Source organism: Micromonospora sp. NBC_00898, assembly GCF_045207895.1.
Lineage (GTDB): Bacteria > Actinomycetota > Actinomycetes > Mycobacteriales > Micromonosporaceae > Micromonospora.
The window spans coordinates 3,353,371-3,467,589 of the sequence record NZ_CP108775.1 but is presented as its reverse complement, the minus strand read 5'-3'; the positions used below and the strand labels follow the sequence as shown (position 1 = coordinate 3,467,589).

At 70.8% G+C, this 114,219-nt stretch carries 107 protein-coding genes and 8 pseudogenes (2 of these 115 cut by a window edge); 66 read left to right on the top strand and 49 right to left on the bottom strand.

Annotated elements, in window-relative coordinates:
• On the top strand, positions 1–377 hold the 3' portion of the coding sequence (locus tag OG799_RS16940; protein ID WP_406045996.1) for a hypothetical protein. Its footprint begins 217 nt before the window's first position; the window shows 377 of its 594 coding nt (coding positions 218–594); the start codon falls outside the window, past its left edge; the stop codon is at positions 375–377.
• A 299-nt stretch (positions 378–676) separates the two neighbouring features.
• On the opposite strand, the gene OG799_RS16935 is transcribed toward OG799_RS16940, so the two are convergent.
• From OG799_RS16935 to OG799_RS16925, 3 genes are read right to left on the bottom strand one after another with little or no spacing between them, the layout of a single operon-like run.
• Positions 677–1,438, bottom strand: a complete 762-nt coding sequence (locus OG799_RS16935; RefSeq protein ID WP_406045995.1) for a succinate dehydrogenase/fumarate reductase iron-sulfur subunit — start codon at positions 1,436–1,438, stop codon at positions 677–679.
• Positions 1,435–3,372, bottom strand: coding sequence for a fumarate reductase/succinate dehydrogenase flavoprotein subunit (locus OG799_RS16930; protein ID WP_406045994.1), 1,938 nt, complete (start codon positions 3,370–3,372; stop codon positions 1,435–1,437). Before OG799_RS16930 ends, OG799_RS16935 begins: the two co-directional genes overlap by 4 nt.
• A gap of 2 nt (positions 3,373–3,374) precedes the next feature.
• Positions 3,375–4,106, bottom strand: coding sequence for a succinate dehydrogenase cytochrome b subunit (locus OG799_RS16925; RefSeq protein WP_406045993.1), 732 nt, complete (start codon positions 4,104–4,106; stop codon positions 3,375–3,377).
• A gap of 35 nt (positions 4,107–4,141) precedes the next feature.
• Between OG799_RS16925 and OG799_RS16920 the strand changes: the two genes are divergently transcribed.
• Entirely contained in the window at positions 4,142–5,071 is a 930-nt protein-coding gene (locus OG799_RS16920) for a LysR family transcriptional regulator (RefSeq protein WP_406045992.1), read from the top strand.
• Position 5,072: 1 nt separating this feature from the next.
• Here the strand turns inward: OG799_RS16920 and OG799_RS16915 are convergent, their stop codons facing one another.
• Positions 5,073–5,600, bottom strand: coding sequence for a hypothetical protein (locus OG799_RS16915; protein ID WP_406045991.1), 528 nt, complete (start codon positions 5,598–5,600; stop codon positions 5,073–5,075).
• A gap of 590 nt (positions 5,601–6,190) precedes the next feature.
• On the opposite strand from OG799_RS16915, the gene OG799_RS16910 reads away from it, so the two are divergent.
• A complete protein-coding gene (locus OG799_RS16910) occupies positions 6,191–8,143 on the top strand; it encodes a multicopper oxidase family protein (protein ID WP_406045990.1) in 1,953 nt (650 codons plus the stop codon).
• A 59-nt stretch (positions 8,144–8,202) separates the two neighbouring features.
• Here the strand turns inward: OG799_RS16910 and hrpA are convergent, their stop codons facing one another.
• Together hrpA and OG799_RS16900 are read right to left on the bottom strand one after the other, a co-directional pair.
• Complete coding sequence (gene hrpA, locus OG799_RS16905; protein ID WP_406045989.1) at positions 8,203–12,225, bottom strand: ATP-dependent RNA helicase HrpA; 4,023 nt, start codon at positions 12,223–12,225, stop codon at positions 8,203–8,205.
• Between the two features lie 44 nt (positions 12,226–12,269).
• Entirely contained in the window at positions 12,270–13,577 is a 1,308-nt protein-coding gene (locus OG799_RS16900; protein WP_406045988.1) for an MFS transporter, read from the bottom strand.
• Positions 13,578–13,638: 61 nt separating this feature from the next.
• Between OG799_RS16900 and OG799_RS16895 the strand changes: the two genes are divergently transcribed.
• From OG799_RS16895 to OG799_RS16885, 3 genes are all read left to right on the top strand, one after another.
• Positions 13,639–14,199: a CGNR zinc finger domain-containing protein gene (locus tag OG799_RS16895; RefSeq protein WP_406045987.1), complete on the top strand. Its 561-nt coding sequence runs from the start codon at positions 13,639–13,641 to the stop codon at positions 14,197–14,199.
• A gap of 101 nt (positions 14,200–14,300) precedes the next feature.
• The gene (locus tag OG799_RS16890) at positions 14,301–15,716 is read left to right on the top strand and encodes an RNA-guided endonuclease InsQ/TnpB family protein (RefSeq protein WP_406045986.1); all 1,416 of its coding nucleotides are present in this window, start codon (positions 14,301–14,303) and stop codon (positions 15,714–15,716) included.
• Positions 15,717–15,771: 55 nt separating this feature from the next.
• Positions 15,772–16,239: a cytidine deaminase family protein gene (locus OG799_RS16885; RefSeq protein WP_406045985.1), complete on the top strand. Its 468-nt coding sequence runs from the start codon at positions 15,772–15,774 to the stop codon at positions 16,237–16,239.
• Between the two features lie 5 nt (positions 16,240–16,244).
• Here OG799_RS16885 and OG799_RS16880 read toward each other — a convergent pair whose 3' ends face one another.
• Positions 16,245–16,604 carry a YciI family protein gene (locus OG799_RS16880; protein ID WP_406045984.1) on the bottom strand — a complete coding sequence of 120 codons (360 nt, stop codon included), beginning with the start codon at positions 16,602–16,604 and terminating at the stop codon, positions 16,245–16,247.
• Positions 16,605–16,804: 200 nt separating this feature from the next.
• On the opposite strand from OG799_RS16880, the gene OG799_RS16875 reads away from it, so the two are divergent.
• From OG799_RS16875 to OG799_RS16860, 4 genes are read left to right on the top strand one after another with little or no spacing between them, the layout of a single operon-like run.
• The gene (locus tag OG799_RS16875) at positions 16,805–17,851 is read left to right on the top strand and encodes a FecCD family ABC transporter permease (protein ID WP_406045983.1); all 1,047 of its coding nucleotides are present in this window, start codon (positions 16,805–16,807) and stop codon (positions 17,849–17,851) included.
• Positions 17,848–18,912: a FecCD family ABC transporter permease gene (locus OG799_RS16870; protein ID WP_406045982.1), complete on the top strand. Its 1,065-nt coding sequence runs from the start codon at positions 17,848–17,850 to the stop codon at positions 18,910–18,912. Before OG799_RS16875 ends, OG799_RS16870 begins: the two co-directional genes overlap by 4 nt.
• Before the next feature lie 44 nt (positions 18,913–18,956).
• Complete coding sequence (locus tag OG799_RS16865) at positions 18,957–19,808, top strand: ABC transporter ATP-binding protein (protein ID WP_406046307.1); 852 nt, start codon at positions 18,957–18,959, stop codon at positions 19,806–19,808.
• Positions 19,808–20,752: an ABC transporter substrate-binding protein gene (locus tag OG799_RS16860; protein ID WP_406045981.1), complete on the top strand. Its 945-nt coding sequence runs from the start codon at positions 19,808–19,810 to the stop codon at positions 20,750–20,752. Before OG799_RS16865 ends, OG799_RS16860 begins: the two co-directional genes overlap by 1 nt.
• Before the next feature lie 117 nt (positions 20,753–20,869).
• Here OG799_RS16860 and OG799_RS16855 read toward each other — a convergent pair whose 3' ends face one another.
• The gene (locus OG799_RS16855) at positions 20,870–21,421 is read right to left on the bottom strand and encodes an endonuclease domain-containing protein (RefSeq protein ID WP_406045980.1); all 552 of its coding nucleotides are present in this window, start codon (positions 21,419–21,421) and stop codon (positions 20,870–20,872) included.
• A 9-nt stretch (positions 21,422–21,430) separates the two neighbouring features.
• On the opposite strand from OG799_RS16855, the gene OG799_RS16850 reads away from it, so the two are divergent.
• Entirely contained in the window at positions 21,431–21,571 is a 141-nt protein-coding gene (locus tag OG799_RS16850; protein ID WP_406045979.1) for a hypothetical protein, read from the top strand.
• Between the two features lie 378 nt (positions 21,572–21,949).
• On the opposite strand, the gene OG799_RS16845 is transcribed toward OG799_RS16850, so the two are convergent.
• The gene (locus OG799_RS16845) at positions 21,950–22,594 is read right to left on the bottom strand and encodes a hypothetical protein (protein ID WP_406045978.1); all 645 of its coding nucleotides are present in this window, start codon (positions 22,592–22,594) and stop codon (positions 21,950–21,952) included.
• A 161-nt stretch (positions 22,595–22,755) separates the two neighbouring features.
• Between OG799_RS16845 and OG799_RS16840 the strand changes: the two genes are divergently transcribed.
• Positions 22,756–23,562: an ArsR family transcriptional regulator gene (locus OG799_RS16840; RefSeq protein ID WP_406045977.1), complete on the top strand. Its 807-nt coding sequence runs from the start codon at positions 22,756–22,758 to the stop codon at positions 23,560–23,562.
• Positions 23,559–23,951, top strand: a complete 393-nt coding sequence (locus tag OG799_RS16835; protein WP_406045976.1) for a VOC family protein — start codon at positions 23,559–23,561, stop codon at positions 23,949–23,951. Before OG799_RS16840 ends, OG799_RS16835 begins: the two co-directional genes overlap by 4 nt.
• 130 nt (positions 23,952–24,081) lie before the next feature.
• On the opposite strand, the gene OG799_RS16830 is transcribed toward OG799_RS16835, so the two are convergent.
• Both OG799_RS16830 and trmB read right to left on the bottom strand, forming a co-directional pair.
• A complete protein-coding gene (locus OG799_RS16830) occupies positions 24,082–26,595 on the bottom strand; it encodes a DEAD/DEAH box helicase (RefSeq protein WP_406045975.1) in 2,514 nt (837 codons plus the stop codon).
• Positions 26,596–26,731: 136 nt separating this feature from the next.
• A complete protein-coding gene (gene trmB / locus OG799_RS16825) occupies positions 26,732–27,439 on the bottom strand; it encodes a tRNA (guanosine(46)-N7)-methyltransferase TrmB (RefSeq protein ID WP_406045973.1) in 708 nt (235 codons plus the stop codon).
• A gap of 128 nt (positions 27,440–27,567) precedes the next feature.
• Between trmB and OG799_RS16820 the strand changes: the two genes are divergently transcribed.
• Positions 27,568–28,149 (top strand): hypothetical protein, encoded by a 582-nt coding sequence (locus OG799_RS16820; protein ID WP_406045972.1) that lies wholly within the window; start codon positions 27,568–27,570, stop codon positions 28,147–28,149.
• An 8-nt stretch (positions 28,150–28,157) separates the two neighbouring features.
• A complete protein-coding gene (locus OG799_RS16815) occupies positions 28,158–28,838 on the top strand; it encodes a class F sortase (protein ID WP_406045970.1) in 681 nt (226 codons plus the stop codon).
• 71 nt (positions 28,839–28,909) lie between these two features.
• Here the strand turns inward: OG799_RS16815 and OG799_RS16810 are convergent, their stop codons facing one another.
• From OG799_RS16810 to OG799_RS16795, 4 genes and pseudogenes are all read right to left on the bottom strand, one after another.
• Positions 28,910–29,350, bottom strand: a complete 441-nt coding sequence (locus OG799_RS16810) for a hypothetical protein (protein ID WP_406045969.1) — start codon at positions 29,348–29,350, stop codon at positions 28,910–28,912.
• Between the two features lie 89 nt (positions 29,351–29,439).
• Positions 29,440–29,758: pseudogene (locus OG799_RS16805) on the bottom strand (antibiotic biosynthesis monooxygenase family protein).
• A gap of 49 nt (positions 29,759–29,807) precedes the next feature.
• On the bottom strand, positions 29,808–30,605 hold the full coding sequence (locus OG799_RS16800; RefSeq protein ID WP_406045967.1) for an exodeoxyribonuclease III: 798 nt from the start codon (positions 30,603–30,605) through the stop codon (positions 29,808–29,810).
• A 37-nt stretch (positions 30,606–30,642) separates the two neighbouring features.
• Positions 30,643–31,563 carry a proteasome assembly chaperone family protein gene (locus OG799_RS16795; RefSeq protein ID WP_406045966.1) on the bottom strand — a complete coding sequence of 307 codons (921 nt, stop codon included), beginning with the start codon at positions 31,561–31,563 and terminating at the stop codon, positions 30,643–30,645.
• A 434-nt stretch (positions 31,564–31,997) separates the two neighbouring features.
• Here OG799_RS16795 and OG799_RS16790 point away from each other — a divergent pair, with 434 nt between their 5' ends.
• The 3 genes from OG799_RS16790 (at position 31,998) to OG799_RS16780 (ending at position 33,902) form a co-directional block, all read left to right on the top strand.
• The gene (locus OG799_RS16790) at positions 31,998–32,885 is read left to right on the top strand and encodes a peptidase M23 (protein WP_406045965.1); all 888 of its coding nucleotides are present in this window, start codon (positions 31,998–32,000) and stop codon (positions 32,883–32,885) included.
• Positions 32,886–32,996: 111 nt separating this feature from the next.
• On the top strand, positions 32,997–33,143 hold the full coding sequence (locus OG799_RS16785; protein WP_406045964.1) for a hypothetical protein: 147 nt from the start codon (positions 32,997–32,999) through the stop codon (positions 33,141–33,143).
• Between the two features lie 33 nt (positions 33,144–33,176).
• A complete protein-coding gene (locus OG799_RS16780) occupies positions 33,177–33,902 on the top strand; it encodes an EcsC family protein (protein ID WP_406045963.1) in 726 nt (241 codons plus the stop codon).
• Positions 33,903–33,972: 70 nt separating this feature from the next.
• Here OG799_RS16780 and OG799_RS16775 read toward each other — a convergent pair whose 3' ends face one another.
• Together OG799_RS16775 and OG799_RS16770 are read right to left on the bottom strand one after the other, a co-directional pair.
• Positions 33,973–34,812: a GDSL-type esterase/lipase family protein gene (locus OG799_RS16775; protein ID WP_406045962.1), complete on the bottom strand. Its 840-nt coding sequence runs from the start codon at positions 34,810–34,812 to the stop codon at positions 33,973–33,975.
• A 116-nt stretch (positions 34,813–34,928) separates the two neighbouring features.
• Positions 34,929–35,531, bottom strand: a complete 603-nt coding sequence (locus tag OG799_RS16770) for an antibiotic biosynthesis monooxygenase (RefSeq protein WP_406045961.1) — start codon at positions 35,529–35,531, stop codon at positions 34,929–34,931.
• Between the two features lie 199 nt (positions 35,532–35,730).
• Here OG799_RS16770 and OG799_RS16765 point away from each other — a divergent pair, with 199 nt between their 5' ends.
• The 6 genes from OG799_RS16765 to OG799_RS16740 all read left to right on the top strand — a co-directional run bounded on the left by OG799_RS16765 (position 35,731) and on the right by OG799_RS16740 (position 41,206).
• Entirely contained in the window at positions 35,731–35,985 is a 255-nt protein-coding gene (locus OG799_RS16765; RefSeq protein WP_406045960.1) for a DUF6343 family protein, read from the top strand.
• A gap of 12 nt (positions 35,986–35,997) precedes the next feature.
• Positions 35,998–37,410 carry an NADP-dependent succinic semialdehyde dehydrogenase gene (locus tag OG799_RS16760; protein WP_406045959.1) on the top strand — a complete coding sequence of 471 codons (1,413 nt, stop codon included), beginning with the start codon at positions 35,998–36,000 and terminating at the stop codon, positions 37,408–37,410.
• 41 nt (positions 37,411–37,451) lie between these two features.
• Positions 37,452–38,417, top strand: coding sequence for a TIGR03885 family FMN-dependent LLM class oxidoreductase (locus tag OG799_RS16755; protein ID WP_406045958.1), 966 nt, complete (start codon positions 37,452–37,454; stop codon positions 38,415–38,417).
• A gap of 36 nt (positions 38,418–38,453) precedes the next feature.
• Positions 38,454–40,034 (top strand): Na+/H+ antiporter, encoded by a 1,581-nt coding sequence (locus OG799_RS16750; RefSeq protein WP_406045957.1) that lies wholly within the window; start codon positions 38,454–38,456, stop codon positions 40,032–40,034.
• 28 nt (positions 40,035–40,062) lie between these two features.
• Complete coding sequence (locus tag OG799_RS16745) at positions 40,063–40,320, top strand: UBP-type zinc finger domain-containing protein (RefSeq protein WP_406045956.1); 258 nt, start codon at positions 40,063–40,065, stop codon at positions 40,318–40,320.
• A gap of 94 nt (positions 40,321–40,414) precedes the next feature.
• Entirely contained in the window at positions 40,415–41,206 is a 792-nt protein-coding gene (locus OG799_RS16740; RefSeq protein ID WP_406045955.1) for an MBL fold metallo-hydrolase, read from the top strand.
• 7 nt (positions 41,207–41,213) lie between these two features.
• Here OG799_RS16740 and OG799_RS16735 read toward each other — a convergent pair whose 3' ends face one another.
• The 4 genes from OG799_RS16735 to OG799_RS16720 all read right to left on the bottom strand — a co-directional run bounded on the left by OG799_RS16735 (position 41,214) and on the right by OG799_RS16720 (position 44,573).
• Positions 41,214–41,747: a GNAT family N-acetyltransferase gene (locus tag OG799_RS16735; protein WP_406045954.1), complete on the bottom strand. Its 534-nt coding sequence runs from the start codon at positions 41,745–41,747 to the stop codon at positions 41,214–41,216.
• Between the two features lie 86 nt (positions 41,748–41,833).
• Positions 41,834–43,156 (bottom strand): MFS transporter, encoded by a 1,323-nt coding sequence (locus OG799_RS16730; protein WP_406045953.1) that lies wholly within the window; start codon positions 43,154–43,156, stop codon positions 41,834–41,836.
• 118 nt (positions 43,157–43,274) lie between these two features.
• Positions 43,275–44,192, bottom strand: a complete 918-nt coding sequence (locus OG799_RS16725; protein ID WP_406045952.1) for a hypothetical protein — start codon at positions 44,190–44,192, stop codon at positions 43,275–43,277.
• A 60-nt stretch (positions 44,193–44,252) separates the two neighbouring features.
• The gene (locus OG799_RS16720; protein ID WP_406045951.1) at positions 44,253–44,573 is read right to left on the bottom strand and encodes a DMT family transporter; all 321 of its coding nucleotides are present in this window, start codon (positions 44,571–44,573) and stop codon (positions 44,253–44,255) included.
• A 158-nt stretch (positions 44,574–44,731) separates the two neighbouring features.
• On the opposite strand from OG799_RS16720, the gene OG799_RS16715 reads away from it, so the two are divergent.
• Positions 44,732–45,169: an SRPBCC domain-containing protein gene (locus OG799_RS16715; protein WP_406045950.1), complete on the top strand. Its 438-nt coding sequence runs from the start codon at positions 44,732–44,734 to the stop codon at positions 45,167–45,169.
• Positions 45,166–45,486 carry an ArsR/SmtB family transcription factor gene (locus tag OG799_RS16710; protein ID WP_406045949.1) on the top strand — a complete coding sequence of 107 codons (321 nt, stop codon included), beginning with the start codon at positions 45,166–45,168 and terminating at the stop codon, positions 45,484–45,486. The genes OG799_RS16715 and OG799_RS16710 overlap by 4 nt, the downstream gene beginning before the upstream one ends.
• A gap of 211 nt (positions 45,487–45,697) precedes the next feature.
• Here OG799_RS16710 and OG799_RS16705 read toward each other — a convergent pair whose 3' ends face one another.
• Both OG799_RS16705 and OG799_RS16700 read right to left on the bottom strand, forming a co-directional pair.
• Positions 45,698–47,134, bottom strand: coding sequence for an NF041680 family putative transposase (locus tag OG799_RS16705; protein ID WP_406045948.1), 1,437 nt, complete (start codon positions 47,132–47,134; stop codon positions 45,698–45,700).
• Between the two features lie 175 nt (positions 47,135–47,309).
• Complete coding sequence (locus OG799_RS16700) at positions 47,310–47,759, bottom strand: hypothetical protein (RefSeq protein ID WP_406045947.1); 450 nt, start codon at positions 47,757–47,759, stop codon at positions 47,310–47,312.
• A gap of 1,187 nt (positions 47,760–48,946) precedes the next feature.
• Here OG799_RS16700 and tnpC point away from each other — a divergent pair.
• Positions 48,947–50,404, top strand: a complete 1,458-nt coding sequence (gene tnpC / locus OG799_RS16695) for an IS66 family transposase (protein ID WP_406045946.1) — start codon at positions 48,947–48,949, stop codon at positions 50,402–50,404.
• Positions 50,405–50,661: 257 nt separating this feature from the next.
• Positions 50,662–51,933 (top strand): IS110 family transposase, encoded by a 1,272-nt coding sequence (locus tag OG799_RS16690; RefSeq protein WP_406045945.1) that lies wholly within the window; start codon positions 50,662–50,664, stop codon positions 51,931–51,933.
• Positions 51,934–52,284: 351 nt separating this feature from the next.
• Here OG799_RS16690 and OG799_RS16685 read toward each other — a convergent pair whose 3' ends face one another.
• The 3 genes from OG799_RS16685 to OG799_RS16675 all read right to left on the bottom strand — a co-directional run bounded on the left by OG799_RS16685 (position 52,285) and on the right by OG799_RS16675 (position 54,135).
• Positions 52,285–52,887: an integrase core domain-containing protein gene (locus OG799_RS16685; protein WP_406045944.1), complete on the bottom strand. Its 603-nt coding sequence runs from the start codon at positions 52,885–52,887 to the stop codon at positions 52,285–52,287.
• Positions 52,848–53,348, bottom strand: coding sequence for a hypothetical protein (locus OG799_RS16680; protein WP_406045943.1), 501 nt, complete (start codon positions 53,346–53,348; stop codon positions 52,848–52,850). The genes OG799_RS16685 and OG799_RS16680 overlap by 40 nt, the downstream gene beginning before the upstream one ends.
• Before the next feature lie 364 nt (positions 53,349–53,712).
• Entirely contained in the window at positions 53,713–54,135 is a 423-nt protein-coding gene (locus OG799_RS16675) for a hypothetical protein (protein WP_406045942.1), read from the bottom strand.
• Between the two features lie 853 nt (positions 54,136–54,988).
• On the opposite strand from OG799_RS16675, the gene OG799_RS16670 reads away from it, so the two are divergent.
• From OG799_RS16670 to OG799_RS16650, 5 genes are all read left to right on the top strand, one after another.
• Positions 54,989–55,552 carry an RNA polymerase sigma factor gene (locus OG799_RS16670; RefSeq protein WP_406045941.1) on the top strand — a complete coding sequence of 188 codons (564 nt, stop codon included), beginning with the start codon at positions 54,989–54,991 and terminating at the stop codon, positions 55,550–55,552.
• The gene (locus OG799_RS16665; RefSeq protein WP_406045940.1) at positions 55,549–56,508 is read left to right on the top strand and encodes a CU044_5270 family protein; all 960 of its coding nucleotides are present in this window, start codon (positions 55,549–55,551) and stop codon (positions 56,506–56,508) included. The genes OG799_RS16670 and OG799_RS16665 overlap by 4 nt, the downstream gene beginning before the upstream one ends.
• Positions 56,509–56,889: 381 nt before the next feature.
• Positions 56,890–58,113 carry a sensor histidine kinase gene (locus OG799_RS16660; protein WP_406045939.1) on the top strand — a complete coding sequence of 408 codons (1,224 nt, stop codon included), beginning with the start codon at positions 56,890–56,892 and terminating at the stop codon, positions 58,111–58,113.
• Complete coding sequence (locus OG799_RS16655) at positions 58,110–58,805, top strand: response regulator (RefSeq protein WP_406045938.1); 696 nt, start codon at positions 58,110–58,112, stop codon at positions 58,803–58,805. The genes OG799_RS16660 and OG799_RS16655 overlap by 4 nt, the downstream gene beginning before the upstream one ends.
• A 69-nt stretch (positions 58,806–58,874) precedes the next feature.
• Entirely contained in the window at positions 58,875–61,061 is a 2,187-nt protein-coding gene (locus tag OG799_RS16650; RefSeq protein ID WP_406045937.1) for an MMPL family transporter, read from the top strand.
• Positions 61,062–61,453: 392 nt separating this feature from the next.
• On the opposite strand, the gene OG799_RS16645 is transcribed toward OG799_RS16650, so the two are convergent.
• The 3 genes from OG799_RS16645 to OG799_RS16635 all read right to left on the bottom strand — a co-directional run bounded on the left by OG799_RS16645 (position 61,454) and on the right by OG799_RS16635 (position 63,388).
• The gene (locus tag OG799_RS16645; RefSeq protein WP_406045936.1) at positions 61,454–62,047 is read right to left on the bottom strand and encodes a MerR family DNA-binding transcriptional regulator; all 594 of its coding nucleotides are present in this window, start codon (positions 62,045–62,047) and stop codon (positions 61,454–61,456) included.
• A gap of 184 nt (positions 62,048–62,231) precedes the next feature.
• The gene (locus OG799_RS16640) at positions 62,232–62,846 is read right to left on the bottom strand and encodes a class I SAM-dependent methyltransferase (protein ID WP_406045935.1); all 615 of its coding nucleotides are present in this window, start codon (positions 62,844–62,846) and stop codon (positions 62,232–62,234) included.
• On the bottom strand, positions 62,843–63,388 hold the full coding sequence (locus OG799_RS16635) for a TetR/AcrR family transcriptional regulator (protein WP_406045934.1): 546 nt from the start codon (positions 63,386–63,388) through the stop codon (positions 62,843–62,845). Before OG799_RS16635 ends, OG799_RS16640 begins: the two co-directional genes overlap by 4 nt.
• Before the next feature lie 161 nt (positions 63,389–63,549).
• On the opposite strand from OG799_RS16635, the gene OG799_RS16630 reads away from it, so the two are divergent.
• From OG799_RS16630 to OG799_RS16605, 6 genes and pseudogenes are all read left to right on the top strand, one after another.
• Positions 63,550–64,041 (top strand): hypothetical protein, encoded by a 492-nt coding sequence (locus OG799_RS16630; protein WP_406045933.1) that lies wholly within the window; start codon positions 63,550–63,552, stop codon positions 64,039–64,041.
• 39 nt (positions 64,042–64,080) lie between these two features.
• On the top strand, positions 64,081–65,292 hold the full coding sequence (gene chrA / locus OG799_RS16625; RefSeq protein ID WP_406045932.1) for a chromate efflux transporter: 1,212 nt from the start codon (positions 64,081–64,083) through the stop codon (positions 65,290–65,292).
• A 175-nt stretch (positions 65,293–65,467) separates the two neighbouring features.
• On the top strand, positions 65,468–65,647 hold the full coding sequence (locus OG799_RS16620; protein WP_406045931.1) for a hypothetical protein: 180 nt from the start codon (positions 65,468–65,470) through the stop codon (positions 65,645–65,647).
• 203 nt (positions 65,648–65,850) lie between these two features.
• Entirely contained in the window at positions 65,851–66,816 is a 966-nt protein-coding gene (gene pip, locus OG799_RS16615; protein WP_406045930.1) for a prolyl aminopeptidase, read from the top strand.
• A 729-nt stretch (positions 66,817–67,545) separates the two neighbouring features.
• Positions 67,546–68,586: pseudogene (locus OG799_RS16610) on the top strand (IS3 family transposase).
• 130 nt (positions 68,587–68,716) lie between these two features.
• Positions 68,717–70,216, top strand: a complete 1,500-nt coding sequence (locus tag OG799_RS16605) for an IS1380 family transposase (RefSeq protein WP_406045929.1) — start codon at positions 68,717–68,719, stop codon at positions 70,214–70,216.
• A gap of 427 nt (positions 70,217–70,643) precedes the next feature.
• On the opposite strand, the gene OG799_RS16600 is transcribed toward OG799_RS16605, so the two are convergent.
• Positions 70,644–72,029, bottom strand: coding sequence for an IS1380 family transposase (locus tag OG799_RS16600; RefSeq protein ID WP_406045928.1), 1,386 nt, complete (start codon positions 72,027–72,029; stop codon positions 70,644–70,646).
• 194 nt (positions 72,030–72,223) lie between these two features.
• On the opposite strand from OG799_RS16600, the gene OG799_RS16595 reads away from it, so the two are divergent.
• Entirely contained in the window at positions 72,224–73,141 is a 918-nt protein-coding gene (locus OG799_RS16595; protein WP_406045927.1) for a ketopantoate reductase family protein, read from the top strand.
• Between the two features lie 220 nt (positions 73,142–73,361).
• Here OG799_RS16595 and OG799_RS16590 read toward each other — a convergent pair whose 3' ends face one another.
• A complete protein-coding gene (locus OG799_RS16590) occupies positions 73,362–74,204 on the bottom strand; it encodes an isocitrate lyase/phosphoenolpyruvate mutase family protein (protein ID WP_406045926.1) in 843 nt (280 codons plus the stop codon).
• Between the two features lie 449 nt (positions 74,205–74,653).
• Positions 74,654–75,361 carry a transposase gene (locus OG799_RS16585; RefSeq protein WP_406045925.1) on the bottom strand — a complete coding sequence of 236 codons (708 nt, stop codon included), beginning with the start codon at positions 75,359–75,361 and terminating at the stop codon, positions 74,654–74,656.
• A gap of 165 nt (positions 75,362–75,526) precedes the next feature.
• On the opposite strand from OG799_RS16585, the gene OG799_RS16580 reads away from it, so the two are divergent.
• From OG799_RS16580 to OG799_RS16550, 7 genes are all read left to right on the top strand, one after another.
• Positions 75,527–76,438 (top strand): integrase core domain-containing protein, encoded by a 912-nt coding sequence (locus OG799_RS16580; protein ID WP_406045924.1) that lies wholly within the window; start codon positions 75,527–75,529, stop codon positions 76,436–76,438.
• A gap of 254 nt (positions 76,439–76,692) precedes the next feature.
• Entirely contained in the window at positions 76,693–77,295 is a 603-nt protein-coding gene (locus tag OG799_RS16575; protein WP_406045923.1) for a hypothetical protein, read from the top strand.
• Positions 77,296–77,413: 118 nt separating this feature from the next.
• Entirely contained in the window at positions 77,414–77,785 is a 372-nt protein-coding gene (locus OG799_RS16570) for a type II toxin-antitoxin system RelE/ParE family toxin (protein WP_406045922.1), read from the top strand.
• Entirely contained in the window at positions 77,785–78,093 is a 309-nt protein-coding gene (locus OG799_RS16565) for a helix-turn-helix domain-containing protein (RefSeq protein ID WP_406045921.1), read from the top strand. Before OG799_RS16570 ends, OG799_RS16565 begins: the two co-directional genes overlap by 1 nt.
• Before the next feature lie 189 nt (positions 78,094–78,282).
• Positions 78,283–78,768 carry a hypothetical protein gene (locus tag OG799_RS16560; RefSeq protein WP_406045920.1) on the top strand — a complete coding sequence of 162 codons (486 nt, stop codon included), beginning with the start codon at positions 78,283–78,285 and terminating at the stop codon, positions 78,766–78,768.
• The gene (locus tag OG799_RS16555; RefSeq protein WP_406045919.1) at positions 78,765–79,046 is read left to right on the top strand and encodes a hypothetical protein; all 282 of its coding nucleotides are present in this window, start codon (positions 78,765–78,767) and stop codon (positions 79,044–79,046) included. Before OG799_RS16560 ends, OG799_RS16555 begins: the two co-directional genes overlap by 4 nt.
• A 242-nt stretch (positions 79,047–79,288) precedes the next feature.
• A complete protein-coding gene (locus tag OG799_RS16550; protein WP_406045918.1) occupies positions 79,289–79,687 on the top strand; it encodes a hypothetical protein in 399 nt (132 codons plus the stop codon).
• Here OG799_RS16550 and OG799_RS16545 read toward each other — a convergent pair.
• Positions 79,639–79,917 (bottom strand): hypothetical protein, encoded by a 279-nt coding sequence (locus OG799_RS16545; protein ID WP_406046306.1) that lies wholly within the window; start codon positions 79,915–79,917, stop codon positions 79,639–79,641. The genes OG799_RS16550 and OG799_RS16545 overlap by 49 nt on opposite strands.
• Positions 79,918–80,087: 170 nt before the next feature.
• Positions 80,088–80,807 (bottom strand): annotated as a pseudogene (locus OG799_RS16540) (ISAs1 family transposase); the annotation flags it as partial.
• Positions 80,808–80,945: 138 nt separating this feature from the next.
• Between OG799_RS16540 and OG799_RS16535 the strand changes: the two are divergent.
• From OG799_RS16535 to OG799_RS16515, 5 genes and pseudogenes are all read left to right on the top strand, one after another.
• Positions 80,946–81,755, top strand: coding sequence for an ATP-dependent DNA ligase (locus tag OG799_RS16535; RefSeq protein ID WP_406045917.1), 810 nt, complete (start codon positions 80,946–80,948; stop codon positions 81,753–81,755).
• Between the two features lie 158 nt (positions 81,756–81,913).
• A complete protein-coding gene (locus tag OG799_RS16530; RefSeq protein ID WP_406046305.1) occupies positions 81,914–81,991 on the top strand; it encodes a hypothetical protein in 78 nt (25 codons plus the stop codon).
• A 68-nt stretch (positions 81,992–82,059) separates the two neighbouring features.
• Positions 82,060–83,736: an FAD-binding dehydrogenase gene (locus OG799_RS16525; protein WP_406045916.1), complete on the top strand. Its 1,677-nt coding sequence runs from the start codon at positions 82,060–82,062 to the stop codon at positions 83,734–83,736.
• 97 nt (positions 83,737–83,833) lie between these two features.
• Positions 83,834–84,674 (top strand): annotated as a pseudogene (locus OG799_RS16520) (D-alanyl-D-alanine carboxypeptidase family protein); the annotation flags it as partial.
• 157 nt (positions 84,675–84,831) lie between these two features.
• Positions 84,832–85,599 carry a DUF4396 domain-containing protein gene (locus tag OG799_RS16515; protein WP_406045915.1) on the top strand — a complete coding sequence of 256 codons (768 nt, stop codon included), beginning with the start codon at positions 84,832–84,834 and terminating at the stop codon, positions 85,597–85,599.
• A gap of 252 nt (positions 85,600–85,851) precedes the next feature.
• Here the strand turns inward: OG799_RS16515 and OG799_RS16510 are convergent, their stop codons facing one another.
• On the bottom strand, positions 85,852–86,532 hold the full coding sequence (locus tag OG799_RS16510) for a hypothetical protein (protein WP_406045914.1): 681 nt from the start codon (positions 86,530–86,532) through the stop codon (positions 85,852–85,854).
• A gap of 110 nt (positions 86,533–86,642) precedes the next feature.
• Between OG799_RS16510 and OG799_RS16505 the strand changes: the two are divergent.
• A pseudogene (locus OG799_RS16505) lies at positions 86,643–88,102 on the top strand (glucose-6-phosphate dehydrogenase); the annotation flags it as partial.
• 411 nt (positions 88,103–88,513) lie between these two features.
• Here the strand turns inward: OG799_RS16505 and OG799_RS16500 are convergent.
• Positions 88,514–88,840 carry a hypothetical protein gene (locus OG799_RS16500; protein WP_406045913.1) on the bottom strand — a complete coding sequence of 109 codons (327 nt, stop codon included), beginning with the start codon at positions 88,838–88,840 and terminating at the stop codon, positions 88,514–88,516.
• A gap of 99 nt (positions 88,841–88,939) precedes the next feature.
• On the opposite strand from OG799_RS16500, the gene OG799_RS16495 reads away from it, so the two are divergent.
• Both OG799_RS16495 and OG799_RS16490 read left to right on the top strand, forming a co-directional pair.
• Positions 88,940–89,134, top strand: coding sequence for a hypothetical protein (locus OG799_RS16495; protein WP_406045912.1), 195 nt, complete (start codon positions 88,940–88,942; stop codon positions 89,132–89,134).
• A 173-nt stretch (positions 89,135–89,307) separates the two neighbouring features.
• Positions 89,308–90,745 (top strand): annotated as a pseudogene (locus tag OG799_RS16490) (NF041680 family putative transposase).
• On the opposite strand, the gene OG799_RS16485 reads toward OG799_RS16490, so the two are convergent.
• Positions 90,742–91,377 carry a TetR/AcrR family transcriptional regulator gene (locus tag OG799_RS16485; RefSeq protein WP_406045911.1) on the bottom strand — a complete coding sequence of 212 codons (636 nt, stop codon included), beginning with the start codon at positions 91,375–91,377 and terminating at the stop codon, positions 90,742–90,744. The pseudogene OG799_RS16490 and the gene OG799_RS16485 overlap by 4 nt on opposite strands.
• Positions 91,378–91,500: 123 nt before the next feature.
• On the opposite strand from OG799_RS16485, the gene OG799_RS16480 reads away from it, so the two are divergent.
• Positions 91,501–91,992: a redoxin domain-containing protein gene (locus OG799_RS16480; RefSeq protein WP_406045910.1), complete on the top strand. Its 492-nt coding sequence runs from the start codon at positions 91,501–91,503 to the stop codon at positions 91,990–91,992.
• Between the two features lie 34 nt (positions 91,993–92,026).
• Here OG799_RS16480 and OG799_RS16475 read toward each other — a convergent pair.
• The 3 genes and pseudogenes from OG799_RS16475 to OG799_RS16465 form a co-directional block, all read right to left on the bottom strand.
• A pseudogene (locus OG799_RS16475) lies at positions 92,027–93,233 on the bottom strand (IS3 family transposase).
• A gap of 246 nt (positions 93,234–93,479) precedes the next feature.
• Entirely contained in the window at positions 93,480–93,776 is a 297-nt protein-coding gene (locus tag OG799_RS16470; RefSeq protein WP_406046304.1) for a transposase family protein, read from the bottom strand.
• A 106-nt stretch (positions 93,777–93,882) separates the two neighbouring features.
• A complete protein-coding gene (locus OG799_RS16465; protein ID WP_406045909.1) occupies positions 93,883–95,385 on the bottom strand; it encodes a recombinase family protein in 1,503 nt (500 codons plus the stop codon).
• A 535-nt stretch (positions 95,386–95,920) separates the two neighbouring features.
• On the opposite strand from OG799_RS16465, the gene OG799_RS16460 reads away from it, so the two are divergent.
• Positions 95,921–96,727 carry a hypothetical protein gene (locus OG799_RS16460; protein ID WP_406045908.1) on the top strand — a complete coding sequence of 269 codons (807 nt, stop codon included), beginning with the start codon at positions 95,921–95,923 and terminating at the stop codon, positions 96,725–96,727.
• A 908-nt stretch (positions 96,728–97,635) separates the two neighbouring features.
• On the opposite strand, the gene OG799_RS16455 is transcribed toward OG799_RS16460, so the two are convergent.
• The 3 genes from OG799_RS16455 to OG799_RS16445 all read right to left on the bottom strand — a co-directional run bounded on the left by OG799_RS16455 (position 97,636) and on the right by OG799_RS16445 (position 101,699).
• Positions 97,636–98,529 (bottom strand): hypothetical protein, encoded by an 894-nt coding sequence (locus tag OG799_RS16455; RefSeq protein ID WP_406045907.1) that lies wholly within the window; start codon positions 98,527–98,529, stop codon positions 97,636–97,638.
• A gap of 11 nt (positions 98,530–98,540) precedes the next feature.
• Positions 98,541–99,794: a hypothetical protein gene (locus OG799_RS16450; protein WP_406045906.1), complete on the bottom strand. Its 1,254-nt coding sequence runs from the start codon at positions 99,792–99,794 to the stop codon at positions 98,541–98,543.
• 165 nt (positions 99,795–99,959) lie between these two features.
• Complete coding sequence (locus tag OG799_RS16445; protein WP_406045905.1) at positions 99,960–101,699, bottom strand: plasmid pRiA4b ORF-3 family protein; 1,740 nt, start codon at positions 101,697–101,699, stop codon at positions 99,960–99,962.
• A gap of 213 nt (positions 101,700–101,912) precedes the next feature.
• Between OG799_RS16445 and OG799_RS16440 the strand changes: the two genes are divergently transcribed.
• From OG799_RS16440 to OG799_RS16410, 7 genes are all read left to right on the top strand, one after another.
• Positions 101,913–103,661: a hypothetical protein gene (locus OG799_RS16440; RefSeq protein WP_406045904.1), complete on the top strand. Its 1,749-nt coding sequence runs from the start codon at positions 101,913–101,915 to the stop codon at positions 103,659–103,661.
• Between the two features lie 2 nt (positions 103,662–103,663).
• The gene (locus OG799_RS16435; RefSeq protein ID WP_406045903.1) at positions 103,664–104,080 is read left to right on the top strand and encodes a hypothetical protein; all 417 of its coding nucleotides are present in this window, start codon (positions 103,664–103,666) and stop codon (positions 104,078–104,080) included.
• On the top strand, positions 104,077–105,537 hold the full coding sequence (locus OG799_RS16430; protein ID WP_406045902.1) for a hypothetical protein: 1,461 nt from the start codon (positions 104,077–104,079) through the stop codon (positions 105,535–105,537). Before OG799_RS16435 ends, OG799_RS16430 begins: the two co-directional genes overlap by 4 nt.
• A gap of 85 nt (positions 105,538–105,622) precedes the next feature.
• Entirely contained in the window at positions 105,623–106,834 is a 1,212-nt protein-coding gene (locus tag OG799_RS16425) for a hypothetical protein (RefSeq protein WP_406045901.1), read from the top strand.
• A 198-nt stretch (positions 106,835–107,032) separates the two neighbouring features.
• A complete protein-coding gene (locus tag OG799_RS16420; protein WP_406045900.1) occupies positions 107,033–107,407 on the top strand; it encodes a hypothetical protein in 375 nt (124 codons plus the stop codon).
• Between the two features lie 26 nt (positions 107,408–107,433).
• Positions 107,434–108,522 (top strand): DUF6880 family protein, encoded by a 1,089-nt coding sequence (locus OG799_RS16415; protein WP_406045899.1) that lies wholly within the window; start codon positions 107,434–107,436, stop codon positions 108,520–108,522.
• The gene (locus OG799_RS16410; protein WP_406045898.1) at positions 108,510–108,662 is read left to right on the top strand and encodes a hypothetical protein; all 153 of its coding nucleotides are present in this window, start codon (positions 108,510–108,512) and stop codon (positions 108,660–108,662) included. The genes OG799_RS16415 and OG799_RS16410 overlap by 13 nt, the downstream gene beginning before the upstream one ends.
• A 49-nt stretch (positions 108,663–108,711) precedes the next feature.
• Here the strand turns inward: OG799_RS16410 and OG799_RS16405 are convergent.
• Positions 108,712–109,107, bottom strand: a pseudogene (locus OG799_RS16405) (recombinase family protein); the annotation flags it as partial.
• Between OG799_RS16405 and OG799_RS16400 the strand changes: the two are divergent.
• Positions 109,075–109,323 (top strand): hypothetical protein, encoded by a 249-nt coding sequence (locus OG799_RS16400; protein ID WP_406045897.1) that lies wholly within the window; start codon positions 109,075–109,077, stop codon positions 109,321–109,323. The pseudogene OG799_RS16405 and the gene OG799_RS16400 sit on opposite strands and share 33 nt — an antisense overlap.
• 31 nt (positions 109,324–109,354) lie before the next feature.
• Here OG799_RS16400 and OG799_RS16395 read toward each other — a convergent pair whose 3' ends face one another.
• The 5 genes from OG799_RS16395 to OG799_RS16375 all read right to left on the bottom strand — a co-directional run bounded on the left by OG799_RS16395 (position 109,355) and on the right by OG799_RS16375 (position 113,745).
• Positions 109,355–110,239, bottom strand: coding sequence for an IS3 family transposase (locus OG799_RS16395; RefSeq protein WP_406045896.1), 885 nt, complete (start codon positions 110,237–110,239; stop codon positions 109,355–109,357).
• Entirely contained in the window at positions 110,236–110,535 is a 300-nt protein-coding gene (locus OG799_RS16390) for a transposase (protein ID WP_406036412.1), read from the bottom strand. Before OG799_RS16390 ends, OG799_RS16395 begins: the two co-directional genes overlap by 4 nt.
• Positions 110,536–110,598: 63 nt before the next feature.
• A complete protein-coding gene (locus OG799_RS16385) occupies positions 110,599–110,931 on the bottom strand; it encodes a hypothetical protein (RefSeq protein WP_406045895.1) in 333 nt (110 codons plus the stop codon).
• 542 nt (positions 110,932–111,473) lie between these two features.
• Positions 111,474–112,313, bottom strand: a complete 840-nt coding sequence (locus OG799_RS16380) for an IS5 family transposase (RefSeq protein ID WP_406045894.1) — start codon at positions 112,311–112,313, stop codon at positions 111,474–111,476.
• Between the two features lie 136 nt (positions 112,314–112,449).
• Positions 112,450–113,745 (bottom strand): YibE/F family protein, encoded by a 1,296-nt coding sequence (locus OG799_RS16375; RefSeq protein WP_406045893.1) that lies wholly within the window; start codon positions 113,743–113,745, stop codon positions 112,450–112,452.
• A 259-nt stretch (positions 113,746–114,004) separates the two neighbouring features.
• Between OG799_RS16375 and OG799_RS16370 the strand changes: the two genes are divergently transcribed.
• Positions 114,005–114,219, top strand: the 5' portion of a protein-coding gene (locus OG799_RS16370) for a MarR family winged helix-turn-helix transcriptional regulator (protein ID WP_406045892.1). The gene runs 220 nt beyond the window's last position; 215 of the gene's 435 nt are visible here — the first part of the coding sequence; it begins with the start codon at positions 114,005–114,007; its stop codon lies off the right edge, out of view.

The following is a 114,219-nucleotide window of genomic DNA, read 5'->3' as shown; positions in this document are numbered from 1 at the left end:
AGACCGCCAACGCGAAGGCGATCATCGCCGCGACGAAGAAGGCCGGTCTGCCGGAGCGGGCCGCGGTCATCTCGATCGCCACGTCCCTGCAGGAGTCGAAGTTGGAGAACCTGGGTCACCTGGGTGACGCCAACGACCACGACTCGCTGGGCCTGTTCCAGCAGCGCCCGTCCAGTGGTTGGGGTACGCCGGAGCAGATCACCAACCCCGAGTACGCGACCCTGGCGTTCGAGAAGGGCCTCAAGCAGGTCGACGGCTGGCAGGACATGCCGCTGACCGAGGCCGCCCAGACCGTGCAGGTGTCGGCCTACCCGGACGCCTACGCCCAGTGGGAGCAGCAGGCCGCCGACCTCGTCGCCGCCAACTGGAACAGCTGACCCACCCAACCGAACACAAAGCCGCTGGCCGGCACCCCAACACGGGGTGCCGGCCAGCGGCATATCCACGTACCCAGACAAGACCGTGACCGGCGGGCGGACCGCGACCAACGTCAGGGCTGGGGGCGACCGTTCCCGGCGCAGGGATCAAGCCTGACCGCCCGGAGCCGGGGACGGTCGCCCCCAGCCCCCAACCGCAACCAACGACGAGCCAGGGACGGCCGCAAAACAAGCGAAGCCCGGAAAGCGGCCGACCGCCGCACTCCGGCTGGGGCACGGCGGTCGGTTCAGAGGCGTGCTCAGGTGCCCGGGGTGTCGCCGCGCTTGGCGGTGGCCGCGAGGTAGTCGCGGTTGAGCCGGCCGATGGTGTTCAGCGGGATGCCCTTCGGGCAGACCGCGGTGCACTCGCCGGTGTTGGTGCAGCCGCCGAAGCCGGCCTCGTCATGCGCGTCGACCATGCCAATGACCCGGGTGTACCGCTCGGGCTGGCCCTGCGGCAGCAGCGAGAGCTGGGTGATCTTGGCGGCGGTGAAGAGCATGCCGGAGCCGTTCGGGCAGGCCGCCACGCAGGCGCCGCAGCCGATGCAGGCGGCCGACTCGAAGGCGGCGTCCGCGTTGGCCTTGGCCACCGGCGTGGAGTGCGCCTCCGGGGCGCTGCCGGTCGGCGCGGTGATGTACCCGCCGGCCGCGATGATCTTGTCGAAGGCGCTCCGGTTGACGACCAGGTCCTTGATGACCGGGAAGGCGCGGGCCCGCCACGGCTCGATGTCGATCGTCTCGCCGTCTTTGAACTGCCGCATGTGCAGCTGGCACGCGGTGGTGCCGCGCTGCGGCCCGTGCGCGTCGCCGTTGATCATCAGGCCGCACATGCCGCAGATGCCCTCGCGGCAGTCGTGGTCGAACGCCACCGGCTCCTCGCCGGCGAGGATCAGCCGCTCGTTGAGCACGTCGAGCATCTCCAGGAACGACATGTCCGGGGAGACGTCGTCGACCTGGTAGGTCACCATCCGACCCTTGTCCTCAGGGCCGGACTGGCGCCAGATGCGCAGGGTCAGGTTCACTTGTAGCTCCGCTGCGTGGGGTGGACGTATTCGAACTTCAGGTCTTCCTTGTGCAGCACGGACGACTCGCCGGTGCCGGTGTACTCCCAGGCCGCCACGTACGCGAAGTGCTCGTCGTCGCGCTGCGCCTCACCGTCGGGGGTCTGGTGCTCGGCCCGGAAGTGGCCGCCGCAGGACTCCTCGCGGTGCAGGGCGTCGATGCACATCAGCTCGGCCAGCTCGAAGAAGTCGGCCACCCGGCCGGCCTTCTCCAGCGACTGGTTGAGACCCTCGCCGTCGCCCGGGACGCGGACCCGCTGCCAGAACTGCTCGCGCAGCGCCCGGATCTCATCGATCGCCTTCCGGAGACCGGCCTCGGAGCGCTCCATGCCGCAGTGTTCCCACATGATCTGGCCCAGCTCCCGGTGGAACGAGTCCACCGTCCGGTCGCCGTTGACGGCCAGCAGCCGCTGGATCCGGTCCTCGACGTCCGCCCGCGCCTCGACCACCGCCGGGTGGCTGGCCTCGACCTTGTCGAACGGGCCGGCGGCCAGGTAGTTGGCGATGGTGCTGGGCAGCACGAAGTAGCCGTCCGCGAGGCCCTGCATCAGCGCCGAGGCGCCGAGCCGGTTCGCGCCGTGGTCGGAGAAGTTCGCCTCGCCGATCACGAACAGGCCCGGGATGCTCGACTGGAGGTCGTAGTCGACCCAGAGGCCGCCCATCGTGTAGTGCACGGCCGGGTAGATCCGCATCGGGACCTCGTACGGGTCCTCGCCGGTGATCCGCTCGTACATCTCGAAGAGGTTGCCGTACTTGGCCTCGATGGCCTTGCGGCCGAGCCGGTTGATCGCGTCGGCGAAGTCGAGGTAGACGCCGAGCTTGGTCGGCCCGACGCCGCGGCCGGAGTCGCAGACGTTCTTCGCGGCGCGGGAGGCGATGTCGCGGGGGACCAGGTTGCCGAAGGAGGGGTAGATCCGCTCCAGGTAGTAGTCCCGCTCGTCCTCGGGGATGTCCTTCGGGTTGCGGTCGTCGTCCTTGGCCTTCGGCACCCAGACCCGGCCGTCGTTGCGCAGCGACTCGCTCATCAGGGTCAGCTTCGACTGGTGGTCGCCGGAGACCGGGATGCAGGTCGGGTGGATCTGCGTGTAGCAGGGGTTGGCGAAGTACGCGCCCTTGCGGTGCGCCCGCCAGGTGGCGGTGACGTTGCAGCCCTTGGCGTTGGTGGAGAGGTAGAAGACGTTGCCGTAGCCGCCGGAGGCGAGCACCACCGCGTCGGCCATCTCCGTGGTGATCTCGCCGGTGACCAGGTCCCGGACGACGATGCCCCGGGCCTTGCCGTCGACGATGATCAGCTCCAGCATCTCGTGCCGGGCGTTCATCTCCACGTTGCCGAGGCCGATCTGCCGCTCCAGCGCCTGGTACGCGCCGAGCAGCAACTGCTGGCCCGTCTGGCCCCGGGCGTAGAAGGTGCGCTGCACCTGCGCGCCGCCGAAGGAGCGGGTGTCGAGCAGTCCGCCGTACTCGCGGGCGAACGGCACGCCCTGCGCCACGCACTGGTCGATGATGTTGACCGAGACCTCGGCGAGGCGGTGCACGTTCGACTCCCGGGAGCGGAAGTCGCCGCCCTTGACGGTGTCGTAGAAGAGCCGGTGCACCGAGTCGCCGTCGTTGCGGTAGTTCTTGGCGGCGTTGATGCCGCCCTGGGCGGCGATCGAGTGCGCCCGTCGCGGGCTGTCCTGGTAGCAGTAGGACTTGACCTGGTAGCCCTGCTCGGCCAGGGTGGCCGCGGCCGAGCCGCCGGCCAGGCCGGTGCCCACCACGATCACCGTCATCTTGCGGCGGTTGGCCGGGTTGACCAGCTTCGCCTCGAAGCGGCGGCGGTCCCAGCGGGTCTCGATCGGGCCCTCGGGAGCCTTGGTGTCGGCGATCGGGTCGCCCTCGATGAAGAGATCCATGGTCAGGACACCAATCCGGTGAGTACGGCGAACGGAACCACCAGGTAGCCGGCGCAGAGCGCGACCGCGAGGACCAGCGCCGCGGCGCGCGCCCGGCGCTCACCCTTGGGGGTCTGCTGGCCCAGGCTGCGGAACGCGCTGAAGGCGCCGTGGCGCAGGTGGAAGCCGAGCGTGACGATCGCCAGGGTGTAGAAGAGCGTGACGTACCAGCGCTCCGGCGCGAAGTCGGCGACCACGTTGCCGTACGGGTTGCTGGCGTCGCCCTGCGGGTTCAGGTGACCGGTGGTCAGATCCAGGATGTGGTAGATCACGAAGAGCAGGATGATCACCCCACCCCAGCGCATGGTGCGGGCCGCGTAGCTGCCGTGCACCTTCTTGCGGTGGGCGTACCGGACCGGGCGGGCGGCGCGGGCGCGCATCGCGAGGACGGTGGCGGCCCCGATGTGGGCCAACACGGCCACGGTGAGCACCGTGCGCTGGATCCACAGGTACCAGGTGTGTGGGAGCAGCGGCGTGCCGATGTCGCGCAGCCAGTGCGCGTAGTGGTCGAACGAGGTCTCCCCCGTGAACACCTTCAGGTTGCCGAGCATGTGCGCGATGAGGAACAGCACCAGGAGAGTGCCCGTCACCGCCATGACGGCCTTCAGGCCGACGTTCGAGCGGATGGGCGACCGAGTTTTCGTGATTACCACCTGACCGACGCTAGGAGCAGTTTGATCAGTCGTCCAATGCATCGACCTCGCAGTCTTGATAGCCGTAGGCTATGTAGATGCAGCTCCATCAGCTCCGGTACTTCGTTGCGGTCGCAGAAGTACGACATTTCACCCAAGCTGCCGACCTGGTCGGCATAACCCAGCCCTCGTTGAGTAAGCAAATTCACGCCCTCGAGACCGACCTCGGGGCCCCGCTCTTCGAACGGGTAAGGGGCAACATCGCCCTCACCGCGGCGGGCGAGGTGCTGCTCCCGTTGGCCAAGCGGATCCTCGCCGACGTCGACACCGCCACCCGGGAGGTGCAGGAACTGGTCGGGCTCCGCCGGGGGCGGGTCCGGCTGGGCGCCACCCCCAGCCTGGCCACCTCCCTCGCCCCGCCGGTGCTGCGCCGGTTCCGCGACGCCCACCCCACCGTCGACCTCCGGGTGGAGGAGGGCGGCTCACAGGACCTGGTCCGCGACCTGCTCCGCGGCGACCTCGACCTGGCGCTGATCATCATGCCGTCGGCGGGCACCGACCCGGGCCTGCGCGCCGACCCGATCCTGCGGGAGAGCCTGGTGGTCGCCTCGGTGGACCCGCTGCCGGCCACCTCCGGCACCGGCGAGCTGCGCATCACCGACCTGCGCGACCAGCCGCTGGTGATGTTCCGCGAGGGCTACGACCTGCGCGACGCCACCCTCCAGGCCTGCCGGGACGCCGGATTCGAACCGACCCTCTCGGTCGACGGCGGGGAGATGGACGCCGTGCTCAGCTTCGTCGAGGCCGGACTCGGCGTCGCCCTGGTGCCCGGCATCGTGGTCGCCCGCCGCCCCGGCATCCGGGTCACCCGGCTCGCCCCGCCCGGCGTCCGCCGCACCATCGCGGTGGCCCGCCGGCGCGACGTCGTGCCCACCCACGCCGGCCGCGAACTGCGCCGCATCCTCCTGGAGTACGTCCACGACGCCACCGCCGCCGACCAGCTCCCCGCCGGCGTGGAGCCGCTGTAGGTCAGCCGGCGAGGGCTGGTGGCACCGGAGCGCCCAGGTGCCGGAGCAGGGCGGCGACCTTCCGGTCCAGCTCGACGCCGACCTTCGTGATGCGGTCGTCGCCGAAGGAGGCGAAGAGCAGGCTGGGCTGGTCGATGCTGAACTGTGTGCTGCCGCTCGAGCGGCTGGAGATCACCGGACGCAGCGGCGCGTACATGAACGCGTCCGGGTCGTACCGGTACATCTCCTCGATGATCACGTGGTTGCCCATCAGGTACACGGCACACGGCCCGGGGTCGCCGGCCAGGGTCATCAGCGGCTCGACATCGCTGCCCCAGTAGCGGAGGAACCCGTGCGGCGCCGAACGATCCATGAGGGCGACCATCTCCGACCAGTCCGCCCCGCGCTCCACGAGCGCGCCGAACGTCGTCGGGTCGTACACGGGAACGGCCGCCTCGTACCGCTTCCGGAACTCGTCGAACGGCATCTCGACGGTGACGCGGAGCCGCCGCGCCTGGTAGCGGACCTCGGACGTCGGCCCTGCCGCCATGCGTACCCACCCTTGGCTCGTCTGAGGCTCGTCGGGTCCGGGTACCCCGCTGGCGGCCGGGTATGTCGAAGACGTTCACCTGCAGCTCCTCCCCATTCGCGCCCTGCCGTCGGTTCCCCGCTCGACCTTGTCCTTGGCGCTCTCCGTGGAGCTCATGTCGCCTCCCTGTTCTCTCGGCGGACCGCGGCGCTGTCAGCCCTTCCCGACCCGCGTCCCGCCCCTCGGGGGTGAAGACCCGGGTCGCTCCCGAACTGTTCACCGAGGCGCTGGAGGGCTTGACGTGCCAGCCCCGGCAAGGTGGCTATTCAGGATTTTGGTGGACGCGGCTGCTGTTTCGGTCGGATCAACGGCGAAATCGGGTAATAATCCCGTATCCGGTCATATGCGTGCATTAGGGCACGAGGTGTAGAGGCGCGGGGGTTAAGTAGATGACGGATCTTGTCGACACATCGCTCAGGCCGCTGAATCGGCGTACCTTCATCAAGTCAGTGGGTGTTGCGGGAGCCAGTGTGGCGCTCTACGCCTACCTGCCTGGGGGAGGGACCCAGGCACTGGCGCAGATCCCTGGGGGCTCGCTTGACCCCACCACGGTGCCGAAGTTCCTGACACCGCTGCTCATCCCACCGGCCATGCCGCGGGCGGATGTCATCTGCTCGCGCGGCGGCAAACAGATCGACTACTACGAGATCTCGGTGCGGCAGTTCCAGGAGCAGATCCTGCCGGCGGGACTGCCGGCCACCACGGTGTGGGGATACGGCCCCGTTGGCGGGGGGAAGAAACACGGACGCAAGCATCCTGACCTTCATCACGCGCCGTCGCTGACGATCGAGGCGAGGCACAACCGACCGGTCCGGATCAAGTGGATCAACGAGCTGGTCGACAAGCGTGGCAAGTTCCTGCCGCACCTGTTGCCGGTCGATCAGACCCTGCACTGGGCGAACCCACCCGGTGGCCGTGACGGCCGTGACACGCGCCCCACGTTCACCTCGACGCCGAGGCCGTACACGGGCCCGGTGCCCCTGGTGACCCACGTGCACGGTGCGGTCGGGGTGGGCGACGAGAGCGACGGGTACGCCGAGGCGTGGTACCTGCCCGACGCGCACAACATCGAGAAGGGCTTCGCCACCGAGGGCACCTGGTACAACTTCTTCAAGGGCAAGGCGGCGACGAAGTTCGATGTGACCTGGCGGCCTGGGCTCGCCATCTTCCAGTACCCCAACGCGGACCGCGCCTCGACGAACTGGTACCACGACCACACCCTGGGCATGACCCGGCTCAACGTGTACGCCGGCCCGGCGGGCTTCTACATCATCCGCGGCGGCCCCGCCGGCGACGACGCGGTGCGCGACAGCCGCACCGGTCGCCGGGCGACACTGCCAGGGCCGGCGCCGCAGGAGAACGACCCGCCCGACAAGACCTACCGCGAGATCCCTCTCGCGATCCAGGACCGGTCGTTCAACGACGACGGGTCGCTGTTCTACCCGGACACGCGGGCCTTCTTCGACGGGATCACCGAGTACATCCCCGACACCGACATCTCGCCGATCTGGAACCCCGAGTTCTTCGGCAACATGATCATGGTCAACGGCAACACCTGGCCATTCCAGAAGGTCGAGCAGCGCCGCTACCGTTTCCGGGTCCTCAACGGTTGTGACTCGCGGTTCCTCATCCTCGACTTCAGCCAGATCCCCGGCGTCGAGGTGTGGGCGATCGGCAACGAGGGCGGCTTCCTCGCCGACCCGGTGGACCTCACCACGACCAACGGGAACCGGTTGCTCATGGGCCCGGCCGAGCGGGCCGACCTCATCGTCGACTTCACCCACGTGCCGGTCGGGAGTTACGTGCTGGGCAACGTCGGCCCCGACGCGCCGTTCGGCGGGGTTCCGATCGACGACCCCGACCTTGCCGACCCGGCCACGACGGGCCAGATCATGCAGTTCCGGGTCGTGCCCGCTGTCGATGCCGACACCTCGACCCCGCCGCGGTTCCTCCGGCTGCCCGCCATCAAACACCTGCCGGCCGCGACCGTCACCCGGCCGCTGGCCCTGCTCGAGAAGGTGTCAGAGTTCTTCGACGCCCCCGCTGAGACGGGGCTCGGCACCGTGGCGGACGACCCCGCCCCGGGAACCTGGACCCGCCGGTTGTGGGCGGACCCCGTCACGGAGAACCCGGCCCTCAAGGCCACCGAGGTGTGGGAGCTCTACAACACCACCGTTGACGCTCACCCAATCCACATCCACGAGGTGAAGTTCGAGGTGGTGAACCGCCAGGACATCACCGTGACCGAAGCCACGCAGCAGGTGCAGGTCGTGCCGGGTTCGGATCTGCAACCCCCGGAGCCGTGGGAGACCGGCTTCAAGGACACGGTGGTCGCCCTCCCGGGACAGGTGACGCGGGTGAAGGCGAAGTTCGACACCCCCGGCCAGTTCGTCTGGCACTGCCACATCGTGGAGCACGAGGACAACGAGATGATGCGGCCCTACCGCATCGGCCCGATCCAGCCCGGCAGCCCGGATGATCCTGGCCCCGGCAGGCGCGGTTAGCGCCGGTTGACCGGCAGGGCGAGGCGGATCAGCAACCGCCTCGCCCCCGCCGGTCCGGGTCAGCCCCCTCGGCGCCCCTCGGCGTCGTCCATCGCCCGGTAGATCCGCTGCTCGGAGACCGGGTACGGGGTGCCGAGCGCCTGGGCGAAGACGTTCACCCGCAGCTCCTCGATCATCCAGCGGATCTGCCGGACCGCCGCCGACTGCCGCTTCGTCGGCGGCAGCGCGGCGAGCATGTCCTGGTACTCTTTCTGCACCACCGCGACCCGGTCCTGCAGCTGTTTGTCCCGCTGCGGGTTGCCGGGCAGCCGGTCCAGCCGCCGCTCGATGGCGGTGAGGTAGCGCAGCAGGTCGGGCAGGCGGGCGTACCCGGCCTCGGTGATGAAGCCGGCGTGCACCAGGCCGCCGAGCTGCGCTCGGATGTCGGCCAGGGCGGCCACCACGGCCAGGTTCCGGGTCGCGCCGAGCCGCTGCTCCACCGCGTACGCGGCGGCGAGCACGTTGCGGACCCGGTCCATCACCTCGACCACGGTGTCGACCAGGTCGGCGCGGACCCGGTCGCGCAGCGCGGCGAAGCCGTCGGCGTCCCAGGCCGGGCCACCCGCATCGCCGATCAGCTTGTCGATCGCCGCCCCGGCGGCATCCTCGATGAGCTGCTGCACCCCGCCGTGCGGGTTTCGGCTCAGCGCCAGCTTCGCCTCGTTGGACAGCCGCCCCTGGAGGATTTTCGCCGGGGACGGGACGGTGAGCCGCAGCAGCCGCCGGGTGCCCGCCCAGTGCGCGGCGGCCTGTTCGGCCTCGGAGTCGAAGACCTTCACCCCGACCGTCGTGCCCTCGTCGACCAGGGCCGGGTACGCGGTCACCGCGTACCCGGCGCGGACCTGCTCGATGGTGCGCGGCAGGGTGCCGATGCTCCACTCCTTCAGGCCGGTCCGGGCCACGTCCGGCGCGGCGGCGGCGACGACCTGGCGTACCTCCTGACGGAGCTCGCGCTGCAGGGCCGGCAGGTCCTTGCCCTCGGCGACCGGCTTGTCGTCCTCGCCGAGCACCCGGAACGTCACCCGCAGGTGCGGTGGCAGCTTCGGCACGTCCCAGGCGTCCCGGGGCACGGTCACCCCGGTCATCCGGCGCAGCTGCCGGGTGAGCGCGTCGAGCAGCGGCTCCTCGCCGGCCGGCATCTCGGCGAGCGCGGCCCGGGCGTAGTCGGGCACCGGGACGAAGTTGCGCCGGATCGCCTTGGGCAGCGACCGGATCAGCGCGACCACCAGCTCCTCGCGCAGCCCCGGCACCTGCCAGTCGAAGCTCTCCGCCGGCACCTGGTTGAGCATCGGCAGCGGGATGTCCACGGTCACCCCGTCGGTGGGAGTGCCTGGCTCGAACCGGTAGGTCAGCGGCAGCGCCACCCCGTCGGCCCGCCACTCGTCCGGGTAGTCGGCCTCGTCCACCCCGCCCCGACCGGTGTTGATCAGGAGTTCGCGGGTGAAGGTGAGCAGGTCGGGCCGTTCCCGGCGGATCTTCTTCCACCAGGCGTCGAAGTGCCGCCCGGAGACCACGTCGGCGGGGATCCGCTCGTCGTAGAAGCCGAAGATCGTCTCGTCGTCGACCAGGATGTCCCGGCGCCGGGCCCGGCTCTCCAGCTCCTCGATCTCGGTCAGCAGCCGCTGGTTGTCCGTCCAGAACTGGTGGTGGGTCTGCCAGTCGCCCTCGACGAGGGCGTGCCGGATGAACAGCTCCCGGGACAGCGCCGGGTCGATCCGACCGAAATTGACCTTCCGGGAAGTGACCAGCGGGATGCCGTAGAGGGTGACCTTCTCGTAGGCCATCACCGCGGCCTGCTTCTTCTCCCAGTGCGGCTCGCTGTAGCTGCGCTTGACCAGGTGCTGGGCCAGGGGCTCGACCCACTCGGGCTCGATCCGGCCGTTCACCCGGCCCCAGAGCCGGGAGGTCTCCACCAGCTCGGCGGCCATCACCCAGCGCGGCGGCTTCTTGAACAGCGCCGAGCCGGGGAAGAGCGCGAACTTCGCCCCCCGCGCGCCCAGGTACTCGTGCTTCTGGGCGTCCTTGAGCCCGACGTGCGAGAGCAGGCCGGGCAGCAGCGACTGGTGCACCTTCGGGGTGTCGATCTCCTCCGGCAGGTCCGCGGCCGGGCCGCGCCGGCCGTCGCCGTCGCGCGCCGGTCGCCCTCCTTCCGGGGTACGTAGCACCTGGCGCAACTGGCTGACGATGTCCTGCCACTCGCGGACTCGCAGGTAGTTCAGGTATTCCGCCTTGCACATCCGGCGGAACGCGCTGGACGACAGCGCCCGCTGCTGCTCCCGCAGGTAGCGCCAGAGGTTGAGGAAGGCGACGAAGTCCGACTCGGCGTCGGCGAACCGCGCGTGCGCCTGGTCGGCCTGGGCCTGCTTCTCCGCCGGCCGCTCCCGCGGGTCCTGGATGGACAGCGCTGCGGCGATCACCACCACCTCGGTGGCGCAGCCGTTGCGTTCGCCCTCCAGGACCATCCGGGCCAGCCGCGGGTCGACCGGGAGCTGGGCCAGCCGCCGGCCCAGCGGGGTGAGCCGCTTCGCCGGGTCGGTCTCGGCCGGGTCCAGCGCGCCCAGCTCGTGCAGCAGGTTCACGCCGTCGGTGACGTTGCGCCGGTCCGGCGGGTCGATGAACGGGAACGCGGCGATGTCGCCCAGCCCGATCGAGGTCATCTGGAGGATGACCGAGGCCAGGTTGGTGCGCAGGATCTCCGGGTCGGTGAACTCGGGCCTGGATTCGAAGTCCTGCTCGTCGTAGAGCCGGATGCAGATGCCGTCTGAGGTACGCCCGCAGCGGCCCTTGCGCTGATTGGCCGAGGCCTGCGACACCGGCTCGATGGGCAGCCGCTGCACTTTGAGCCGGCTGGAGTAGCGGGAGATCCGCGCGGTGCCCGGGTCGACGACGTACTTGATGCCGGGGACGGTCAGCGAGGTCTCCGCGACGTTGGTGGCGAGCACCACCCGCCGTCCGGCGTGCGGGGCGAAGACCCGGTGCTGTTCGGCGCTGGAGAGGCGGGCGTACAGCGGCAGGATCTCGGTGCCGAGCAGCGACCGCTTCTTCTGCACCAGCTTGCCCAGCGCGTCGGCGGTGTCCCGGATCTCCCGCTCGCCGCTGAGGAAGACCAGGATGTCGCCCGGGCCTTCGGCGGCCAACTCCTCGACCGCGTCGCCGATTGCCTGGATCTGGTCGCGGACGTTCTCCTCGTCGGCCTCGTCCTCCTCCTCGGCCTCGGCGACCTCGACCAGCGGGCGGTAGCGGACCTCCACCGGGTAGGTGCGGCCCGACACCTCGACGATCGGCGCCGGCTCGCCGTCGGCGTCGGCGAAGTGCCGGGCGAACCGGTCGGTCTCGATGGTCGCCGAGGTGATGATCACCTTGAGATCGGGGCGGCGGGGGAGGAGCTGCCGGAGGTAGCCCAGGATGAAGTCGATGTTGAGGCTGCGCTCGTGCGCCTCGTCGATGATCAGCGTGTCGTACTGGCGCAGCATCCGGTCGGTCTGCAGCTCGGCCAGGAGGATGCCGTCGGTCATCAGCTTGACCAGGCTGTTCTCGCCCACCTGGTCGGTGAAGCGGACCTTGTAGCCCACCACGTCGCCCAGCTCCGTGCCGAGCTCCTCGGCGATCCGGTCGGCCACCGTACGCGCGGCGAGCCGGCGCGGCTGGGTGTGCCCGATCAGGCCGTTGATCCCGCGCCCCAGCTCCAGGCAGATCTTGGGCAGCTGGGTGGTCTTGCCGGAGCCGGTCTCGCCGGCCACGATCACCACCTGGTGGTCGCGGATCGCGGCGGCGATGTCGTCCCTGCGCTCGCTGACCGGCAACTGCGCCGGGTAGGTGATCACCGGCACGGCGGCCCGGCGGCTCGCCAGCCGCGCCTCGGCGCGGGCGACGTCGGCGCTGATCTCGGCGAGCGCGGCCTCCCGGCGCCCCGGGTCGCGCAGCCGGCGGACCCCGTCCAGCCGCCGTTGCAGCCGGCGCTGGTCGCGGAACATCAGGGCGGGGAGACGGCGGTGCAGCTCGCGAACGGTGTCGGGCGCGGCGGGTACGGCTGGATTCTGCATGTCGTCGCCAAGAATAGGCAGGGCGACGCCCGACCGCCCCCGGGTTACCGCCGGGCGGCCGGGTTCAGCCGGGCGGCGTCCCGGTCGGCGGATGCCGCCGTCGGGTCGGTGACGGGCGGCTTCGCCTCGTCGGGGCGGCGCAGCGACCGGATCCGACGGGTGCACATCGGGACCGCCGACAGGGCCAGGCCGGCCGCGCCGACCGCCACCCCGACCCGGCTGCCGAGGGTCTGCCCGAGCACGCCGCCGAGCGCGCTGCCCAGCGGCAGTACGCCGAATGTGAGCAGCCGGTAGCCGCCGTTGCTGCGGGCGAGGCTGCCCCGGGGCATCACGACCTGCCGCAGCGTCACCGACAGGACGTTGGCGGTGCCGAGCCCGAAACCGCTGACGAGCTGGACCAGCGCGAGGGTGGCGGCCAGGGCCGACCCGGTACCGGGCAGGACGGCGATCAGCAGCGGGGTACCGGTGGAGAGCGTCAGCGCGCCGGCGAAGGTCCGGCCATACCCGAACCGGGTGGCGAGCCGGAGGGAGGCGAGGGTGCCCAGGAATGCCCCGGCCCCCGCCGCGCTCAGCGCCAGGCCGAACAGGCCCGGGCCCAGTCTCCGGTCCGTGACGGCGTAGACCACCAGGTTGACCACCAGGATCTGGGCCGCACCGTTGTAGATCGCGGCGTGCGCGGTCAGCGCCCGGAGCCAGGGGTTGACCGCGATGGCCCGGAGCCCGGAGAGGATCCCGGTTTTCTCGTCCTGTCGGGTCGGAACGGGCTCCGGCCGTCGCGCGCCGGCCACCCCGGCGGCGCTGGCCAGGTAGCTCACGGCGTCCAGGGCGAGGGCCGGTGCCGGGCCGAGCAGTTGGGCCAGCCCGCCGGCCAGCCCGGGCCCGCCCACCTGCGCGGCCGTGGTGGAGCCCTGGGTGGCCTGGTTCGCCGCGGGGAGGTCCGCCTCGGCGACCAGTGACGGCACGTAGGCGAAGCTGCCGATCTCGAAGACCACGCTGGCCGCGCCCACGGTCAGGGCGACCGCCACCAGCAGCGGCATGGAGAGAGCGCCGACGACAAGTGCGACCGGCACCGCGGCCAGCGCGACGGCGCGGACCAGGTCGGCGACCACCAGGATCCGCCGCCGGCGGCGGTGTTCCAGCCAGTGCCCGACCAGCAGGGGCAGCAGCAGGTTCGGCAGGAAGCCGGCGGTGGCGACGGCGGCCACCCCGGCCGCGCCCGCGCCCAGGGTCAGCGAGGCCACCAGGGGCAGCGCGACCGCCGTGACCTGGGTCCCCACCACGGAGACCGTGTGCCCCGCCCAGAACCTGCGGAAGTCGCGGTTGCGGGCGAGTAGCCCCGGGTTCGTTACCACTATGACGGCCCCTTCCAGTAACGGTTACCGGATGATGCTGCCATAGCGGTAAGCTCCTGTCATGCCCCAGCCCGGCGATCGCGCTCCCGCGCCGGCGTCCCTCGCCCTGGTGCAGGACCTGGCCAACACCGTCGACATCGAGGTGGGACGGGACGACCTGCGCACCGTCGCGGACCTCGCGACCTTCTGCGCCGCGCACGGCCTCGACGGGCTGACCTTCGCCGCCGCCGATGTCGAGCGCGCGCGCCGGCTCCGGGAGGCGCTGCGGGACGTCTGCCAGGCCCACACCGGAGTCGACGTGCCCGCCGCCACGCTCGCCGCGCTCGACGGCGAGTTCAGGGCGGCGCCGCTGAGGGTCGGCATCGACCCCGCCGGCAGGGCCCGTCCGGAGCCGGTGCCCGGGCTGACCGGGTTCCCGGCTCTGGTCGCCGAGGTCGGTCGGACCGTGCTGACCGCGGTCGTGGACGGCACCTGGCCGCGGCTGAAGGCGTGCGCCGCACACGAGTGCCGCTGGGTCTACTACGACCACAGCCCGGCCGGGCGTAGCCGTTGGTGCACGATGAGCATCTGCGGCAGCCGCGCCAAGATGCGGACGTACCGGCGGCGTGGCCGGCCCGCCTGAGCAGGGATCGCGGGTCGTACCAGCTAGTGCCGTGTCCACAAACGTTGGCCGGGTTGGTCGGGGTTGGGAAATTGTCGTAGGGGTGGTGTTGGCTTCGGTTCGTGCCTCGTCGTCGGGATCCCGCCGCGCTGCGGGTTGTGCACCGCACCGCGCGCGTCGCGTTGCGGGTGACGCCGGGGCAGCGGCGGCGGTGTTTCGGGCTGCTGCGCTCGGCCGGTGATGTGTGGGCGTGTGTGTTGGAGGTCAACGGGTGGCGGCGCTGCCGCCGGGACGTACCCCTGTCCGGTTATCAGGAGTTGTGTCGGGAGTTGGCGGCGTCGGGGCCGGGCACGTTCGCGGAACTGGATTCCGTCGGCGCCCGGTCGGTGTTGCGCCGGTTCTCCGATGCGTGGTTCGCGGCGGCGAAACGCCGCAATGCAGGTGACTTGTCGGCGGGGTTTCCGCGTCGTCGGCGGCCGCTGCTGCCGGTGCGCTGGTATCACGGCACGTTCACCCTCGAGGGACGCCGGGTCCGGATCCCCACTGCCAAAGGCACTCCGCCATTGTGGGTGCGTCTGGCGCGGGAGGTGCCGTATCCGGCCGAGCAGGTCCGGTCGGTCACGCTGCTGTGTGAGAGTGGCCGCCTGTTCCTCGACGTGACCGCTGAGGTGCCGGTGGCGGTCTACCCGCCAGGTGAACAACCGGATCCGGCCCGGGTGGCCGGGGTGGATCTCGGGATCATCCACCCCTACGCCGTGGCCGGCCCCGACGGGGAGGCGCTGCTGGTGTCGGGGCGGGCGATCCGCGCCGAACACCGGATGCACCTGGCCGACAACAAGGGCCGGCATCGCGCGGTCGCCCGGCGGGCGCCGAAGCCGGGTAAGAAGGGGTCGCGGCGGTGGCGGCAGTACCGGCGCCGGGCACGCCTGGTGGAGGGCCGGCACCGGCGGCGGGTCCGGCAGGCCCAGCACGAGGCGGCCCGCACGGTCGTGTCGTGGGCGGTGCGGGAGCGGGTGGGTGTGTTGCACGTGGGTGATCCCCGTGGGGTGTTGGACTTGCCGGCGGGGCGGCGGCACAACCTGCGGTTGCGGCAGTGGCAGATCGGGCGGCTCCTGCAGGTCCTCACCGACAAGGCCGCCCTGGCCGGCATCACCGTCCGGCTGGTCGACGAGCGAGGCACGTCCTCGACCTGCCCCGCTTGCGGAAGGCGGGTGCCGAAACCCCGTGGGCGGACCCTGTCGTGCCCGCACTGCGCCTTCTCCGGGCACCGCGACTTGGTCGCGGCCGCCAGCATCGCCGCCCGTGTTCCGGGCGGCGGATCCACCACCCTCGCAGCTGTTGTGCTGCCGGAGGTGGTCACGCACCGTCGAGCCGGACGGCACCTGCCCGGTGCCGGCCGGTCCCGACGTGACCCCCGCCGCCCACGGGTGGCGCGAGGATCAGTTGGCCCGCGGAGGCCCGCCCCACCAACGGGTGGGGAGTCGCTCGCCCCCAAGGCGAGGATCCACAACACCCACCGCAAACCCGGTGACCGTTAGTGGACACCGCACTAGAGTTTCGCCGACCGACGTCGAGGACAGGGACTGGATGATCATGCGGGACACGGACCGGGCGCTGGTGCAGGCGGCCACTGCCGTCGCCAAGCTGCGCTGCCGCAGCGAGAACCACACCGTCGCCGCCGCCGCGCGCAGCGCCGACGGGCGGGTCTTCACCGCCGTGAACGTCTACCACTTCACCGGCGGACCGTGCGCCGAGGTGGTGGCGATCGGCGCCGCCGCGACCCAGGGCGTGACCGAGCTGGAGACCATCGTCGCGGTGGGGGACCGGGGCCGGGGCGTCATCCCGCCGTGCGGCCGCTGCCGGCAGGTGCTGCTCGACTACTTCCCGTCGATCAAGGTCATCGTCGGCCCGGCGGACGGGCTGCGTGCGGTCCCGGTGGCCGACCTGCTGCCCGAGACGTACGTCTGGGCCGACCAGCAGGTGGAGCTGGCGACGGTGCCGCGGACCGGGGTGTGGCCAATGCCCGTGGTGCCCGGCAGCCGCCAGGCCGCGGAGGACTGACCCGGTCAGTCGCCCGACGCCGCCTCCAGCATCGACCGGGGGACCGGCACCTGCTCGAAGCGCACGTTGCCCTCCGGGACCATCCAGCTCATCACCTGGGCGACCAGGCGTCCGGCCCGGACGGCCGGGTCGTTGGCGTACAGCTCGAGAGCCATCTCCGGGTCCACCGAGAGCACGACGAAGCCGCGCAGCCGGTCGTCGTCGGCGCCGAGGAACGGGCCGGCGGCGAGGACCGCGCCCTGCTCCACCAGCCCGGCCTGGTGCGCCAGGTGCGCGTCCTGCAGGCGGTCGACCGCGTCCAGCGGCAGCTCGGGCGGGTCCGGCGGCCGGACCAGGAGGACGACGGTGTGCTGGTCGAATCGCATGCCGCCAGCCTAGGGGCGAAAACACCAGGATTGTCCGCCTGTTGCCGGTAGCGGACCCATCCGGGCGGCGTCGACCGCCCGGCCCGGCATCCCGGCGCGGCGGGGGGTGGCGACGCCGGATCGACGAACCCGAGTTAGGCATACCTAACCCACTCGGCTAAGGTAAGGCGATCCTAAGCTGAGAAGGGCGGGACTTCGCCGTGACCACCGTCGCCACCCGACCCGACCGGGCCGGCGTCCCGAGCCGCCGGCGGTCCGGCCGCCGGGCCGCGGTCGCCGCGGCGGCGGCCCTGCTGCTGGCCGTGGCCCTGCTGGCCAGCCTCGCCCTCGGCAGCCGCCCGCTCGCCGTGGACCAGGTGTGGCACGCGCTCACCGCCCCGGACGGCGGGGAGGCCACCACCATCGTCCGGGAGCTGCGCCTGCCGCGTACGGCCCTTGGGCTGACCGTCGGGCTCGCGCTCGCCGTCGCCGGGGTGCTCTTCCAGGCACTCACCCGCAACCCCCTCGCCGAACCGCGGATCCTCGGCATCAGTGCCGGCGCCTCGTTCGGCGTGGTCCTCGCCATCGCCGTCTTCGGCGTCGGCAGCCTCGCCGGGTACGTCTGGTTCGCCGTCGCCGGCGCGCTCGCCGCCGGCCTGCTCGTCCTCGCCGTCGCCAGCGGCACCCGCGAGGGCGCCAGCCCGGTCACCCTCGCGCTGGTCGGCGCGGCCCTCGACGCCAGTCTCGCCGCCGGGGTGTACGCCCTGCTCAGTATCGACGCGCGCACCTTCGAGGAGTACCGCTTCTGGGTGGTCGGCGGGCTGACCGGCCGGGACGTCGGAGTCGCCGGGCAGGTGCTGCCGTTCGTCCTCGCCGGGCTGGCGCTGGCCGCGCTGGTCGCCCGGGGCCTCGACGCGCTCGCCCTCGGCGACGACGTCGCCCGCGGCCTCGGCCACCGGATCGGCCTGGTGCGCCTCGGCGGTGGCGCAGCCGCCGTGCTGCTCACCGGCGCCGCCGTGGCCGCCGCCGGACCGATCGCCTTCGTCGGGCTCGCCGTGCCGCACCTGGCCCGGGCGCTGGTCGGCGCGGACCACCGGTGGACCCTCGCGGTCTCCGCCCTGCTCGGGCCGGCCCTGCTGCTCGGCGCCGACGTCGTCGGCCGGCTGGTCGCCCCGCCTGGTGAGGTGCCGGCCGGGATCGTCACCGCGCTGATCGGCGCCCCGTTGCTGGCGTACCTGGTCCGCCGGGCGAAGGTGGTGACTGCGTGACCGCCGTCGAGTCGGCCCGCCCGACGTACGCCGGGCTGCCTGGGCGGGTGCTGCTGCGGTTCGGTCCGGTCAGCGTGCAGGTCCGCCGCCGCGCGGTGCTCGTCGCCGCCGCGACGGCCGTGCTGCTCGCCGCCGCCGTCGTGCTCAGCCTCTCCCTCGGCACCCCGTACGTCGCGCCGGCCGACGTGCTCCGGTCACTGTCCGGCGCCGGCACCCCGTACGACCTGGTGGTGCGCGACCTGCGGCTGCCGCGGATCGTGCTGGCCGCGACGGCCGGGGCGGCGTTCGGGATCGCCGGCACGCTCATCCAGAGCGTGGCCCGCAACCCCCTCGCCAGCCCGGACGTCATCGGCATCACCCAGGGCGCCGGCCTCGCCGCCACCGTCGCGATCACCACCGGCGCCGCCGCCGTGCTGGTCGCCCCGGCGGCGCTGCTCGGCGGACTCGCCGCCGCGCTGCTGCTGCTCGCCCTCGGCGCCCGGCACGGCCTGGCCGCCCAGCGGTTCGTGCTGGCCGGGGTGGCCGTCGCGTTCGCCCTGCGGGCGCTGACCGAGGTGGTCATGCTCTCCGCCGACCCGATCGACGGGCTGCGGGCGCAGATCTGGCTGATCGGCACCCTGGCCGGTCGGGGCCGGTCCGAGACGCTGTGGATCGCGCTCACCCTGGCCGTCCTGCTACCGGTGCTGGCCTGGGCCGGCTGGGCGCTCAACGGCACCGCGCTGGACGACGACACCGCCCGGGGCATCGGGCTGCGCCCGGCCGCCCGGCGGCTCGGCCTGGCCGTCACCGGCGTCGTGCTCGCCGCCACCGTCACCGCCCAGGTCGGCGCCGTCGACTTCGTCGCGCTGGTCGCCCCGCAGGTGGCCCGTCGCCTGGTCCGCGCCGAGCGCCCCCCGCTGGTCTGCGCCGCCCTCGTCGGCGCGCTGCTGCTGGTGCTGGCCGACCTCGCCGGCCGGCGGCTCTTCGCCCCTACCCAACTGCCGGCGGGCGTGCTCACCGCCGCCATCGGCGGTCCGTACCTGATGTTCCTGCTGGTCCGACGTCGGCGGAGGTCCGCGTGAACCGCACCCCTGACACCCGAGGCGCGCTGCTCTCGACCCGCGACCTGACCGTCGGCTACGACGAGCGGACCGTGCTGGACGGCCTCGACGTGGACCTGCCCACCGACGCCTTCACCGTCATCGTCGGGCCGAACGCCTGCGGCAAGTCCACCCTGCTGCGGACCATGGCCCGGCTGCTCACCCCGCGCGGCGGCACCGTGCTGCTGGACGGGACCGCCATCCGCGACCTGCCCACCCGGGAGGTCGCCCGCCGCCTGGGTGTGCTGCCGCAGAGCCCGCTGGTGCCCGAGGGGGTCACCGTGGCGGACCTGGTCGGCCGGGGCCGGCAGCCGTACCAGCGGTGGTGGCGGCAGTGGTCCGAGCAGGACTCCGCCGCCGTCGACCGGGCGATGGCCCAGGCCGACGTGGCCGGGCTCGCCGACCGCCCGGTGGACACCCTCTCCGGCGGGCAGCGGCAGCGGGTCTGGATCGCGATGAGCCTCGCCCAGGACACCGAGGCGCTGCTGCTGGACGAGCCGACCACCTTCCTCGACCTGGCCCACCAGGTGGAGGTGCTGGACCTGCTGCACCGGCTGCGCGCCGAACGCGGCCGGACCGTGGTCGCCGTGCTGCACGACCTCAACCAGGCCGCCCGGTACGCCGACCACCTGATCGCGATGCGCGAGGGCAGGGTGGTCGCCGCCGGCCCGCCGCGCGAGATCCTCACCGCGGACCTGGTCCGTGACGTCTTCGGGCTCGACTGCGTGGTCGTCCCCTGCCCGGTGACCGGCGCACCGCTCGTGGTGCCCGGCCTCACCAGTCCGTCCCTGGCGCGCCCGACCGCCCCGGCGGCGCGCCCCTCCGTCGCCGACGCGGACCTGCCGCCCGTCGACTCGTACCCTTCGAAAGGACACTGATGCGTCGTCTCGCCGCCGCCCTGACCGCGGCCCTTGCCCTCGGCGTGGGCCTCACCGCCTGCGGGGAGAGCGACCCGGTCGCCGACACCCCCGCCGGAGCGACCCGGGAGATCACCCACGCGATGGGCACCACCAAGGTCCCGGCGGACCCGAAGCGGGTCGTGGTGCTCGACATCGACAAGATCGACACGGCGCTGTCGCTGGGCGTCACCCCGGTCGGCGCCGCCACCGCGGGCGAGGCCAGGAGCTGGCCCACCTACTTCGGCGAGGAGAAGCTCGCCGGCATCAAGGAGGTCGGGGTGCTCACCGAGCCCGACCTGGAGGCGATCACCGCGCTCAAGCCGGACCTCATCCTGGGCAGCAAGTTCCGCCAGGAGAAGTTCTACGACGAGCTGAGCGCCATCGCCCCCACCGTCTTCACCGAGAAGGTCGGCATCACGTGGAAGGAGAACCTGCTCCTCGACGGTAAGGCCCTCGGCAAGGAGCAGCAGGCGAAGGACCTGCTCGCGACCTACGAGAAGCGGGCGAAGGACTTCGGCGCGAAGCTCGGCGACGCCGCCTCGCGGGAGATCTCCATCGTGCGCTTCATCCCGGGCAACATCCGGGTGTACGGCCCGGACTCCTTCTCCGGCATCGTCGTGGGCGACACCGGGCTGGGCCGCCCCGCCCGGCAGCGCCTTGACGGCAAGGAGGACAAGCGCTTCGACCTGGTCAGCCCCGAGCGGATCAACGAAGTCGACGGTGACGTCATCTTCGTGACCGCGTACGGCGAGAAGGCCGCCGCCGAGCAGGCCAAGGTCACCGGCGGCACCCTCTGGCAGAACCTGTCCGCGGTCAAGGCCGGCAACGCCCACGTCGTCTCCGACGAGACCTGGATGACCGGCATCGGCGTGGGCGCCGCCAACAAGATCCTCGACGACCTGCAAACCCACCTCCCCGCCTGACACCCCGCCCACGCCCCCTCCCCAAGATCCGCGCAACTTCACTGAAAATGCTGTGTCGCCATGTCTGGAGGCAGCGCTTTCCCGGAAGTTGTGCAGATCTTGCGGGCGGGCGGGGCGTCAGTGGGTGCGGGAGCGCAGGGCCTGGCGGACCTCGGAGAGGAAGGCGGGGAAGTCTTCCTTGAAGCGCTTGGCGGTCAGGTGGAGGACGATCCAGTCCTCGCCGAGCAGGCGGTTGAGGCGCTGACGGTCGCGGTGGAACTGTTCCGGGTCGTGGTGCCAGAGTCCGTCGTACTCGACGGCGATCTTCCACTGCGGCCAGGCCAGGTCCACCCGGGCGATGAAACGGCCATCGCGCTCCACCACGAACTGGGTGACCGGGGCCGAGAACCCCGCCAGCACCAGTCGGACCCGCAGCCGGGATTCCTGTGGTGATTCCGCTCCGCCGTCGACCAGAGCAGCGACGCGCCGCATGCGCTTCCACCCTCGTGCCCCGACCCGGGCGTGCGCCAGGTCCCGCAGGCCCGCGACGGTGACCAGGCGGCGCCGGAGCAGAACGTCGATCAACGCGACGGCGTCCTCCACCTGCAGCCACTGCGTCAGGTCCCAACTGGTCCGCTCGGGTGTGGTAACCAGGATCCCTGCGCGGGTCAGCACATCTGCCTCCGGCACCTCGGTGGTATGCACGGCGAGGCCGATGACCGGTCCGAAGCGATTGCCGACAGGAACCAGGACGTCGATGGGCTCACCAGCGCCGACCGTGCCGGCACCGAACAGAGCCGCCGCGCTTCGACCGGCGATCGCGGCGCCTGGTGGAAGTAGCCACCGAGCGGCTGCGGCACATCGGATCGGGTGCGAGATCGTGAGACGCGCGTCGGCGTAGACGTCCTTGAACAGCGACCGCCAAGCGCTGCTACGCAACTCGGTACGGGTCAGCACCCCGCTCGCGACGGCGGCCGAGCCCTGGAAGACCCGCCCCGACAACTGAGCCGGCCGACGAGGAGAAACAGGCATCCCCTCACCCTGGACACCTCTCCGCCTCTCCACCACCCCCTGTGGACAACCCGATCGGTGTCCCTTGCCGAGAACAAGATCCGCGCAACCTCAGGGAAACTGCTGCCTCGGGCTCGGTTGAGGCGGCGTCTTCCCGAAGTTGCGCGGATCTTGGCCAGGTGGGGCGCCGGCGGCGACGGGTGGGGGTTAGGCGGCGGTGGACCAGATGGCGCGGAAGGCAGCGGCTTCGCCGGCGAGCCACTGCTCGACCTGGTCGGGCTTGACGGTGTCGGGCATGCGGTGGGACTCGCCGCGGCGCACGTCGACCAGGACGGGCTCGGCGTGCGGGAGGACGGCGTCCATGTGGCGGGCCATCAGGTGGAGAGTGGCGAGAGCCGCCTCCTCGCTGGGCGGCGCCTCGTCGAAGTGCAGGCGGACGGCCTCGGCGCGGCCGTCGGCGTACCGGACGCCGAAGTGTGGGTTGATCTTGACCGGGAGGTCGCCGAGCATGGCCAGGGCGTCGCGGGTCTGGGCCAGGTCGACGCCGGCCGGCTCGCCGAGGGACTCCAGCCAGGCGGTCGCACCGGGGACGAGCGCCTGGTAGAGCGGGCGCCAGCGGGGCTTGACCAGGTCGGCCACCTGGGCGAGGTGGGTGCCGCCGGTGTGGAAGGCGATGTCGGCCTTGAGCGCCTTGACGAACTGGCCGTGCGGGTTGAACCCGTGTCGGCTGGCCCGCTGCTTGCGCAGGCCGCCGACGAAGGTGGCCTTGGTGGGTCCGGTGCGGTCGACGTACCGGGTGAAGCCGAGGAGGGTGGCGTACGGCGTGAGGGGAGTGGAGATGGGCGCGGTCACGAGCATCCTCCCAGGTCAGGAACTCGATTAGTACATACATTCTAATCGACGGGTCTGACATCGCCCAGGCTGGAAAGGAGCCGTTGTCCTGTCCGACCTTGCTCCATGGGTCGCCGCCCACGCGGATTGTCCATCAAATTGGTTTGATGTAATCTGCGTTCGTGGTGCTTCAACAGGACGGTGTCGCTGGACCGCCGGTGTTCCTGCGTGCGGCGGGGCATCCGTTGCGGTGGCGGCTGCTGGGCGAGTTGGCCCGCAGCGACCGGCAGGTTCACGAGCTGACCGCGCTGGTGGGGCAGCCGCAGAACCTGGTCTCCTACCACCTGGGCCAACTGCGCAAGGCGAACCTCGTCAGCGGCCGGCGCAGCGCCGCCGACGGCCGTGACACGTACTACCGACTTGACCTGGCCGGCTGCGGTCGGCTGCTGGCCGCCACCGGCGGTGCGTTGCACCCCGCGCTGCGGCTGGCTCCGCCCCCGGCACCGGTCGCGCCGCAAGCGGCGGTATCGGTGTTGTTCCTGTGTACGGGGAACAGCACCCGTTCACCGATGGCCGAGGCGCTGCTGCGCCAGCAGGCCACAGCCACCCGGCCAGGCGCCGTGGTGCGGGTGCGCAGCGCGGGCAGCCATCCCAAGCCGGTGCACCCACGGGCGGTAGCGGTCATGGCCGAGCGGGGTATCGACCTGGGCGGCGCCCGCCCGAGGCGCCTCGACGAGTTCATCGGGGAGCGCTTCGACTATGTGATCACGCTGTGTGACCGGGTTCGGGAGGTCTGCCCCGAGTTCCCCGGTCACCCCGAATCGATGCACTGGAGCATCCCCGACCCGGCCCGTGAACCGGACGGCTACCCGGCGTTCCAGCGTGCCGCTGCCGAGCTGTCCGAGCGGATCGGATTCCTGCAGTACCGCATCGCGGCAGACATCGCCGCGGCCTCGAACGCAGCCAACTCGAATACGGAGGAGCCATGAGCATCGTGTCCGATGGCACCGTCAACGTCCGGTACCTGGTCGACGACGTGCAGTCCGCCGTCGACTTCTACACCATCCACTTCGGCTTCACGCTGAACACCGCCGCGCTGCCGGCATTCGCCGACGTCACCCGGGGCAACCTACGGCTGTTGCTGGCCGGACCGGCAAGCTCGGCCGGCCGCCCCATGCCCGACGGGCGCCGGCCCGAACCGGGCGGCTGGAACCGCATCCACTTCATCGTCCACGACATCACCGCCGAGGTGGCCCGGCTGCGGGCTGCGGGCGTGGTGTTCCGCAACGACATCGTCACGGGCCCCGGCGGCCGGCAGATCCTGCTCGACGACCCGTCGGGCAATCCGGTCGAACTGTTCCAGCCTGCCGGATCCTGATTGGACGGTGACTCGAAGCGCTCGGCGGAGCCCGGCGCCGACCCGGGGAAGTTCAGGAGCAGTCGCAAAGTTGGCTCGGACGCCGCGAAGGGCCGTCCGGACGCACCGGACGGCCCTTCGCGGAGAGGATTCAGAGCTGGCCGACGTCGGTGATCCGGACGGCCGCGGCGCCCACCTCGTCGGAGGCGGCGAGGTCGACCTCGGCGCTGATGCCCCAGTCGTGGTCGCCGTCGGGGTCGTCGAGGATCTGCCGGACGGTCCAGCGTTCCCGGCCCTGCTCGATCATGAGCAGCGCCGGCCCGCGCGCGTCCGGGCCCACCCCGATCGAGTCGTACGCCTCGAAGTACGGTTCCAGCGCGTCCGCCCACGCGTCCGCGTCCCAGCCACCGGCGGCGTCGAGTTCCCCGAGCAGGTCCCACCGGCGCAGGGCGGCCAGCTCGACCCGGCGGAACAGCGCGTTTCGCACCAGCACCCGGAACGCCCGGGCGTTGCGGGTGACCGCCGGCGGACGGTCGTCCAGGGCGGCGTGGGCCTGCGCCACCTCGGCCACGTCGGACGGGTTGCGCAGCCGCTCCCACTCGTCGATGAGGCTGGAGTCGACCTGGCGGACCAGTTCGCCCAGCCACTCGATGAGGTCGACCAGTTCCTCGGTCTTGGCGTCCTCGGGCACGGTCTGCCGCAGCGTCTTGTACCCGTCGGCGAGGTAGCGCAGCACCAGGCCCTCCGAGCGGGACAGCCCGTAGAACTGGACGTACTCGGTGAAGGTCATCGCCCGCTCGTACATGTCCCGGACGACGGACTTGGGGGAGAGCTGGTGGTCGGCGACCCAGGGGTGCCCCTGCCGGTACATCTCGTACGCGCCGTCCAGCAACTCGGCCAGCGGCTTGGGCCAGGTCACCTCGTCGAGCAGCTCCAGCCGGGCCTCGTACTCGATGCCCTCGGCCTTCATCGCGGCGACCGCCTCGCCGCGGGCCTTGAACTGCTGCGCGGAGAGCACCTGGCGCGGGTCGTCGAGGATCGACTCGATGACGGAGAGCACGTCGAGGGCGTACGACGGGGACTCCTTGTCCAGCAGCTCGATCGTGGCCAGGGCGAGGGGTGACAGCGGCTGGTTGAGGGCGAAGTCGAGCTGGAGGTCGACGGTGAGCCGGACCCGGCGACCCTGCTCGTCCGGCTCGTCGAGCTGCTCGACCACCCCGCCGGCCTTCAGCGCCCGGTAGATGGCGATGGCCCGGCGGATGTGCCGGCGCTGGGCGGCGGCGTCCTCGTGGTTGTCGGTGAGCAGGTGCCGCATCGAGGCGAACGCGTCGCCGGGACGGCCGATCACGTTGAGCAGCATCGAGTGGCTGACCTGGAAGCTGGAGGTCAGCGGCTCCGGCTCGGCCTCGACCAGGCGGTCGAAGGTCGGCTCGCCCCAGCCGATGGAGCCCTCCGGCGGCTTCTTCTTCACCACCTTGCGGCGCTTCTTCGGGTCGTCGCCGGCCTTGGCGAGCGCCTTGGAGTTCTCGATGACGTGCTCGGGGGCCTGCACGACGACCCGGCCGAGGGTGTCGAAGCCGGCCCGTCCGGCCCGGCCGGCGATCTGGTGGAACTCGCGGGCCTTGAGCAGCCGGGTGCGCACGCCGTCGTACTTGGACAGGCCGGTGAAGAGCACGGTGCGGATCGGCACGTTGATGCCGACGCCCAGGGTGTCGGTGCCGCAGATGACCTTGAGCAGGCCGGCCTGGGCGAGGGTCTCCACCAGGCGCCGGTACTTGGGCAGCATGCCGGCGTGGTGCACCCCGATGCCGTGCCGGACCAGCCGGGACAGCGTCTTACCGAAGCCGGAGGTGAACCGGAAGTTCCCGATCGCCTGCGCGATCATGTCCTTCTCGGCGCGGGTGCAGACGTTGACGCTCATCAGCGCCTGGGCGCGTTCCAGGGCGGCCGCCTGGGTGAAGTGCACGACGTAGACGGGAGCCTGCTTGGTCTGCAGGAGCTCCTCCAGGGTCTCGTGCAGCGGGGTCATCGCGTACGAGAAGAGGAGCGGGACCGGCCGCTCGGCCGAGCGGACGACGGCGGTCGGCCGGCCGGTGCGCCGGGTCAGGTCGTCGACGAACCGGGTGGTGTCGCCGAGCGTGGCGGACATCAGGACGAACTGCGCCTGCGGCAGTTCGATGATCGGCACCTGCCAGGCCCAGCCGCGGTCCGGCTCGGCGTAGAAGTGGAACTCGTCCATGATCACCTGACCGACGTCGGCCCGGGCGCCCTCGCGCAGCGCCAGGTTGGCCAGGATCTCCGCAGTGCAGCAGATGATCGGGGCGTCGGCGTTGACGCTGGCGTCGCCGGTGAGCATGCCGACGTTCTCCGCGCCGAAGACCTCGCAGAGGGCGAAGAACTTCTCCGACACCAGGGCCTTGATCGGCGCGGTGTAGAAGGTGGTCCGGTCGTCGGCCAGGGCGGCGAAGTGGGCGGCGATCGCGACCAGGCTCTTGCCCGAGCCGGTCGGCGTGTTCATGATCACGTTCGCGCCGGAGACGATCTCGATGACCGCCTCCTCCTGGTGGGGGTAGAGGTCGAGGCCGCGCTCCTTCGCCCAGCCGGCGAACGCGTCGAAGAGGGTGTCGGGGTCGGCGCTTCGAGGCAGCGCGGCAGTGAGCGTCATAGCGCCCCCCATGGTGCCCGGATCATGGACCGCCGCGCCAACCGGGGCGTCCGTGGCGTCCGCCGGGCGCACGGTCCGTCCCACACGTCCCGATCCGCGCCCGCCGCCGACCACCCGCGAGGGGTACGCCCGCGGGTCAGCCGCGGCGGTGGATCAGGTCGAAGATCGGCCGGCCGGCGGTGAGGGCGCGGCGCTCGAACTTGGTCACCGGTCGGTGCTCGGGGCGGGGGGCGAAGCCGTCGTGCACGTCGGCCAACTCCGGGTCGGCGGTCAGCGTCTCCCGCATCGACTCGGCGTACTCGGCCCAGTCGGTGGCGCAGTGCAGCGTCCCGCCGGGGGCCAGCCGGGACCGCAGCAGCGCCACGTGGCCGGGCTGGATCAGCCGCCGCTTGTGGTGCCGGGCCTTCGGCCACGGGTCGGGGAAGAAGACGTGCACAGCGTCCAGCGAGCCCTCCGGCAGCGCCCGGACCAGGTCCAACGCGTCGCCCCGGGCCACCCGGACGTTGCCCAGCGCGTGCCGTTCCGCCAGGTCGAGGAGGTTGGCGATTCCGGGCGTGTGCACCTCAACCGCCAGATAGTGTCGGTCCGGGTCGGCCGCCGCCATCGCGGCGGTGGCGTCGCCCATGCCGGAACCGATCTCCAGCACCAGCGGGGCCGGCCGGCCGAAGAGCGCTGCCGGGTCGAACGGCCCGCCGAGGTCGGCGATGTCCAGGCCGTACGCCGGCCAGAGCCGGTCCAGCGCGTCAAGCTGGCGGCCGCTCATCCGCCCCCGACGGGGGTGGAAGGTGCGGATCCGCGCGGCGTGCGCGGTGGGGGCGGCGGGATTCTGGTCGGTGGAGGTCACAGCGACCCGAGCGTACGCGACGGTTCGGCCGATCGGATGTGAGGTGCGGCCGGGGGTGAGAGGATTCATCCCGTACGGCAGGACGGGCGGTCCGCTGCCCGGCACCGCCCTACGCGCCGGGAGGGGTCATGGTGTCAGTCACGCGCCGCGCGACGCTGGTGATCGCGGCCGCCGCGATCTGCGGCCCGCTGCTGGCAGTGACGCCCGCCCTCGCCGGCCCGCCGCCCGTGGCCGAGCCGGTCCCCGCCGCACCGATGCCGACCGCCAGCCGGACCGAGCCGCCGAGTGACGTGATCTTCGTCGAGGTCACTCCGAGCACCGTGGAGCCCGGCTTCCTGGTCGGCATCCGGGCGAGCTGCCGGGACAACTCGATGCCGGCGACCGTGGTGTCGGACGCCTTCGGCCGGGTGCAGGTGCAGCCGCAGCGTGGGCTGCTGACCGCCTCGCCGATGGTCAAGGAGCGCACCCGTCCCGGCAACTACCGGGTGAAGCTGGAATGCCCGGGCGGGCAGACCGCGTCGACGATGCTGCAGGTGGTCAATCGGGTCGCGCCGAGCCGTGGGCCGGCGACCGGCTTCGGCGGCACCGCGGGCGTCGGCCTCGGCGGACTGCTCGTGCCGATGGGACTCGCGCTGACCCTGGCCGGGGCGGTCGTCGGCGTGGTCGCCGCGCGCCGGCCCCATATCGTCCGTGGCGCCGCCCCCCGCTGAGTCGCGTCATGGCCTCGCATCCCGCTCCGCAGCCGGCCGCCCGGCCGGCCGGGCGTGACCGCCGGTCCGGGCGCAGCCCCTGGTCGGCGCCGCTGGCGGTGGTGCTGGTCCTGGTCGGGGTGTTCGCCACCGGGGCGGGGCTCGGGCGTACCGCCGGCCCGTTCGACTGGGCTGCCGGCGCGGCGCGTCGCGCGCAGACCGCAGGGGACCCGGACGGCCGGCTGCCGGCGAGCCGGCCGGTCAGCCTCTCCGTGCCGGCGATCAAGGTGGACGCGCCGGTGACCCCGGTAGGGCAGGCCAGGGACGGCTCGATCGACGTGCCGCCGCTGAGCAAGCACGACCAGACCGGCTGGTACGACCGCGGCCCGACCCCGGGGGAGCCGGGCCGGGCGATCATCGTCGGGCACGTGGACACCAAGAGCGGCCCGGCGGTCTTCTACGAGCTCGGCAAGCTCAAGCCCGGCGACCGGATCGAGGTGACCCGGTCGGACCGGAGCGTGGTGACCTTCAAAGTCGACACGGTCGAGCACTTCGACAAGGCCAACCTGCCGGCCGACCGGGTGTACGGCGACGACGGCCCGCCGGGGCTGCGCCTGATCACCTGCGGCGGCGACTGGTTGGGCGGGAAGACCGGCTACGCGGACAACGTGATCGCGTTCGCCTCGCTGGTCGACACCCGCAAGCCCTGACCGGGCTCAGCCCTTTCCCAACGGTCGGGACATCCAGGGCCAGGACGCGGGAAACAAGACCAACTAGGTTGTCAAGGTTGGGCGGAAGGCTCAACCGGTGTCCGGCCGGAGGAACGGGCTTCCCTGCCTTCGCGGCGACCGGGCGGGCGGGCGAGCGAGCCCATCGCGATCAGCTGCGCAACCACCAACAGCGTGACCGGGACCAGCCACCAGAGCCCGAGGTCGCTGCGGATCGTGACGGTCAGGAGCGCGACGCCGACCAGCGCCAAGCCGGCCGAGAGCCAGCCGGCGAGGCCACGCAGGGCCCGTCGGTGACGCCAGATCAGCCAGACGGCCGGCAGCCACGCGACCACCGCGATGACCATCCCGACGAAATCCACCAGCGAAGGCCCGTGCGTCCGGCTGAACGAGAACAGCCGAGGCCCAGAGTCCGGCATTGCGATCAACAGGCCACCTGCAGCCGAGCCGACCAGCCAGCCGAGCATGCGGCTGGCTACTGGTGTGCGAGTCATGGCGGCATGATCCCACGCCCACAACAGCGCACCCGCCCTGTGGGAGCACGACGCACAGACTCTGCCCCCCGGCCAGCCCTGATCGGGGCTCAGCCCTTGCCGGGGACCTGCTGGACCACCTCGAACTCCAGCAGGCTCGCGCCGCTGGCCACCGGCCGGCGCTGCTCGCCACCCTCGCCGGCGTGCGCGGCCCGGGACGGCCCGGCCGCCCAGGCCTGGTACGCCTCCTCGGTCCCCCCAGCGGGTGTAGACGAAGTAGCGGCTCTCCCCGGCGACCGGGCGGAGCAGCTCGAAGCCGAGAAAGCCGGGGGAGTTCTCCACCGCGCCGGCCCGGGCCGCGAACCGCCTCTCCAGTTCCTCGCTGGCGCCGGGCGGGACGTCGATCGCGTTGATCTTCACGACTGCCATGGCTCCACACTAGTCACGCGGGGCCGGCCCGGTCGGCCGGCGATCGGGTTCAGAACGCCTCGACGGCCGGCACCAGGTCGGCGTCGACCACGATCGGGGCGTGGTCGGAGGGGCCTTTGCCCTTGCGCGCCTCCCGGTCCACGTACGCGGAGCGGACGGCGCGGGCGAACGGGGCGGAGGCGTACACCAGGTCGATCCGCATGCCCTTGTTCTGGTGGAACATCCCGGCCCGGTAGTCCCAGTAGGTGTACGGGTGCGGACCCTTCATCGGGGTGGGCACGACGTCGCTGAGCCCGAGGTCGCGCAGTGCGGCGAGGGCGGCCCGCTCGGCGGGGGTGACGTGGGTGGAGGTGACGAAGAGCGCCGGGTCCCACACGTCGGCGTCGGTCGGGGCGACGTTGAAGTCGCCGCAGACCGCGAGGGGCAGCCCGCCGGTCAGCTCCGGTTCGAGCGCGTCGCGCAGCGCGGCGAACCAGGCCAGCTTGTACGCGTAGTGCGGGTCGTCGGGGGCGCGGCCGTTGGGCACGTACACCGACCAGACCCGCAGCCCGCCGCAGGTCGCCGAGAGGGCCCGGGCCTCCGGCTCGGGGAAGCCGGGTTCGCCGGGGAACCCGACGGCCACGTCGGCCAGCCCGACCCGGGAGAGGATGGCGACGCCGTTCCACCGGCCGTCGCTGTGGCTGGCCGCCTCGTAGCCCAGCTCGCCCACCTCGGCGACCGGGAACGCCCCGTCGGGGCACTTGGTCTCCTGCAGGCAGACGACGTCGGGCTTCGTGGTGGCCAGCCAGTCGAGCAGTCGGGGCAGGCGGGCCTTCACCGAGTTGACGTTCCAGGTCGCCAGGCGCATGTCTCCAGCCTGCCGCATCACCGGCCGCCCCGCCCGGTCAGCGCTCCGGGGTGTCGCCCGGGTGGGTCTGCTCGGCGAGGAAGCGTTCCAGTTCGGCGCCGAGTTCGTCGGCGGTGGGCAGCGGGCCGGTTTCCGCGGCGAGCAGGTTCTTCTCGCCGCGGCCGCGGGCGAACGCGTCGTACTGCTCCTCCAGGGCCTGCACCAGGGTGGCCGCCTCCTCGGTCTGGGCGACCTGGCGGTCGATCTCCACCCGGACCACCTCGGCGGCCGCGCGTAGCCCGTCGCGGGGCAGCAGCAGGCCGGTGCTGCGGGACACCGAGGCGAGCAGCGCCTCGGCGGCGGCCGGGTACTCGGTCTGGGCGACGTAGTGCGGCACGTGCGCGGCGAAACCGAGCGCGTCGCGGCCCTGCTCGCCGAGGCGGTACTCCAGCAGGTGGCCGACGCTGCCCGGTACCTGCACCCGCTGCAGCCACGGCTCGTAGCCGGCGATCAGCTCGCGGCGGGTGGCGTGCGCGGTCACCCCGGTGGGCCGGGTGTGCGGAACCGCCATCGGGATGGAGTTGAGCCCGACGGTGAGCCGGACGTCCAGCCGGGTGGAGAGCCCGGCGACCGCGGCCACGAACCGCTCCCACTGCAGATCCGGCTCGGGGCCGGTGAGCAGCAGGAACGGGGTCTCGTCGTCGTCGTGGAGCAGGTGCAGCTCCAGCGCCGGGGCGTCGTAGTCGGCCCAGTGGTCCTCCACGAAGGTCATCACCGGGCGGCGGGAGCGGTAGTCGAAGAGCTGGTCGACGTCGAACCGGGCGATCGGTTGCGCCTGGAGGGAGGTGAGCAGCTGCTCGCGGGCCAGCCGGGCGGCGCTGCCGGCGTCGACGAAGCCGGTGAGCGCCTGGATCAGCACCGGTTGTCCGAGTTCGGGCAGCTCGTCGGTGAGTTCGTAGAGCTCGTGTGGGTCGAGCACCGGTCGGGACCTCCCTGGATACGCGCGTACGGGTGGCCGCGCGCGCACGGCACCCGGTTCGGGCAACGTACCCGCCATCCTGATCCATTCCGGCAGGACCCGGCTCGGCACCCGTTGGATGATCACAATTTGGCGCACCGGATGATCAAATCCGGGCGAATACGCCGATCTTGCACCCCCCGATCACTGGAGGGGGGAGTGGTGGGTCGGCCGAAAGGACTAGTTGGTCGTTCATGGGCCGGCCGGTCGCCGGACGCGTGCTACCTCCCCCGGGCGGTAGGACTCGTGGCCGGGCGGAGGTTTGACCGGCCCGCGAGGATCCTCCCGGCCGCGCCCGGGGTGGCCGGCCGGGTCCGGTTCGGAAGGGCGCAACTGTGGGCAGGGCCACTCCGTGACGCTGGGTGACCAGGGCTCGCCCTGCCTAGCCTCGTCGAATGCGTAACGACGGCACCCTCGACGACCAGTGCGGCCTCGGCGGTTCGGCTGACCGTTCGGACGATACCCCCTCCACCGATCGGTCAACCAGCCTCACCGAGCCCTCCGCTCCCCGGCTCTCCGCCCTCGGCTTCCTCCGTACCCGCCTCGGCGGCTTCGCTAACCCCCTCGCCCCCCGGCCCGGCCGCACCCGGCTGGCCGTGGCCACCGGCGCGGTCTGCTGCCTGGGCCTGGTCGGCTTCACCCAGGTCGGCGCCGACGCCGTCGGTGGCACGAAGGCCCCCGCCCAGCCGGCGGAACTCGCCCAGCGGGCGACCCCTGACGTGGCCTCCCGGGGTATCGACCGGCAGCCGCCCGCGCCGGTCGCGCAGACCGCCGACCCGGACGTCTCCCCGTCGGCGACGAAGAAGCCCGTGGCCAAGCCGAAGCCCAAGCCCAAGCCCAAGCGGATCGCCCCGGTGGCCGGCCTCGACGAGGACCAGATGGACAACGCCAAGGCGATCGTGCGCGCCGGCCGGGACATGGGCGTGCCCCGTCGGGGCCTGGTCATCGCGGTGGCCACCGCCATGCAGGAGAGCAACCTCTACAACTACGCCAGCGGCGTGCTGCCCGAGTCGCAGAACTACCCGCACCAGGCGATCGGCTGGGACCACGACTCGGTCGGGCTGTTCCAGCAGCGCCCCAGCAGCGGCTGGGGGTCGGTGGGGGACCTGATGGACCCGAAGTTCGCCACCCACCAGTTCCTCGCCGCGCTGGAGCAGATCCCCGGCTGGCAGGACATGGCGCTGACCGATGCCGCCCAGGCCGTACAGGTCTCCGCCTTCCCCTGGGCGTACGCCCAGCACGAGTGGCGGGCCGAGCAGGTCGTCGACGCGATCCTCGGCTGACCGGGGCCGGTGCCGCGACCCACTGTGGACGCGTGCCGGACGGCGGTTCCGGGTACCAGGGTTTGCCGGTCCCGGGTACACATGATGTGGGGCCGCCGACAGGAGGACGACATGTCACTGGTGCAACGGATCAGCACGTTCCTGCGTTCGCCGCGCGGTCAGCAGCTCGTCGAGCACGGGCGGCGCCAGCTGGCCAAGCCGGAGAACCAGCGCAAGCTCCGGCAGTTGGCCACCCGGTTGTCCAGCCGGCGCCGCTGACCCCGTACGCCGCGAACCATCCCGGGAGCCCTGGTGACCGACTCCGCGCCCGTCGACGGCGAGCCCACCGTCCCCACCCCGCCCACCGCGCCGGCCGACGCCCCCGAGGCGCCACCGGCCACGCTCTGGGACCGGATGCGGGACGACCCGCAGTACGCCCCGGAGCACCTGGCCCTGGAGGCCGTCCGGCGACTCGGGCCGGAGGCGGTGCAGTGGGCCGCCCGGGAGCGGGCGGCCCGGCCCGACGTGGCGGGTGACGAGCTGGCCGACCAGGCGGTCCGCCGGTTCGTCAACCGGGCCCGGCTCTCCGGCGCGGTCTCCGGTGCCGCCGGGCTGCCCGGCGCGGTGATCGACGTGGGTGTGCTGGCCTGGACCCAGGCCCGGCTGGTCCTGCACGTCGCGGCGGCGTACGGCGTCGACCCGGTGCACCCCGACCGGGCGACCGATCTGCTGGTGCTCCAGCGGGTGCACAAGGTCGCCGAGAGCGCCCGGCTCGCCCTCGGGGTGGCCGCCGGGCGGGAACGCGCCGGGGCGCTGTTCGGCATGGCCGGGGAGCGCCCACTGGGCCGGGTGATGCTCCAACTCGGCGTACGGCTGGCCCAGATGGCCGGGATGCGGGCGGCGAAACGGCTCATGGCCAAGGTGGTGCCCGGCGCGGCGATCGTCCTCGGCACCTGGGCCAACTCCTCGGCCACCAAGGACCTCGCCGAGCGGGCCCGCGTCCTCTACCGCAACGGTCCCGACGGCCTGCCCCGGTAGCGCCGTTCCTGACCGGGCCCGCCGCCCGTATGCGGGGCACGCCGGGTGCCGGGTCGAGCGGCCGGGCCGGTCAGTCCGACCAGCCGGCGGCCGGCCAGCTCACGTCGGCGAGCCGGTCCTGGCCGGCGGCGCTCGGGTGGAACCAGTCCAGGCTGCTGACCAGGTCGAGGTCGAAGCGGAGCCGGTGCGCCGCCCCGCCGTCCCACCGGCAGCGTGACCCGTACGCCCTGCAGGCCGCGCGGAGTTGGGCGTTGTAGTCGTCGATCCGCTGCCGGAACCGGGTCCGGCGGGCCACCGCCGCGGGCGCCCTCGAGGTCGGGTCGGCCAGCAGCGCCGGGCAGAGGCCGTACGCCCAGGCCCGCACCGCCCGGGGCTCGGTGTGCCCGACCTCCCAGAGCCGGTACAGGTCGGGGATGCTCACCACCAGCACGCGCGCCTTGGGCCGGCCCTTGCGCAGCACCCGCAGGCCCCGGTCGATCTGGCCGCGGAAGGTGGCCACCGGGGTCATCGCGTCGATGCCGCCGTGGCAGGCGTCGTTGGCGCCGATCAGCACCGTGACGTAATCCGCCTGGTCGCGGACCGCCGCGCCGGCCTGGCCGCTCAGCGCCGTGGCCCGGGCCCCCGGCGCCGCGCGATCGTAGGCCCGCAGCGCGCGGTTGCGCTCGCGGAGCCGCCGGTAGTGGCTCTCCACCCGCACGCCGTCCCCGGTGGACCACGAGTTGCGTTCGCAGGTGACCAGCACCAGGCAGGAGGCGAAGCCGGTGGTGATGGAGTCGCCGAGCGCGGACATCACCGCCGGCGCGCCGGGACGCGCGGAGCCCGACGGCCGCGGCGAGGCGTCAGCCCCGTCGCAGGCGATCGCCACCAGCGCCGCCAGGCAGGCGAGGGCGGCGACCCAGCGTCGAGACATCACGTCCCCCGTCCGACGGCGCAGAGCAACGGCACGGTGACCCTATGCGCGCCGGGCGACGGGGAACGACTCCTGTCAACTTTCAGGCATTGACATTTATCGTTAAATTCGGCGCGTTAGCGATTGCTGCGCCAGGGGGCCGGCTGGCCGTGCAGCCACCAGTGCAGGGACCGGGTGATCCGGGGCAGCACCAGGTAGGTCATCAGCGGGGTCAGGCAGAGCGTGATGAGCAGGGTCCGCGCCGCCAGCGGCACGTCGGCGATGTACCGGGCGGTGAGCAGCGTCGCGGTGAGGCTGAGCGGGAAGAACGCCAACCAGATCGTCACCGCCTGCTTCCACCGCGGCGGCGCGGTCGACTCGGCGGCGGCCGGCGTCAGCATCTCCACCACGTGGTCGACCGGCGGGTCGAACCAGCCCTCGATGCCGGTCCGCCGCTCCACCCGGGTGTGCTCGACGATGCCCTGGGCCGAGCTGAGCCACCAGTGCCGCTGCGGGGACTCCTCCCACCGGCACAGCGTCTCGTCGTCGGCGAAGCGGTACAGCATGTGCCACTCGGGCGACCCGGGCGCACGCTGCACGAACCCGGCGCCGAGGAAGCCGGGGAAGCCCTCGGCCAGCGCCGTGCCGGCCCGCATCCACGCCACCATCTCGCCGGTGCGCGCCGGGTCGGCGCGTCGGGCGATGGCGACGGTCACCGGCACCGCCTGGGTCATGGTCATGCCCTTCATCCTCCCCGCCGTCGTCGGGATCGGCCCGGTCGCGGCGCACCGGTGTAACGCAACCCACCGCGGGGTCGCATCCACCGGATACCCGGTCCATGGCCGGCATCACCACCCCGTTTGTCCCACCCGGGACGGGTGGTCCCGGCCCGGCAGCGGGCGCAGGTTAGCCGCCACGGGGGCCGGGTAGGTCGGAGAAATGACGCGATCACAGCCCCGGCGCAGGGTCAACGCCGCGTACAGCGCGCTGAACCTGCGGCTCACGCTCGCCACCTTCGGGCTGGTGACCATGACCCTCTTCGCGGTGGTGGCGTTCTGGGTCGGCCTGGCCTGGCTGGGCGTCGTCTGCGCGGTTCTGGCCGTCGTGGCCGTGGTCGACCTGATCGTCATCCAGCGCCGGCGCGCGGCCCGCCACCGCGAGGAGCCGGGCGCGCGGCACTCACTGTTCGAGTGACAGGAGTACGACATGCCCATCGCCACCACCAACCCCGCCACCGGACAGGTGCTCAAGACGTACGACCCGATGTCGGACGAGCAGCTCGACGCCGCCATCGAGCGGGCCGACGTCGCCTTCCGGGACCTGCACCGCACCACCCTCGCCCAGCGGGCGCAGTGGATGAACGCGGCCGCGGACCTGCTCGACGCCGAGCGTGACGACACCGCCCGGCTGATGACCACCGAGATGGGCAAGACGTACGCGGCGGCGAAGGCCGAGGTGACCAAGTGCGCCACCGCCTGCCGCTTCTACGCCGCCAACGCCGAGAAGATGCTCGCCGACGAGCCCGCCGACGCCGGCGCGGTGCAGGCGAAGCGGGCCTTCGTCCGCCACCAGCCGATCGGCCCGGTGCTCGCGGTGATGCCCTGGAACTTCCCGCTCTGGCAGGTGATGCGGTTCGCCGCGCCGGCCCTGATGGCCGGCAACACCGGCCTGCTCAAGCACGCCTCCAACGTGCCGCAGACCGCCCTCTACCTGGAGGACGTGTTTCGCCGGGCCGGTTTCCCGGAGGGCGCGTTCACCACATTGCTGGTCGGCTCGGAGGCCGTCGACCGGATCCTCAGCGACCCCCGGGTGCGCGCCGCCACGCTGACCGGCAGCGAGACCGCGGGCCGCTCGATCGGCCAGATCGCCGGCCGGGAAGTGAAGAAGACGGTGCTCGAACTCGGCGGCAGCGACCCGTTCGTGGTGATGCCCTCGGCCGACCTGGACCGGGCCGCCGAGGTCGCCACCACCGCCCGCTGCCAGAACAACGGCCAGTCCTGCATCGCCGCGAAGCGGTTCATCGTGCACACCGACGTCTTCGACGCCTTCGCCGACAAGTTCGCCGCCAACATGGCGGCGCTCACGGTCGGCGACCCGATGGACGACAGCACCGACGTCGGTCCCCTCGCCAGCGAACACGGCCGGGACGAGGTGCACGCCCAGGTGCGGGACGCGGTCGACCAGGGCGCCACCGTCCTCTGTGGCGGCGAGAAGCCCACCGGCGACGGCTGGTACTACCCGCCGACCGTGGTCACCGACCTGACCCCGCAGATGCGGATGTGGGCCGAGGAGGTCTTCGGCCCGGTCGCCGGGCTCTACCGGGTCTCCTCCTACCAGGAGGCGATCGAGGTGGCGAACGGCACCACGTTCGGCCTCGGCTCGAACGCCTGGACCACCGACCCGGCCGAGCAGGAGCGCTTCGCCACCGACCTGGACGCCGGCAACGTCTTCATCAACGGCATGACCACGTCCTTCCCGGAGCTGCCCTTCGGCGGCGTGAAGAACTCCGGCTACGGCCGGGAGCTGTCCGCCATCGGCATGCGGGAGTTCTGCAACACCAAGACCGTCTGGGTGGGGGAGGGCACCGCCTCCGCCGGGGCCGGCGCACACGCCGAGTAGCCGCGATTGGCCGGACGCCGTCGTGGGTAGGAAGTGCGCCCATGACGGTGTTCGGCTTCCACGCGTCCCACGAGCAGATCCACCCGGCCCGGCTGCTGGAGGCGGTGGTCCACGCCGAGCGGGCCGGCTTCGACGCCGCCATGTCCTCGGACCACTTCTCACCGTGGAGCGCCCGGCAGGGCCACTCCGGCTTCGCCTGGTCCTGGCTGGGTGCCGCCCTCCAGGCCACCAACCTGTCCTTCGGCGTGGTCAACGCGCCCGGGCAGCGCTACCACCCGGCGATCATCGCGCAGGCCATCGGCACCCTCGGCGCCATGTACCCGGGCCGGTTCTGGGCGGCCCTGGGCACCGGCGAGGCGACCAACGAGCACATCACCGGCGACGGCTGGCCGCGCAAGGACGTCCGCAATGCCCGGCTGCGCGAGTGCGTCGACGTGATCCGGGCGCTGCTGGCCGGCGAGGAGGTCAGCCACGACGGGCTGGTCCGGGTCGACCGGGCGAAGCTGTGGACCCGTCCCGAGCAGCCGCCGGCGCTGATCGGCGCGGCGGTCAGCGTCGCCACCGCCCGCTGGTGCGCCGAGTGGGCCGACGGCCTGATCACCGTCAACGCGCCCGTCGAGCACCTGCGGCAGATGATCGACGCGTACCGGGACGCCGGCGGGCGGGGGCCGCTGCACCTCCAGGCGCACGTCAGCTGGGCACCCGACCAGGCCGAGGCCGAGGCCATCGCGTACGACCAGTGGCGCAGCAACGTCTTCGCCCCGCCGGTCTGCTGGGACCTGGAGTTGGCCGAGCACTTCGACACCGTCAGCGCGGACGTGCCGCTGGAGAAGGTCACCTCGACCGTGAACGTCTTCGCCGACCTGGGCAGGCACGTCGGCTGGCTGGCAGAGTACGTCGAACTTGGCTTCGACCAGATCGCCCTGCACCACGTCGGGCAGGAGCAGCGGGCGTTCCTCGACACCTTCGGCGCCGAGGTGCTCCCGAAACTCCGTACCGTGGCGTGATCACGGTGGTACGCGCGCCGCCTAGGCTCGTACCTCATGGAACCTCTGTTCGAGGTCGTGGTCTTCCTCGCGATCGCCACCTTCGGTGCGGCGCTGGCCCGCCGGTTGGGCCTGCTCGCGCCGATCCTGCTGGTCGTGCTCGGCCTCGCGCTGTCCTTCCTGCCGTTCTTCCCGCAGGTCCGGCTGGACCCGACCCTGGTGCTGGTGGGCATCCTGCCGCCGCTGCTCTACGTGGCGGCCCTGGAGACGTCGGTGCCGGCGTTCCGGCTCAACCTGCGGCCGATCCTGCTGCTCGCGGTGGGCCTGGTGCTGTTCACCGCCGTCGTGGTGGGAACGATCGTGCATCTGTTCCTGCCCGACCTGCCGTACGCGATCTGCCTGGCCCTCGGCGCGGTGGTGGCGCCGCCGGACGCGGTCGCCGCCACCGCGGTGGCCCGGAAGGTCGGGCTGCCCCGCCGGATCGTCACCATCCTGGAGGGGGAGAGCCTGGTCAACGACGCCACCGCGCTGGTGCTGCTGCGGGTGGCGATCGCCGCGGCCACCGCGGCCGGCGGCCACGTCGGGTTCGGCGCCGTGGCCCGCGAGGTGCTGGTCGCCGCCGGCGGCGGCATCCTGATCGGGCTGCTCGGCGTCGTCGTCTTCGGGTACCTGCACAAGCACACCACCGACGCGGTGCTGGACAACGCGCTGTCGCTGATCGTGCCCTTCGCGGTGGTCTTCGCCGCCGAGGAGATCCACGCCTCCGGGGTGGTCGCGGTGGTGGTGACCGGGCTGGGCATCGGCCACAAGCTGCCACTGCTGATGTCGGCCGCCTCCCGGCTCCAGGTCGCCGCGTTCTGGCGGCTGATCCGGTTCCTGCTGGAGGGGCTGGTCTTCCTGCTGGTCGGCCTGCAACTGAGGGAGGTGCTCCGGGACCTGAACGAGCCGCTCGGCCTCCTCGCCGGGATCACCGTCGCGGTGCTGGCCGCCGTCTTCCTGACCCGGTTCGTCTGGCTCTTCCCGGCCACCTACCTGCCCCGCCTGGTGCCCCGGGTCCGGCGCCGGGACCCGGCGCCGCCGGTGCAGGTCCCGATCGTCATCGGCTGGGCCGGAATGCGCGGCGTGGTCACCCTCGCCGCCGCGCTCGCCCTGCCGCTCACCCTGGCCGAGGGGCGGCCGTACCCGCGGCAGCTCTTCATCTGGTTGGCGTTCGCGGTGATCGTGGTCACCCTGGTCGCCCAGGGCGCCACCCTGCCGGCCGTCGCCCGGCGGCTGAAGCTGCCGACGGACGACCCGGTGCAGGACGCGCTCTCCGCCGCCGCCGTGCAGCAGCAGGCCAGTCGCGCCGCCCAGGAACGCCTCGACGAGCTGGCCGACGGGGCACCCGCGGCCGTCGTCGAGCGGCTGCGCGGGCTGGTGCAGAGCCGCACCAACCTGGCGTGGGAACGGCTGGGGGGCACCGAGCGGGAGACCCCCTCCCAGGCGTACGGTCGGCTGCGGCAGGAGATGATCGACGCCGAGCGGGAGGTTTTCCGGGCCGCCCGCGACTCCGGCAGGATTCCCGAGGAGGTGCTGGTGCGCGCCTACCGTGACCTGGACCTGGAGGAGTCGTTGCTGCGCCAGGAGAGCGGCGAGTGAGCCGCCGAGCCGAGTGGAGGGATGACCGATGAGCTGTCCGCATCTGGCCGAGCCGGGCCTGGCCGAACCGAAGACCACCGACGAGTGCCCGGACTGCGTGGCCATCGGCAACCCCGACTGGGTGCACCTGCGGGCCTGCCTGACCTGCGGGCACGTCGGCTGCTGCGACTCCTCGCCGTACCAGCACGCGACGAAGCACTTCGAGTCCACCGGGCACCCGGTGATGCGGTCGGTCCAGCCGGGGGAGACGTGGCGCTGGTGCTTCGTGGACGAGGAGATCGGCTGACGGACCGCCGCGCCGACGCGAGACTGGTAGCGGCCGCCGTTCGGGCGTCCGCCGCCGGGCCCCGGCGGCACCCGGAGCAGAGGAGCAGCCCGGCATGGCCGACGTCCGGATCACCCACGTCGGCGGGCCGACGGTCCTGATCGAGGTCGCCGGGTGGCGGCTGCTGACCGACCCCACCTTCGACCCGCCCGGCCGGCGCTACCGGTTCGGTTGGGGCACCTCGTCGCGGAAGCTGGCCGGCCCGGCGGTGCCGGCCGCCGAGCTGGGCCCGATCGACGTGGTGCTGCTCAGCCACGACCAGCACGGGGACAACCTGGACGACGCGGGCCGCGCGCTGCTCCCGATGGCCGGCGTTGTGCTGACCACGGTCGCCGGGGCCGCCCGGCTGGGCGGCGCCGCCCGCGGGCTGGCGCCCTGGCGGGACGTCCGGCTGACCGCGGCGGGCCGACCCGACCTGCGGGTGACCGCGACGCCGTGCCGGCACGGCCCGCCGCTGAGCCGGCCCCTCGCCGGCGCGGTCACCGGCTTCGCCTTCCGCTGGCCCGGGCAGCGGCACGGCGCGCTCTGGATCTCCGGTGACACCGTGCTGTACGGCGGCGTCCGGGCGGTCGCCCGCCGCCTGCGGGTCGGCACGGCCGTGCTGCACCTGGGCGGGGTCCGGTTCCCGGTCACCGGGCCGCTCCGATACAGCCTGACCGGCCGGGAGGCCGCCCGACTCTGCGGGCTGCTGCGGCCGCACACCGTGCTCCCGGTGCACTACGAGGGCTGGCGGCACTTCCGGGAGGGTCGGGAGGCGGTGGAGCGCGCGTTCGCCCGGACGCCCGAGCCGGTCCGGCGGGCCGTGCGCTGGCTGCCGCCGGGCATACCGGTCGACGTCGAGGTGTGAGGCCGGCTCAGTCGAGCCGGCGGGCGAGGACCTGACCGGGCCACGGCTCGCGACCCGGTCGCTCGACCGTGAACGGGTCGGTGGCGGTGAAGCCGCAGCCCTCGTAGAACCGGACCAGCGCCCGGTCGTCCCCGCCGTAGCAGTCCACCCGGAGCAGCCCCAACCCGCGCGCCCGGGCCAGCTCCGCCGCGTGCGCCAGCAGCCGCGCCCCGATGCCCAGGCCGGCGTGCGCGCGGTCGGTGACCAGCAGGTTGACGTACAGCTCGGGCTCGGTGGCCGGCGGCACGTAGTCGGTGGCAGCGCCGACCACCAGCGCGCCGACCGGGGTGTCGCCGAGCATCGCCAGGTGCAGGCCGCCACCGCCCGCCCAGGCGTCGGCTTGGGCGATCCGCCGCGGGTCGGTCGACGCCGGCTCGGTGCCCCACTGGCCGGTCCGGCCGCGCGCCACCAGCCAGGCGGTGGCCCCGTCGAGCAGCCGCAGCATGGTGCCGGCGTCGGCCGGCCCGCCGGGCCGGATGGTGATGGTCTGCTGGTCCGTCATGCCGGCCATGTTGCTACATCGGCGCGGACCGTCGTTCGTCGGATCACCGCTACGGCGCTGCCGGCGCGCTCGGCCGGGCCGGCCGCTCAGCCGGCACGACCGGCCGGCGCGGGCGCCGCGCCCTCCGCGTCGGGTGCGGGGCGGGTGGCGAGCGCCCACCGGACCAGCGCCGGGGTGGCCAGGCCGACGCCGGCGAAGAGCGCGCCGACCGCCAGCCAGCCGGGCACGCCGCCGTCGAGCACCGCGAAGGTGAGCAGGGCCGGGCCGACCGCCCGGGCCAGACCGGCGAGCAACCCGTCCGCCCCCTGGTACGCGCCGACGGCGTCCGGCGGGGCCAGGTCGTAGGCCAGCCCGGCGCCGGCGGCGCCGTGCCACAGGTCGCCGAGCGTGTAGACGATGGTGGCGACGAGCAGGAGCGCGACCGCCGGGGCGGTGGGCAGGCCGGCGGTCGCGGCGTAGAGCAGCATCGCCGCAGCCAGCACCAGGCCGGCCCGGCGCATCTTCTGGGCGGCCGGGGCGGCGGCGTCCGCGCCCCGGCTCAGCCGCACCGCCAGCAGCACCGTGAGCACCGTGTTGGTCAGCAGCACCGCCGACACCACGGGCGGCGGCGCCCCGGCGCGGGTCACCGTCCACAGCGGGACGATGAGCGTGAGCACCGTCAAGTGCAGAGCCAGCACCGCCGACGCCCCGCTGACCGCGAGGAAGCGTCCGTCGCGCAGCGCCCGCCCCCGGCGCGGGGCGGCAGCCGTCCGGGGGTGCGGGGCCGGCGGGTAGGCGGGCAGCCGCAGCAGCAGCGCCGCCGAGACCAGGTAGGTGGTCGCGTTGCCGGCCACCAGCACCTGGTACGCCAGATGCGTGTCGGCGGCCAGCGCGAACCCGGCAAGCCCCGCCCCGACCGCGATGCCCAGGTTCGCCACCGCCCGCAGCGTGGCGAAGGCGTGTACCCGTCCGTCGGGACCACCGACGGCGGCGACCAGCGCCGCGCGGACGGCCAGGTTGCCGGAGGTGAGCAGCGCGTCGAGCCCCGCCACCACGAGGAACACCGGAAACGAGCCCACCAGCAGGTACGCCGCGGCGACCGCCGCCTGGCACAGTTGCAGGACCGCCCGCAGCGTACGCGGGTCCCGCCGGTCGGCGAGGCTGCCGAGCGGGATGCTGGCGGTCAGCCCGACCAGCCCGGCGATGGTGAGCCCGGCGCCGACCGAGGCGGCGGAGAGCCCCACGTCGCGGGTGAGGTAGAGCGCCGCGCCGGCCAGCCAGAGCCCCGAGCCGACGGTGTTGGCCAGGGTGGCCAGGGAGAGGGTACGCAGCCGTCCGGGCGGCGGGATCGGCGACACCGCGGCCCAGCCGCCACCTCGCCGCCTGTTTCCAGACGGTGGTCGAGCTGCGGCGTCCTCATCGACGGCCATGCCACCGAACCTAGGACGAGGTGCTGACGCGCGAGGTCCAGGCCAGGGCGACGCTGATCACAGTGGACTGCGATCCGCCGGCCCAGCGGACCCGGATCCGCTGGACAGCCCAGTGTCGTCACCGGTCCTCCGTGCCGGCGACGAGACGTTCGGTGGCGAGGCAGGAGACGAGGCAACGTTCCTTGGCATCGCCGGTCAGCCGGGCGGTCCAGTCGGTGAGGCCGCCGTCGCCGACCTCCAGCGCGCCATCGAGGAGCGTGAGCCGCAGCGCGCAGCCGGCGTAGTAGCCGCGACCACGCTCCCGGTCCGGCTCGTCCCGCAGCGGCACGCCCTCGGCGGCGAAGGCCGGGTGGACGGTGTCGGCGAGCCGGTCCCGCAGGAGCGGGTCGTCGAGGACCGTGACGTGCAGCCGGGGTGCGGCCGACGGCGCCAGCTCGGCGAGGACCGTCCGCCAGTAGGTCAGGTGCCGGATCAGCAGTCGCGCCTCGGTACGCCCCGAACCGGCGTCCCGGGCGCTGGACACCAGCGTGAAGAGCCGGAAGTGCGCGGACCTGCCGGGCCCGAAGTCCTGCGCCCGGAGCACCCGGTGCGCGGCGGCCAGGTGCACCTCTCCGGACCGTCGCCGACGCTCGGCGGCCTCGACGGCGAGGGCGTTCGTCGGGTCGCTCACCACCTCGGTGGCGCGCATCGTCGTGACGATCCGGTTCTGGCTGACCGGCGCGATGGCGGAGCAGGTGCCGACCGGGGCGACGGGCGACAGCTCCACCCCCTCGACGTCTGCCGGCAGCAGCCGCCACATCCGCGCCTCCACCCGGGCGAGCGCGCGCGGGTCGACCTGCGCCGGGCGGACGAAGCGGTCCTCCCGCCACCGTCGCAGCACGTCAGCCGGCCGCACGTCGGCCGCACGGTCGCGCGCCACCGCCAGCAGCAGGGTACGCAGGTCCGCGGCGGGCATCCCGGCGAGTGCGTCGCGCGTCCCCGCCGGCAGCGCCGCCCACACCCGGCGCTCCCCGGCGGACAGTTCACCCCCGTCCATGGCCGCTACCCTCGCCGACACGGTGCGCCACGTCCACCGGTTTCCGTCCGGCTCGGGGGCTCAGTTGGCGCCGCCGAGGTTGAGGACGACGACGCCGGCGATGACCAGGCCAACGCCGATCACCTTGGTCACGCTGAGCGGCTCGTCCAGGAAGGCCGCGCCGATCGCCACGATCGCCGCCGTCCCGAGCCCGGACCACACGGCGTACGCCACGCCGACCGGAATCTCCCGCACTGCCAGCGCGAGCAGCCCGAACGCCGACAGGTACGCCACCGCCAGGCCGAGGGTGGGCCACAGCCGGGTGAAACCGTCGGTCGCCTTGAGCAGGCTCGTGCCGATCACCTCGGCGCTGATCGCGGCCAGCAGGAACACATACGCCACGAGCCATCTCCCTCTGTGCCGGTACGGGTAGGACCGTACCGGTGCGGACGCGGTCTGGTGCTGGCCGAGGCCCGTACGGTCGGGTGATGTGTAACTGGTGGGTTGCAGATCGGCCGATGATGTGCAACTGTAGAGTTGCGGATGAAGGGAGACCTCACATGAGTGACCGCATCGAGCGCTCCGTGCTCATCAAGGCACCACTGGACCGGGTCTGGGACCTGGTGACCGAGCCCGGGTGGTGGGTGCCGAACCAGAACTCGGCCCCGATCGACCGGACCCCGGGGGGCATCACGGTCCGCGAATCCGAGCAGTGGGGCCGGTTCCCGGTGCAGGTGGTGAGCTTCGACCCGAAGACCTACGCCGCATTCCGGTGGGCCAGCACCAGCCCGGGGGACGATCTCACCGACGACAACGCCACGCTGGTCGAGTTTCATCTGACCAACGAGGCCGAGGCCATCAAGGTGACCGTGGTCGAGACCGGGTTCGCCGCCCTGCCCATCCCGGAGGAGGCGCGCCGCAAGGGCTTCGACGGCAACACCCAGGGCTGGGGCGAGCAGATGGACAACCTGCGCGACCGGGCGCAGCAGCCGGGATGACCACCACGGTCGACGTCGACCGGGTGTTCGTGGCGCTGGCCGATCCGACCCGGCGGCAGGTGCTCGAGCTGCTCGGGCGCTCGCCGACCACGGCCAGCGCGCTGGCCCGGGAGCTGCCCGTGACCCGGCAGGGCATCCTGAAGCACCTCGGCGTGCTGCGCGACTCCGGCCTCGTGGCCGGCGTACGGGTCGGTCGTGAGGTGCGGTTCCAGGTACGGCCGGAGTCGCTGGTCGCCACCGCGTCGTGGATGACCAGCCTGGCCGCCACCTGGGACGAGCGGCTGGCCCTGCTCAAGCGCCAGGCCGAAGGGTCCTGACATCGAACGGCAGTCGATGAGCGACGCTGATCGGGCTGGTCGCGCGTTGCGCAGCTGTGGGGAATTGATCGTTCCAAGCGCGGATTGGATCGCGGTTCGGCCTGGCCGAGCCGCGATCTCGCGTGTCCGGCTCGTCTACGTCCTCGTGGTCGCGCTTTCAGGAGCTGGGTCGACTGGACGCGCGGGTGGGCGACCGACCTCAGCTTGGCGTTTAACCCGTCTGCTTTCGTCGTTCGGTGATGGACAGGGCGCGTTTCACGGTCTTCCCGACGTCGTAGCTGGGCGCGGGTTGCCGGTTCTTCGATCCTCGGGGGCGTCCGGGTCCGGCCTTGCCGGGTTTCGGCGCGCTGGCGGGGTGGGTGGTCTTCGGGTGGATGTGGCGAAACCCGCGGCGGACCCGGGCTGGGGTGAGCCGGTCCGGGTCGGCGGGTCGCTCCCAGGGCCGGCGGAGATCTTCGGCGAGACCGCGGGCGAGGCGTAGCTGGGTGTGGCAGGCGATGACCAGCCAGGTCCACCGGTCAGCCGTCTCGGGTGTGCGGATCTTGGGCCGGGTCCAGCCCAGCGTCTGTTTGAGCAGCCGGAAGGTGTGTTCGAGGTCGAATCTGCGCAGGTAGGACTGCCAACTGCGGTCCACGTCCGCGGCGGTGGCCGCGGTGATGGAGGTCCACAGCCAGACCGGTTTCGGGTGGCGATCGCCTGGCAGGTGGTCGACCTGCAGCCGGATCAGGGTGCCTTCGATGATCGGTAGGTCGCCCTGGTGGTCGAGCCAGCAGGTGCGGCGGGTCAGCCGTGGGTGGACCCGGTCCCAGGCGGTCGCGGTGGCGGTGCCGTAGCGGGCGGTCTGCGTGGTGGTGACGGTGTGCGGCGCCGGCCAGGTGTCAGGGTCGGCGAGGGCCAGTTCGGGGCCGTGTTTGGGTGGCCGGCCGGTCGTCCCGGGTAGCCGTGGGGGCGGTGGCAGTGCCATCACCCGGTCCGAGCGCAGCCGCCCGAGCAGGTCCACGGGCAGGTCGGCGAGGAGGAACGCCAGGCGGGGGACGTCGTAGCCGGCGTCGCACACGATCAGGATCCGCCGATCGCCCGGCGTGTGGTGGCCGGCCGCGATGAGGCGTTGCACGACGGCGCGTAGCTGCCCGGCGGTGACGGCGGCCGCGTCGTCGGCCGGTCCGAGCCGGACGGCGTCGAGGATCGCCGTCCACGAGGTCCGGCCGGCTTCGAGGGCCGCGACGAATGAGTACGGCCAGCCCGGGATCAGCTGCGACTGGCCCTTGCCGCGGCCGTAGACGTGGCAGAACAGCCGGTCCGGGCTGGTCTGGGCGTCGGAGCGCAGCCACGGACTGACGTCGACAGCGAGAACGATCCGCCCGTCGGCGGCCCGCGGCACCGGCAGGCCCGCCACGGCGCGGCGCAGCCGCGCCACGTCGACGCGTCCGCAGTTCAACCCGTCGTACATTCCGCCGTGACCGCGGCGGTGCTCGGGCGCCAGCACCAGATCAACCAGCGACCTGACCGGCCTGTCCGTGCACAGCAGCGCGTCAGTCACCTCGAACAGGACGTCAGCGCGGGCGGTCAGACAGCGGTAGAACTCGGTCCGGAACGTGGACAGCACCGCTAAAGCCTCGACGCGGGCAGCGTCATCCAGCACACTCATCCTCACGGCCTTGGTGTCGATCATTGATGTCTTCAGCAACATCCATGATCACGCCAAGGCCGCCCGCTGTCCACAGTGCACAGATCGATCCCGAGTCAAACCCGCAGCTAATCGGGCCGGCAGGTTAAACGCCAAGCTAAGGCTCGTGCCGCTGACAGGGTGATACCTCCGGCCTCTACCCGTCCAGCGGCCGAGCAGCCGGCTCCTTGAGGATCTGGTGGTCGATGATGGTCTCGTCCTGCTTGTACAGGGTGCAGACCGCCCTCTTGCCATCGGGGACGTCTTTGGTCATTGGCACGCCTTGGCGCTGCACCCAGAACAGGGTCACCTGCTGATCGGCCTTCCACGGTCTGACGGCCATTCTGAGTCGCGGGGCATCGTCCTGCACGATCGCGACGAGGTCGACGTGGGTGAGGGCGTAGCCGTAGGTGAGGAGGTGGCCGTCCGGGGTGACGACCTCCCTAACCTGGAAACGACGGGCCGGGCCGCCGATCTTCTCAGCACGCCGGGTCTGATCGTCGAAGGCCAGCAGACGGTCGTATCGCTGGGCTTGAGGGTTCCACCAGCTTGGCCAGAGGTTGCGGTCGCGGTCGAGCGCGAGGACAAGCTCGTGCTCGCCGAGCATGACGCCCGTGTGGACAAGCTCGCCCTCGACCGCGATGCTCGGGTTGGGCCAGGGAGCCCGGGCCCCGGCGCTGACGCCGCTTCCCGCGCCAGCACTGCTCACGGGACCCGTCGGCCAGTCGGCGGCGTCACGGGCGCACCCGGAAGCGTCAGTGCCAGCAAGCCGGCCATCAGGGCCACCGGCGAGCGCTTGATGACCTTCAACCCATCTCCACGTGTACTCGGGCCTGACCCTTGCAGTACCGCCGACCCAGCCCCCTCGATACCTCGACCAGGGCGACGCCCGCCATCCCGGCTGCCGTCGACCCGCCCTCCGGGGAGCGGGCCGCCGCCCGGCCCGCCACGTCAAGCGGACCTTGACGCAGGTTCGGACGCTGGCGGGTCGGGCGGTGGTCTGCTCGGCTTGCCCCGGGTCGATGGCAGGCGGATGGCCTACCGCCACCATCCACGGACCGCGACCCGCCGACGGAGCCCCGGCCGTCCTGGAGCCGGAGCGCCCCCGCCGGAGGCGTCCTAACCGCAACCCCGCGACCACCGCCAGCTCGCCGACCCGGCCGGTCCGCGTTCCCCTGCGCCGCGCGGGCTCGTGGCCGCGCGGCCCGGCCGGCTGCCGGCCCACCACACCATCGGTCAACGGTCTGTCGTTCTGCGGCGGCCCCCGGGCTTCCCGCTCTCCGCGCCAGCCGCCGGGCATCCGGCGGGACGGCCGCAGAGCGCCAGCGGCAGCGGTCGGCGCGCGCCCAGGCGGCGGCGCGTGCGGCCCGTTTCGGGCCGCCTTGAAGACGTACAGAAACTTTGCACAACATCGCCGGCAGTCCGCCGGCAGTCCGGTGTCGTACTCCGCTTGATGCGTTGCACGTTGGCTTCGCTTGATGGGTTACGCGATCCCCTGACTCACTGGCTACCGACTGTGAACCTCGGTGGTCCAGAACGTGGATGCGGCAACATCCGCTTCTGCCGAGATCAGTGCATCAGTGTGTGAGGGATGCGGCGCGTTGGGAAGCTTCGATAATTCGTTGCTCGCTTGTTGGAGGCGGCCCATCCGGCACGCACTCGGCGCGGCGGGTGCGGGTCCGGCCCGTAGCAGCGGGTGAAGGGGATAAATGGCTTGCACAGGCGCCGGGCTGAGAGTTTGTACGTGTTCAGCCTGAGGTGAGTCGCTGATCGGGGCTTGCTGTCCACTGTGGCGTGGCCGGCTGGCATGATCTTGGTGTGCAGCCCGGGTCGCAGCTTCCCTCGTATGAGGAACTGGTCGGAGTGGTTGCTGAGCTGCGGGTTGAGGTGCAGCGGCTGCGTGAGGACAACCAGCGGCTGCGGGTGGAGAACGCCGAGCTGAGGCGTCGGCTGGGGTTGAACTCGACAAACTCGTCGAAGCCGCCGTCGTCGGATGGGTTGGGCAGGCAGACGCCAAAGCCGAAGGGTGGGGGGTCTGGTCGGCGTCGGGGTAAGCAGCCGGGGTCTGCGGTCTCGACGCTGGACCTGGTCGCGGATCCGGAACGCGTGGTGGTGCACCGGCCGGACCGGTGTGTGAACCCGGTCTGCGACGCGGATCTTGGTGACGCGGCGGAGTTCGCCCGTCAGCGGCGGCAGGTGTTCGAACTGCCGGAGCCGAAGATCGTGGTCACCGAGCATCAACTCGTGGCGGTGCTGTGCCGGTGTGGGCAGGTCAGCGAGGCGGCGGCGCCCGCGGGGGTGACTGGCCGCGCCCAGTACGGGCCGGGTGTGAAGGCGGCGGCGGTCTACGCGCGGGGCGCGCAGTTCCTGCCGTTCGCGCGGGTGTCGCGGCTGCTGGGTGACCTGTGCGGCGCGCGCGTGTCGACCGGGTTCGTGCACGCGGTGGTGGCTGAGGCGGCCCGCCGGTTGGGGCCGTTCTGTTCGCACCTGGCCGCGTTGCTGCACGTGGAGCGGGTGCTGCACGCCGATGAGACACCGGCGCGTCTCGACGGTGGGTTCAAGTACGTGCATGTGGCCTGCACCCCGGGGTTGACGTTGTTCCACGTCGGCGGCCGCGGCAAGGCCGACATCGACGCCGGCGGGGTGTTACCCGGCTTCGACGGCACCATCGTGCGGGACGGCTACGCCGCCTACCAGCACCTGAGCGACGCCGAGCACGCCTGGTGCGGGGCACATCTGATCCGCGACCTACGCGGGGTCCACGAGCAGGATCCGGCCGGGCAGGCGTGGGCCGAGGTGATGGCCGACACGCTGCTGATGGCCAAGACGATGACCGAGCGGGCCGTCGCCGCCGGGCGGGAGGCGTTGACCGAGGCTGAGATCAGCCACATCCGGGCCTGCTGCGCCGGCGCGGTCGCCTACGGCCGCCAGCAGAACCCGCCCGATCGCCACGGCGAACTGTCGAAGGCCGGCAAGCTGGTCGAACGCTTCCACACCCATCGCGGCATGATCCTGCGGTTCGTCGCCGACCTGGCCGTGCCGTTCACCAACAACCAGGCCGAACGTGACCTTCGGCCGGTCAAACTCCAACAGAAGATCTCCGGCACCTGGCGCACCCTGCAGGGACTGTCCGACTTCGCCGCCGTCCGGTCCTACCTGTCCACCGCCGCCAAACACGGCCAGGACGCACTCGACGTGCTCAAACAGCTGTTCACCACCGGACCGTGGATGCCCGCCGCTCTCTCAAGCTGAATACGTACGCTGACAGAACCCATTAGCCTCTGTCTCCCCTTGGGGGACGCCCGTTCCGCGCGGAAAATCGGGGGTGGTCGCTGTTCGCCGACGCCGTCGTCTCCTTGATCGTCGAGGTCGTCCATTAGCCGGGTGCGGGGAGCCAACTCACGGGCCCTTCAATGTTGCTTCGAGCACGAGGATTAGATTTCTTCAACTGTCCCTATGGCTCCTGCGGGCAGCGGCCACCCTTTCCCCTTCGGGCGCGAGGAGGCGTGGTGCTGACCGAGACGCAGGACAACGAGGAGATCATCCAGCGGGTCGCGGCGTTGGACATCGGCAAGGCGGAGTTGGTGTGCTGCGTGCGGGTACCCGGCCAGGGCCGGTCGGGTCGGCGGATGCAGGAAGTGACGACCTATCCCACGATGACCCGTTCGCTGCTGGGCATGGCCGAGCGGCTGGCCGCCTTGGGGGTCAGCAGGGTGGTCATGGAGGTAACCTCGGATTATTGGAAGCCGGTGTTCTATCTGCTGGAGGCCCACGGATTCGACACCTGGCTGGTCAACGCCAAAGATGTCAAACACCTGCCGGGCCGTCCCAAGACCGACAAGCTCGACGCGGTGTGGCTGTGCAAGGTCGCCGAGCGGCAGATGATCCGCCCCAGCTTCGTCCCACCGCCGCCGATTCGCATGCTGCGGGACCTGACCCGCTACCGGGCCGACCTGGTGGCGGTCCGCACGGCGGAGAAGCAGCGGGTGGAGAAGCTCCTCGAAGACGCGCAGATCAAACTCAGCGTGGTCGCCTCGGACATCTTCGGCCTGTCCGGCCGCGACATGCTGGCCGCGCTGGTCGCCGGCCAGCGTGACCCGAAGGTGCTGGCGCAGATGGCCAGGCGCAGCATGCGAGCCAAGATCGCCCTGCTGGAGGAGGCGTTCGCCGGCCACTTCACCGACCACCATGCGTTCCTGCTGCAGCGGATGCTGGCCCGCGTCGACGCGATCAACGTCGACATCGCCGCGCTGGAGGCCAAGATCGAGGAACAGATGGGCCCTTTCGTGGCGGCGGTGGAGAAGCTGGATGAGATCCCCGGCATCAACCCGGCCGCGGCACATGTGATCCTGGCCGAGATCGGAATCCAGATGCAGCGCTTCCCCACCGCCGGGCATCTGGTGTCCTGGGCCAAGTTCGCGCCCGGCGTGAAGGAGTCCGCGGGCAAGAAGAAAGGCAAGAACGCCACCGGCCACGGCAACTCCTACCTGGCCCGAGTCCTGGGCAACGCCGCGGTGGCCGCCGGCAAGACCGACACCTTCCTCGGGGAACGGTACCGGCGCATCGCCCGCCGACGCGGCCGCAAGAAAGCCGTCGTAGCGATCGGCCGATCCCTGCTGGTCATCATCTGGCACCTGCTCTCCCAAGACGACGCACGTTTCCACGACCTCGGCGCCGACTTCTACACCACCCGCATCGACCCCGAGCGCCGCAAACGAGGCCACATCCGCCAACTCGAAGCGCTCGGTTACACCGTCACCCTCCAACCGGCAGCGGCCTGATCACCACCAACCCGTCCCGGCTCCGTCGCACTCTGCCGGGAGCTGCCGCCTGCCCACGCACTGTTCATTTTCGGATTAGGCGGCATGCCGGTACTCGTGGAGGATGCCGCTGAGGCGGTCGCGGCGTCGTATGTCGAGGCGGGTCGTGGGGTCCGGCTTCCCCAGTCACATCGAAAAGAACGATCGTGTGTGAGGCGGTGATCCGGCAGGCGTGCTGGACGTGCCGGGGGAAGCTGTCGGCGCAGGTGCGGGTGTTGGCCACGGGCAACGCCGCAAGACCGATCCGGTGGACGCCCACGCGGTGGCGATGGTCGCGCCGCGCACCTGTGGGGCTCGTAAATCGGGTTTTGGCTACGCGGCCTGCGAGTATTCGTTGATCAGCCCGCCCAGAATCGGCCGTCGTTGAACGCGGGCGGCGGTGAGGTCGACGACCTGCGATGGTGGGTTCGGTGGTTGCTGGCCGAGCGATCGGTGTGGCCGGTGGCCGTTGTAGTGGGCGGCGTACTCGGTCAGGACGCTCAACAGGTGCCGTTCGCCGACGATGAGCATCCGGTCGGTGCACTCGCGTCGTACCGTGCCGACCCAGCGTTCCGCGAAGGCGTTCGCCCTCGGCGCCTGTGGTGGTGTGCGGAGCACATCGATACCGGCGGCGGTGAACACCGTGTCGAACGCCGCGGTGAACGTCGCGTCCCGGTCACGCAGCAGGAACCGCAGCCCGTCGGCGCGCTGGCCGAGACTCATCAGCAGGTTCCGGGCCTGCTGCGCCACCCAGGCGCCGGTGGGATGTGCGGTGACGCCGACGACGTGGACCTGGCGGGTGGCGAGCTCGATGAAGAACAGGACGTAGATCCGTTTGAGGAGCACGGTGTCGACCGTGAAGAAGTCACACGCCAGGATCGTGTGGGCCTGGGCAGTCAGGAAATGCTGCCAGGTGGGTTCGGTCCGGCGGGGCACCGGGTCGACGCCGGCCCGGTGCAGGATCTTCCAGACCGTGCTGGCCGCGATCCGGTAACCCAGACAGCCAGCTCACCCCGCACGCGGCGATGCCCCCATGTCGGGTTCTCCGCGGCCAGACGCAGCACCAGCTCGCGGAGCTCCCGGTCGACCGGTGGCCGGCCGGGCCGCGCATGCGGATAGGTCCAGTGTCGGGCGATCAGTTGCCGGTGCCAGCCCAGCAGCGTGGCTGGGGTGACGAAGAACGCTGACCATTGTGGTCGGGGCAGCAGCCGTGACAACGCCGCCAGCACCACCCGATCCTCGGGCTGCAGATCGGGGCGGTGCACCTGCCGGCGCAGCACCGCCACCTGATGGCGCATCACGAGCAGTTCGACGTTTTTCGCGCCGCCGTCGCGGGCGAGTTGGGTGAGCATCTGCAAGATCTGGCGCAGGAGCAGGTACACCAGCGAAGCGGTCATGACTCCATCGTTGCCGCTACCGCCGGGGCAGATCACACAAAGGTGCACGTCAAGACCCGCACCGAATTTACGAGCCCGACACGCGACGCGGGTTGCGCAACGAGGCGAGCAGCCGGCTGGCTTCCGGGCGACGCTGCCACGGCAAGGATCGGCTGTGGCCCACGTCGAAGAACTCCTGCGATGCTATTCCTGAAGGACGCCTCGTCAATTTGTCTCAGGTATTGCCCGGAAACGCTTGAAGCGCTTCATGCGGGCCAGGTCAGCTCTCCACCCGGTAGTTCGCCGCCGTCGTCGGGTTGCGGCACGAAGTGATCACTTCGAGGTTTGCCCCGGCGGGCGGGCTTCGCGGGATTGCCTTCAGGCTTCAGCCGCTTGCGCGATCTGTCAGGCGGCGCAGCGCGGCTGGGACGTGGGGGAAGGCGAGTCGCAGAGTGTGGGCGGTGAGTCGGATGCCCCACCAGGTGAGGGCGATGAGGTAGCCGACGATCAGGGCGCTGCTGGTGTCGTAGCTGAAAACGAGGGCGTAGCCGATGGCCAGGCCGGGTGCGGTGATAGTGCGGATCACGCGGCTGCGGCTGGCGGTGAGGGTGGTGGCCACGCCGAGGAGGGCTGCTCCGACGCTGCCGGCGAGGCCGGGCATGCCGGTCAGGTCGACGGGGGTGGTGAGGGTGAGTGCCGCGCGCATCAGGAAGATGCCAGCGGCGGCGGTGACGGTGTGCGTGATGGCCGGGCGGGTCAGTGCCAGCCAGGTGGGCAGCGCGTCGGCGGTGATCCGTGATGCGGTCACGGCGATGAGCGCGGGCGACCCCACGCCCCTACCGCCGCAGCCGCCCATCGAGACCAGGTGACCGGGGCGGCGGGCCGATCGCAGGCGATGACCACGCCGGGGGATGTCCCTATGGGTTTCGTCAAGCGGGGGAGTGTTCCGGCCGCTGCCGCTGTCTCTCTGCGGCCGTCACGCCGGACGCCCGGCGGCCGGGAGGTCCGGAAGACCGCCGCAAAACGACAGACCGTTGACCGGTCAGTTGGTGGGCCGGCAGCCGGCCGGGCGCGGCGGTCGTCGCACCGCCGCGCCATAGGGCGAGTTGCCGCCGGCCGTGGTGGGGATGGCGCGGAGTGTGCGGGGCCGCCCCTCCAAGGTCAAGGGCACTTCGCGTCGCTGCAGCACGAGGGAGTGTCAAGCGCGACCCAGGCTGCGGTCGGCGTCGCGGTGGCGCCGAGGATGTTTACGTCGCGGGGTGGCGTGCTCGATGACGGCCAGGACGTACATTCTGGCCCGGTGAGCGTGACGGCTTCGGAGAAGTCGGCGGCGATGATGGCCCCGGCCTGTGACCGCAGGAACGTGGCCCGACGGTCTGGTGTCCGTTGCGGTGCCGGTCGATCCCGGCTTTCTTGAGGATCTCCCACACTCTTGATGGGGCGACCTTCACGCCGAGGTCGAGCAGCTCACCGTGGTTGCGTCGGTAGCCCCAGCCGCTGTTGTCGCGTGACCGGCGCAGCACGAGGACCCGGACCGAACGGACGGTTGGTGGTCGCCCGGCACGCTTCGCTGAGTATGCGCGGGACCTCCGATGCTCAGGAAGGAACGCGTCGGTAAGAATCGGCCCCTCGGGCGCACTACCTGGTGACGAGACACCTTCATGGCGAAGGAGAAGGAGCCAGTGACGCATGCCGAACCAAGCGAACGGTTCACCGCCCTCTACCACGCGCACCACCGACAGGTGTACGGGTACGCGGTGAGCCGGGCGGGACGTAAGCTCGCCGACGACGTGGTCGGGGACACCTTCCTCGTGGCCTGGCGCCGGCTGGACACCGTACCTGCCGCTCCGCTTCCGTGGCTGCTGGGCGTGGCCCGCAATGTGATCCGCGAACGCTTCCGCGACGACATCCGCCAGGCGAGCCTCGCCGCGGAGCTGCGCGTGTGGGTCGTGGAGGCGGACGCCGATGTTGCCGACGGCGTTGCCGAACGTGCGGCGATGCTGGTCGCGCTCGGGTGCCTAGGTGAGGACGACCGGGAGGCGCTGACGCTGACGGCCTGGCAAGGCCTATCCGCCAAGGACGCCGCCCGCGTCGTCGGCTGCTCGACCGCGACCTTCTTCGTACGCCTGCACCGGGCCCGCAAACGCCTCGAGCAGGCCATGTCCGACGCCACGGTGGACCGTCGCCGCCCCGTCCGCATTCCTAATCAGGAGTACACCCGATGAACCGTGACACCCTGCGGGCACTGGCCGACGCCCGTCCGCGCAGCCTCGACCCGTCCGGCCCGCCCGCCGATGCCGCTCTGATCATGACGCATCCTCGGCAGGAATCCGCCACCCACACCGAGCGGCGGCCCGTGCGCCGGCTCGTGCTCGCGGGCGCGCTGCCTGCCGTGGCTCTCGCCGCGACCGGCGCCATCCTGCTGAGCAACACGTCCGGACCCGGGACGCCCGTGGTGCTGCCGGTGGTGTCGTCGCCCGCCCCGGTCGACGTGCCCGCCGGCGCCGGCGCCCTGCTGCTGGTCGCCGCCGAACGTAGCGAGGCCGCGCCGGCCACTGCGGGACGCTACTGGGTAGTGCGGGCCGAGCACGGCGAAGGCGCCCGACGCTCGCAGGACGAGCTGTGGCTGGCCGCCGTGCCGGGCCTGCCCTCGGTCGGCTACTTCCGGTCCGCCGACGGCGGTTCCTGGACCTCCCGCCCGATGCAGGGCCACACCGCGGACAACAACTTTCTGCTCGCCGGGTCGCCAAGGTCCACGCGGGAACTGGCCGCGCTGCCGACCAACCCCGCGAAGCTCAAGGAGAAGCTGCTCGCCTGGTTGGCCGACACCGGCGGCGCCGAGGGACGCGACGAGTTCCTGTTCTACTCCGGCGCCGCCATCGTCCTCGACCTGCCGGTATCCCCGCAGGTGCGCGCGGCGGCCTACCGCATGCTCGCGGCGATACCAGGGGTGACGTCGCTGGGCCGGGTGACCGACCGGCTGGGCCGGCCCGGCGTGGCCGTGGCGGTGACCCGCCAGGGCGACTTCGGCAAGGCGCAGACCCGTCTGATCGTCGACCCCACGATCGGCCAGGCACTGGCCCAGGAGACCTGGGTCGCGGGCAGCCCGACGAGCTACACCGCGGTGATCAGCGGCCGGTGGTCCGACGACGGTCTGCCGGAGGCGTCCTCACTGCGGTGAAGGCATACGGCACCACCAGGCGGTGCGGCCCGACCAGGCCGTACCGCCTCGTCGTGCTCGAAGAACGGACCGGCGAAGGTGCGTAGTGCACAAAATAAGCATTACGCAGACCCGAGGGGCGCTGCCGCAGGGCCCCGGCAAAGTCGTGAGGGGTGTCTGGGTTGAGGTGGTTGGCGTAGACGCGCCCTTGGTGTGGGCAGCAGGGCGGGAGGAGCGGAGGTAGGCACCGTTGTTCGCCGCTGCTGACCGATGGATCGGGCACGCGTCGGGCACGGCCGTTGGCTACCGCCCATATCTGTCAGGAGCGGGCCACCCCGCGGGTGGGCGCACCGGCAGGACGGCCCGTGGCGGGTCGGGCATCCGGGCGCATACGGTGAGCGCGTGTTGAGGGGCGGGCCGGTGCTGCGGCCGTGGATGGTTGACGCGGGAATCGCGCTCGCCGTGCTGGTTGCCGGCGAGATCGCGATAGCGACCGGCCGCGAGGCGGGCTCGGTCGACCGGAACTGGTTCGCGTACCTGCTCGGAGTGGCGATGGCGGCGCCGCTGCTGCTGCGCCGGCGGTACCCGACCGTCGTGCTGTACACCGTCTCGGCGGCGCTGCTGCTCTTCTACTCCCTGAATTACCCCGGCTTCCCACCAGCACTGGTGCTCGCGGTACCGCTGCACGACGCGACCCGCGCCGGGCGCCTGTGGTGGGCGGTGCCGGTGCCGGTGTTCTTCCTGACCGCCGGTGCCGTCGTGGTGACCGTGCACCGGGGGGTGCCGGCGCTGGACGTGCTCGCCACGTTCCTGCCGCAGGCCGCCATGCTCGCGGTGGCGCTCCTGCTCGGCGCGTTGATGCGCAGCCGGGCCGCGTACGCCGCCGAGGTACGGCACCGGCTGGCCCGCGCCGAGCGGGAGCGTGAGTTGGAGGCGCACCGCCGGGTCACCGAGGAACGGCTGCGGATCGCCCGCGACCTGCACGACACGGTGGGGCACGCGATCGCCACCATCACCGTCCAGTCCGCCGCCGCACTGCACCTGCTCGACCGGGACGCGGAGCGGGCCCGGGAGGCACTGGAGGCCATCCGCGGCACCGGCCGGGCGGCGTTGGTCGAAATGCAGGCCACCCTCGGCGTGCTCCGCTCCGGGGACGAGGCCGCCCCGCCGGACCGGGACTCCAACCTGCAACGGGTGCCCGAGCTGCTGACCGCGGTACGGGCCGCCGGTCTGCGGGTCGAGGTGGACAGCGACCTCGCCGACCAGCGGCTGCCGGGACCGGTGGACCAGGTGGCGTACCGGGTCCTTCAGGAGGCGCTGACCAACGTGCTGCGGCACGCCGGGCAGCGGGCCCGCGCCGAGGTGCTGCTGCGGGCAGTTCCGGGCTCGGTGATCGTCGAGGTACGCGACGACGGGCCGGGCCTCGAGGCCGGTGCCGCGACCCTGGACGACCCGGGCGGTGGGCGCGGTCTGAAGGGCATGCGGGAGCGCGTCGAGGCGTTGGGCGGGCGGTTGACGGTCGGACCCCGGCCGGACGGCGGTTTCCAGGTGCGGGCGATACTGCCCCGGGAGTCGCCGGAGGGTACGTCGCCGGCCCGGGAGAGGCTGGAAGGTGGGGCGCGGTGATCCGGGTGCTGCTCGTCGACGACCAGGCCCTGGTGCGGGCCGGGTTCCGGGCGCTGCTGGAGGGCGTACCCGACATCGAGGTGGTGGGCGAGGCCGGCAACGGCGGCGCGGCGGTGGCGCTCGCCTGGGAACTCCGCCCGGACGTGGTGCTGATGGATATCCGGATGCCCGATGTGGACGGCGTCACCGCCACTGGCCGGATCACCGGCGACGCGCGGTTGTCCGGGGTACGGGTGCTGGTGCTCACCACGTTCGCCGAGGAGGACGACGTCTTCGCCGCCCTCCGCTCCGGAGCCAGCGGCTTCCTAGTCAAGGACACCGACCCGGACGAGCTGGTGCAGGCGGTACGCGTGGTTGCCCGGGGCGACTCTCTGCTCTCGCCCAGCGTCACCCGGGCCGTGATCAGACGCTCGGTCGGGGCGGGGCAGCCCGCCGCCCGGCCGAGGCCCGAGCCACCGGAGCTGGCCCTGCTCACCGCCCGGGAACGGGAGGTGGTGCAACTCGTCGCGGCCGGCCTGAGCAACGACGAAATCGCCGCCCGCCTGGTGGTCAGCCGGCTCACCGCGAAGACCCACGTGTCCCGGGCGATGGCCAAGGTCGGCGCGCGGGACCGGGCCCAGCTGGTGGTCTTCGCGTACCACAACGGCCTGGTCACCCCGGACGGATACGACGCTGGGAGTACGACCCGGTAGCAGGCCGCCTCGGAAAGTGTCTCCGCTGGCGGGACGTTTCCGCGTCGGCTGGGCCCGACGATCTGTGGCATGACCGACTCATGGCTCTCCCGCCTCGCCGCCTTCTGCCACCGGCGCCGGTTGACGGTGCTGTCCGGCTGGATCGTGCTCGCCGCGACCATGGTGCTGCTCGCCGTTCAATACGGCGCCGGCTCCGACGATGACTTCAGCACCGGCGCCACCCAGTCCGGCCAGGCGCAGCAACTGATCGACAAGCATTTCCCCGGCTTCACCGGGGACAGCGTGACGCTGGCCGTCCAAGCCGAGGCGAGCCTCGACGACCCGGCCGTGCGGGACCGGGTACGCCGGGTCGTCGACGCGCTGGCAGAGTCGGAGCACGTCGCCCGGGTCAGCTCGCCGTACGACGGGCCCGGCCAGATCACCGCCGACCGGCACACCGGGTACGCCGTGGCGTCGCTCGACGTGCCCAGCGACGAGATGCCGGTGGCACAGACTCAGCAACTGCTCGACCAGGTACGTGAGGCCAGCGGGTCCGGGGTGACCTTCGCCCTGGCCGGTCCGGCCGTCAACAACGTCGAGACCCCCGGGGGTGGCCCGGCTGACGCGGTGGGACTCGCCGCGGCGGCGGTCGTGCTGCTCGTCGCGTTCGGCTCGGTGCTGGCGATGGGGCTGCCCGTCATCACCGCGGTCCTCGGAATCTCGGTCGGCCTGTCCGGGATGTCCCTGCTGGGGCACGTGTTCCCGGCCCCCGGGTTCGCGCCGGTACTGGCCAGCATGATCGGCCTCGGGGTGGGCATCGACTACGCCCTGTTCATCGTGACCAGGTACCGGGAGGCGCTGCACTCCGGACGTACCCCACGGGAGGCGGTGGTGACCGCGACCGCGACCGCCGGGCGGGCGGTGCTGTTCGCCGGCGCGACCGTCGTGGTGGGCCTGGCCGGGCTGCTGCTGACCGGACTCGGCTTCATGCGCGGACTGGCGGTCGGCGCGGCGGTGACGGTCCTCGCGACCATGCTGGCGGCGGTCACCCTGCTGCCGGCGCTGCTCGGCCTGGTCGGGCACCGGATCGACCGGCTGTCGGTGCACCGTCGCCGCGCCTCGGCCCGACCCTGGTCGTTCCGCTGGGCCGACAGCGTCGTCCGGCGGCCGGTGGTCGCCGTCCTGGCTGGGGGACTGGTCTTGGCGGCGCTGGCCACGCCGGCGCTGGGCCTGCGGCTGAGCATGCCGGACGCCAGCACCCAGCCGCGGGACACCAGCGCCTACGCCGCGCACCGGATCCTCGCCGACGGGTTCGGCGCCGGCTTCGACGCCACCCTGTCGGTCGTCGTCAGCCTGCCGGAGGGCGATCCGGACCGGGCCGCCAGCGCGATCGCGGCCGAGCCCGGGGTGGCGTCGGTGAGCCCGCCGTGGCGCAGCGACGACGGAGCGATCGCCCTGCTCGCCGTCCGCCCGACCACCGGTACCCAGGACGAGGCCACCACCGAACTGGTGCACCGGCTCCGGGCGATCACCGCGGACCAGCCGGTACTCGTCGGCGGCGTGGTCGCCGCGGCCATCGACTTCGCCGGACTGACCGCCGACCGGCTCCCCCTGGTGATCGTGGTGGTGGTCGGCCTGTCCCTGCTGTTGTTGGTGATGATCTTCCGGTCCCCGCTGCTCGCGGTGAAGGCCGGCCTGCTCAACCTGATCTCGATCGGCGCGTCGTTCGGGGTGCTGGTCGCAGTGGTGCAGTGGGGCTGGCTGGGGGATGTGCTGGACTTCCCCACCACGATGCCGGTCACCGCCTGGGTGCCGCTGATCATGTTCCCGGTGCTGTTCGGACTCTCCATGGACTACGAGGTCTTCCTGGTGTCCCGGATCAGGGAGGCATACGACACGATCGGCGACACCCGGCTGGCGGTACGCGAGGGGCTGACCCGCACCGCCCGGGTGATCACCGCTGCCGCGGCCATAATGATCGCGGTGTTCCTGTCCGTGATGCTCGGCGCCGACGTCGGTGTCAAGCAGCTAGGCCTCGGCCTGGCCGTGGCGGTGTTCGTGGACGCCACGATCGTGCGGCTGGTCCTGCTGCCGGCCATGATGGAGCTGGTCGGCCGGTTCAACTGGTGGCTGCCCGGCTGGCTCGACCGGGCGCTGCCCAGGGTCCGCCTCGACGAAGCTGAGCGCGCGAACAGACCGGGGTCCGAGCGGTCGGCTGTGGCTGAGTCCGCGACCGGCGATGAGGCCGTGCGGCCGGCAGAGGCGGCGACGGTGTGACAGTGGGCGCATGATGGCGGCCCGTCGGCGGATCATCCACGGCGAGCCGCCGTGGGCCGCGATGGAGTCCACTTCCGATCAGTCTCTAGAATCCGCCGACTTCCATCCCGTACACAGTCGACCCGCGTTCCTCGGGGCGGGCGGCGGTCTGCTCGACTTGCCCGGGTCGATGGTGTGCGGGATGGCCCTGCGTAACCACCCTGTCGGGCTCGCAAATTCGGTGCGGGTCCGTGACGTGCGCCTTTGTGTGAGGTCTGCCCCGGCGGTAGCGGCAACGATGGGGTCATGACCGCTTCGCTGGTGTACCTGCTCCTGCGCCAGATCTTGCAGATGCTCACCCAACTCGCCCGCGACGGCGGCGCGAAAGACGTCGAACTGCTCGTGATGCGCCATCAGGTGGCGGTGCTGCGCCGGCAGGTGCACCGCCCCGATCTGCAGCCCGAGGACCGGGTGGTGCTGGCGGCGTTGTCACGGCTGCTGCCCCGACCACAATGGTCAGCAGGCAGCGTCAGGTCCGGCATGGGCGCCCCGGGCAGATGTGCGGCCCCACCGTCGTCCTCCGGGACGGGCAGGTTCCCCGGTAGGACGGTCAGGTTGGTCATGTCCGGGCCCTCCTCGTGTCGTGCGGACCCACCGCCTGACGCGGCCTGCAGGAGTTGTTCTGCCAAGGCTTGGCGTCGCGCAGACAGTTGGCGGATCTGGTCGTCGAGTGCGTCGATCGCGCTCTGGTACTCAGCCATAGAGGCTGGGCACTCGTCGGCATGCACGCGGCCAGCATTGAGGCAATCGACGAAAGGGCGAGCCCGGGTCAGCGGGATGCCCAACCGTGCCAGAGACCGCAGTTCCTGGACGACGCGCAGCTGGTGCTCGTCGTAGTCCCGGTAGCCGTTGTCCCGCCGCGTCGGCGGCACGAGCCCGAGCGCTTCGTAGTAGCGAATCGCCTTCGGGCTCACCCCAGCAGCCTGGGCAACCTCACCGATCTGCACCGTTCCTCCTACGCCGTCATCCCTGAGCGCTGCGACGCTAAACCTTGCCCCCAAGGGAAAGATCAAGGGCGCGGTTTGAGGGGGGGCGGGTCCGGCCGCTGACAGAATTGACAGCTGGGTTCCTCACGTGCGGTAACCGCCAAGACAGCCTGCGCTACTGCCATCGTCCGTCGCCGCGACCCGATCACCCCTGGTGGCGGGACACCTCTGTGCGGATCTGTCCGGTCAGGACTGTGCCGCGTGTGCGGCGTCGGGCGCGGAAGCGGAACTTGCGGTCGCCGAGGTCGGCGCGCGTCTCGACGAAGCCGGCTGCGCGCAGCCGGGCCGGCAGGGTGGCCGGATCGACGGGTTCGTAGATGTCGTCGGCGTGGAAGCCGCGGAGATTGTCGGAGGCGAGGCTGTCGGTGCCGGCGAACCAGCCAGCCGGGCGTAGGACCCGGGCGGCCTCTGAGAACAGCTGGTCCTGGGCCAGTTGTGGCGACACGTGGTGCAGCATCGTGAAGCAGACGACAGCGTCGACAGAGGCGTCGGGCAGCGGGATGGCGGTCGCGTCAGCGTGCAGCACGTCGATTCCGGGGAACCGGGCGGCCAACGCCGCGGCGAGCTTCGGATCAGCCTCCAGCACGGTGAGCCGGTCGCATCGATCGAGCAGGTATGCGCTGCTCGCGCCGAAGCCGCCGCCCAGTTCCAGGGTGTGGCCGTTGAGATCGAGATCGGCCAGCCCCCACGGGATCACCTCGGCGGCGAGGTGCTCGGCCCACTCGGCGCTGGCGCAGAACAGGTCATGGTCGGTGTTCATCTCAGTGCCCCCTCAATCAGGGTGTCGAACAGCAGTCGGCGGGCTTTCGTGGCCGACCAGCCGTGTCGGGCGCGAAAATGCAGGTAGGTCCAGGCGACCGCGTTGAACAGCACGTCCGCCTGCTCGGCATCGGGCGCCTCGCCGCGCAGCTGGCCGGCGGCGCGCGCGTCGCGGATCACCGCGATGAACGGGTCGAGGAATCCCATCGGCACCTCGCCCGCTTCGTACGCGCGGTGGAACATCTCGTCGGAAACGGTCAGGACGTCCGTATGGGCGTCGACGACGTCGGCGAGGGCGTGCATCGCCCGGCCGAGTCGCTCCCGTGGCGTCCCGGCCGCGGTGAGTACCGGCAACATTGCGTCGCGGTAGTCCTCGGCGAGGCGGCGCAGCAATCCTCGTAGCAGTGATTCGCGGGTTATTCCATTGCGCCACAGAGTGACCCGCGACCGTCCAGCCTCCTCGGCAACCCGTTCCAGGGTCAGGCCGTCCCAGCCGACCTCGCCCAGTACGGCGACCGCTGCGCGAGTCAGATCCTCATCCACGTCGTGAACGTACTAGAGCCGTTCATGCAACACAAGTGTTGCGTCCACCGCATCGTATGTGTTTCATATAAGAACTCGATGAGTTGCATGACTGACTGGAGGAAGCCCCGATGAAACTTCCGTTCGTCGAGCCGCTGACCACGAACCCGCCTGGACCGCGGGTGGTGCCCGAACCGCGTCGACGGGGCGAGCCGGGCGGCCCGCCGTGCACCATCTGCGACCAGGACGAGGGCATCTGGTCCGACGAGAACTGGGTACTGCACAACCCGGTGGGCGGCAGCCTGCCTGGCACACTGTGGCTCGCCTCGCGGGTGCACGTCGATTCGTTCAAGGATCTTCCCGATGAGATGGCCGCCGACTTCGGCCGTCTGACGGCCCGGATCGAACGGGCGATCCTCACGCTGGGCGACATTGCCCGGGTCCACCTGTATCGGTGGGGCGACGGAGCGGCGCATTTCCACACCTGGTTCATGCCCCGTCCACTCGGAATGCTGGACGCCACCCGGTACGCGCTGGCCGTCTGGGAGGACAACCTGCCGCAGGCACCGGCGGCGGACTTTGAGCGGGCCGGCCGCGCCATCGCCGCCGTTCTCGCGGACGAGGCAACCGAAGCCGCTGACCCCATCACGCTGTCATCGAAGCCTGGCTGCTGAACCAGTTACCCGATCAAGTCAGACCACGGGGGCGATGACGTGACCGACATCGGAGCGGACGCCGAATCGACGGCCGGTGACTGGCCGCGTGACGCCACCACGGCACCCCTGCCGGCAGGGGTGCCGTGGTGGACGATCGTGACGCAGTGGCTACGGATCGGCATCCTTGGGTTCGGAGGGCCGCCGGCACACATAGCGCTACTGCGTCGACTGTGCGTAGCGGACCGACGCTGGATCTCAGCAGCTGAGTTTGAGGACGGGGTTGCCGCCACGAATCTGCTGCCGGGGCCAGCCTCGACGCAGCTGGCGATCTACTGCGGGTGGCGGCTCAGGGGTGCGATCGGCGCGCTGCTGGCCGGCGTGTGTTTCATCGTGCCGGGCCTGGCGGTGATCCTGGCGCTCGCGGCACTGCTGCTGTCCGGGCACCCGGCTCGACCGGTCATGGGTGCCGCAGCCGGAGCTGGGGCGGCTGCCGCCGCGGTGGCCGTGCACGCCGCGATTGGGCTGGTACCGGCCAGTTGGCGGCGGGCAGGATCCGGCCGACCGGCACGGCTGCGATGGATCGGGTACCTGGCTGTGGGTGCCGTCGGGACGGTCTTTGTCGGGCCGTGGCTGGTGCTCGTCATGGTGATCTGCGGGGTCGCCGAGGCGGCGGTCCGGGTCCCGCGTCGGCGGCCGGCGAGCGCGGTGCCGGTACTCGCCTTCGGCGGGATCGGAGGCGGGACCGGCGCACTGGCCTGGACGGCGTTCAAGGTGGGGGCACTGTCGTACGGGGGCGGGTTCGTGATCATCCCGCTGATGCAGGCAGATGCGGTTGACCGCTACCACTGGATGACCGCCGGGCAGTTCCTGTGCGCCGTCGCGCTCGGCCAGCTCACACCCGGGCCGGTGGTGCAGACCGTGGCGGTGATCGGGTACGCCGCCGCGGGCGTACCGGGCGGCCTGCTCGCCGCGTTCGTGGCGTTCGCCCCGTCGTTCGTCTTCGTGATCGGAGGCGGGCGACGCTTCGACCGACTCCGCGCGAGCCCTTCCGTTCAGGGTTTCCTCGCTGGCGCCGGGCCGTCCGCGATCGGGGCGATTCTCGGCTCGGCCGGGCCGCTGGTGTTGTCCCTCCACCATGTCTGGCAGTTCGCGGTTCTCGTCGCAGTGGCAGTGTGGCTGCTGGCAGCCCGCCGTGGCGTTGTGACCGCGGTGCTCGGCGCCGGCGCACTGGGCCTGGTCGCCGCGCTCGCTGGCTTCCCGGTCGGATAGCAACGGCCTGCGTTCAGGCCCAGGTCACCAGCACCAGCGACTGCGCCTGACCTAACGGCGCCTGTGAGAAACCATCGCTCCCGGCGTCGGATCGCCGGAACGTCTCGTCGTGCTGTCAGCGTCGCGTCAGTTGACGTGCCCGGCCGCGGTCCGTCAGGAACATGCCCTCGTCGACGTGACCAAGGAGGAGCTGGTGTGGCACCGCCCCGTGCACCGGTACGTATGTCGCCACGTCCCGCCAGGAGGCATCGGCGTCGGGAACGATGCCATCATGAGCAGCATGAGCGAGGACCTGCACAAGCTGGCGGCGGCGGAGCTGGCCGACCTGGACCTCTCCGACGACGCCAAGGCGTGAGAGCGGATCTTCCGTAGGCCAGTCGTGGGGGCGGGGTCACCACGTCCCGGACCTACTTGCCTGGAACCTGCGGCGAGACCGCTCGAGCTGCCGCCACGGCCGCACGACTGGGGCGCGAGCTCGTTCGCTCTGGCAGCGGTCGCGCAATGCCACATCGCACGACGCCAGAAATGCCCGCCCAGATGACAAGAAGGATGCCGCTGATGAAGCACCGCGACCTGTACCCGCCGGTCGAGCCGTACCGCACCGGGATGCTCGACGTCGGCGACGGTCAGCGGCTCTGGTGGGAGGAATGCGGAAACCCTGACGGTACTCCGGTGCTCGTCGTGCACGGCGGACCGGGCGGTGGCTGCGTGCCTGATCATCGGCGCGCCTACGATCCAGCGGCGTACCGGATCATCCTATTCGACCAACGTGGCTGCGGCCGTAGCGAGCCCCACGCCAGCGACCCCGCAGTGTCGCTGGAGACCAACACGACCTGGCAGCTCGCCGCGGACATGGAGCTGTTGCGAGACCGTCTCCGGGTGGACCGCTGGGTCCTCTCCGGCTCTTCCTGGGGCAGCACGCTGGCGCTGGCCTACGCCCAGTCCCATCCGGAACGGGTGCTCGCCATGGTCCTGCGCAGTATCTTCACCCTGCGGGAGAGCGAGGTGCGCTGGGTGTACCACGAGGGCGCTTCCCGCCTGCTTCCCGAGCGCTGGCAGGAGTTTCGCAACGCAATCCCTGAGGACGAGCGAGGCGACCTCGTCGCGGCGTACCGCCAGCGGTTGGAGTCTGCCGACGACGACGTACGAGTCAGCGCCGCCCAGGCGTGGACGCGGTGGGAGACCGCCGGCATGCTACTGCACCCGAACCCACAGGTGGAGGCATTGTTCGCGCAGCCCCGCTTCGCGGTGGCGTTCGCACGCATCGAGAGCCACTACGTCGCACACCGCGGCTTCCTCGAAGAGGGACAGCTGATCGACGGTGTCGACGCCGTACGGCACATTCCGACGGTGATCCTGCAGGGACGTTACGACCTGTGCACTCCACCGGTCACCGCCTGGGATCTGCATCGCGCGTGGCCGGAGGCCGAGCTGCACCTCGTCAACGACGCCGGCCACTCTCTCGACGAGCCCGGAATGGTGCACCGCCTCATCGAGGCCACGGATCGGTTCGCCAACCGCTGACCAACGACGTTGCCCAACCTCACCGATGCCGATCACCGCGCCCCGATACCGGCGCACCTGACGACCGGCAACCACGAGGATCCGCCCCCGCGCGTGGCACAGTTCGGCGGCACGCGGTTCCTCGGCGGCGGCGCCTTGACGTCTTATTCCGTTGGTTGTCCCAAGCCACGATCGTCGTCGCCCGACCCGCATCTCGACGGCAGCCCCGCCGGCCCCCTGTGACCGGAACAACCCGGGCGGTCCGACGACGTCCTCGCCGGGTGACCTGGGGTGCCCGCGTTCGTCTGCATGCACCACTGCCCCGGCTGTCCCGTTCCTCGACGGGATGCGCCTCACCGACGGCCGCGGCCTCGGCCGCGTGGTCGCGCGACACCCGCACGTCGCGCATGACCCACTCGGTGGCCGCGGCCGCCGAACAGGCAGCCGGCCCCTGACCGTTGGTGCTGATCAGGGGTCGGTTCGTGCGGGTCGCGCGGAGGGCGAGGGATTCGAATCCTCGGGGAGGGCCACCCCTGCCGACAGTTTTTGATCTTGTTGACGCGTGCAACGAGGCACAGCAATCATCAGGCGACGATGGCCCAGACCTGGACGTCGCGGTGTTCGCCGTCGAGGTAGAAGGCTTTGCGGTGGGTGCCCTCGTGGGTGAAGCCGAGGCGTCGAGCGGCAGCGATGCTGGACTGAACCGCCCCGGGTTTGGTAGCGGCCCGACCTCTTGTGGAGGATCGAGCTATGTCACGCCCTTCCCCTTATCCGCGTGAGTTGCGTGAGCGAGCGGTGCGGATGGTCGCCGAGGTGCGGCCGAACTACGAGTCGGAGCACGCGGCGATCGGCGCTGTGGCCCACAAGCTGGGCATCGGCACCGCGGAGACGCTGCGCAAGTGGGTCCGCCAGGCCGAGGTCGACGCCGGTCAGCGTTCCGGGGTGAGCACGGATGAGTCGGCGGAGTTGAAGCGGCTGCGCCGGGAGAACGCGGAACTGCGCCGGGCGAACGAGATTTTGAAGGCGGCGTCGGCTTTCTTCGCGGCCGAGCTCGACCGGCCACAGCCACGCTCGTGAGGTTCATCGACGAGCACAAGCAGGTGTTCGGCGTCGAGCCGATCTGCCGTGCCCTGCGCGAGCACGGCTGGCAGATCGCGGCCAGCACCTGCCGGGCCGCCTGCCGGCGCACGCCCTCGACCCGCTCCCGCCGTGACGTCTGGCTCGGGCAGGAGATCCGGCGGGTGCACGCGGCGAACTACGGCGTCTATGGCGCTCGGAAGGTGTGGCTGACACTCAACCGTGAAGGTGTCCCAGTGGCCTGGTGCACCGTCGAACGGCTGATGCGCCAGCTGGGACTTCGGGGGCGTGGTGCGGGGCAAGACCCGACGGCAGGTGGCACCCATCGTCCAGAAAGCGGCACCCCGCACCACGGCCTTGTCCGGTGTCGGCCCCGAGGTCGCCGCCCAGCTGCTCACCACCGCCGGCGACAACCCCGACCGGCTGCACTCCGAAGCGGCTCTGGCCCACCTCTGCGGCGCAGCACCCATCCCCGCGAGCTCCGGACGGGTGCGCCGCCACCGTCTCCACCGGGGAGCTGACCGCGGCGCCAACCACGCCCTGCACACCGTCGCGCTCTGCCGCATGCGCTACGACCAGCGAACACAGGCTTACGTCCACCGCCGCATCACCGAAGGCCTCAGCAAGGAGGAGATCCTGCGCTGCCTGAAGCGCTACATCGTCCGCGACGTCTACACCGCCCTACGCGCCGACTTCGCCGCCCTCGCCCCTTGACCTCCATACCTCGGCGTTTCACGATCTTGACGTGATTTGTCTCATGTGGACATAGAAAAGTGCCCCTGATCTGGGAAAATCTGAGTGTCGAAGTCAGAAATCGCCCGGATCGAGAGGCACTTTTCGCGTGATGGATGTTACCGGATGGTCGAGGCGGCTGGTGGTCACCGCCGGCGGTAAGGGTGTGGTTTCGCACGCGGGCGCGGTCGCGTTGCGGCTGACCGCCGACCGTACGGGCCTGACCGGAGCCCTGTCACAGGCGCTGCAACGGCCCGACTTCACCCCCGGCCACGACCGGGGCCGGGTCCTCGCCGATGCGGCGGTGATGATGGCCGATGGCGGGAACACCGTGCGGGGTATCGATGTGCTGCGCCACCAGCGTGACCTGCTCGGCGAGGTGGCCTCCCCGCCCACGCTGGGCAGGGCGTTGGGCGAGGTCGACCAGGCCGCCCTGGAGCGCATCGACGCCGCCCGCGCCGCGGTCCGCGTCCGGGTCTGGAACCTGGTCGCCGCCCGCCACGGCCGGATCCCGGCGGCCCGGGTGCCCAACGGCGACCTGGGAGACACGATCGTGCTGCGCATCGACGCCCACTTCATCGACGCGTACTCGCGCAAGGAGCAGGCCGGCAGGTTGCGCGGCCGCTACGGGCTGCACCCCATGGCGGTCATCTGCGACAACACCGGCGAGTGCCTGGCCGAGCAGTTGCGGCCCGGCACCGCCGGCGCCAACGACGCTGACGACCACATCGCCCTGCTGTCGCGGGCCATCGCCCAGATCCCGCCGGCCTGGCGGCACAACCTGCTCATCACCGCCGACGGTGCCGGCGCCACCCACAAGCTGCTGGCCTGGATCGCCTCCCTCAACCGCGATCCCGACGGTGACGACCCCGGCATGTGCGTGGAGTACTCAGTCGGCTGGCCGGTCGACAAACACACCGGCCGCGCCATCGCGCAACTGCCGCCCGAGGCGTGGACGGCCATGCTCGCCGCCGACGGAGCACCCGGCACCCCCGCCACCCTCGACGCCGCCTCCGGCCCCGACAGCGTCGGCGAGGTCGCCGACATCACCCACCTGCTGCCCCACCTGGGCACCTGGCCACCCGGACACCAGGTGTTCGCCCGCCGGGTCAAACCCATCCGCGACACCACCCCGAAACCCCTGCCCGGCACCGAACAGCTCGAACTCGACCTACAGACCCGCGCCGCCGGCTGGCGCTACGAAGCCTTCGCCACCAACAGCCCTCCGACCCGACCCGACGAGGACCCCGACGAGGTCGCCGCCTGCCTCGACGGCCGCCACCGCGCCCACGCCCGAGTCGAAGACCACTTCAAGGAAGGCAACACCACCGGAGCCGACCGGCTACCCTCCCAACGCTTCGCCACCAACGCCGCCTGGTACCGCACCCAAGCCATCGCCTGCGACCTCATCGCCTGGCTGCAACTGCTCGGCTGCGACGGCCACCAGGCCCGAGCCGAACCCCGCACCCTGCAGTACCAGGTGTTCCACACCCCGGCCACCCTCACCCGCGGCAGCCGACGCCGCCGACTCAACTTCCCACCCCACTGGCCCTGGACCGACCACATCAAGGCGATCTTCCAACGACTCCTCGCGATACCCGCCCCGACCTGACCCCCGCACCACCGTCGGGCCGAGAACGGAAACCACCGCCTGGAGAACGGCGCCCCCGAGGCGACACTCGGCACCACCGGCATGCCCACCCACCGCAAACCACACCCCAACAGCGACCAGTCATCCACATACGTCAATGGTCGACCCGGAAGCGCCGGAGCAGGGCCCGTACCGGCGTCGGGAGGTCACCGGCGCCCGCTCGGCCTGCCAACGCAGGACCACGGCACCGGATCGCGCGGTCGGCGACAAGGTTCTTAACCTCGATCCGTGGACGAGCCCTCGGGATGAGCCCGCTCCGAATTAGTGGATCTTGCTGCTGATGAGGCAAGGCTGATCCGCTGGTCCTGTGCCCAGCGTGCTCGGGTCCTCGCTCGTCGGTAGGTGTGGATGCCGGTGCTGGTGGAGATGCGTGGCGGGTAGTCGTTGGTTAGGTCGCGAAGACGGCTTTCCAGAGAGTGAGCCAGGCTTCGGCTCTGGGCCAACGCGCGGGTAGGTGCAGCACGGGGCGGCGTTGCGGGCGGGCGAGTCGGGCGGCGACGTTGATCAGGTGGGTGCGCAGGGTGGCGCCTCGGGCGACGGCGTGGCGGGCCGTGCCGGTGAGGGTGCCCGCGGCGCGGAGCAGGTTGTGACAGATCGCGGCGAGGATGCACCACGCGGCGTTGGCGGCGAACACCCCGGAGGGTTGGTGGGCCCAGGGTCCGTCGATGAGGTCGGACCACACGGTCTCGCAGATGGCGTGGCGGCGGTGGGTGATGTCGGCCTCGGCGGTCGGTTCGGTGGTGTTGGTGAAGAACGGGTGGTAGCGCCAGACCGGGAACAGGGGGTCCTGGGTGTTGGCGTCGAGCACGCGGCGCACGACGAGCCGACCGGTGATCTCGTGGCGGGTGCCGGCGAAGGCGGTGTATTCCACTTCGGACACCTGGGCGTCGGAGATCAGTTCGCCGGTGTCGGGGTCGGTGACCGCGCCGGGGTAGTGCACGGGTGTGTACTGCTCGTCGGGGAGGCTGCCGATGGCGGCGTCGACGGCGGGGTTGCGGGCGATGGCGAACGAGAACGTGGCCCCGGCTTTGACCACCGCGTTGACGACTGTGCCGCTGCAGTACGCGGAGTCGCCGCGCACGAGGATGTTCTCCGCCCGCGCGCCTGCGGCTTTGGCGGTGTTGATCGCCTCGGTGACCATGCTCGCCGCGCCTTTGGCCGAACCGGCACGCCCGGCCCGCAACCGTACCCCGGCCAGCACCGGCGCCGCGGTCTCGGTGCAGATGGTGACCGCGAGGGGCGACAGGCCCCGTCGCAGCACCGTGCGCCCTGAGATCTTCGTGTGACCGAACGAGGCGCCCTGCTTGGCCCGCCCATACACCGGGCGTAGCAGCGAGTCAATGTCGACGAAGGCGCGTTCGCCGATGCCGTCCAGCACCGGGGTCTGCTCGGCGAGGGCGACCAGGTGTCGGCGTAGCACCGCCGACAGTTGCCGGGTGTGGCCATGGGTGAACTCCCGCAGGAAGATCCCCAACGTGGCGCTTGCGTAGACCCCGCCGAACACCTTCTTCATCCCACCGGCCCGGATCACGTCCAAGTCTTCGATGCTGTCCGCTCCGGCGGCCATCCCGGCGATGATCGAGGTCAGCTTCGGCGTCGAGTTGGCCGCCCCCGACGTGACCCGCTCATCGACGAACCGGACATGCTCATGCAACAGCCGAGACAGCCCGGCCTGCTCAGCCAACTCCAGCAGCGGAACCAGGCCCGCATGCGACACGAGATTGTCCTCGTCGAACACCGCGCTGTCGCCGCGCCAGGCATGAGATGCTTGCACCGAGAGTGCCCTTCCGAGCCGGTCTGGTCAGGTCCTAGACAAACCCGATCATCCCAGCTCGCAGGGCACTCTCATCGCATCTCCACGCAGTTTCTGGTCACAGCCGACCGACTGGTCCACGGATTGAGGCTTAACCGCATCAACCCGCGGTGGTACGGTCGCCAAGGCTGACGATGACGTGTGTGGGAGGGCGAGTGCCTGAGTCGCAGTGGAGCGTCGCGGTGGTCGGCCCTGGTGGCGTTGGCGGTCTCCTCGGCGCGGTGCTGAGTCGGGCCGGCCACTCCGTGGTGTACGTGGCGAAGCCGGACACTGCGGCGGCGTTGAACTCAGGTGGACTCAGCGTGCACAGCGCGCAGTTCGGTGAGTTCCACGTACCAGCAAAGGCAGCACCGTGGCTGGCCGAACCGGTCGACTTGTGCCTGGTGACGGTCAAGGCGAACAGCTTGGACGCGGCACTGGCCGGCGTGCCGGCGGAAGCATTGCGCGACGGCCTGGTACTTCCACTGCTCAACGGCGTCGAGCACATGACCGCGCTGCGTGCGCGTTTCCCCGCTGCGCCGGTTGTCGCCGGCGCCATTCGGGTGGAGTCGACGCGGGTCGCGGCCGGACGAATCGAGCACACCAGCCCCTTCTCCTGGATCGAGGTGGCCAGCGACGCGGCACCGCGCGAACGCGTCGATGTGCTGGCGGCCCAACTGCGGCAGGCCGATCTTGACGTGACTGTCCGCGACGACGAGACGGCCCTGCTGTGGGACAAGCTCGCGTTTCTGGCGCCGCTGGCGTTGCTCACCACGCACGCCGGCGCGGCGGCCGGGGTGGTGCGCGATGAGCGGCGAGCCGACCTGGAAGCAGTGGTCGGCGAGGTCGCCGCGGTGGCAGGAGCCGCCGGCGCACGGGTCGACCCCGCGGCAATCCTCGGCATGTTCGACCGTGTACCAGCCGGCATGAAGTCCTCAATGCAACGCGACGCCGAGGCGAACCGACCGACCGAGCTGGACGCTATCGGCGGTGCGGTCCTGCGCGCTGCGCGACGACACGGGATCGACACGCCAATCACTGCGCGACTCGTCGACGAACTCCGGGCCCTCGAAACTAGCGGGGCCGTGCGTTAACGGGGCATCCCCGGCGCCTTCGATCGGCGTCATCCTCCGACCCCGGGCAGGTAGGCGACATCCTCAACTGCCGCCGACCGGGCGCCACGCTCTGTGACGAGGCGCGGTGGGTCGAACGCTCGGTCGTGCCGAGATGAGTGCGTTTGATTGCCACGCAAGTTGCGTTCCTGGCCGGAGGACTCATTGACCAGCAGCGTGACCGACCCGGACGTTCAATCGGTCACCGGCGTGCCGGCGTGCACAGCGCATTAAGCTCCGGGTAACTCACAGCTTGGTCGAGCGTGTGGTAGGTGCCCGCCTCCAGTAGTTCGCGGGCGGCCCGCTCGGCCACGCCATACGCTGCCTGGGCAATCGCGGTCCCGACGCTAATCCGGCGAACCCCGACAGCGGTCAGCTCGGCGACGGTCGGTCCGCCCGGTCCCGCCATCGCGTTAACCGGCAGCGGTGACGCTGCGGTCAGCACGCTGAGCGTGTCGAGGTTCAGCAGACCTGGCACGAACAGGCAGTCGGCGCCGGCCTTGGCGTATCCGGCAACGCGGGCGAGGACGGCGTCAAGCCGTCCTGCGGGCTCGCCGATCTGAAACAGGTAGACGTCGGTGCGGACGTTGATCACGAACTCCGGCACCCCGGCGCTGGCCGCCGCCTTCCGTGCGGCCTGGATACGTTGCATCTGCTCCTCGACGGGCAGCAGCGTGCCGTCTGCGGCGCGGGAGTCCTCGATGTTCACTCCAACGGCGCCCGCCTCGATTGTCGCCCGGACAGTGGCTGCCACGTCTTGGGGCGTGAGGCCGTATCCACCCTCGACATCGGCAGTCACCGGTACATCGACGGCCGCTGCGATGCGGCGCACCGCCGCCATCACTTCTTCCCGTGTCAGCATCTCCCCATCGGGCCGGCCGAGAGACCAGGCCACGCCGCCGCTGGTAGTCGCCACAGCGGCCGCGCCGGCCCGGGCCACCAAAGCCGCGCTAGCCGGATCCCAAGCATTCGGCAGCACCAGCACGGATTGATCGTGCAACGCCCGCAGCGTGCGAGCCTTATCGGTGATGAGTGCATCGGTCATGGTGTACCTCCATCAATCAGGTGAATGCAGAGACGATCGAACGCTCGCGGACGATGCCGCTCGACGGTCCGCTCGCGCGCCCGTCGAGCCGGTCATTAGCACGGAGGACGGCTGTGCCCCCGGACGTCGCCGTCCCAAGTAGGGAGGCACCGTCCGCCGTCGCCCGTCCACCGCTTCCGCAACCGCAGGGGCCGCTGTGTCGGCTCGATCGGCACGGCTTGAGTCTTCCTGGAACGAATCATCATGGCTGGCGGCTTTCGGCCCTGACCGTGTCAATGACGCGAATGGGCCTCACCACTCCGTGCGGCAGACAGCCACTGATTAAGGTCTCCACGCCCCAGCGATGATGCTGCTGTGGCGGCGCACTCTTCTAATCCGAAAATGAACAGTGCGTGGGCAGGCGGCAGCTCCCGGCAGTGTGCGACGGAGCCGGGACGGGTTGGTGGTGATCAGGCCGCTGCCGGTTGGAGGGTGACGGTGTAACCGAGCGCTTCGAGTTGGCGGATGTGGCCTCGTTTGCGGCGCTCGGGGTCGATGCGGGTGGTGTAGAAGTCGGCGCCGAGGTCGTGGAAACGTGCGTCGTCTTGGGAGAGCAGGTGCCAGATGATGACCAGCAGGGATCGGCCGATCGCTACGACGGCTTTCTTGCGGCCGCGTCGGCGGGCGATGCGCCGGTACCGTTCCCCGAGGAAGGTGTCGGTCTTGCCGGCGGCCACCGCGGCGTTGCCCAGGACTCGGGCCAGGTAGGAGTTGCCGTGGCCGGTGGCGTTCTTGCCTTTCTTCTTGCCCGCGGACTCCTTCACGCCGGGCACGAACTTGGCCCAGGACACCAGATGCCCGGCGGTGGGGAAGCGCTGCATCTGGATTCCGATCTCGGCCAGGATCACATGTGCCGCGGCCGGGTTGATGCCGGGGATCTCATCCAGCTTCTCCACCGCCGCCACGAAAGGGCCCATCTGTTCCTCGATCTTGGCCTCCAGCGCGGCGATGTCGACGTTGATCGCGTCGACGCGGGCCAGCATCCGCTGCAGCAGGAACGCATGGTGGTCGGTGAAGTGGCCGGCGAACGCCTGTACCGCTCGGAAACCCGGTTCTGGCCTCTGAGGTGCGGTTTTGTGCGGCCCAGCCAGCCAGCCGAGGGGCATGGTGGCGGGCATCTTCCTGTCCTTCGGGTACCTGATCTTGTGTCTGATCATGCGGCTGGCGGTCCAAGGCCTGCGTGGCGAGCGGTCCAAGGACGTCGAGATTGTCGTGCTACGCCATCAGGTCGCGGTCCTCCGCCGCCAGGTCGCACGCCCGGACCTGGCGCCCACCCCGACCGGGTGGTGCTTTCAGCCCTGTCTCGGCTGCTTCCTCGTTCCCGCTGGTCGACGTTCTTCGTCACCCCGGCCACCTTGCTGCGGTGGCACCGTGAGCTGGTCGCCCGGAAGTGGACCTACCCGCAACGACGACTCGGGCGTCCTCCGATACGGGCGGAGATCCGTGCCCTGGTGCTGCGCCTGGCCGGGGAAAACCCGACCTGGGGCCACCGCCGGGTGCAGGGCGAACTGCTCAGGCTTGGCTATCGGGTCGCGGCCAGCACGGTGTGGAGCATCCTGAACGCCGCCGGCGTGGACCCGGCTCCGCGTCGCGGCGGGCTGACCTGGACCCAGTTCCTGACCGCCCAGGCCAACTGCATCCTGGCCTGCGATTTCCTGCACGTGGACACGATCGGTCTGACCCGCATCTACCTCCTGTTCCTGATGGAGATCAAGACCCGGCGCGTACACGTCCTCGGTGTCACCACGCATCCGACAGGAGAGTGGGTCACCCAGCAGGCCCGGAACCTGTTGATGGACCTCGGCGACCGAGTCGCTCAGTTCAGGTTCTTGATCCGGGATCGTGACAGCAAGTACATCGCCGCGTTCGACGAGGTCTTCATCGCCGAAGGCATCGAGGTCCTGCGCACTCCGCCTCGGGCGCCGAGGGCGAACGCGTACGCGGAGCGGTGGGTTCGCACGGTCAGCCGGGAGTGTCTCGACCGGATGCTGATCTACAACCAACGTCACCTACTGGCCGCCCTCGACGAGTACGTGGCCCACTACAACGAGCACCGGCCGCACCAAGCCCGGCACCAACAACCGCCCAACGCCACCGACATACCGCCACGACCGGTCGTCGACCTGACCGCCGCACGAGTGCGGCGTAGGAAGATCCTCAACGGGTTGATCAACGAATACTCCCAGGTGGCGTAGCTCCGACCGACTTTTCGAGCGGTACAGGGTGAGGTGGTGGTCGTCGTCGCCCTGGCGCTCGCTGGCGCCGGGTGCGTCTGGGTGCTGGCCGGCTGAGGTGTCGGTCATGTGTCGAAGTCGATCGCCCCCATACCGCCCTCACTAATCTGACCTGGCGGGAGCAGCCCCGGGTGGCGGCGCAGGCACGGGACTGCCGATCCGCCGGCGCACATGGCACGGTGGACACTACCGCTTCCAGCAAGGTGAGGCGACCTATGATCCCGCAGGGTTACGAGCTCTGGCTCGCCGAGGACCTCAACGACGGCGATGCACCTCTGATTGGCCGCGTCATCGGCTGGTATCTGCCGACTGAACTCGGAAGGGCCGAGGATGCCGAGGGCATCAGGCCGGTTGTGGCTTACGACTGCACCAGAGATGACACGGGCTTCGTGGGCGTGGCCGACTCCACGATCTTCTTCGGCTCCACAAGGGAGGAGGTGGAGAAGCTGGCGGCCGATCACCGTGAGCGCAAGGAGCAGCCGGAGTTGGAGGCGCGAATGAAGGAGATGGAGGCGCAGGAGCGCCGCCGCGCCTGGGACATGGCGCGCGATGACGCCGAGAAGGGCGGCCTCGGCTCGGTCCGGGAGTGTGTCGCCAACCAGCTGGAGCGGTTCGCCCCGCGCCTGCGCCCCGTCGCCGAGTCTGCCGAGTGGACGCTGACCGGGCCGCGGGAGATCGACGTGAAGGTGCCCCGCAAGGAGAGCGTCGAGTTCCTTCCGATCTACGAGCGCCACATCTCCCGCACCGTAGGCCTGGTGCTGGGCGAGGAATGGACGGTGACCGTCACCAGGGTCGGCTTCCTGCGGGGCCTGCGCTGATGCGATCCGGACAAACGGGAGGTTGTGTTCCGACGATCCCATTTCGCTCTTACATCACCAACTAGGCTTTCCGGAGTTCGATATAACGCAGGAGTATTACGTGGGTTATAGTGGGGGAGTGCGCAGGTGGGAGATCAGCCTCACCGAGGAGGTTGAGGACTGGTATCTGCACCTGTGCAAAGAAGATCCGGACTCCGCAAACCAAGTAGCCGCCGCCATCGAGGTGCTCGCCGAGGATGGTCCGAACCTGGGCCGCCCCCTCGTCGATCGCGTGAAGGGCTCGGACTACAAGGACATGAAGGAGCTCCGGCCGGGTTCGGCGGGAGACAGCGAGATGCGCATCCTGTTCGCCTTCGACCCCCAGCGGGAAGCCATTCTGCTGGTCGCGGGCAACAAGGCCGGCAACTGGAAGGGCTGGTACGAGACCAGCATCCTCGAAGCCGACCGGAAGTTCGCCGAGCACCTGCGAGAGCTGAAGGGACAGCGCTGATGGCACGCAGCTGGCGGGACGTTCGCGCCCGCGCCACCAACCTCGACGAGACCAAGATCGCCCAGCACAAGGAGCGCATGCGCGGCGAGGTGCGCGGCACTCGGCTGCGCGAGATGCGCGAGCACCGTGGCCTGACCCAGCAGCAGGTTGCCGACCGCATGGGCGTCACCCAGCCCCGGGTGGCCGCAATCGAGAGGGGTGAGGTGCCGTCGACCGAGGTTGGCACCGTCGAACGGTACGTCTCCGCCCTCGGCGGCAAGCTGGAGATGTTCGCCGACTTCGAGGGCGAACGGCTCGCGCTGAGCTGAATAATGGCAGCCACATGCAGAAGGGGGCGTCATCACCGACGCCCCCTTCTGCTTTGGGACCGTCGCCGATGAGATGCACCGCCAAGTGCGTACGCTCCGGTGGCTGGCGGGCGCGCGGCCGCACCGGGGGTGGTCGAGCCGTGACACTCCACGACCACGACTACGGCCATTCGGGCGTATCCTGCCCCCATGCAGGACGAGTCCACCCGCGCCGCCGCTGAGGAGTTCCGCGCCGAGCTGGCCCGCCTCGGCCTCACCCCGGACCCCGAGGTCCGCAAGTGGGCCCGTGAGCAGCTGGACAACGCCCGCAAGACATGGACGCCGGAGCGGGTGGGGGCGCTGCGGGAACGCTCCCGGCGGGGCGCTGCCGAGATTTTCGGCCAGCACGGCGACTCCCCGGCCGCTCCTCCGAACGGAAGGAACGCCATGAACCGCGACGAGGCCGCCGAGGTGGCACGCGAAGAACCCACCGACTGGAGCGCCGCCGAGGTGGACACCAGCGAGCGCCAGGTACGGCTGGGCTACACCGTCGCCTTCGACGCCGACGACGATGTCTCCCAGTGGCTGGTGGACGAAGCCACCGAGCGTGGACTCAACCCGATCGAGCTGATCAAGGAACTGGTGCGCGAAGCCCACCAGCGGGCCACCAGCGCCGAGGGCGGCCGCACGGCGTGAAGAGCTGGCGGGAGACCCGGTCGCGGATGAACCTGGACGAGGCCCGAGTTGCCGAACACAAGGCCCGGATGGCCGCCTCCCTTGAACTCGTCGTGCCGGCCAGCACCTTCGGCTCGACGGCGTTCTGGCGCCGGATGAAGCAGCTCAGCGCCGAGCGGGGGCACGCCGAGCACCCGACGATTCTGGTCGGCCGCGCGGAGGTGGACAACCAGTACGCCCTGCGGTGCACGAGCTGCGATCAGACGGTTGTCGAGTTCAGCGTCGACCGCACTGCCTGACGGACGACGAAAGCCCCCGGCGGGATCGCGCCGGGGGCTTTCTCATGTCCGCCGTGGCGGCGCCAGTCGCGCTGCCGTGAGGATCCGCACCGCCGCCCGGACCTGGGCCCCAGCTACGGGCCGCCGGCGTAGCGCAGCTGCGCGCCGACCCGGCGTGCCGTAGCCACCTCGAACACCACCGTCGCCGGCGGCTCAAGGTCGGGCGGCTCGGACATGCCTTCAGTCTGCCCCCGCGACGACGTATGACCTCGTCTATCTGCGCCCGCGGCGCCGTGCCGGTCCGGCACGATCGCGTCAGGGGGTCGGTTGAGCGTGGGGCGCTGCGGGGGCGGCTCGGACTGCTGCGTCGGCCGGTCGCCCCGATGCTCTCGGCCCCGGTGGACGCCGTGCCACAAGGGCCGCGCCTGGTGTACGAACCCAAGTGGGACGGCTTCCGCGCCATCGCCTTCGTCGAGGCGGCCGGCGTCTACCTGCAGTCGCGCGCAGGCAAGAACCTCACCCCGTACTTCCCGGACATCACCCGGGCGCTGCGCTCCACCTTCCCGCCCGGCGTGGTCGTCGACGGTGAACTGGCAGGGCCCCGGCAAAGTCGTCAGGTGATGCCGAGTAGAGCCAGCGGGCGAGTGCTGTCGCGGGCGTAGTGGCGGTTGGCGGCAGCGATGTTGGTGATGCCGGCGGTGCGGAGGGCGCCGATGGCGGCGTTGCGCAGGGCGGCCATGACCTGGGGTCCGGTGCCGGTGCGGATCTGGGAACGGTCCTCGTCGTAGGTGACGTCACGGACCCAGTGGATCTTGTTTTCGATCGACCAGTGGCCGCGGATCCAGCCGGCCAGTTCGGCGGGTTTGGCATGGTGGATGCGCAGGTCGGTGATGGCGTAGACAGTCTCGGTGGTGAAGCGTTTCGGCTGGTCGAGGCGTCGTCTGCGGCGACGGATCTGCAGGGCCTGGGCGGCGTGGGGAACTCGATCCCGGTGGATATCGTCAGGATCTTGAGGGTGCGGATCTCGCGGCGGCCGTGTCCGCGGGCGGTGTCGCGTGCAGCGTCCGGCACTGCTGACCAGGGCAGGCCGGCGAGTTGAGCGTGCAGCCGGGGCTGGTTGGCTTTGACGGTCAGGATCCAGTGCGCGCCGCGTTCGGCGAGGTAGTCGACGTGGTCACGCTGGCAGTGCAGGGCGTCGGCGGTGATCACCGTGTCGCGGAGGTCGCCGATCTGGTCGAGCAGCGGCTGGAAGCGGGTGATCTCGTTGGTCTTGCCGTCCACATTGGTGCTTGCCAGGACCACACCGGTGGCATGGTCGCAGGCGGCGAGGACATGCGCGGCAGCGGTGTCGGTGGTTCGGGAGCCCCGCAGCGTCTTGCCGTCCACGGCGACCGCCCACCTGCTCGCTGGTGATGTGACCGCGGTTCGCCCGGCGAGCCACCCGCCGATGACCGTGGTGAGCAGGGCTGGGTCCAGGGCCTGCAACAGGCGGCGGATCATCGCCTCCGACGGGCGCGGGTCCGGGGCGATGCCCAACGCCAACGCGGTGGAGTCCGGGACGTCGGCGACCCACTCGGCGATCGCGGTGTAGGAGCGGTAACCAGCCGCCACAGCGCACACCGCCGCGGTCACCACGACGACCAACCCATGCCGCACGCCCCGGCGGGCACGAGGATCCGGCAGTTCGGCCAACGCGGCGGACAACCCAGCAGCGGTTTCGGGCACCGTGATAGCCGGTTCGCCGGACAAGGACGAGATCAGCGATGATGGCAGCGCGGGCATGACTCCCTTCGGACGATCAATAAGGCGTAGGAATCTCGATGATCATCTGAACCGGTCATGCCCGCCCTGCTACCACCAGCAAGGGCGCGTCTACACCAACCCCATCAAGCCGGACACCCTCACGACTTTGCCGGGGCCTTGGGTGAACTGGTCGTCTGGGAGCGCGGACGCACCAACTTTGCCCTGTTGCAGCGGCGGGTCACCGCCGGCCGACAGCTGCTGCGCGAGGCCCGTGAACACCCGGCCTACTACGTCACCTTCGACCTCCTCGTCGACGCCGACGCAGAGCCAGTGCTCGACGCCCCACTCCTTGAGCGTCGTGCCCGGCTCGTGCGGCTGCTCGCTGGAGCCCCGCCGCAGCTGGCAATCACTCCGCAAAGCGCGGACATCACTGAGGTCAGCGAGTGGCTGACCAACTGGACTGCCGCGGGCGTGGAAGGCGTCGTGATCAAACGCCTGGACAGCCGGTATGAGCCTGGCCGGCGAGGGTGGGCGAAGTTCCGGGCTCGTGCCACCACGGAGGCGATCATCGGCGGGGTCACCGGCAGCATCCGCAACCCCGAGACAGCTCTGCTCGGCCGATTCGACCGACGTGGTCGGCTGCGGTACGCCGGCCGCACGCATCCGCTGGCCACGCACCAGCGCCAAGAGCTGGCAAGGCTGCTGTCCCCGCCACGTTCGACCGAGCGCCGTACGGTCATCCACCCCTGGCCCGATCCACTCCCGGCCGCATGGTCCGGCCAGTTCGACCGGCCCGAGCCGCTGCCCTACACGCAGACCGGGCCGAGCGTGGTGGCTGACATTGAAGTGGATACGGCCTATGAGCACCACCGGTGGCGTCACCGCGTCCGGTACGCGCGGCCCAGGCCGGACATGTCGGTGTACGACGTGCCGCTGATACTCGACGAAGGCGAAGACCCCTTCTCCGGCTACGCCAGGACCGCCTGACTAGCCTCAGCCAGTGCCATACCGGAAGGGCGCCGCCAACCGTGTCGCAGGCGATGCCGTCGCCGTCTCGGTTCAGGTCGTAGATATCGCTGCCGACCACTCGGACAGGCCCGTCGACCCGGTCGGCGGGCACCACCCTGCTCGGCCAGGCGGCGTCGATGCCGCTGGTCATCGCCCCGGTGGCGTACCAGCGGCTGCTGCATCCGGACGGGGAGCTCGGCACCGCGGTCGGTTAGCTTATCGGAGTTGTGAAGAGTGAACTGGTCCGGAAACCGTGGTGCTTCGGCCTCTGGAGGTGGTGGACATGGACGCGGATGTCATCGTTGTCGGCGGCGGGCTAGCGGGCCTGGTCGCAGCGAACGAACTGGTCATCGCGGGCAAGCGGGTCGCGATCGTGGATCAGGAGAACGAGGCCAACCTGGGTGGTCAGGCATTCTGGTCCTTCGGGGGCCTCTTCATGGTCAACACCCCACAGCAGCGTCGTCTGGGAGTGCGGGACTCCTTCGACCTGGCGTGGCAGGACTGGCAGGGCAGCGCCGGCTGGGACCGCCTCGATGGCGAACACCCACCGGACGAGTGGGCGGCCCGCTGGGGTCGGGCGTACGTCGAGTTCGCGGCCGGCGACAAGCGGCCGTGGCTGGAGTCGCAAGGCGTGAGGTTCACCCCGATGGTCGGATGGGCCGAGCGCGGCGACGGCACTGCCGCCGGCCACGGGAACTCCGTGCCACGGTTCCACGTCCCCTGGGGCACCGGGACTGGGATCTCCGAGCCGTTCGCCGACAAGGCACGAGAGGCAAGCAAAGCCGGACGGGTTCGGTTCTACCATCGGCACCGCGTCGACGCCCTGATCTTCGAGCGGGGTGCGGTGGTCGGGATCCGAGGTGCAGTCTTGGCCCCGGATTCCTCACCCCGCGGGGTCAGTTCGAACAGGGACGAGGTCGCTGAGTTCGAACTCACCGCTGAGGCAGTCGTGCTGGCGACCGGCGGCATCGGCGCAAACCACGCCCAGGTCCGCCGAAACTGGCCGGCCCGGCTTGGCAGCCCGCCCCAGGAAATGATCACCGGCGTGCCGGCCCATGTCGACGGGCGGATGCTCGACATCGCGGAGGCGGCCGGGGTGCGACTGGTCAACAAGGACCGGATGTGGCACTACACCGAGGGCATTCGTAACTGGGACCCGATCTGGCCCAAGCACGGTATCCGCATCCTGCCCGGGCCGTCGTCGATGTGGTTCGACGCCCGTGGCCGTCGCCTGCCCACTCCGGGACTGCCCGGCTACGACACCCTTGGCACCCTCAAGCTGCTGCGTACCACCCCGGACATCGCCCAGTACGACCACTCCTGGTTCATCGTCACCCAGACGATGATCGCCAAGGAGTTCGCGCTGTCCGGCTCAGAGCAGAACCCCGACATCACCAACCGCGACCGGCGGTTGATGATCAAAAGTCGTCTTGGGAAGGGAGCACCGCCGCCCGTCGAGGCGTTCAAGAAGCACGGGGCTGACTTCGTCGTCGCCGACAATCTCGCCGACCTCATCGCCGGGATGAACAAGTTGACTGACGAACCGCTGCTGGACTACTGCAGGGTTCAGGCGCAGATCCAGCAGCGTGACGCCGAGATCACCAACCGCTACAGCAAAGACATCCAAGTCAACGGCATCCACAACAGCCGCCGCTTCCTCGGCGACCGGCTCACCCGAACCGCCAAGCCCCACAAAATCCTCGACCAGAAGCACGGCCCGCTCATCGGCGTCAAGCTGCACATCATCACCCGCAAAACCCTGGGCGGCATCCAGATCGATCTCGACGGACGCGCCCTGGACGCACACGGCCAGCCGATCACAGGCCTGTACGCCGCCGGTGAGGCGGCCGGGTTCGGCGGCGGTGGCGCTCACGGCTACAACGCCCTCGAGGGCACCTTCCTCGGCGGGTGCATCTTCACCGGCCGCACCGTCGGACGCTCCCTCGCCCGAGCACTCTGAAGCAGCCCACGCCCAGCGCCCCGAACACCGCGCCACCCGAACCCGCAGCCGCGTGATCCAATAGCCGGTCAGGACGGCGCATCGGCAGCACAACGGGCAGCACAGACCAGACATCGAAGAACCCAGCGACCAAAGATCGTTAGCCCTGATGCCCCGCCGCGATTCGGCCCAGGTCGTCGAGGTGAAACGGGAGGATCTGGCCGATCTCGATCCGGAAAGCTCGTTGATGGGGGTGGTCGAGGGCGGCCGATACTCGATCGAGACCTTGTGGCTGGGACTCCTCCTGAGGTCGGGAAACGACGCGGCCAACGTGTTGGCCCCGCGTCGGCGGCGGCAAGAACGGCAGGCAGGGCGGAGTCGACGCGATGAACCAGGAGACACGGCGGCTGCGGGCGAACCAGACCCACGCGGTGACGCCCTCGGGTATGGACCGCCCCGGTCAGTACACCAGCGCGTGCGACCTGGCGCTGATCGCCCGGGCCTGCTTCGCCCGCGAGGACTTTCGGAGATACATCGCAACCCGCGTGGCGTACGTTCCGGCACAGCCGGGAAAGCCGGGCTTCCAGATCGTCAACGACCACACTCTGCTGGACCGCGTTTCCGGCATGCTGGGCGGGAAGACGGGCTTCAGGCAACTGGCCCGGCAAAAGTACGTCGGCGTGGTGGAACGCGACGGGCGGCGGCTCGTGGTGAGCCTGCTCGGTGCCGAGACCGCGCCGCTGGGGAACTCCGGGGAGGCCCTAGCCCTGCTCGACTGGGGCTTCGCGCTTCCTCCCGACGCGACCGTAGGCCGCTTGGTCTCACCCGAAGAGAAGAGGTCTTGGTCATTCTCATTGCTGGCCGGGCTGGGCGTGGGTGCTGCCGTCACACTCGTGGTCATGATCGTGGCAACTTTCTGCTGGCGTAGCAGGCCGCGCCGTGGAGCCGCCTCACGGTAAAGGGGTGCGTAACCCGGTGAAGCATTGCTCGGCATCGGGTTCATTGTTCAGCCCGCAAGGCGCGATGTTGTGCAGGTGGGCGATGCCGGATGCCTCACCGCCCGATGTGCTCTCATGTTTGAGACGGCATCTCGACTTGAGTCGCCTTCCTCACCTGGTGGCGGAGTTCGTCACATCCGCCGCCACCGACATTGCATCGAGTGCCCTGGAGCGAACGGAGATGATCGTGCAACCGACGTGGCTCGTGATGTTTTCGTGGGCTGTGCTCTTTGTGGGGTTGGCCAGCACCGCCGTTGTCGTTGTTGACCAATTTATTTTTGGATATCGTCAGCCGGTCAAGGTCATGGAGATAGTCTGGCCGGCAACCGCCCTCTATCTTGGCCCAGCAGCCGTCCTGGCCTACAGAAAGTGGGGTAGACCCCAGTCTCCCCGGTGGCTGGACCGGCACGGCAAGCCGCCCAGGAGCTCGCGACATGCTCCTACGATAATCCAAACTTGTCATTGTGCGACGCACTGCACTCTGGGTGTCATCATTGCTACGCCTATCACCTACGGCGTTGGCCTCGAAATATTCGGCAGCACACTGTGGCCCGAAGTCGTCGGCGACTATGTAGGCGCAGTGGCCCTAGGCGTTGCATTTCGCTACTCTGCTGAGGCTCACACGGGTGGTCGAAGAGCGTGGGCCGCAATGCGGAAATTTTTCAGGAGCGACCTGCTGACCGTGTCCGTCTTCGAGCTCGCCCTATTAGGTTGGCTGGCGCTAATGCATTTTCTTGTTTTCCACGAGGCCCTGCGGCCTGGTAGTCCGGTGTTTTGGCTCATTATCCAGGTCGGGCTGATCATCGGCTTCTTCGCCGCTTGGCCGCCAACCTCGTTGCTGATCCGCCGAGGCGTCAAAACGGAATTGCTGGGCACGCCGCAGTAGGTGGTGATGCGCCGACGCCCTGGGGCGGAGGGGTGCACGTTGAGCTTGGTGTCGCGCAGCACGGCGAACGCCAGCGCGACGGCGGGCCACCAGTGGGCGTACTCGCCCGGGTGCAGCCGCTCGCCAGCGACGATCCACGCCCGGCGGCGCCGGCGCATGTCCTCCACCAGATGTACCGCGCCGATCCGGTTGAGGGCGGCCAGGAGCACCCGGCGTAGCGGCCGGGACACCGGGGTGATGCGGGGCCGGCGATCAGCGACTCGCCGCCCGAACGGGCGACCAGGAACCGGAGCACGTCGGTGGCGGTGTCGACCAGCGCGGCCAGGTGCGCCTCGACGGCGGCCGGGTCGACCGGGTCCGCGAGTAGCCACGCCAGTACCCGGCCTTCGTCTCCAGGACGGGCACGGCGGCGCGCAGCCACGACACGTCGGTGCGGTCCTCGGCGGCGAGGCGCAGGTTCAGGTCGTCCACGTCCGCAGGCGACAGCGCGGTCCGCCCGGCGAGCAGCGTCGCCAGCTCGGTGCGCACGTCGCCGCGGAGGCTGCCGCCGAGGTGCAGCACCCGGAGCCGGACCGCGGTCAGCGCGGCGGTGCGGGGCAGCCGCAGCGCGGTGTGCAGCACGGCCCGGTGCCCGGCGGCGTTGAGGTGCGCGCCGGAGAACATCGCGGCGATCCGGTCGGTCAGCCCGACCCGCTCGGCCAGCGCGGTGAGCAGTTCCAACGTGGTATCGGTGACCAGGTTCCTGCTGTAGTCCACGTAGCAGTCGGCCATTTGGAGGGCCAGCCGCTCGCCCCGGCGCGGGTCGGCGGCGAGCAGGTCACGCAGATGGACCCCGCGGATCTCATCGACATGCCTGCGCAGGGCCTGCCACTCTCGGCGGTGCTGGTGATGCCTGCGACCATGAAGTTCGGCGTGCGAGCCGGCCGCCGACACTCCTGGACGCTGATCCCAGCCCGACCGGAGCCGGCTTCGATGCGCAACGACCGGGGCGCGTCCCCCTAAAGGGGCGCCAACCTGCCCGACCGGCAGGGCATGGTGGTTGCATGACGACATCGCCTCCGAGCGCCCCCGGTCCCGTGGCCGACCTTCCAGCCGCCGGGGACCGCGTCTCCCAGACGTTGCTGCTGCTGGGCGGCACCGGTGACCTGGCCGCGCGCCTGCTGCTGCCCGGGCTCGGCCGACTGGTGGCCACCGGCGCCCAGCCCGGTCTCACGCTGATCGACAGCGGCAGCGGCAGCGGCAGCGGCACTGAGGACTGGGACGACGAGCGGTGGCGCCGCCGCGTGGCCAACGCCTTCGCGATGGTCGGCGCCGACGGTCCCCGGGCGACCGAGGTCGTCCGGACCAGTCGGTACGTCTCGGCCGACGTCACCCGCGAGGAGGACCTGCGGCGGCTGCTGACCGACTGTCGTGGCCGGCTGGTGATCTTCTTCGCGCTGCCACCGATGATCACCGCCCGGGCCGCCGCCGCGCTCGCCCGCATCGGCCTGCCGCCCGCCACCCGGCTGATGTTGGAGAAGCCGTTCGGCACGGACGCCGTCTCGGCGCGGTCCCTCAACGGCATCCTGGCCCGGCTCGTGCCCGAGGACCAGGTGCACCGCATCGACCACTTCCTCGGCAAGTCCACGGTCGTGAACATCCTCGGGCTGCGCTTCGCTAACCGGATCTTCGAGACGGTGCTCAACTCGGCGCACGTGGCCTGTGTGGACGTCGTCTTCGACGAGACCCTGGGCCTTGAGGGCCCGCGCCGGCTATTACGACGGCGCGGGCGCGCTCGTCGACATGGTGCAGAGCCACCTGCTGCAGGTCCTCGCGTTGATCGCGATGGACGCCCCGCCCACACTGGATGCCCGGGACGTGCGCGGCCGCAAGGCGCAGGTGCTGCGGGCCACGCGGGTATGGAACGGCGACCCGGTGCGATGGAGCAGGCGGGCCCGGTACACGGCCGGGGGAGGCGGCCGGGCGGCGGCTGCCCGCGTACGCCGACGAGCCGGGCATCGACCCGAACCGGGGGACCGAGACGCTCGCCGAGGTGGTGCTGGCGGTGGACACCTGGCGCTGGGCGGGCGTGCCGTTCCGGCTGCGGTCCGGCAAGGCCCTGCCCGGCAAGCGCGAGCAAGCCGTCGTCACCTTCAAACATCCGCCCCGGGTACCCACCGGGCTGACCGGCTACGAGCAGCCGGGCCGGCTGCGGATCGGCTTCGGGCCGGACCGGCTGGGCCTTGACGTCAACATCAACGGTCCGGGCAACCCGCTGGAGCTCGATCAGGTGAACCTGGCGGCCGACTTCGGGCCGGGGGAGCTGCCGCCGTACGGTGAGGTGCTGCGCGGGGCCTTCGAGGGCGACCCGGCGCTGTCGGTGCGGGGCGACACCGTCGAGGACTCCTGGCGCATCGTGGAGCCGGTGCTCGAGGCATGGCGGGCGGGAGCGGTGCCGTTGCAGGAGTACCCGGCGGGCAGTCACGGCCCGGGCGACTCCCTCCTGACCCGGCGCCCGGCGAAATGCGTCGTCACTGAGGACGATCTGGGCCGCCGATCATTCGGACGCCCGGAGGCCCCCATTCACCTGGAGGCCGGGGTTGTCTACCTGTCGTGGCGGATGCTGATGATCGGGGTGGGCGCGGCGCGCCCACGAGGACGCTGCTGCTCTCGGCGGCCCCGGACCGGCAGGCCGGCACCGCCGGGGAAGTGAGCAACGTGGCGCGCAGGCTGGGAACCACCGCCGGGCTCGCCTGGAGCCTTGGCGACGGGATCCGCCGGCTTCCACACCGGATTCGTCGTGCTGACCGCCTTCGCGTTCACCGGTCTGGTCGCCTCGTCGCCGCCGGGCGGCGCGCGCCGTAACCGCGCGGCCGTCACCGGCGGCACCGTGCATTGCGCCGAGCGGCGATCAGGGGCGGTGGGCAGACTTCTCCTACGTGCGCAGAAGGCAGAGTTGCGCCAGCGTCGGCGCCCGCACCCGAATCCAGGCGCGATGCCGTGGGCGGCCGGCGGCCAGCACGACCGCGATGAGACGGCGGGCCGACCGTCGGTCGAGCAGCATCACGCCGACCACTCCGACCAGCAACGCCAGACACGCGCCCAGCAACTCGCCGCCCATGCCGGACGGGCTGTCATCGCTGGCAATGATCGTCGGGCCGCTGCCCCGGAAGGCGACCCAGGGCGGTCCGCTGACGATGACGTCGGCCGGCCGGGCGCCGTGTTCGTCGAGCAGGTCGGGAGGGCGGCGGCGTCCGCGCATAGCACCTCGACCTTCGGGAAGCGGCGGGCGAGCCTCGCCGCCAACCGCTCGTTCAGCTCGATCGCGAGATGCCGGCCGCGACCACCGAGGCGTTGCTGGATGACCGAGGTGAACGGCCCGGTGCCCGGTCAGAGCTCGACCACCGGCTCCCCGCGCTCTGGAATCGGCGCCACCATCTGCGCCGCCAACCGGGCGGAATTCGGCGTCACAGATGCGGCCCGCATCGGCTGCCGGATGAACTCCCGCCGAAAGATGGTGCCGCCGACCGACTCCGGCAGGCCAGTCAGAACTTGAGTTCGCCGGGTCCGGCCGTTAACCGGTCATGCCTGAGCTTGGCGTTTAACCTGCCGGCCCGATTAGCTGCGGGTTTGACTCGGGATCGATCTGTGCACTGTGGACAGCGGGCGGCCTTGGCGTGATCATGGATGTTGCTGAAGACATCAATGATCGACACCAAGGCCGTGAGGATGAGTGTGCTGGATGACGCTGCCCGCGTCGAGGCTTTAGCGGTGCTGTCCACGTTCCGGACCGAGTTCTACCGCTGTCTGACCGCCCGCGCTGACGTCCTGTTCGAGGTGACTGACGCGCTGCTGTGCACGGACGGGCCGGTCAGGTCGCTGGTTGATCTGGTGCTGGCGCCCGAGCACCGCCGCGGTCACGGCGGCATGTACGACGGGTTGAACTGCGGACGCGTCGACGTGGCGCGGCTGCGCCGCGCCGTGGCGGGCCTGCCGGTGCCGCGGGCCGCCGACGGGCGGATCGTTCTCGCTGTCGACGTCAGTCCGTGGCTGCGCTCCGACGCCCAGACCAGCCCGGACCGGCTGTTCTGCCACGTCTACGGCCGCGGCAAGGGCCAGTCGCAGCTGATCCCGGGCTGGCCGTACTCATTCGTCGCGGCCCTCGAAGCCGGCCGGACCTCGTGGACGGCGATCCTCGACGCCGTCCGGCTCGGACCGGCCGACGACGCGGCCGCCGTCACCGCCGGGCAGCTACGCGCCGTCGTGCAACGCCGCGTCGTCGGCCGGCCACCACACGCCGGGCGATCGGCGGATCCTGATCGTGTGCGACGCCGGCTACGACGTCCCCCGCCTGGCGTTCCTCCTCGCCGACCTGCCCGTGGACCTGCTCGGGCGGCTGCGCTCGGACCGGGTGATGGCACTGCCACCGCCCCCACGGCTACCCGGGACGACCGGCCGGCCACCCAAACACGGCCCCGAACTGGCCCTCGCCGACCCTGACACCTGGCCGGCGCCGCAGACCGTCACCACCACGCAGACCGCCCGCTACGGCACCGCCACCGCGACCGCCTGGGACCGGGTCCACCCACGGCTGACCCGCCGCACCTGCTGGCTCGACCACCAGGGCGACCTACCGATCATCGAAGGCACCCTGATCCGGCTGCAGGTCGACCACCTGCCAGGCGATCGCCACCCGAAACCGGTCTGGCTGTGGACCTCCATCACCGCGGCCACCGCCGCGGACGTGGACCGCAGTTGGCAGTCCTACCTGCGCAGATTCGACCTCGAACACACCTTCCGGCTGCTCAAACAGACGCTGGGCTGGACCCGGCCCAAGATCCGCACACCCGAGACGGCTGACCGGTGGACCTGGCTGGTCATCGCCTGCCACACCCAGCTACGCCTCGCCCGCGGTCTCGCCGAAGATCTCCGCCGGCCCTGGGAGCGACCCGCCGACCCGGACCGGCTCACCCCAGCCCGGGTCCGCCGCGGGTTTCGCCACATCCACCCGAAGACCACCCACCCCGCCAGCGCGCCGAAACCCGGCAAGGCCGGACCCGGACGCCCCCGAGGATCGAAGAACCGGCAACCCGCGCCCAGCTACGACGTCGGGAAGACCGTGAAACGCGCCCTGTCCATCACCGAACGACGAAAGCAGACGGGTTAAACGCCAAGCTGAGAGGCGGTGGCGAGGCTGTGGACATGGGCGATGGCCATGTCCAGGGCCCGAGCGAGCGGACGACTGCTGCGGTGCGTCTTGGCCAGCAGCAACCCGCCCTGGAGCGCGGCCATGATCGCTTCGGCGAGGGCGGCCGGATCGGCTTCCGGCGACAGGCTTCCTCGGTCACGCATGGCGGTGAGTCCGGCCCGTAGCGGAGCCTCCCATTCCGCGAAGCACTCCTGCAGTACGCCGCGGGTTTGCGGGTCACCACCGGCAAGTTCGTTGGCCAGGGAGCCGAGCGGACATCCGCCCACCTGATCGTGCGCGGCCTGAGCTGCGACGATCTTGTCCCGCCAGCGGGCCAGGCCGGCGAGGGAGCCCAGCGCGTCCAGCTCGGGGCGCTGGTCCTGCTGGATTCGCTGCGCCTGATGCCGCACGACCGCCCGGATCAGATCATCCTTGTTGCCAAAATAGTGGTACAGCTGCGACTTGCTGGTCCCGCTCGCCGCCAGGACGTCGTCCAGCGTCGTGCCAGCGGCGCCGCGCTCGAGCATCAGGTCGGCTGCGGCCGTCACGATGCGGGCCTTGGTCGCCGCGCCGCGAGCCGTCAACTTCGCCGCCTGCTGCACAGATGTCACAGCGTCGATGCTAGCAGTAACTGGACTTGCTAGTCCAGTTATGAAGACATATGTTGGACCGAGCGGTCCACTGGATTTCGGCTGGGCCGCCTACGGCGCGTTGGTGCATAAGGAGAAACCGCTATGGGTCGGCTCAATAACCGCCAGCACTTTCCCAAGCTTCAGGTTCCCGCCGTGGGGGGAGGCTCGCTCTCCCTGCCCGACGACCTCGCGGGTGGCTTCGGGGTGGTGCTGATCTACCGGGGCTCGTGGTGCCCGTACTGCAACGCACAACTCGCGGCCTTCCAGAGGGCCAGCGACACCCTCGGGGCGCTCGATGTCCGCGTCGCCGCGCTCTCCGTCGATGACGAGGAGACCAGCCGCAAGCTCGTCGAGAAGCATCACCTCGGGTTCCCCGTCGGGCACAGCGCCGACATCGACGCGGTGGTCGAGGCGACGGGGGCCTACGTCAACGAGCCGTCGCCCGCCGACCAGCGGCGCTACCTCCAGTCGACCGGGTTCGTCCTCGCTCCGGACGGCACCGTGATCACTGCCGTCTACTCCAGCGGCGCCATCGGCCGCCTGGTTCCGGAAGACGTGGCCGGGCTGGTCCGCTATCTCCGCGACCACAGCTGAGGGGGGGCTTGACCCCTGATCCTGGACACGGGGTTTATGCGGCGGGGGCCAGCGTAGCCGGTGCTGGCCGGGTGTTCTTCTCGTAGGTGATCGGGGATTGCTGTCGGAGCCGGGAGTGGCGGCGGACGGTGTTGTAGCGGTGCATCCAGCGGAACGCGGTCAGCCGTGCTTCGCGTTCGTCGGTGAAGGCGCGGCGGCCCTGGAGGGTCTCGCGTTTGAAGGTGGCGTTGAACGACTCCGCGGCGGCGTTGTCGGCGGAGCTACCGACCGCGCTCATCGACTGCCGGACCCCCGCCGTGGTGCAGGCCTCGGCGAAGGCCCGAGAGGTGTATTGGGCTCCGTGATCGGTGTGCATGATCGCCCCGTGGAGGCTGCCTCGGGTGCGCTGCGCGGCGTGGAGGGCGTCGATGACCAGGTCGGTGCGCATGTGGTCGGCGATCGCCCAGCCGGCGAGGCGCCGGGAGTGCAGGTCGAGGACGGTGGCCAGGTAGAGGAAGCCGCGGTCACCGACCGGCAGGTGATGTCGCCGACGTAGCGCTGGTTCGGCGCGGGGGCGGTGAAGTCCCGGCCGATCAGATCCGGGGCCTTCGCCGCGGCCGGGTCCGGCACCGTCGTACGAGTTCGCCGGCGCAGTCGTAGACCCTGCACACCGAAGCGGCGCATCACCCGCGCGACCCGCTTCCGGTTGACCCGCAGTCCGGCATCGTGCAGCTCAGCAGTGATCCTCGGCGCCCCGTAAGTGCCGTCATGCTCGACGTGCACCGCCCGAATCCGGCCCACGAGAGCGACATCCCTGGCCTCTCGTGCCGCCCTGGCCGACGCCGTGGACCGCCAGTAGTAGTAGCTCGACCGGGACAACCCGATGATCTGACACAACCGCTTCACGCCATAGCGCTGCTGATGGTCGGCGACGAACTGGAAGCGGTTCACCAGCGCGTCTCCCCGGCGAAATACCGGGCCGCCTTCCGCAGAATGTCCCGCTCCTCCTCCAACTCCCGGATCCGCCGCCGCAACTGCGCGTTCTCGTCCTCCACCGAACCGGACACCTGCGAGCCCGCCACGGAGGCCGCCGACCCGGCGGTTGCGCCCCTGCGTCGATCATCGGCGCGGACCCAACTACGCAACGTCTCCCGATTGACCCCGAGATCGTCAGCGATCTGCGCGATCGTCGCCCCCGGCCGAGACCGGTACAACGCGACCGCGTCGGCCGTGAACTCCGCGGGGTAGTGCTTGTTCACCATCTGTCAGGGACTCCTGATCTCCCCGGACCATCACGATCCAAGGCTCAAGTGTCCAGGACCAGGGGGCAACTCCCGGCGGACAGCCGGCCGGTACGGTGCCGGCGGCATGGTCTTCGCGGCCTTCCCCGGTGGCCGGCCACCGGGGAAGGCCGCCCAGCACGGTGGGCAACGGTGCGGGTGGCTCGGGCAGGGCACGGATCAGGCGCAGCAACACCATCCGGCCCACTTGGGAACCGACCCGGCCGGTCAGCTGGACCCCGGCCCGCCACTTAACGCCAGGCCCACCGCCTCCAGCATCCGGCGGATCAGCCAGATGTCCCGGCTGTGCCGCAGGGGCAGCCCCTCGATCTGCTCGGCGTAGATCTTGCGTGCGCAGCTGGCCAAAGTGCAGAAGAACCGCCGTACCCGCAGGTGAACCATCTCCTGGCCGGCCATAGCCGCGTCGAGCAGCCGCCGCTCATACCGGCTGTGCACCCGGCGGAACAGCGTCGAACAGTCCGGGCACTGATGCCTCTGTTGGGGAGTTTCAAGTGCGCTCCACAGTGGCTACGGTCAACGCATGCACACCGCTTCCCAGCGGATGTGCTTGGAACACGCGTTCGAATCCCCTCTCTCTCTTCTCGGACACGTTAACCCCCACGGACGGGTATCACGCCTGGTGAACCCGCTTCGGTGGGGTTATTGCTGTGAGTCGCTGACGCGGGACTACCGCCACCGGGTCATGCACCGGCGCCACCTTGCTCACCTCCAGCGTCACGGTCCCGACCCCGCACATGATCGTGATGCCGTGGGCACGCAGGTACGCGGCGATGTCCCATGGATCGCGACTGGTGTGGCCGAGCTGAGCGGCGACGCTCGCGATGGCGATGTCTTCGCGGACGTAGATGTTCTTGAGACGATCCCGGTCGGATGTCGTGGCGCTGGTGTGCCCGTGCCGGCATCGGTAGCCGGGCCGTCGGTGTACCCAGTGCGAGTCCATCAGCCGCCCGCACAGCTGGCATCGGATGAGACCGACGAGCAGATACGTGCGTTTACTACCGTCTTCCGGGGTCGGGACGGCGTTGATCGCCTGAGCGGCGACGAAGTCCTCCTCGCCGACCAGCGGCGGGTGGACGACCTTCTTCGAGATCACCCAGTCCTGCGCCTGGTTCCACCGGTGGACTTCCGTGTAGCGCTGCTGATCATCGACAGCCTCGGCTGGGTCCCGGTCGGTGCGCTGCCGGTTCCACACCTGCCGACCGGTGTAGCGCGGGTTGGCCAGGATCGCCGCGACCGTCCGTAGCGTCCACGCCTCGCCGCTGCGGTGCGGGTTACGCTCCCGATCGACCCGCGACGGACACGGCACCCCCTTCTCGTTCAGCATCCGGGCAATGCTGGCGACACTACGGCCAGCGAGCCGCTGCACGAAGATCCACTTCACATGCGGTGCGGTGGCCAGATCGGGTTCCAGCCGGTGCAGCCTTCTTCCCCACCGGGCGTGCGCCCGGTTCGGATGCGGACCTGCATCCACGAGCCGGTATCCGTACGGCGGCCGGCGGCCCAGGTGGCGGCCCTGCTCCCGGGCTTGGGCCTGCATCGCCACCGTGGTGCGGAACCGGGCCCGCAGGACCTCGCGTTTCGACTGGTACCCCAGCAGCGTGATCACAGCCTGGTGCGTCGGGTTCTCGGCGTCCACGGGTCCACCGAGTTCCGGTAGCCACAGTTGCACACCATGCTGGCGCAGCAGCGGCGCCATCTGCAGCAGCTGGTCGCCGTAGAACGCCCGCTCGTACTCCCCCACCACGATCGCGTCGAACCCGCGATCCGGATTTTCGACCGCGGCCAGGAGCGCGCCAGCGTACGGCCGATCAGCCCACGCCCACCGCCGCGAGCAACCAACGTCGAAGAACTCGGCCACGATGCTGCCGTGCCCGGCGATCAGATCCGTAGCGCAGTCTTGCTGCCACCGCCGTGACGACTCTCGGTCCTGGAAGTCCTCGGTGGAGATCCGGCCGTAGAACGCGAACCGGATGCCGCCCGCCGGCGCCCGCGATCGACGGTTGCGAGCCTTCGTCGCGGCGGCCTGCTTGCGATCAACCCACCCTGCCAACACATCGACGTCAGCGACGTCCATGACCGCCGACATGCTGACCACCTCGCCGTAATCGATCATCCGACGGACGGCGTCCCGGACCCTGTCGGCACCCTCGCAACCGGAGGCCCGAAGAGGTCGGTTTCGCGTTCGGCGCAAGGAGCTACGGTCGCGACGCCAACCCAGACGGCCTCAACTTGCATCCGCCGAGGGCCGGGCGCTGACGACACCGGGGACATGCCGCCCGACGTCGTGCAGACTGACCGCCGTGGAGACCTGACCCGACTGGAAGACTCATCGATCGAACACCGTTGTTCGCGGACACCGTGCGACGAATCATGAGGTCGGACGCACCCGGCGACGCGGACAACGTGTCCGTCATGACCATCGACTCCGAGCACTACGCGCCGTCGCGTTGCGGATCGGGGGTGCAGGCGGTTAGCGTCACCACGCAGCCTGTACGCCGTTGCCACCTGCTGGCGAATGCATCGTCTGACCCATGTCGCAACCGAGCGTCAAGCAGGAAATCAGAACGCTCGCCTGTGGCTGGCCCGTGGCACCCTGATGACGATCGCAAGCGTCCATCTGAGGCGCTCGCGCGGCGTACCGTGTCGACGTGCACGCCATCTTCAAGATCCTGCGGCAGACACCGCGTACCTGCCGGTTCGCGGTCGTGTCCGTCGAGATCGCCGAATCGGGTACGCCGCAGGTGATCGTGCCGGAGGCGGTGTCGGCTGATCGGCACTGGCGCCGCGAGGTCGAGCTGGGGGCCCGGCATGCCCTGCGGAGCCTGCCCAAGGACGCCGTACCCGTTCGCGTCCGCGTGACGCAGGTGCGCGCCACCTACGTCGACACCGGCGTGGGTGACCTGTACGCGGCAGCCGCGCGTGCGGTATGGCAGGCGCTGGACATCGCGCACGAGCATCGCAACGCCGGCTTCAGCGAACCCGAGCTCGTCCAAGCCTGGCTGGCTGATCAGGTAGGGCGGGCGGTGCTGGACGTCACCGAGGCCCGACACCGCCATCCAGCAGATGATCACGACGGCAACGGCCTGCTCCACATCTGGTTGAGGTTCGAGTACAGGCCTACGGTCATGCTGCACGGCGTCGGCGACCGGCTCGTCATCGCCGTCGCCGAGCCGTACGCTCCGTACGACATGAGCGCCCAGGGCCAGGTATCCGTGGGACCGATGCGATCGTCTAACCCGCTGGCGACGGTGGTCGGCGCGCGACTGTTCGACGGGGCCGTCATCACCACAGCCGGCTCGCCCGAGGACATCAGTGGCTTGCTGCTGCGGTTCGACAACGGCGAGGTGGTCATCGGTTCGGTCGGTGACGAGTGGGTGATAAGCGCGAGCGGCGTGCCCGCCGCCCTTGCTCCACATTGGCGGATCGGCGCGTGGGCCGGCGCCAACAATGGGTAGAGCCGGCCATCCGCGGCGTGCGCCCGACGGATGTCGGACAGCCGCAGGCTCTCATCGCGGGGCCGAGCGAGTCATCCATGCCGGACGAGGACCAGCAGCCTGAGCGGCTGTCGGGTGGTGGCTGCTCGCTATATCCGGGCAGCACTGTCGCCGGGGCGTAGACGTTCGATGGGGATTGTGTGGTCATGTGGCCCGGCCTGCTCGGCGGGTGGTTACGAGGTGCGGTCCCGGACCCGAGAGGCCGGGCCGAAGGTGCTGGAGAACGTGCCGTAGCCCTGAGCGCCGATGAGAGACCGGCCGGGTCCGGCGATGGCCTTGTAGCCGTACGGGCGCGGTTCGGTGGTCGAGATGATCTGCCCGGTCGTGGGTGTCGACGATGGCGCAAATCCCGATGCCGCTGCCCACGTCGTCGATGCCGGTCAGGATGCGGTCACCAGCTACCAGCAGCGGCTGCCAGTGATCCACCTCCAGGGTCGAAGGCGTCCAGCTTTCTTGGGCCGGACCTGCCATCCGGTGGTTTCGCCAGCTTCGACCACCCCCGGGAAGGAACCGCCGCGAGGGGTAGGGGCGTCGACCAGATCGTGTCACCGTTTGCGCTATGGCGGGCTAGGCGCGCAGCGCCGCCGTTGCGAACCTGACGGCGCGGCGCTGTGGGCAGCCACACGGTGGCGCTACCGTACGTCTCCTTCCGTTACACGCACACGTTCGCCTCGGACGGCTTGGAGGTGTGGTCTGATTCCACGCTCAGGTTCCGCAGTCAAGCAGAGGTTGAGCAGACCCTGGCGACCAACGGTTTCACCACCTCGACGTGCGAGAGGCGCCGGACCGGCCTGGACGGGAGTACGTCTTCGTGGCGCAACGAACGCCCTGACCGCACCGGCACCGCACGCCGGACCTGCGTAGCGGGGCTACCAGCGGGCGGATGGACTGACCGTGCCCGCGTACTCGCCGAGGAGATCGGTGTACATGTCGACGTCCAGGGTGTCGTAGTGGCAGCGTTCGACGAGCCGGTTCAGCCGCTCGGCGATCTCGTCCGGGTCGAGGTTGAGGCGTTCGCACAGGTCACGGTGTGCGCAGACGAGCGGCTCAGTGATTTCCTCCGGTTCGGTGCGGGTGATGTGGTAGGCGTCGCGGAGATGTCCGGATAGTTCGTCCCAGACGAGGATGGCCTCCTCAACCAGTTCAAGCGCAGTAGAGGTCGCGGGGCGGGCGCACAGGATCTCGACTTCGGCGGCCAAACGGTGACCAGCGGTCTCCACATCGGAGATCTGCCACCGGCTACCGGTGGTCGCCTTCGACGCGTCCCGGATAGCAGCGCGGAAGTCGGCGAGACCGGACTCGTCGGCGCCGTCGAGCATGCCGGCCTCGCCCAGCAACAGGGTGGCGAACAGTCGGTCCCGAACCGCGTGCCCCGCCACAAGGTCCGCCAACTGGCGCGGCGCGAGCCGCTGCACCGCCTCAAGGTACTCGGCGCGTTCGGGCTCCGCGGGGACGGCGCCGGGTGGGGTTGCGGCGCCGGAGAAGGCGACGCCCGCGTTGAACGCGGTCAACGCTGTCGCGACCGCGTGCGCGCACAAGTCATCCCCGATGATCCCGCAATCGCAATCGCCGATAAACACCCCGTCAACGATGCCCACCCACGGCTGGAAGGCGGCGCTGCGGTCGCGTACCACCGCCTGGACACCGCCGCCGGCCTGCTCCACCTCACCAACGCTGTCGTCGGTCAGCAGCCGTGCCGCAGCCTCACCCACGGCCGTAGGGATCGAATCACGAAACGCCTCAACGTCGATGCGGACCGCCACGGGCGTACACGCTACCGGTCGGACGATAGGGGGGCGGCGTCGAGCTTGGCCAGGAACGTCGGCCGGCGGCGATGTTCTGCGCGTAACGCCTGCAGGTATGCGTCGAACCGCGCGGTCTCACCGGTTGCCGTGTACGCCTCGCGTAGGCTGCGCAGCAGCGTGATCGCCTTGTCGTAGCGGCGTTTGTCGTACGAGTCGAGCAGTTGGGCGTCGATGAGCGCCCGGTAGGGTTCCCGCACCTCGGCCGGGTGGGTCCGCCGCCGCAGCTCCAGCAGCTCGACGCGTTGCCGGGCGGGCAGCTCGTCCAGCCGAGCCAGCCCGGTGTGCCACGCCTCGTCATCACGGCCGGCCAGCACCAGCGCGTCGATCAGATGCGGCAGATATCCCACCTGCCGTGCGGCGCGCTCGCGCACCACCGCCAACGCCCACTCGGTGTGGGCGGCTTCTCGATCAGTCTCGGCCACCGTCGCCAGCAGCGACCGGAGGTTGTCGATCGTCGGCTGGGCATCGAACGCTGTCCGGCGCTCGGCCACCGCCGTCGCGGGTTCACCAGTCTCGATCAGCAGCCGTACCAGCAGGTCGCGCAGTTCCGCCGCCTGGTAGCCGGACTCGTACTCGGCGAGTCCGCGTCGGGCCCAGTCGATCGCCTCGGCGGGCCGCTGTGCCTGCGCCAATACCCGTACGATCCGCCCGTACTGGTCGGCGCTGGCCAGATGCTCCGCCAGCACCCGCACGTGGCGGTCCACGTCGCCGGAGACCTCGGCCAACTGCTCCCGCAGATACCGCACCGCCCACTGCTGATGCCGGTCATCGGGGTCAGCCGCGGCGGCACGCTCGTCGATCAACCGCGCGACCTCGGCCAAACCCTTCGCCCCCAACGCCGGTGCCCACTCGCTCAGCACCACATCCGGCCAGCCGGGGCCGTCGCACACCAACTTCACCAGCCACGCCGCCAGCCCGGCGGGCCGAGGCGGGGCGGCCCGGCACGCCTGGGCGTAGACCTCCATCAGGTTGGCGAGGTCGTTGCCGAGCACCCCGGAGGAGCTGTCCATGTACATCAGGGCGCTCGTCATCCGGTCGACCGCCTTGCGCAGCACCGGTACCGCGACCGCCGCCTCATCAGCGTCGATCAGCCTCGCGCAGCGGTCCGCGACCTCACGCGCGGCCCGCGAGTAGGCATCCCGGCCCGCGTACGGGTCACGGCGACGATCTCGCCGCAACCGGTCCACCAGCACGGTCAACTCGTTCGCGTCCTCCGCCCTCACCGGTACATCACACCAGAACGCGCACGACACCTCGGGCAAGCCAAGCGGCATGGCGCGGGCCGCCGCGACGGCACGCTCCCCAGCGCGGCGGGCGCCGGACGCGGGCCAGGGCGGCGGGCGAGGGAACGGGAGACTGATCTGGCCCGCTGTCCGATGCTGGCACGGTCACTGGTCCTGGTCATCCGGCTCAACGGGTTGGCCGATCCTGGCCAGACGACGATTCGTTGCGACCAGCTCGAATGGCTCTGGGTCCTGCGGCTCCTCCTCGGACGGATACTCCACAGGGGAGTCGCCGGCAAACGCGATACAGATCGGGTACGCCGCTTCCGGTCCGCACTCGTGAACCTTCTCCAGCGTGACCTCATGCCACCAGCTCGCGCCGAAGTCGTACTCGTAGCGGACCTTCTTGGTCGCGCCGGTGAACACGTCCCGCAACCGGATCTCGAACTCGTCGGCCATCTCCGAGTCACGCAGATCGAACAACGGGTCGCTGTACCGCTTGCCACCGACCTCGAACATGTGCAGGTGGTCACCGTCCCACCCGAACAGCTCCTGAATCACGGCATGTAGGTCACCGAACGTGGCGATGGCCGGCACCAGCACCCTCCGCCAGATCGACGGAGACCAACGCATCAGCACAACCTTGAGCTGGTACACCTGGTCGACCGAGCGGGCAACGCCCGAGGACACGAACGCGGTCAGCGCGGCAGCCACCCGCCCCGCGTCGGGATGGTCACACCCGGCCACCGCGTCCAGGCGCGACTGCAGGTCCGTGCCCGGGATCCGGTCGTACACCAGCGCCAGCGCCTCATCGGGGCCGGGCCCCTCCAGGGAGGCCGCGGCATGCTCGACCGCCAGCCACCGCGCGTCGACCGGGGCCAGACGCGGCCCCTCGCCGTCCCAGGCGGCCAGCGTCGCCCGGGCATGTGGCCCCAATTCCGGGATTCGCTCGGCCTCCCGCCACACTCCCAGCGCCTGCTCGCCCAGCCCGTCAGCCACGTCGCCCGCCCCGATCCGGGCCGCCGCCGACACCCCGGCCGCAGCCGTCAGCAGCTCCCGCGCCGCGTCGGCCGCCGGCCGTGGCTCCAGCCACCGCCACGCGGCGGACCACGGATCCACCCCCCGGCGCACGCAATCGGCCAGCAGTTCGACCACCTCGTTGGCGGGTAGGTCCGCGGTTATCCGCCGAGGCCGATCCGCCCGCGCGCACGCCCGTGCCCACTGGCCCAGCCCGGTCACCGCAACCGTCCGGGTGCTGGTGCCGGTCACCGCCCCCAACCGGCCCAGCAGATCCACCATCCCGGCGAACCGGTCGCCGGTCACCGAATCCACATACTGGGTGAGCACGTGAAACGGCACGTGGTCGGACCGGTCGCCGTCTTCCTCCTGCTCCTCGACGACTTCGACCAGCCAGTGCCACAGATGGCGCGGGTCCAGGCAGTCCCGGGTGGCCACCACCTCCAGGAACGCGAACGCGAGGGTGGCCACGCCCTGCTCGTACCGGGGATCGGACTCGACCGTGCACACCGCGCGGAACCCGGCCAGCCACGCGTCGAGGACCTCGGCGTCCCCCAACGATGGCCACTGCTCCAGCACCGGCCCAGCCACAGCGACGGAGCCGGTGATCTTCAACAGTCCCGAGCCGAGGGCAAAGCTCCAGGGCCGGTGCAGCACGGGCACATCCGCCGCGGTCCGTACCCTGGCCGGCACCGGCACCCCCAGCACGGCCCCGGCGGCAGCAACATCAGCGCGACGCAACACACGGCTGGCCGTCACCGGCCGGCCGTCACGTCCCACCCAGCGCGCCAGCTCGCATGCCTGATCGGCCATCATGCAACCACGGGCCAGGCGCCCCGCACCGGCGACGTCGACAGGAGCTTCCACTGCGAGGGGCTGCGGATCCATCCGGCGACCCTATCCGCGCCCGTTCGAGGACATCGAAGCGAGGTGGGCCGGCGGTCCGGAGCAGAACGACGACCGCGGTCTGGGGCCTGCCGCCACGGCTACCAGCCATCGCCGGCCCGCCACGGCCGTTGTTCCCGCTGCCGGCAGCGAACTGACGGCCGGTAGGGTCACGATGCCGCCACTGGCGGGGGGAAGCGAGGAGGTTCGAAGATCATGCGGCTGTCGACCCGATCTACCCCGCAGGGGCTGGGTGAGTTCCTGGCGGTGTTGGAGCAGCGGCTGGCGGCCCTGCCCGTCGAGGACCTGCGTGCCGCCCTCGTCGCCCACGCCGAACGGTTGTCCGCCAGCAACCGGGAGGCATTTCTGGCAATCTTCCCCGCCCCCGGTGCGGGGGCCTGCCAAGTACCCGGCCCCCGCTTGGCCCCCTGCCCCGACGGTACGCGGTTGCTGGCCGACATCGACGCCTTCGTCGACCGGGTGCGCTCCGGGGCGTTCTTCGAGGGGTGGGGATGGGACGACGAACTGCACGAGGAGCGGGCCTGGGGCGACGAGTCGTGGGTCGCAGAGATGGACGACCTGTTCGCCGCGGCCGCCGACGCGTTCCTCGCTGGTGATCTCGCCCTGGCCAAGGACGCCTACGGCCGACTGCTGGGTGCGTTCGACCTCGACCAGGAGGTCGGCGCGTTCTGCGGGTCCGAAAATGCCCCGGACATGGTCGCCACCGACGTCCCCGAGGCTGTCGCCCGCCACCTGCGGGCCGTCTACGAAACCACCCCGCTGCCCGAGCGCGCCGAACAGCTCCACGACCGGTACGCCGACCTGCGCCACCTCGCCCCCGGAACGAGCCTGCGCACGATCGCCGCTACCCGGCGCAGCGGCCTACCCGACGTGGACGACTTCCTGCCTGCCTGGATCGATGTACTCACCGAGGAGACCAGCGGGTACCAGGCTCGCGACCGCCAGCGGCTGCTGACCGAGGCCACCGTGTGGCACGCGGGCACCGACGGGCTGGCCACGGTGGCCCGCCGGCCCGGAGACCACCAGCCCACCGCGTACCTGGACTGGATCGACGCGCTCACCAGCGACGGCCGCATCTCCGACGCCGCCGCTGCCGCCCGGGAGGCCTTGACCGGCACGGGCTGGCCCGGCGAGCGCACGGCCGAGGTCGCCGACCGGCTGGGCACGCTGTCCACCCGCCTCGGCGACCCGCGGGCCGCGCTCGACGCCCACCGCACGGCGTGGCGCACCCACCCCAACCGCAACCGGCTGCTGACCCTGGTCACGGCGGCCGACGCCGCAGGCCAACGCGCCGAGGTCCTGGCGGCCGAGGCCGACCTGGTTGCGACAATCCCCGACCGGCTCGGCTGCGAACTGCTGCTGCTGGCCGACCGTACCGACACCGCCGCCACCGCCCTGGCGGTATCCGACCCTCTGGGCTGGTCCGATCCCGACCATCCCGGCCCGGTCGTGTGGCCCTACCTGCTGGCCGCCGCGGTCGCCCCGGCCGTTCCCGCCGCCGACACCCAACTCGACCAGCAGTTCGCCGCCATCGACACCGCCGGCCGCTGGTACGCCAACACCGCCGTCGACCTGCCCGACGACGAGCCCGGCGAGCCGTCCGGCGCCCCGTCTCGCCTGTCGGTCCTGCTGGCGTGCCACATCGCCGACCATCCTGGCAGCCCCCAGCAGCGCCAGCAGTGGCTCGACGTAGCGCGGGGTGTCGTCGCCCAGCGCGTCGACGCCGTCGTGAGCAACAAACACCGCGGCGCCTACCAGCGGGTCGCGGTCCTTGCCGTCGCCTATGCCGAGGCACTGGCCCTCGCCGGCAACCAGGCCGCCGCAGCCGCGTTCCTCACCGGTACCCGCAGCCGCTATCCCCGGCACGTCGCATTCCGCGACGAACTCGACCGGGCCACGGCCGCCTCGCCGCTGCTGCCAGCACCACCGGCGCGCCGACGGTAGCCGTGAACCCCGCCAACCACGCCAGGCTCGAACGGAAGATCGCCGCAGTCGCCGCGTCAGCGCTGTCAGCCCGGCAGGTCGTCACCCCGGTCGAGATCCTCACCGGTATCGGTTGGCTGAACACCGCCCAGGTCGAGGACTGGCGCCGAGGCCGCGTACCGTACCTGGAACGGGTAGCCACCGCCAACCTCGCAAAGCTCAGCACCGCCCTGCGCCTGCTGCACGGCTGGGCGCAGCGCAACCAGCTCACCCCGAGCGAGACCAGCTACGTCGCCTGGACCCGCGACCGCCACCGGCTGCGGTTCACCAAGACCGGTGACGCCAACCTCGAACGTGCCTACCGCACCCATTGGATCTCACCAATCCTGGCCGAGGCCAAACGCGCCAGGTGGAGTGAGGGAGTACGGTGCCGGCCATGAGCTTCGCCGGAGAAGAACTGTACGCGGATCTGCCAGCCGCGCTCCGCCGGCTGCTGGATACCCCGCCGCTCACTGAGAAGAAGCTGCTCGAGCTCGGCGTCACCTGGCCTGGCCTGGCGGGCGCGCGGGCGCGGGTGGCCGGCCTGCTGCGCGTCTTTGTGATCACCTGGGATCCGCTCGAACACCAGGCGTCACGGCCAGAGGGCTTCGCCACCCTCAACGCCGACCATGACGGATCGGAGCTGGTGGTGTACCTGCCGATCTGGTCGCTGGTCGACTCGGCCCGCACGCAACGCACCACGATCTGCGCCGTCATCGGTACGATGGCTGGCTCGGCCGTCGCCACAGCCGCCAGTATCGCGGACACTCCCTCAGAAGCCGTCACGGCTACCCGCCGCCCCATGGGCCGGGGTCGGACCACCGACGCCAACGATCTGCTCGCCGACCGCGCGGGCGGTACGGCGTTGGGAGCCCCAGTGATCGACCTGGTCTCCCCCGGGTGGGAGGCCATCGGGCTCGGCGCCATCACCGACATCGTCAAGCACGCCTTCGGGCCGGTCGACCTGGACCGCTCGCCCGTCGCGCTGGCAGCGGCAGCCCAGCGCCAGGTTGGCTGCCCCGCCTGCGCCAGACGGCGATTCGGTTTCCCCGCCGACCTGGCCGAGTCCCAGGCCCGGATGTGCCCGCCCCACCGCGTCAAGGCTGATACGGTCATCCGCGCCCGCGTGGCCAGGGCCAATGCCAGCAACCCCGACGGGTGGGCCGCGATCACCGACGCCTCCAGCCGGATCGATCGTCCCCACCTGCCCGGTGGCCTGGCGACCAAGCTCGCCAACGCCCCTCAGGGCATGTATGTCGTTCCGGAACCAGCCGAACTGGTCGATCGCGCCCGCCTCGTCATCGAGGCAGCCGGCTGGTTCCCCGGCTGCGCCAACGACTTCGCCGTCGCCTTGGGCGAGGAGCCTGACCTGGCCGGTTTCCTGCCCGACTGGCTGGTCAACCTCGTGGCAGACCTCGGCCGTGCCGGCCTGGGCGCCGAGGCGGTGGCCGTCGGCGACGCTCTGGCCACGGTCGATCCCGGCCTGCGCAGCATGCTCGACGGCGACGTCGGGGTGGCATTGGCGCGGGCCGGCCTGGTCGACCAGACCCTGGCCAAGATCGAAGACAATGTGACCCGATGGCCCGACGACTTCTGGATCCGGATACACGCCGGCGATGCTCTCCTGGCCCTCGGCGACCCAGGAGGGGCAGCAACACACTTCCATGCCGCTGTGGACCTGGCCGAGCGGGACGACGACTTCGAGGCCCGCTCCGAAGCAATCGAACGACTCCAACGGCTCGAACGCCTCAACCGGCCCGAACGGCGTGGTTCGAAACCGGAGCCGGGCAGCCGCCCCACCAACCAGCGCAACCAGAAGACCGGCGGCGGCCGATCCCGGCGCAAGCGCAAACGATAGAGTATCCGAACAGCGTGGTTCGCCGTTCCTCACGGCTCTGCCCGGGCACAAGGGACGCACCGAGGCTCTCTGGCATCATCGCCCGATGAACCAGGGCGCCCCAGACCCCACCGCCACCGCCTCACAAGACGACTTGCTCCCACGCAGTGGTCCGCTGAAGGCAGCGCTCGTCGCCTTCGGTCAGAGCCAGCGCTTCACCGGGGAGTTCCGTTCGGCCTACGCCAACCGGTTCGCCACGGCCGAGCCCAGCAGCGAGGCCGACTACATCAACTGTCTGGACCGCTTCGTGCTGGAGCACCGCACCCGCGACGGTCGCACGATCGTGGAACAGTTCGTCGCGTCCCGGCCCGACCTGCCGGAGGCTGAACGCGCCATGCTCCTAGGCTGGGCGAAGGCGGTCGAGGGCATCTTCGAGGTCGAGCGCCATGACGGCGACACCGCAATCATGGTCAACCTGGTCGACGAACTCACCTACCGGGTCCGCTCCAACCTAGGTCCGCAACTGCTCAAGCAGCTCGTACCGGAGACCATCGTGTGGGCCAGGGTCGTGCCGCTCGGCAATGAATGGCTGCTGTCCGGAGCGCTCAACTCCGCGCCACCCGAAGGTCGCCGCGAGATGCGCCGGGCCGCAGCCGAGCTGGCCAACACCTGCCCAGCCGCAGTGTTCCGCAACCCGGACAAGCTCGCCCTCGGCTGGGAACTCCATCGCCGACTACACGAGCACTTCGTCGAGTTTTTCGGTGCCGACTTGGCCGTCGTCACCGGGCACGAACTCGCCGACCGGATGGCAGGGTTCTGGAACTATCACGCCACACGGATCAGTGCTGGTCAGAGTCCGGCGCCTGGTCAGACGACATCGTCCAAGAACCGGGACGCCCCAGACGAAGAGCAGCCGCCTCCGGTACCCCAGATGTCGATGTCCTCCGATTTCGAACAGGCCGAGACCGTCGGCATCATGTTCGACGAGGTCGAAGGGCTGTGGTTCCTGCCGGAGTACCGGCTCGTCCGCGACGTGTTCGCCGACCCGGCCCTGATCGCCGGCCGCCGCTACCGGGACGCGGTCAGCGGGTATCTCAAGAGCCAGAGCATCCCCCCGATCGTGCTGCGCAGGCTCGCCGAGCAGGATCCAGACCGAGCCGGCCGGGTCTTCGCCCGCCTGCTGGGCAAGCCCCGCTTCACCTGGCAGCGCGAGGGGGAGGCGCTGCTGCGGCGGTACAAGACGCGATTCCTCGACCGTGCGCCGCTGCCCGGCGTCACCCCGCTGAGCAACCGGCAGCGGGCGTTCCTGCGCCCCTGACCCCAACCGCGCCAAGCGACGGACCCCTGGCCGGTCTCGCCGACGGCAGCACGGCCGCGGGGCGCACGCGGCGGATCCAGAAGCCGAGTGCTGCGACTCCGCGACGATGTCCATACGATGCCCGCATGACAGCGCGGGAACGGGCATCGGCCGTTGGGTCATTCCCGGCGGCGACACGCGGGACGCGGAGGGACCCGGATGACGAAACTGGCAGACTTCACCGGACGGTGGAGGATCACGTCGATGGAGTTGTGGGTTACCGACGTCATCGACCTGGTGGAGCCCGCGTTCATCGAGTTCGACCGTGATCGGACTGGGCGGTTCGGGTTCATCGCCGTCGATGGGTGGATGGACTGCCGCGAGGCGACCCGCGACGGACAGGCCCACGTCGAGTTCACCTGGGAGGGTAGCGACGAGGGCGACCACGTCAGCGGTCGTGGCTGGGCCAGCCTCGCCGACGACGGCACGCTCGACGGTCGCATCTTCTTCCACCTCGGCGACGACTCGGGCTTCCACGCGGTCCGCGCCGAGCCCCAGCCGACCAGCAGACGTTCCCGACGGAGGTCCCGGTGAGCACCACGAGTAATCATCCGGACCCCATGGAAGCTGAGATCGAACACGCCCTCGATCCAGGCCGGTTCGTGTCCGACCAGGGCTGCTTCCGATTCGTCGACGGCCTCGAACAGGTCGCGGCGGCCATCGGCCGGCTCGTCACCGACGATCCCGAGCGGGCGGCCACCCTGTACGAGACGTTCCTGGCCGGGTGCTACGAGAAGGCCGAAGAGGTCGACGACTCCAGCGGCAGCTTCGGTATGTTCGCCCAGAGCTTGATCAGTGGCTGGATCACGGCTCGCCAGGCCGCCGAGGCATGCCCGCAGCAGACCACGGCCCACCTGCTGGCCTGGATGGACAACGACCAGTACGGCTTCTGCCACCGGCTGGAACGCGAGATCGCCACCGTCCTCGACGAGGCCGGCCTCGCGGCGTTCATCGACCAGATCCGGAGCCGGTTCGAAGCCGCCGACCGGACCACCACGAGTTCTGTCGAGTCGGATCAGGCCGCCCGTCGACGACGGGCCGAAACGCTACGGTGGGCCGAGACGCTACGGTGCCTGTGCGCCGCCCAAGGTGACCTCAATGCATACGTCGAACTCGCCGGGCGCACCGGCCTGACCACCGACGACTGCCTCACGGTCGCGAACCTACTGGTCACCCGAGGCGACCCCGCCCAGGCTCTGTCCTGGGTGGAGCGCGGCCTGGAACTCGACGCCCACCGGCCGTACCCATCCTTCGCCGCGCACAGCCTCACCGAGCTCAAGCCCCGGCTCCTGGCCGACCTTGGTCACGGTGAGCAGGCGCTGGAGACGGCCTGGGCCGACTATCGCAGGCACCCCGACCGGTACTCCTACGACCACCTGATGACGTTCGTCCCCCAAGCCGAGCGCCCCGCCTGGCACGACAGAGCCATCTCCGCGGCCCTGGACGGCAACCGCTACCTGCCTGCGGTGATGGAACTGCTGCTGCACACCGACGAGACCGGACGCCTCGGGCACCTGGCCGCCCGCACCTCCGACAGTTCGCTGGAAGGCATCGGCCACCACGCGGCAGAAAAGCCGGCACCGCGCTGGAACCAGGCCACCCCGGCGAGGCCGCCAGGATCTGGCGGGCTCAGGGCATGCGCATCCTGAAGGGGAGCAAGAGCAGGTACTACGGCGCCGCGCTGCGGTACTTCGAACACGCCAAGCGCTGCTACCGGCAGGCAGACCAGCCAGCCGAGTGGCAGCAGGTGGCGTGGGTGCGGCAGTCAGGCAGTCCGGTCGGGAGATGATCCATTGCGGGGCGGCGTTCGCGCGCTGGACCTCGCGGTGCCGCGCGATGGTGCCGTCCGGCTCGACGTCGTCCTGGCCGGCGCGTTGGCGGTTCCACACCTGGCGGCCGGTGTAGCGGGGGTTGCCCAGGATCGCCGCGACGGTGGTGAGCATCCAGCGTTGGCCGCTGCGGTGCGGGTTGCGTGCCGGGTCGGCGCCGGACGGACACGGCACGCCGTAGTCGTTGAGATCGCGGGTGATGCTGGCCACGCTGCGGCCGGCGAGCCGTTGGGCGAAGATCCACCTCACGTGGGGTGCGGTCGCCGGGTCGGGTTCCAAGCGGTGCAGGCGCCGGCCCCAGGCGGCGTGGGCGCGGTTCGGGTGCGGGCCGGCGTCGACGAGTCGGTAGCCGTAGGGCGGCCGGCCGCCGAGATGTCGACACTGCAGCTCGGCTTGGGCGCGCATGGCCGCGCTGGTGCGGTGCCGCGCCCGGGACACCTCCCGCTGGGAGTGCACGCCCAGCAGGTCCAGCAGCGCCACCTGTCGGGGGTTGTCGAAGTCCACCGGCCCGTAGGTCTCGGGCAGCCACAGCTGCACGCCGTGCTTGACGAGGGTGGGGGTCAGCTGTTCGAGCTGCTGGCCGTGGAAAGCGCGTTCGTACTCGCCGACGACGATCGCTGAGCTTCCACCCCGGGACCGGACACCGGGGTTCTCACGCTGCGAGGGCGTGGGTGTGACGATACCCGAGGCGGGCCTCGGTGGGTGTGCGGTATCCAATGGTCGAATGTAGACGGTTTGTGTTGTAGTAGGCCAGGTAGGCGAAGACCGCTTGGCGAGCGGCGGCGCGGGTGGGCCAGACCTTGGTGCCGACCTCGGTTTTCAGGGTCGCGAAGAAGCTTTCCGCGGCCGCATTGTCATAGCAAGATCCAGTACGGCCCATCGATGCCCGTAGCCGATGTCTGCGCAGGCAGCGGCGGAACTCGGTGGAGGTGTACTGGGATCCGCGGTCCGAGTGGAAGATCGCGCCCTTGCCGGTCAGGCCCCGGCGGGCGGCCAGGGTGATCGCGTTGCAGGCCAGCTCGGCGCGCATGTGCTCGGCCATCGCGTGCCCGACCACCTCGCGGGTGTGCAGGTCGATGACGGTGGCCAGATACAGCCAGCCCTCCTCGGTGGGCAGGTGCGTGATGTCGCCGACCAGCTTCTCGCCCGGCGCGGCGGCGGTGAAGCCCCTGCCGAGCAGATCCGGGGCCGGTGGCGCGGTCACATCCTGCTTGGTCAGCGATCGGCGTCGCCGGCGCGTGAAGCCCACGATCCCGCGCTGACGCATGATCCGCTCGACCTTCTTGCGGTTGACCCGCCGGCCGCGCCGGCGTAGCTCCACCGTCACGCGCGGGGACCCGTACGCCTGTCGGTGCGCCGCGTGGATCGCGGTGATCTCCGCAGCGAGCGCGTCCTCGTCCTGCTCACGCTGCTCGCGGGCCTCCGCGGCGTGCAACCACTCGTAGAAGCCCTGGCGGCGCACCCGCAGGACTCGACACAGCCGCGTGACGCCGTAGGTGGCGCGCTCGGCGGAGATGAAGCGGTAGCGGCTGGTCAATGCCCCATCTCCTTGGCAAAATATTGGGCTGCCTTGCGGAGAATGTCCTTCTCCAGCTCCAGCTCCCGCACCCGAGCACGCAGCTTGCGCAGCTCTTCGCGCTCGGTGAGCGTCAACTCGGGCTCCGCGGACCGGCCGCCGGCCTCCCTACGCTCCTCGGCCCGGACCCAACCACGCAGCGTCTCATGGTTGACGCCCAGGTCACGGGCTATCTGCCGCAACGGCGAGTCCGACGAACGGACCAACGCCACCGCGTCCTTACGGAACTGCTCGGTGTACTGCGAGGGACGTGCCACCAGGGCATCCTTCCTCCTGGCTCATCTGCCAGGGATCAGGGTGTCCGGCCCGAGGGGGGAAGCTCACGCGTCGAACCCGCGTGCTGGGTCCGCCACGGCGGCGAGTAGCCGTGACGCTTGCGGCCGGTCCGGCCAGGCCACCCGGCGGGAGACACCCTCGTCGAAGAACTCGGCCACGATCCGACCATGGCCGGCGACAAGGTCCTCGGCGTGGTCGCGCTGCCAAAGGCACGACGACGCCCGATCCTGGAAGTCGACCGTGGACATCCGCCCGTAGAACGCGAACCGCAGCCCATCCGCCAGCGGAATGAATCGCTGCGGCCGGACCTTGCGCTGCTGGGCAGCCCACGATGCGAGAGTGGCCTGTCCTGGGATTGTGTTCGCCCGCGTCGCCATAGGACCTCCACGATCGGTACGCCTGCCCGTCATGGCCTCGATGTGTAGGCTAGGTGCAGCGGGCCGGATTGTGGAGTTCTGTCACTCCTTCGTGTATTTGCGGCGTCCGCTGGTGGTGATGTTGGGCGTTGCCGCTTACGTCAAAGACCAGGTATGCCCACACGCCGAGCAGCCCGAGATCGCTGTCGCGCAAGGTGAAAACGAGTGTGCCCCGGGAACGCCGTCTCGCCTGCGGCTGGCCGGCGACGGGCCGAGCAGGTCACCGGCGGGCCCACCCGCGCCCGAACCTGTGTCAATGCTCGGTCGACGTGGTGGGCCGCTGGCGGCTCGCTCCCCAGGAGGGCGGGAGACGTCAGATCGTTCGCGTGCGCGTGGGCCTCATCATCCGCTGAGGGCCGGACACCACCGAGTGGCGGATACCGGCCGGCGTGAAACCCGACACCCCGGGGTCCGCGCCGGCCGGCCATCACGGCACTCTCCGCATCAGCACAACGCCCGGTCGGTCACCGCTGAAGGTGCCCTTAAGGGCGTCCGCCAGTAGGTCATCGGATGCGAGGGCTACGGGGTCGGGTGTCCCACCGGTAGTGCTTCCACGCTCGCACGATGAGGCTACGGATGGTGATGAGGATGCAGACTGCGGCGAGGTAGAAATCCACGCATGCGCGGCGTCGTTCGGTGTTGCGTCTGATCTTGCCGAAGTTGTTGCACCAGGAGTTCGTGCGCTCGATCACCCAACGGCCACCGTGCTGGATGGGGGTCTTCTCATCCTTGGGTGCGATCTCCGACTGAAGTCCATGTGCGTCGATGACGTCGCGGGCGGGACCGTTGTCGTAGCCGGCGTCCAGGTGCAGGCGGGCGTCGTCGGGTAGTGGCCCGACCTGGGCGAGGGTGTCCAGTGTGGCGTCGAGCAGGGCGTGGTCGGGTCGATTGGCCGGTGCTGGCACGGTGCCCAGTGGGATGCCGTACCCGTCGGCGACCTGTGATCGTTTGATGCCGTCCTTGGCCCGGTCCACCGGGCTGGGCCCGGCGCATTCGCCGCCGGAAGGCGCCTTGGTGATGCAGCCGTCCAGAGGAAGGTCTTGAAGGTCGAGGCCGATCATCCGGTCGTAGGCCGCCAGTGCGATCAGCCGCAACTGTTCCATGATCCCCAGGCCGATCCACTCGTCGCGGCGACAGCGCAATGTGGTCGCTGAGCAGGTCTCATCGCCGATGCGTTCGTAGCTGGCGCCGAAGACGAGGACCTCGATCAGCTTGTCGAACACGACAGTGTCATCGATGCGTTGACGGTGACAGCCCAGCGGATGTGTCACAACGCGTTCGGGAAGCAGAGCGAGGAACTGGGTGCGAAACGGGTCGAGGATGCATGATGGGACGGCGGGCACAGAGCCTCCAGCGATCGCAGAGCGTAGACAACTCGATGATCACTGACTCTGTGCCCGTTTCGCTACTCCGCGTCCCCGCCGTCACCTACTGGCGGACGCTCTAAGATCCACAGCCCGGCTGGCACCCCCACGGGTGTCACCATCGGGTGTCTCCTTCGGCGAAGGCGACCCAGGGGTCCTCGCGTGGCGGCGCGTGTCGTTCCGGCTGCGCCCGGTCGGCGCCGACCAGGCCGGTGTCGCGGGCACGGCTGGCGACAAGGGCCGCGAGGGCGGTGGTGATGGGGACGGCCGTGATCAGCCCGATGGTGCCCACCGCGCTGCGGACGAGTTCCTGGGCGACCAGTTCGCCGGTGAGCAGGTCGCCGACGGGGGTGTTGCCGGCGGCGAAGAGCAGCATCAGCGGAAGGGACGCGCCGGCGTAGGCCAGCACGATGGTGTTGATGACGGAGGCGATGTGTGCCCGGCCGATGCGGGTGCCCGCACGGTAGAGCTCCCGGAAGCGGTAGGACGGGTTGGCCGCGGCCAGTTCGGTGACGGTGGCCGACTGGGTCACGGTGACGTCGTCGAGCACGCCGAGGGATCCGATGACGATGCCGGCGAGCAGCAGGCCGCGCATGTCGACGTTCTGGTAGGCGATGGACAGGTAGCTGGCTGTCTCGTCGGCGACCCCGGACAGGTGGGCGGCGGTGGTGGCCGCTGCGGACAGCAGGGCGGTGATGGTGAGGCTGACCAGGGTGCCGGCGACGGCGACGGAGGTGGTCGTGGTGAACCCGTGGGTCAGGTAGAGGACGGTGAGCATGATGGCGGCGGAGCCGACGACGGCGACGAGCACCGGTGATCGGCCGTCGAGGATGGCGGGGATGATGAACAGCAGCAGGACGGCGAAGGTGACGGCGAGGCCGGCCAGCGCGGTCACGCCCCGCCAGCGAGCGAAGGCGATGACGGCGAGGGCGAAGGCCGCGCCGAGCAGCCACAGCTGGTGGGAGCGCTGGAAGTCGATGATCGAGTAGCTCTTGCCGCCGCCGGTGGGGTCGTCGAGCAGGAGCAGGGTGACCTTGTCGCCGGCGTGCAGCCGGGGCGCGCCGGGACCGGACGGTATGTCGGTGGTGACGTCGGTGCCGGCGTCCCGGCCGCTGGTGAGGGTGACGGTGACCGATCCGCACGCGATGGTGGGCGTTGACGGCCCTGGCGCCTCCTCGTTCTCGCCTTCGGCTGCGGGACAGGATTGGGGTGAGACCGTGCGGATCTGCCCGAGGACCCGGGGTGGCTCGTCGGTGGCTTCCGCCTGGGGGGTGTGGTGCGGCCAGAGCAGCAGCATGCCCACGGCGGTGAGCAGCACCGCGGGGGTGAGGAGCAGCAGGGTCAGCCTGCGCCGTGCCGGGGTTGCGGGTTGGCGTCCCTGAGGGTGGTCGTGGTGGTGGGCGAAGCTCACGGGACACTCCTCGACGGTCAGGGACGCGGGCCGGCGAACCCGGTTTCGTCAGCCCCTCGCGGCGGTTCAGCATGGTCGAGGCGAGCCGGTCGGACAACCCCGACCCGGCGTGGCTCCTCGCCCGGGTCGCGGGGCGCGAAGGAGAAGGGCCTCGACAGGCCGTCCGGGTTGGACGTGCTCGAGTATCGAACGCTTACGAGTTGGGGAGCGATTCGGGTCGACTTGCAAGAGTTACTACGACATCGTATATTCCAAAATCGTGACTTCGTTCTCTACGCCGCCCCAGCAGTCGGCGCTGCTCGCGCTGCAGCGCGCCACTCATGCCACCCTGCAGATACTCACCGCCGAGCTGGTCGACCTCGATCTGACCGCTTCCGAGATCAACGCGATGGCTATCCTCGCGGACGGCCACGGCCGCACCATCTCCGAGCTCGGAACCGCGGCCGGCACCCGCCCGACCACACTGACCAGCGT

Coding starts and splice junctions, on each gene's coding strand:
- OG799_RS16915 (WP_406045991.1), bottom strand. CDS start 5,600: ATGGCGGCAGGGCCGACGTCCGAGGTCCGCTACCAGGCGCGGCGGCTC.
- OG799_RS16550 (WP_406045918.1), top strand. CDS start 79,289: ATGACCTCGTCTATCTGCGCCCGCGGCGCCGTGCCGGTCCGGCACGAT.
- OG799_RS16755 (WP_406045958.1), top strand. CDS start 37,452: ATGACGGTGTTCGGCTTCCACGCGTCCCACGAGCAGATCCACCCGGCC.
- OG799_RS16835 (WP_406045976.1), top strand. CDS start 23,559: ATGAGCATCGTGTCCGATGGCACCGTCAACGTCCGGTACCTGGTCGAC.
- OG799_RS16750 (WP_406045957.1), top strand. CDS start 38,454: ATGGAACCTCTGTTCGAGGTCGTGGTCTTCCTCGCGATCGCCACCTTC.
- OG799_RS16465 (WP_406045909.1), bottom strand. CDS start 95,385: ATGATCGATTACGGCGAGGTGGTCAGCATGTCGGCGGTCATGGACGTC.
- OG799_RS16440 (WP_406045904.1), top strand. CDS start 101,913: ATGCGGCTGTCGACCCGATCTACCCCGCAGGGGCTGGGTGAGTTCCTG.
- OG799_RS16740 (WP_406045955.1), top strand. CDS start 40,415: ATGGCCGACGTCCGGATCACCCACGTCGGCGGGCCGACGGTCCTGATC.
- OG799_RS16775 (WP_406045962.1), bottom strand. CDS start 34,812: ATGTCTCGACGCTGGGTCGCCGCCCTCGCCTGCCTGGCGGCGCTGGTG.
- OG799_RS16925 (WP_406045993.1), bottom strand. CDS start 4,106: ATGCATTGGACGACTGATCAAACTGCTCCTAGCGTCGGTCAGGTGGTA.
- OG799_RS16640 (WP_406045935.1), bottom strand. CDS start 62,846: ATGAACACCGACCATGACCTGTTCTGCGCCAGCGCCGAGTGGGCCGAG.
- OG799_RS16665 (WP_406045940.1), top strand. CDS start 55,549: ATGAACCGTGACACCCTGCGGGCACTGGCCGACGCCCGTCCGCGCAGC.
- OG799_RS16560 (WP_406045920.1), top strand. CDS start 78,283: ATGCAGGACGAGTCCACCCGCGCCGCCGCTGAGGAGTTCCGCGCCGAG.
- OG799_RS16725 (WP_406045952.1), bottom strand. CDS start 44,192: ATGGACGGGGGTGAACTGTCCGCCGGGGAGCGCCGGGTGTGGGCGGCG.
- OG799_RS16410 (WP_406045898.1), top strand. CDS start 108,510: ATGCGCATCCTGAAGGGGAGCAAGAGCAGGTACTACGGCGCCGCGCTG.
- OG799_RS16585 (WP_406045925.1), bottom strand. CDS start 75,361: ATGCCCGCCACCATGCCCCTCGGCTGGCTGGCTGGGCCGCACAAAACC.
- OG799_RS16525 (WP_406045916.1), top strand. CDS start 82,060: ATGGACGCGGATGTCATCGTTGTCGGCGGCGGGCTAGCGGGCCTGGTC.
- OG799_RS16480 (WP_406045910.1), top strand. CDS start 91,501: ATGGGTCGGCTCAATAACCGCCAGCACTTTCCCAAGCTTCAGGTTCCC.
- OG799_RS16385 (WP_406045895.1), bottom strand. CDS start 110,931: ATGGCGACGCGGGCGAACACAATCCCAGGACAGGCCACTCTCGCATCG.
- OG799_RS16820 (WP_406045972.1), top strand. CDS start 27,568: ATGGTGTCAGTCACGCGCCGCGCGACGCTGGTGATCGCGGCCGCCGCG.
- OG799_RS16430 (WP_406045902.1), top strand. CDS start 104,077: ATGAGCTTCGCCGGAGAAGAACTGTACGCGGATCTGCCAGCCGCGCTC.
- OG799_RS16605 (WP_406045929.1), top strand. CDS start 68,717: ATGGATGTTACCGGATGGTCGAGGCGGCTGGTGGTCACCGCCGGCGGT.
- OG799_RS16930 (WP_406045994.1), bottom strand. CDS start 3,372: ATGGATCTCTTCATCGAGGGCGACCCGATCGCCGACACCAAGGCTCCC.
- OG799_RS16705 (WP_406045948.1), bottom strand. CDS start 47,134: ATGAGTGTGCTGGATGACGCTGCCCGCGTCGAGGCTTTAGCGGTGCTG.
- OG799_RS16530 (WP_406046305.1), top strand. CDS start 81,914: ATGCCGCTGGTCATCGCCCCGGTGGCGTACCAGCGGCTGCTGCATCCG.
- OG799_RS16800 (WP_406045967.1), bottom strand. CDS start 30,605: ATGCGCCTGGCGACCTGGAACGTCAACTCGGTGAAGGCCCGCCTGCCC.
- OG799_RS16880 (WP_406045984.1), bottom strand. CDS start 16,604: ATGCGATTCGACCAGCACACCGTCGTCCTCCTGGTCCGGCCGCCGGAC.
- OG799_RS16785 (WP_406045964.1), top strand. CDS start 32,997: ATGTCACTGGTGCAACGGATCAGCACGTTCCTGCGTTCGCCGCGCGGT.
- OG799_RS16850 (WP_406045979.1), top strand. CDS start 21,431: ATGCACGGCGAGGCCGATGACCGGTCCGAAGCGATTGCCGACAGGAAC.
- OG799_RS16830 (WP_406045975.1), bottom strand. CDS start 26,595: ATGACGCTCACTGCCGCGCTGCCTCGAAGCGCCGACCCCGACACCCTC.
- OG799_RS16815 (WP_406045970.1), top strand. CDS start 28,158: ATGGCCTCGCATCCCGCTCCGCAGCCGGCCGCCCGGCCGGCCGGGCGT.
- OG799_RS16860 (WP_406045981.1), top strand. CDS start 19,808: ATGCGTCGTCTCGCCGCCGCCCTGACCGCGGCCCTTGCCCTCGGCGTG.
- OG799_RS16415 (WP_406045899.1), top strand. CDS start 107,434: ATGGAAGCTGAGATCGAACACGCCCTCGATCCAGGCCGGTTCGTGTCC.
- OG799_RS16895 (WP_406045987.1), top strand. CDS start 13,639: ATGCCCCAGCCCGGCGATCGCGCTCCCGCGCCGGCGTCCCTCGCCCTG.
- hrpA (WP_406045989.1), bottom strand. CDS start 12,225: ATGCAGAATCCAGCCGTACCCGCCGCGCCCGACACCGTTCGCGAGCTG.
- OG799_RS16790 (WP_406045965.1), top strand. CDS start 31,998: ATGCGTAACGACGGCACCCTCGACGACCAGTGCGGCCTCGGCGGTTCG.
- OG799_RS16680 (WP_406045943.1), bottom strand. CDS start 53,348: ATGACCGCTTCGCTGGTGTACCTGCTCCTGCGCCAGATCTTGCAGATG.
- OG799_RS16735 (WP_406045954.1), bottom strand. CDS start 41,747: ATGACGGACCAGCAGACCATCACCATCCGGCCCGGCGGGCCGGCCGAC.
- OG799_RS16810 (WP_406045969.1), bottom strand. CDS start 29,350: ATGACTCGCACACCAGTAGCCAGCCGCATGCTCGGCTGGCTGGTCGGC.
- OG799_RS16495 (WP_406045912.1), top strand. CDS start 88,940: ATGACCGAGGTGAACGGCCCGGTGCCCGGTCAGAGCTCGACCACCGGC.
- OG799_RS16745 (WP_406045956.1), top strand. CDS start 40,063: ATGAGCTGTCCGCATCTGGCCGAGCCGGGCCTGGCCGAACCGAAGACC.
- OG799_RS16650 (WP_406045937.1), top strand. CDS start 58,875: ATGACCGACTCATGGCTCTCCCGCCTCGCCGCCTTCTGCCACCGGCGC.
- OG799_RS16730 (WP_406045953.1), bottom strand. CDS start 43,156: ATGGCCGTCGATGAGGACGCCGCAGCTCGACCACCGTCTGGAAACAGG.
- OG799_RS16590 (WP_406045926.1), bottom strand. CDS start 74,204: ATGACCGATGCACTCATCACCGATAAGGCTCGCACGCTGCGGGCGTTG.
- OG799_RS16770 (WP_406045961.1), bottom strand. CDS start 35,531: ATGACCATGACCCAGGCGGTGCCGGTGACCGTCGCCATCGCCCGACGC.
- pip (WP_406045930.1), top strand. CDS start 65,851: ATGAAGCACCGCGACCTGTACCCGCCGGTCGAGCCGTACCGCACCGGG.
- OG799_RS16445 (WP_406045905.1), bottom strand. CDS start 101,699: ATGGATCCGCAGCCCCTCGCAGTGGAAGCTCCTGTCGACGTCGCCGGT.
- OG799_RS16400 (WP_406045897.1), top strand. CDS start 109,075: ATGTCGACACTGCAGCTCGGCTTGGGCGCGCATGGCCGCGCTGGTGCG.
- OG799_RS16920 (WP_406045992.1), top strand. CDS start 4,142: ATGCAGCTCCATCAGCTCCGGTACTTCGTTGCGGTCGCAGAAGTACGA.
- OG799_RS16420 (WP_406045900.1), top strand. CDS start 107,033: ATGACGAAACTGGCAGACTTCACCGGACGGTGGAGGATCACGTCGATG.
- OG799_RS16425 (WP_406045901.1), top strand. CDS start 105,623: ATGAACCAGGGCGCCCCAGACCCCACCGCCACCGCCTCACAAGACGAC.
- OG799_RS16700 (WP_406045947.1), bottom strand. CDS start 47,759: ATGCTCGGCGAGCACGAGCTTGTCCTCGCGCTCGACCGCGACCGCAAC.
- OG799_RS16670 (WP_406045941.1), top strand. CDS start 54,989: ATGGCGAAGGAGAAGGAGCCAGTGACGCATGCCGAACCAAGCGAACGG.
- OG799_RS16575 (WP_406045923.1), top strand. CDS start 76,693: ATGATCCCGCAGGGTTACGAGCTCTGGCTCGCCGAGGACCTCAACGAC.
- OG799_RS16885 (WP_406045985.1), top strand. CDS start 15,772: ATGCGGGACACGGACCGGGCGCTGGTGCAGGCGGCCACTGCCGTCGCC.
- OG799_RS16715 (WP_406045950.1), top strand. CDS start 44,732: ATGAGTGACCGCATCGAGCGCTCCGTGCTCATCAAGGCACCACTGGAC.
- OG799_RS16500 (WP_406045913.1), bottom strand. CDS start 88,840: ATGCGCGGACGCCGCCGCCCTCCCGACCTGCTCGACGAACACGGCGCC.
- OG799_RS16710 (WP_406045949.1), top strand. CDS start 45,166: ATGACCACCACGGTCGACGTCGACCGGGTGTTCGTGGCGCTGGCCGAT.
- OG799_RS16760 (WP_406045959.1), top strand. CDS start 35,998: ATGCCCATCGCCACCACCAACCCCGCCACCGGACAGGTGCTCAAGACG.
- OG799_RS16565 (WP_406045921.1), top strand. CDS start 77,785: ATGGCACGCAGCTGGCGGGACGTTCGCGCCCGCGCCACCAACCTCGAC.
- OG799_RS16765 (WP_406045960.1), top strand. CDS start 35,731: ATGACGCGATCACAGCCCCGGCGCAGGGTCAACGCCGCGTACAGCGCG.